The sequence below is a fragment of the Neisseria viridiae genome (assembly GCF_962747995.1).
Lineage (GTDB): Bacteria > Pseudomonadota > Gammaproteobacteria > Burkholderiales > Neisseriaceae > Neisseria > Neisseria viridiae.
The window spans coordinates 1-113,379 of record NZ_CAUJAJ010000001.1 but is presented as its reverse complement, the minus strand read 5'-3'; the positions used below and the strand labels follow the sequence as shown (position 1 = coordinate 113,379).

Sequence of the window (113,379 nt, the reverse complement as noted above, 5' to 3'; positions counted from 1 at the left end):
CGAAGTGTACCGCCCGCTGTTGATCGACCCCAAAGAAGCGCGCCGCAAACGCGTTCAAAATCAAGAAGAATAACCATGCCGTCTGAAGTCTTCAGACGGCATTCGACAGAAACACGGAAAATATCATGTCAAACACAATCAAAATGGTTGTCGGCTTGGGCAACCCGGGCAAAGAATACGAACAGACCCGCCACAATGCGGGTTTTTGGTTCCTCGACGAACTGGCTTGGAAGTGGAAGGCTTTGTTTAAAGAAGAAAAAAAATTCTTCGGCGAAGTTGCCCGCGCCACCCTGCCCGACGGCGATGTTTGGCTGCTCAAACCGGCCACGTTCATGAACCGTTCCGGACAGGCGGTTGCCGCGCTTGCACAGTTTTATAAAATCAAACCCGAAGAAATCCTCGTCGTCCACGACGAACTCGACATCCCTTGCGGACGGATCAAATTCAAACTCGGCGGCGGAAACGGCGGACACAATGGGTTGAAAGACATTCAGGCACGGCTCGGTACGGCCGACTATTACCGCCTGCGCCTCGGTATCGACCACCCGGGCGACCGCAACCTCGTCGTCGGCTATGTCCTGAACAAACCCAGTGCGGAACACCGCCAACAGATTGACGATGCCATCGCCAAATCCCTGCAGGCCATACCCGACATCATTTCCGGCAAATGGGAAGAAGCAACACGTTTCCTGCACAGCAAATGACCCTATGCCGTCTGAAGCCCCTTCAGACGGCATTCCCGCCATCAGCGAGAACCCGCACTATGTCCAAACTCAACCGGCTCATCCAAACCGAATCCGTTGCCGTCATTGAAGAAACTTTAAATTTCCTGCTGTACGAATGCAGCATCGACGACGCACCGTCTGCCGAAGAAGTGGCACAATGGCGCGATATGCTGGCCGCACGCGGCGGAAAATTCCTGCGCCTGTCCAAAATCTGCCAAACGTGGCTGGACGAGGAGGCAGCATGAAGCTGCCGCGCAACCGCTTTGCCCTGCTTTCGGCATTGTGGTTTGCCGGCGGCATCTATGCGCTGCTCAAACCCGCCGAAACCGCGCCGCCGCCTTTTCCGCATTTTGACAAAGTGGCGCACCTCGCCCTGTTTTTCGCACAAATCTGGCTTCTGACCAAAGCATTCAGAACCGGAAAACTTCCCATCCCCTACCGCAGCCTGATTGCGTTCGCCTTCTGTTTTGCCGTAGTCAGCGAATGCGCTCAGGCATGGTTTACCGCAACGAGAACCGGCAGTTTGGGCGATGTCCTTGCCGATATGGCGGGTACGGTTCTCGCACTCTTTGCCGCCCGCGCCGCCTGCCGCCCGGACTGAATCGGTTTATTTCTCCCAAACAGGATGAATCCCCTCGATGCATCCTGTTTTTCTCCTTACATATCAATCCCATCTCATAAACAAAACCGACAAATCGTTTACAATATATTTACACTACATCGGATTACAAATATACTCGAACCAGTTGCAGAACCGGCGGTTTCGCAGACCGTTTCGAATTGCACGACACAAAAGAAAAACCGATTTTGTTGCCTTAAAGGAGCATTCATGAACCTGCATGCAAAGGACAAAACCCAGCATCCCGAAAACGTCGAGCTGCTCAGTGCGCAGAAGCCGATTACCGACTTTAAGGGTCTGCTGACCACCATCATTTCCGCCGTCGTCTGTTTCGGCATTTACCACATCCTGCCTTACAGTCCCGATGCCAATAAAGGTATCGCGCTGCTGATTTTCGTTGCCGCGCTTTGGTTTACCGAAGCCGTCCACATTACCGTAACCGCACTGATGGTGCCGGTTCTCGCCGTCGTACTCGGTTTCCCCGACATAGACATCAAAAAGGCAATGGCCGGGTTCTCCGACCCGACGATTTACATCTTCTTCGGCGGTTTCGCACTCGCCACCGCCCTGCATATGCAGCGTCTCGACCGCAAAATCGCCGTCAGCCTGCTGCGCCTGTCGCGCGGCAATATGAAAGTGGCGGTTTTGATGTTGTTCCTCGTTACCGCCTTTCTGTCCATGTGGATCAGCAATACCGCCACCGCCGCGATGATGCTGCCTTTGGCAATGGGTATGATGAGCCACCTCGACCAGGAAAAAGAACGCAAAACCTACGTTTTCGTCCTGCTCGGCATCGCCTATTGTGCCAGTATCGGCGGCTTGGGAACAGTCGTCGGTTCGCCGCCGAACATGATTGCCGCCAAAGCCCTGAATCTTGATTTCGTCAGCTGGATGAAACTCGGTCTGCCGATGATGCTGCTGATTCTGCCGCTGATGCTGTTCTCCATGTACGTCATCCTCAAACCTAATTTGAACGAGCGCGTGGAAGTTAAAGCCGAATCGATTCCGTGGACTTTGCACCGCGTTATCGCGCTGTTGATTTTCTTGGCCGCTGCCGTCTCTTGGGTATTCAGCTCCAAAATCAAAGCCGCATTCGGTATTTCCAACCCCGATACCGTTATCGCCCTGATTGCCGCCGTTGCCGTCGTCGTCTTCGGCGTGGCGCAATGGAAGGAAGTCGCCCGCAACACCGACTGGGGCGTATTGATGCTCTTCGGCGGCGGTATCAGCTTGAGCGCGCTGCTGCAATCTTCCGGCGCATCTGAAGCACTGGGTCAACAGGTTGCTTCCACATTCTCCCATTCTCCTGCATTGCTGGTGATTTTCGTGGTTGCCGCCTTTATCATCTTCCTGACCGAGTTCACCAGTAACACGGCTTCTGCCGCCCTGCTTGTGCCCATTTTCGCCAGCATCGCCGCGCAAATGGGTCTGCCGGAACAAGTCTTGGTATTCGTCATCGGTGTCGGCGCATCTTGTGCCTTCATGTTGCCGGTTGCCACACCGCCTAACGCGATTGTGTTTGGTACAGGCTTAATCAAACAACGCGAAATGATGAATGTCGGCTTATTGCTGAACATCCTCTGCGTGGTATTGGTTGCGCTGTGGGCATACTTCTTCCTGATGTAAATCCGATTCCCTAAAACGATGCCGTCTGACATAATCCGTTCAGACGGCATTGGATTTTCCGCAAGCCTCCCAATTTTGCCTGTGATTTTCAACGAAAGGAAACCCATGATTATCCTGCACACCAACAAAGGCGACATCAAAATCGAACTCGATTTTGACAAAGCCCCCGTTACTGCTAAAAACTTCGAGCAATACGTTAAAGACGGCTTCTACGACGGCGTAATCTTCCACCGCGTTATCAAAGGCTTCATGATTCAAGGCGGCGGCATGGATGAAAACATGAACGAAAAAGAAACCCGCGATCCGATTCAAAACGAAGCGTCCAACGGTCTGCCCAACGATAAATACACCATCGCCATGGCGCGTACTTCCGATCCGCATTCCGCCAGTGCGCAATTCTTCATCAACACTGCCGACAACGCCTTCCTGAACTTCCGTTCTAAAGAGCTGTACGGCAAAACCGTCGTCCAAGACTGGGGCTATGCAGTATTCGGAAAAGTCGTTGACGGTTTTGATGTTGTCGATGCCATCGAAGGCGTATCCACCAAACGCCACGGCTACCATGATGACGTACCGAGCGAACCTGTCATCATCACTAAAGCCGAAGCCGTATAAACCGACAATCCGGAAGCAGCCTGCATCAAAGGCTGCTTTTATTTCAGACGGCATATTATTTGATGTAACCGTGCTATGCCGTCTGAAAACCGGACGCAAGCCTTCAGACGGCATACCGCTATGTTAAAATATGCCCGTTTTTCCTAAACGGACACAAAGGAAACCTTATGGCAAGCATCGCCCGCGACATCTTCAAAGCCTACGACATCCGGGGCATCGTCGGCAAAACCCTGACCGACGATGCCGCTTATCTCATCGGCAGGGCCATCGCCGCCAGAGCCGCCGAAAAAGGTATTACCCGCATCGCACTCGGTCGCGACGGCCGTTTGAGCGGCCCCGAACTGATGACACACATCCAACGCGGCCTGACCGACAGCAGCATCGACGTTCTCAACGTCGGTATGGTTGCCACCCCTATGCTCTACTTCGCAGCCATTAACGAATGCGGTGGCAGCGGCGTGATGATTACCGGCAGCCACAATCCGCCTGATTACAACGGTTTCAAAATGATGCTTGGCGGCGACACACTCGCAGGCGAAGCCATTCAAGAACTTTTAGCTATTGTTGAGAAAGACGGTTTTGTTGCTGCCGACAAACAAGGCAGCGTAACCGAAAAAGACATCTCCGGCGAATACCACAACCACATCGTCGGCCACATCAAACTCAAACGCCCCATGAAAATCGCCATCGACGCAGGCAACGGTGTCGGCGGCGCATTTGCAGGCAAACTCTACAAAGGTTTGGGCAACGAAGTGACCGAACTTTTCTGCGAAGTGGACGGCAATTTCCCTAACCACCACCCTGATCCTTCCAAACCGAAAAACCTGCAAGACCTCATCGTCGAGCTCAAAAATAGCGATGCCGAAATCGGCCTAGCGTTTGACGGCGATGCCGACCGCTTGGGCGTGGTTACCAAAGACGGCAACATCATCTACCCAGACCGCCAACTGATGCTGTTCGCGCAAGACGTGTTAAGCCGCAATCCTAAAGCCAAAGTGATTTTCGATGTCAAATCCACCCGTCTGCTTGCGCCTTGGATTAAAGAACACGGCGGCAAACCCGTCATGGAAAAAACCGGCCACAGCTTTATCAAATCCGCCATGAAAAAAACCGGCGCGCTGGTTGCCGGCGAAATGAGCGGACACATCTTCTTCAAAGAACGCTGGTTCGGCTTCGACGACGGCCTGTACGCCGGCGCGCGTCTCTTGGAAATCCTGTCTGCATTCGATAATCCGTCCGAAGTGTTGAACAAGCTGCCGCAAAGCATTTCCACTCCGGAACTCAACATCGACCTGCCGGAAGGCAGCAACGGCCACAAAGTGATTGAAGAGTTGGCTGCCCATGCCAAGTTTGAAGGTGCGACCGAAATCATCACCATCGACGGCTTGCGCGTTGAATTTCCCGACGGCTTCGGACTGATGCGTGCTTCCAATACCACGCCGATTTTGGTATTGCGTTTTGAAGCGGATACGCAAGAAGCGATTGAGCGTATTCAAAACCAGTTCAAAGCCGTCATCGAAAGCAATCCGAATCTAATCTGGCCTCTGTAAAAATAGAAAAAATGCCGTCTGAAAGTTTCAGACGGCATTTTTCATAAATGGTTAATCAAATCTTGGCAGATTGGATTTGGCTTAAAAATCTCCGCGTCCGTTCGTGTTTGGGGTGGTCGAACAACTCTTTCGGGCTGCCCTGCTCTACGATAACGCCGCCGTCCATCACGACAACGGTCGTGGCAACTTCCAGCGCGAACTTGATTTCGTGGGTAACGACGACCATCGTCCAACCTTCCCGCGCCAATTCCTTCATGGCGTTCAACACGTCTTGCACCAACTCGGGGTCAAGCGCGGAAGTGGGTTCGTCAAACAACATCAGCTCGGGCTGAATCGCCAATGCGCGGGCAATGCCGACGCGCTGCTGCTGACCGCCGGAAAGCTGGTAGGGATACAAATCCACTTTGTCGCCCAAGCCGACTTTTTCCAGCAGTTTCAGAGCCTCTTCGCGCGCTTGGGCGGCAGGCTTGCCCTGTACGGCAACCGGTCCTTCCATTACGTTTTCCAAGGCGGTTTTGTGCGGAAAGAGGTTGTATTGTTGAAACACCATGCCTGATTTGCGGCGCAGTGCCAAAATATCGTGTTTGCTTGGTTTTTTAGAAAAATCGATTTTCAGCGGTCGCTCGTTGTCGAACTCGATTTGTCCGTCTTCGGGCATTTCCAACGCGTTTAGGCAGCGCAGAAACGTCGTTTTGCCTGAGCCGGAAGGCCCGAGGATGACGACCACCTGCCCTTTGCCCACATCCAAATCGATGCCGCGCAAAATAGTGTTTTCGCCAAAGGTCTTATGGATATTGCGGATTTTAATCATAACAACTCCTTATTTGGCGACATAACGGTCGAAACGTTTTTCCAAACGTGCCTGAATCAGGAACAGAACCTTGCAGAAACACCAGTAAACCAATGCGGCTTCGATATAGACGGGCAAAAAGTCGTAAGTGCGGTTTGCCGTCTCTTGGGCAACACGGAAAAGCTCCGTTACCGTTACCACGGCGGCAAGCGAGGTGTTTTTGAACAAGCCGATAAACTCGTTGCTCAAAGGCGGCACGGCGACGCGGAATGCCTGCGGCGCAACGATGCGGCGGAAAGTCTGCATATAGGTCATGCCGATGGAGAAACCTGCTTCCCATTGGCCTTTAGGTACGGACAAAATTGCCGCGCGTATGGTTTCGGAAGCGTATGCGCCGACATTGAGCGAGAAGCCGATAATGGCGGCAGGAATCGGATCGATATAGATGCCGACGGACGGCAGCCCGTAAAACACAATCACAAGCTGCACCAACAGCGGCGTACCTCGAATGACGGAAATATAAAATTCCACCAATTTCAGCAGGATTTTCCGCATAATGCCGCCGGCGGGCATAATCCGCACCAAAGCCACGGCTACGGCAATAACCATACCGATAACGAAAGAAGCTGCCGCCAAAGGCAGAGACACCGCGAAGCCGGCTTTGACCATAGGCAAAAACGCGCTGACAATCATATCGGCGCGTGTTTCCGTCATAAACGGCAGTGAAGCAAGAAAATTATTGAACACTGATGTCTTTTCCGAAGAATTGTTCACCCAGTTTTTTCAGCGTGCCGTCGGCTTTCAGCTCGTTGATTGCCGTACTGAATTTGGCCAATGCTTCATCATTGCCTTTATTGACAATCAAGCCGGAGCCGACCTTTTCGTCAGCAGGGGCAGACCAAACGATTTTCACGCCCGCATTCGGGTTTTTCTTCAGATAGTCCAAAACCGCCAATTCGTCGTTCAACGTCGCATCGGCGCGTTTTTGTTCAATCAGGGTCAGCGATTGCGCCAAACCGTCCACCGGTACGAGTTCCGCGCCTGCCGCTTTGGCTTTTTCGCCATAGTTGCTGGTCAGGGATTGTGCGGTTTTCACGCCTTTGATGTCATCGATGGATTTGATGTTGCTGTCTTTGCGCGCAACCAAAACCGCACCGCTCCAGCTGTAAGGTTCGGATTTGTCGAATGTCGCTTGACGCTCAGGGCTGGTCAGGCCGACTTGGTTTGCCACCACGTCGAAACGTCCCGCCTTCAAACCCGCCATCATCGAATCCCATTGCGTTTCTTTAAACTCGACTTTCACGCCCAGTTTTTCCGCCACGGCGCGGGTTACTTCCACATCGTAACCGGTCAGTTTGCCGTCTTTGTCGTGGTAGGTAAACGGCGCGTAAGTGCCTTCCGTGCCGACGGTAACCGTGCCTTTATTGTTGATGCGTTCGATTAAAGAACCGGAAGCTGCCGATTGTGCAGGCGCGGAAGATGCTCCGCTGCCGCCTTCCGAACCGCCGCAGGCCGCCAAAACCAATGCGGCAATGCCGCCGAGTACGAATTTTTCCAACATCATCCTCTCCTGTAAAAAGTGTGCAAGTGCGGCATTCTAAGTGAAATTGCGGCAAACACAAAGAATACTTTTTTATATGGCTATTCCAAACCGGAATGGGAAAGATATGCCGAAGCCGCCGGAAGCGGAAATAAAGGCGGCGGGCGGCACGAAACCGAAAAGCGGCATCAGGTACGCAAACAGCGGATTCACGCACGCCGTCCCGGCAAAATCCGCCTGCCGATTCGGTGCTATAATCCACCCGAAACAGATGACACCAAAAAGGAACATCATGAACATCATGAACACGCCCCAATCCGCCATCATTCCCGACCACGCCCAGGCCGGCATCTTTATCGAAGCCGACTTCGCCGCCAACCGCCTCAACGATATTAAAGCCGCCTGCCGCGCTTCGCTCGACGCGTTATCCGCCTTGAAAACCCGTTTTCCGGACGATATTCTGGGTCTGACCATTGCCTTCGGCAGCAAAGCCTGGGAAACATTCGGACATACGGGCGAAGGCAGTGAAATCAAACCCTTCCCCGAAATGGGTAACGGGCTTGCGCCGTCCACGCAGCACGATATGTACATCCACATCCAATCCTTCCGCCAAAACGCCGCCTACGCGCTTGCCCAATCCGTTTTGGGCGCATTCGGCGACAGCATATGCGTCGCGTCCGAAGAACACGGTTTGCGTCTGTATCAGGATCGCGGGCTGGACGGTTTCGTCGACGGCACGGAAAACCCGCAGGGCGATGAAAAAATCCGCGAAGTCGCCATCATCCCCAAAGGAAAACCCGATGCAGGCGGCAGCTATGTCCTGCTGCAAAAATACCTGCACGATTTGAAAAAATGGGATGCCGTCCCCGTTGCCGAACAGGAAGCCGCCGTCGGACGCAGCAAGGAAACCGACGACGAATTCGGCCGAGATGTCCGCCTGCCCGATTCGCACCTCGGCCGCGTCAACCTGAAAGAAAACGGCATCGGTCTGAAAATCGTCCGCCGCAGCCTGCCCTTCGGCAAAATCAGCGGCGAACACGGTTTGATGTTTACCGCATACTGCCGCACGCTGCACAATATCGAAGCGCAATTATTGAGTATGTTCGGCGATACGGACGGCAAAACCGACCTGCTGCTCCGGCATCTCTCCGCCGCCGTTTCGGGCGGATACTACTACGCCCCGTCTGTCGAACGCCTGCAAAACCTCTAAGCCGGACGATGCCGTCTGAAACCCTTTTTCAGACGGCATTTCCCGTTTTACCGTCCAACCGTTTCCCGAGCGCGCACTATGTCCGCACCCATCCGAGTATTCGACCCGCTGACCGTCCCCATTACCGGCACCAACCTGATTGAAGCCTCTGCCGGCACCGGCAAAACCTACGGCATCGCCGCCCTGTTTACGCGCCTGATCGTATTGGAACAAAAAAGCGTCGAACGCGTATTGGTCGTTACCTTCACCAAAGCCGCCACCGCCGAGCTGAAAACACGCCTGCGCGCGCGTTTGGACGATGTGTTGCAGGTTTTGGAAAGCAAAGAAATTGCCGAACTTGGAGACGGCGCGCTTTCAGACGGCATTGCCGCCTACTGCGCCGAACACCACAAAGGCGACACCTTCCTGCCCGCACTCTTAAAACAGGCTTTGCAAAAAGAGGGCCGGACGCGCCTGATTGTCCGCCTCAAAGCCGCCATCGGGCAATTCGACAACGCCGCCATCTACACCATCCACGGCTTCTGCCAGCGCATCCTGCGCGACTACGCCTTCCTGTGCCAAGCACCGTTCGATATCGAACTGACCGAAGAAGACGGCGACCGCCTGCTTGTCCCGGCTCAAGATTTTTGGCGGGAACGCGTCAGCGGCGATCCGGTGCTTGCCGCATTGGCGTTTAAACGCAAAGCTGTGCCGCAAACCGTCCTTGCCAAAATCCGCGCCTACCTGTCCCGCCCGTACCTGAGTTTCCGCCTTCCGCAGGCGGATTTGCCGCAAGCCCGGGACGACGCTTTGGAAAGCTGGCAAAACATTTGCGGAAATCTGGCTGAATTAAAAGAAACGTTTTGGCGCATCCACCCCCTTTTAAACGGCAATTCGTATCGGAAAAACAGTTTTATCGAACTGTTCGACGCATTGGAACAAAAAGCCCTGTCGCCGGATTTGCCCTTTTTGGAGGCAAAGCTGCACGACAGGCTCTTGAAACTTGCGTCCGACAAACTCGAAGCCGGACTGAAAAAAGGTAAAACGCCCGATGCGGCAACATTTGCCGAATTGCAGAAACTGGCAGACTTCGGGCGCGATTTGGACGCACTCGAAGAAGCGGAAGAAGCAACAATAATCCGGCTGCAACTGGATTTCATCGAATATCTCAACCGCAGCCTTGCCGAGATGAAAAAATCGCGCCGCGAACGCGGTTTCGACGACCTGCTGCTCGATGTCCACACCGCGCTGACCGACAATCCGCACGCCGAAAGCCTCGCCCGCGCCGTTGCCGAAAACTGGGAAACCGCGCTAATCGACGAGTTCCAAGACACCGACCCGCTGCAATACGAAATCTTCCAAAAAATCTTCATCTCCCAAAACCGACCGCTGTTTCTGGTCGGCGACCCCAAACAGGCGATTTACAGCTTTCGCGGTGCGGACATTTACGCCTACCTTCAGGCGGCGGAAGATGCGCGGCACCGCTACACGCTCGCCACCAACTACCGCAGCCACGCCGCGCTTATCGGCAGCATAGGCGCATTGTTCCGCCTCAAAGAACGCCCGTTCGTTTTGGAAAACATCGGCTATTCGGAAGTCGGTGCGGCGCGTGCCGAAAGCAGGTTGTCCCCCGAACGTCCTGCCGTACAGGTCCGTTGGCTGCACGAAAACGACAATGAAAAAGCCAACAAAGATGTTTTGCGCCGCCGTGCCGCCGACTATTGCGCCGACGAAATCGCCCACGCGCTCAACGAAGCCGCCGGAGGCCGTCTGAATTTCAAAGGCCGTCCGTTGCAGTCGGGCGATATTGCCGTGCTGGTCCGCACGCACAACGAGGCGGTGATGGTTTCCGCCGCCCTGAAAAAACGGCAGGTGCAAAGCGTCCTGCTTTCGCGCGAATCCGTGTTCGCCTCGCCCGAAGCCGCCGCCCTTTCCGCACTCATCGGCTTCTGGCTCGAACCGCGCCGCGCCGGAACGCTGCGCTTTGTCCTGACAAGCAGCATATTCGGCTATGACGCGCAGCAATTGCACGACTTCAACCAAAACGAAAGCGAGATTTTGCATTGGGCGGAATCTGCCCGAGCCGCGCTCGACATATGGCAAAAATACGGCATTTTCGCCGCTATGCAGCAGTTTTCCCAAACACACGGCATCGAAACGCGCCTCTTAAGCCGGAACAACGGGCGCAGCCTGACCAATTATTTCCAACTGCTCGAACTGCTTGCCGCCGAAGACGCGCAAAACCGCAACCCCGCCGCGCTGCACAAATGGCTGCGCGACCAAATCAGCCTTGCCGGCAACAACGGCGGCGACAACCGCGCCATCCGTTTGGAAAGCGACGAAGATTTGGTCAAAATCGTTACCATGCACGCCTCGAAAGGTTTGCAGTATCCGCTGGTGTACTGTCCGTTTGCGTGGGACGCGCAAGATACCAGGCCGTCCGACTGGCAAATCCTCCACCAAAGCGCAAACCGAACCGAACTGTTGGCAAAGGCGCAACTGTCGGAAGACGAACAGAAGCAATACGCCGATGAAGAAATGGCAGAACGCCTGCGCCTGCTTTATGTCGCGCTGACGCGTGCCGAGGAACAGCTCAACATCTACGCCGCCTATTCTTCCGATACCGCCGACAACCCCCTCGCCTACCTGATTGAAGGCTTGCCGCAAGACAGCCGCGAAACCGTCCGCCGTGCCTATGCGTGTGAAAAAGACGGCATCGCGATGCTCAAACGCAACTGGCGGCGCGTGGCGGACAACGCCCCGGCCGGCACAAATTTCGCCTTCACAGAAAATGCGCCGCCGCCTGCCGTATATTGCGGCAATGCCGGTCAAACCGCCGAATTTGCCGCAAACAGCATTCCCGAACGCGGATTCCGATTTGTCCGCCACACCAGCTTTACCGCCTTAAGCCGCCATACCCAAACGCCCGACGGCGGGGAAGAAGATGCCTGCCCGTCCTTGGATGCCGCCGAAACCTCGGTACCGGCGATGCCGTCTGAAACGCCGACGGCTTCAGACGGCATATCGGTACACGACTTTCCGAAAGGCACTCAGGCGGGGCTGTGCCTGCACGAAATTCTTGAAGATTTCAAATTCGGACAAGCAGCCGCCGAACAGGAAACCCTCATTGCCGACAAGCTGAAAAAATACGGTTTTGAAGAAATATGGCTGCCCGCCGTTGCCGAAATGGCGGAAGCCTGCCGAAAAACGCCGCTGACGGGGACATACGGCCTGTCCGACATCCCGCCCGAGTGCCGCTGTCCCGAAATGGGCTTTACCCTCCACACCGAAGACTTCGGCCTCAAACGGCTGCGCGACTGGTTTGCCCGCGACGACATCAGGCTGCCCGAAGTCTGCCGTGCCGCCGCCGAAACGCTCGACTTCCACACCGTCAACGGCTTTTTAAACGGCTTTATCGATATGGTCTGCCAAGACCCCGACGGCAATATCTGCGTCATCGACTACAAATCAAACTACCTCGGTACGGACGCATCCGCCTACACGCGGCAGGCGATGGACGAAGCCGTCGCGCACCACCACTATTACCTTCAGGCACTGATTTACGCCGTTGCCGCCGCGCGCTACTTCAAACTGCGCGGACAACCGCCCGCCGCCGTTTCCGTCCGCTACCTGTTTTTGCGCGGATTGGATGGCAAAGGCGGCGGCGTTTGGCGTTGGGACATAGATGCCGCCGCTTTGGAACAGATAAAATAACTTCCCGTCCCTTAAGACGACAACCGCAGGAGAACCCTATGAATATCAAACACCTGATTACCGCCGCACTCATTGCCTCAGCCGCCTTTGCCGCACAGGCAGCCCCGCAAAAACCCGTATCCGCCGCCCAAACCGCGCAACATTCAGCCGTTTGGATTGATGTCCGCAGCGAACAGGAATTTAGCGAAGGGCATTTGCACAACGCGGTCAATATCCCCGTCGACCAAATCGTCCGCCGCATACACGAAGCCGCTCCCGACAAAGACACGCCGGTCAACCTCTACTGCCGCAGCGGACGGCGTGCCGAAGCCGCCCTTCAAGAGCTGAAAAAAGCAGGTTATACAAAAGTTGTCAATCACGGCGGTTATGAAGACCTGCTCAAAAAAGGGATGAAATGACGCAATGCCGTCTGAAAAGACAGGCTTTCAGACGGCATACGGCGTTCCGGCACGCGGCACGGCATCACAGGCGCGGCGCGTGCCGCCCCGTCCGAAGCCTGACAAACAAACCGATAAGGAAATACGATGAAACACATACTCCCCCTGATTGCCGCATCCGCACTCTGCATTTCAACCGCTTCGGCACACCCTGCCGTCAAACCGCCCACCCAAAACGAAACCGCTATGACCACGCATACCCTCACCTCGAAATACAGTTTTGACGAAACCGTCAGCCGCCTTGAAACCGCCATAAAAAGCAAAGGGATGGACATTTTTGCCGTCATCGACCATCAGGAAGCCGCCCGCCAAAACGGCTTAACGATGCAGCCGGCAAAAGTCATCGTCTTCGGCACGCCCAAAGCCGGTACGCCGCTGATGGTCAAAGACCCCGCCTTCGCCCTGCAACTGCCCCTGCGCGTCCTCGTTACCGAAACGGACGGCAAAGTACGCGCCGCCTATACCGATACGCGCGCCCTCATCGCCGGCAGCCGCATCGGTTTTGACGAAGTGGCAAACACTTTGGCAAACGCCGAAAAACTGATACAAAAAACCGTAGGCGAATAAGCCCGTCGCCGACATATGGCGGATGGAAATCAAATGCACACGCCCCTCATTCCCGCGAAGTCGGGAATCCAAGCGGTTGGGTTGCCGTGATTTCCAATCATTGCCGAAACGGACGATTCCGGATTCCCGCCTTCACAGGGATGATAGGCGTGTGCGTTTTTGCCACATCACAGGCAACTTTGCCGCAAATCTTATCTGTCGCCGGTATGCCTTCTTGTTTCAATCCGCCACAAACCAAATGCCGTCTGAAACCTGATTTCAGACGGCATTTCCGTTTATTCCCTGCTGTCGCGGCAAATATCGATGGCTTCCTGCAAACTCGAAACGCCGTGGATTTTCAGCTTGGGAAACTCTTTGGCATTGCGCGGCATATTGGCTTTGGGGACGATGGCGCGTTTGAAGCCGAGCTTTTCCGCCTCTTTGAGCCGCTCTTGTCCGCGTGCGACGGGGCGGACTTCGCCGCTTAAGCCGATTTCGCCGAAGACCACAGTTTTTTCGGGCATAGGGCGGTTGCGGAAGCTGGAAAGCATCGCGAGGATGACCGCCAAATCCGCCGCCGGTTCGCCGATTTTCACGCCGCCGACGGCGTTTAAAAACACATCCTGATCGAAACAGGCAATGCCGCCGTGTCGGTTTAACACAGCAAGCAGCATCGCAAGGCGGTTTTGTTCCAGTCCGACGGTGAGGCGTTTGGGTGTAAAGCCGTGCGCGTCATCGACCAACGCCTGAATTTCGACCAAAAGCGGGCGGCTGCCTTCCTGTGTAACCAAAACACACGAGCCGGGCGTATCGTCGCGGTAGCTGGCGAGGAAGATGGCGGACGGGTTGGACACGCCTTTCAAACCGTTTTCGGTCATGGCGAATACGCCCAATTCGTTTGCCGCGCCGAAGCGGTTTTTGATGGCGCGTATCATGCGGTAGTTGGAATGTTGGTCGCCCTCGAAATACAACACGGTATCGACCATATGCTCCAGCACGCGCGGGCCGGCAATCGCGCCGTCTTTGGTTACGTGTCCGACCAGTATCATGGCGATGCCCATTTGTTTCGCCATACGCGTCAGTTGGGCGGAGCATTCGCGCACCTGCGATACGGAACCGGGGGCGGAAGTGATTTGGTCGGAATACATGGTTTGGATGGAATCGATAACCACGACTTCGGGCTGATGCTGTTTCAAGGCCGTCTGAATGGCTTCCATGCGGATTTCGGCAAGCAGGTTCACACCTTCTGTGGGCAGTTCCAAACGCTGCGCGCGCAGGGCGACTTGTTGGGCGGATTCTTCGCCGGAAACGTATAGCACTTTACGGCTTTGCGCCATTTTGGCGATGGTTTGCAGCAGCAGCGTGGATTTGCCGATGCCGGGATCGCCGCCGAGCAGGATGACCGCACCATCGACCAAACCGCCGCCCAATACGCGGTCGAGTTCGCCCATGCCGGTCGGATTGCGCGGCACTTCGGTCGCAGTAACGGCGGAGAGGGATTGGACGGTCGAAGTGTCCGCCGCCCAAGATTGGAAACGGGCGTTTTTCGGCTCGGGCGCGGCCAGGCTTTCCTGAAGCGTGTTCCACTCGCCGCAATGCGGGCATTTGCCCTGCCATTTCGGGGAAGTGCCGCCGCATTCGGTACATTGGTAAAGGGTTTTAAGCGTTTTTGCCATCGGTTTTCCCTGCATCTGAAAACAAAAATGCCGTCTGAAAATAGGGACGGTTGGGATTGCGCCAATGCGGCAACACCGCCGCCGTCATGTACTATCCATACACGGCGGATATTGCCGCATTGCCTTATTTTTACCCTAACCGGCCATCTCTCGGCTTCAGACGGCATATCGGGCAGTTTCCTGTCGGCTTACCCGCCGTGATACTGCCACGACAGCTCGTGTACGGTGTCGACTAAGATTTTGGCGTGTTCGGGGTCGGCGTGTTGGTTGATGCCGTGTCCGAGGTTGAAGACATGGCCGCTGCCGTGTCCGTAGTCGGCAAGGATGCGTGCGGCTTCGGTGCGGATGGATTCGGGCGTACCGAAGAGGGCGGACGGGTCGAAGTTGCCTTGCAGGGCGACTTGGTTGCCGACGCGGCGGCGTGCTTCGCCTATGTTGCACGCCCAGTCCAAGCCCAATGCGTCTGCGCCGATTTCTGCCATGCTTTCCAGCCACAGCCCGCCGCCTTTGGCAAATACGATGACGGGAACGCGTCTGCCTTCACTTTCGCGTTTCAATCCGGCAACGATTTGGCGGATGTATTTGAGGCTGAATTCTTTAAACGCCGCATCGCTCAAGACGCCGCCCCAAGTGTCGAAAATCTGCACAGCCTGCGCGCCCGCGTCGATTTGGGCATTGAGGTAGGCGGCAACCGCTTGGGCGTTGGTATCGAGGATTTTGTGCAGCAAATCGGGGCGCGAATACATCATGGTTTTGATGGTGCGGAATTCTTTGCTGCCGCCGCCTTCGACCATGTAGCAGGCGAGCGTGAACGGGCTGCCAGAGAAGCCGATAAGCGGTACGCGTCCGTCCAGTGCTTTACGGATGGAAGTTACCGCGTCAAAGACGTATTGCAGTTTTTCCATATCGGGGACGTGCAGCTTGGCGATGTCGGCTTCGTGTTGCAAGGCGCGTTCGAATTTCGGGCCTTCGCCTTCGGCAAAATACAGTCCCAAGCCCATTGCGTCTGGGACGGTCAGGATGTCGGAGAACAAAATCGCCGCGTCCAAATCGAAGCGGTCTAAAGGTTGGATGGTAACTTCGGTCGCCAATTCGGTGTTTTTGCACAAATCGAGGAAGCTGCCCGCTTTCGCGCGTGTGGCTTTGTATTCGGGCAGATAACGCCCCGCCTGACGCATCATCCAAATCGGGGTGTATTCGACGGGCTGTTTGAGCAGGGCGCGGAGGAAAGTGTCGTTTTTTAAAGAGGTCATGTGGGGCTTTCGGTTTGTTTGTAAAACGGAGAAGGAAAACAGTTTTCAGACAACCTTTGCGGCGGTTTCCGCAATGAAAGGTCGTCTGAAAGGGGGGGGAGCGGACACATTTGCCTAGGTAATCATCAGTAGATGATTAAACGGCAGCAGGTTTTCAGGGGGTTTCAATGGTGCGTTTATCTTCGATATGGATAACTTTGGGTTCTTCAGCATCACAATCGCGATGAGAGCGCCCTTCGATACCGATTTTGAAATCTTCATCCAATCCTTCTTCTTTTAGGATTAGCGTAAAAATTTCGGGATGATGGCATGAAACGGCATATCCATCGCCACTATCTAAAGTGATAATGCCAAAATCTGCAGATGGTGTTCCTATTTGAACCTTGCCCCATTTGCTTAACATCTCTTTAGCTTGTTTCGCCAAATCTTTTTCCGGTTCAAGTAAAATGACGCAAGTCCCATTTTCAAAGAGCACCCAAGATTTTTCGTTTCCATTAATGCTCTTTTTCCAAACATCAATTAACTTTTGGCGATAAGCAGGCGTTCCAATTTCAAATATTTCTTTCTTTTCCTTAAAGGAATCTGAAGACCCCATCAAATTCTCCCAGATAAAGATATTTCCCAAAATCAGCTATGCTGCTCTAACGCTGCGTGACGTTCGTCATCGGAGACGGCTTCCAAAACCAATTTGCGCTGTGCTTCGGCTTTTTGCGGCTGTTCGGTTTCGTCAAAGACTTTCGCCAACACCAGACGCGCCGAAACGCTCGGTTGCAGGGCAATACTGGCTTCCAAATAACCTTTCGCCTTGCCCCACAGCCGACGGCCGTAGGCAAGCCGGCCGAGATACATCAGCAGAAGCGCGTTGTCGGGCTGTTCTTTCAGCCAAGAATCGGCAAAATCGATGGCTTTCTGCTGTTCGCGCTCACCCAAAAAGCGCACGCTTTCGACAAAGGCTTCCAAAAGCTCGGGGCAGCGGTTGTGCGGATAATGCTGTTTGACCCATTTGACTGCATCGGCATACAGTCCCAAACGTTCGTACTTTTCCGCAACCGATATGCTCAATTCCCCGTTTTTGAGGCTGTCGGGAATCCGTTTCAGGCAGGTTTTCAAAGCGGCGGCATCGGCAGCATCCGCCAGCTGGCGGCGGTATGCCCAATTTTGATACCGTTCCATTTCCGATTTGCCCAACGCACCCGCCTTGGAAAGTTTTTCGGTTTTTGCCAGAACCTGCAACGCGTCGCCCCTGTCGAAAGCGTAACGAAGTTGCAGACGCACGAGGCGCGTAAGGTTGGCATTCATCTTCGCCGCCGCATGAAGATTGGCTTCCGCCGCTTCGTAATCGCGCCGGTTCAGTGCCGATTCCGCCAGCAGCAGGTAGCGGGAAAGCTGCTGTTTTTCAGGCAGTTTGGCGATTTCCGCAAGATAACGGTCGCGCAGCTCGATGTTTTCCATCTGTCCGGCGGCGTGCGCGCCCAGCATCAATGCCAAAGTACGGTTGTCTCCGGCTTCTTTGTTGCCCAACACGCGCGAGGCTTCAAGTTCCGCCTTTTCAAAACGCCCTTCAAAATACGCTAAACCCGCCTTGTTCAAAGCAAGCGCGGCCTTGCGGCCTTTACGCACCGAACCGAAACGCTGCATCTTTTCGGGAATATTGAGTACGCCGATGATGAATTTAAACAGGAAATACCACACCACGACGGCAATCAGCAGCCCCAGCACAAAGGCGTGCAGGTTGATTCTGAGCATGGTCTGTCCGAGTACGATATACACGTCGCCGGTGTAAATACCTGAAGCAAGCGCCAGTCCGACGGCGGCGGCAAACAGGACGACAATCCAGACTACCGTTTTCATGCGCGTTCTCCTTTAGCGGACGGCGAACGCCCTGCCTTTTCCGGTACGGGCTGTTTTTTTGCAGGCTGTTCCGGTTTGCGTTCCGAAGGCAGGGACGGTGCTTCTATGGTCTTCACATCCGATGCGGCAGCCGGTTCGGAAGCTGTTTTTTCGTTTGCCGGTTCGGAAGCCGCCTGTTCCGCTTCTTGATTTTCCGCCGCCATCATGCGCGTACCGTCGCGATAGGCGCGGACGGCATTTAGGCTGTTTTTCAAACCGTCATCCGCCGTCATGCGCACATCCAACGCCTTCAATTCCGCCAGTTCTTTCAGCCACGACTGCGTGGCGGGCGACTTGGCATCGAAATACTGTCTGACGGCGGCTTCGGCATTGTTCAAATCGCCTTGATAAACTTCGCTGTTGCGCTGCATCAATGCGGTGCGCGCATCCAACAGGCGGAGGTGCAGGTTTTCGCGTACAAAATATGCCTGTTCCGGTGAAATCAGCATGGCATCGTTGTTTTCCAAACGGCGGATTTCGACCAGCCCTTTCAATGTGCCGAGGGATTTTTCCCATACGTTCTGCCACCATGAAGCGGAAACGGCTTCGTTCTTCACCTGTACGCCCGGTTTCAGCACGCCGTCGAGCATCAGCGGCAGTCCGGATACGGCGGTTTCCAGCCTGTCGAGGCGCAATGCCGTGCCGGAAATATCGACATAGGGACGGTTTTTCAGTTCTGCCAAATCGCTGCTGACTGCCTGTTTGATCGGCAGAAGCTCTGCCTGATCGAAACGGGACAGGCGGCTGTTGATATGCTCCAATACGCCGACTGCCGTTTGGATATTGCCGGTCAACACCAGCTGTTGCGCCGCCAGATTGAGTATGGTCTCGGTTTCGTCCACCAGCCAATCGGCACGCCCTTTGGTCAGCTCGCGATAGGCTTTTTGCGTCATCAGAATTTGTTCGCCGTTGGCTTTGACACCGCTGTCCAAACGGTCGAGTTCGGACTGTATGGCACTTTGGCGGTTGAGGTTGTCTTTGAGCAGGGCGGCGTTTTCCGACTCGCCCAAGGCGGCTTTGTCGATTTTCTGGTTGAATGCCAGCTCTTGGTTTTTCAAGACATTCTGTCCTTGGACAAACAAAAAACCACTTGTACCCAAACCCAAGGCCGCCAATACCAAGGCGCAGGTCGCCAAAGCGTTGCTGCCGGACTGTTTGACGATAAAAGGAGCGGCAGGAATGTGTACTTCTGTTTCGTTTTCTTTGCGTGGGGAAGAGGTTTCAGACGGCATTTCTTTTGATGCCTGTATCTCGCGTACGGGTTCGGATGATTTGTTTTCAGGTTCGCCCACCGTTTTGCTCCTTATTGGTTTGAGATTCCGGGAAAGACCATGCCGTCTGAAACGGAAATGGAAGAATGGGAAAGCGCGGCTTCCAGCGTAGGGACGGTTTCGACCGAACACGCGCCTTCGCGCTTCAATGCCTCCGCAATGCGCGGATGATGGGTAAAGTATAGCAAGGATTTGAAGAATCGGGAAAATTGCGGCGGAAGCTGTCCGAACAACGCGCGCACCAGCTCGGTCGACGTGATATAGGCGGCGGCAATATTTTCGGTTTGGAAATTTTGAAAGTTCAAAGGTTTATGCCGTCTGAAATAGACTTCTGCCACCTCCGTCCGAAAACCTTTCTCCTGCAAGGCATTCATCAGAAAATCCCGCCCGCCGTGTCCGCGCACAAACAATACGCGCGCACCTTCGGGCAGACTGTTCCAAACCGGCAGGCGCAAAACCGCCTCGCTGTCGTTGCCGTCTTCAGGTGCAAACACGCCCGCTCCCGCATAACGCGCCAAGGCACGGCGGCTGCCCTGCCCTACGGAAATCTGGGCTTTTATGCCGTCTGAAAAGTCCAAGTACTGCGCGGCGGTTTCAACGGCGGTCGGACTGACCCAAAACACGGCATCCGCACGGGCATACATTTCCGGCAGCCGTTTCAGGCTTGCTTCGTTGGTTTCGATTTCAATCGGACTCAACACTTCCGCCTGCCATCCGGCACGACGGCAGGTTTCCACATCATCCTTCGCCCTGACGGACGGGCGGACAATCAGCATGACGGGTTTCACTGTTTCCATCGCCTTATCCGCCCCGATTACCAAGAAAAGTCGTCATCATTGAAATTTGCCTGCGCGGTTTTCGGCGTACAGCCGACCCGTGCGATTTCCTTACCGCCGCCCTCCACGATGACGCCGCTGCTTTCCGTATGTTCTACGGGATCAAAGCCCGTCCATACGGTATAGATAAATTCGCCGTTTTGGAATTTCATCGTTGCCCAGCGTCCGCTGCCTATGCCTTGCCACCTGTCGGAACGCCCCAACAGGTCAGCTTTGCCGTTGCGTATGGCAATTTCTTTTTTTGCCGCACTGCCGAACGAATATTCGTAAAGATTGCGGTTGATTTTTTGAACTTCTATATATTTGTTGTTGTCCGTTTTACAGGAAAACACCGTATCCGCCCACACGGTTTGGGTCGCAGCCGACAGAAGCAATACGGCAGAAAGGAACATTTTTTTCATCGTATTTCCTTAATGGTTGAAACCCCGCCATTTGGACATCCGCCCTTCGTGGCAGCAGTATCAGATTTTATTTGAGAGGGGTTTAACCCCCTCCAAATTAGGGCAACACATAGGGCAACGCTTTATGTATCGTCCTGTGTGTTGAAACATCATTGCCCGTATCCTGAAATAGAAAAGAAAATGCCCGTTTTACGGTCTTCTTTCCGACAAAATGCCGTCTGAAACGGATTTCAGACGGCATGGTCGAAAATTATTGCGCGGCAAGCGGCTTGAGCAGGAAGGTTTCGCCGCTTTGCACGACATTTTCCAGCAAATCGATATTGGGATGCTTGCCGGGGTGGGCGCGCGCGTCGGCAACGTGTTCGGCAAACCATATCAAACCCTGTTCTGCCGCTTCTTTGTCCAATTTTCCGTCAAAACGTTCCGCCAAAGCATTGTATAGCTTGAGCGAACCGAGCTTGCCCTGAACGGCGGGAATATGGTGAACCGTTTTGCCGTCGGCATCCTGAACGTCCAAACCGCCCAGATGGTCGATTGAAGGAAATGTGGCGAGATAGTCTTGAAAATTCATATCAAATCCGAAAATCAGTCAGTTAGCGCGTGCCGAAAATCTTGTCGCCCGCATCGCCCAAGCCGGGGATGATGTAGCCGTTCTCGTTCAAGTGGCTGTCGAGCGCGGCGGTGTAAATCGTAACGTCGGGGTGCGCGTCGTTGACCGCCTTCACACCCTCGGGAGCGGCAACCAGCACCAGTGCCTTGATATTTTTGCAGCCCTTGGCTTTCAAAAGGTCGATGGTGGCAACCATCGAACCGCCCGTCGCCAGCATCGGGTCGATAATCAGGGCAGGACGTTCGTCCATGCTGTCCACGAATTTCTCGAAGTAGGAAACGGGTTTCAGCGTTTCCTCGTCGCGCTGCAAACCGACCACGCTGATTTTGGCAGTCGGAATCAGGTCGAGTACGCCGTCGAGCATACCCAAACCTGCACGCAGGATGGGAACGACGGTCAATGTTTTACCCTTGATGCGGTCTCCTTCAATCTGACCGCACCATCCGTCGATAAGGTATTTTTCGATTTCAAAATCACGGCTTGCCTCGTATGCCATCAGACGCGCCAACTCGGTGGTCAGCGTACGGAATTTGTAGGTGCTGCAATCCGCCTCCCTCATCAGGGTCAGTTTGTGGCGGACGAGCGGATGGTTGATAACGTTAACGTTCATCGCGGTGTTCCAGTGTGATTTTGAGACGCGCCATTATACTTTTTTTTGATTTTCCGGAAAAGAAAATGCCGTCTGAAACACGTTCAGACGGCATTGCCGAATCCATCAGGCTTTCAGCAGCTCTTGCAGCTCGCCTGCCTCATACATTTCCATCAGGATGTCCGAACCGCCGACAAACTCGCCGTTCACATAAAGCTGGGGGATGGTTGGCCAGTCGCTGTATTCCTTAATGCCTTGGCGTACTTCGGGATTTTCCAATACGTTGACGGTAACGTAATCGGTGCAGCCTGCCGCGTTCAGGATTTGCACGGCGCGGGAAGAGAAACCGCATTGCGGAAACTGTTTCGTACCTTTCATAAACAATACGACGCGGTGCGTCGTTACTACTTCTTTGATTTGGTCGTGGATGGAAGCCATCGCTTATTCCTTTTGATAAAGTTGACAAAATTTGTCAGGTAGGGCGCATTATACGCAAAAGCGGAAACTTCCCACAATATTTGCCGTATATCGCGCAGTATCAATGTTGTGAACGGAAATATTCCCACTCCTCGACAATCCTGCTGTCCGGCAAATGGCACAGGGCATATCCGCCGCCGCTTTCGTCTTTTTTTTGCTTCCCGTCCGCCGCCTTTGGCAATGCAGAATTTGGAAGCGGAATTTGCCATACCGACTGCCTCATGCCTGTCCGAAACGTGTTGGCAGGCAGTCAGCAGCGCGGACATGCATACGGATGAATTGCCTTCATGGTTTTCCTTATCGTCGGCACAGGGTCAGACGGCCCGCATATCGGGTACTTTTTTAAACAGCCGGTAAAAGTTTTCCGTCGTGTATGCCGCAACCTGTTCCAAGGTCTGGTTCCGCAATTTGGCGATATGCTCTGCGGTATAACGCACAAAAGCCGGCTCGTTCTGCCTGCCGCGCTTGGGAATGGGAGCGAGGAACGGTGCATCGGTTTCCACCAGGATACGGTCGTCCGGAACGTATTTTGCCGCCTCCTGAACCAAGGGTGCGTTTTTAAAGGTAACGATTCCCGAGAAAGAAATATAAAGTCCCAAATCCATTGCCGCACGGGCAAAACCGACATCCTCGGAAAAACAGTGGATAACGCCCGAATTAACCCGACATTCTTTCAGGATAGACAAGGTATCCGCCGCCGCATCGCGCGTATGGACGATAACGGGCAGTCCGGTTTGATTGGCTGCTTCAATGTGGTCTGCAAAACGTTTGTGCTGCCAAGACAAATCGCCTTTGCACCAGTAATAATCCAAACCCGTCTCGCCTATGCCGACCACTTTCGGCGAAGCAGCTGCGGCAACCATTTCCGCAATGGAAAATTCTTCGGCTTCCTTACTGTCGGGATGTACGCCTATTGTGCAGTAAATATGCTCATAAACTTCGGCGATAGCGGATACTTCGGCAAAACTTTGCCTGCTGACGCTGATGGCAAGTGCCTGCCCCACGCCATTTTCTTCCATATTGGACAAAACTTCGGGCAGGCGTTCTTTCAAACCCTCAAAATTGAGGTGGCAGTGCGAATCGATGATATGCATGGCGTTACATGGTAAACGTAGGTCTGCTGCCGCTGATTGTGCTGCCCAGTTCGACTTCGATCTGGTCTTTGACTTTCAGGCAGTTTTCGTGTTTTGTGAATGCCAGCCCCACCCCTTTGGGTTTGGAGGAAGTACGCGCAGGATTAATCCAGGCGACCTTGGTCGGCAGGAACAGTTTGGGGAAGTTGAGGATTTCCACGGCAAGCAGAATATCGTCCCCGATGGAAAATACGTCGTCGGTCTGCACAAACAGACCGCCGTGTTCCAAAAACGGCATATAGGAGCTGTACAGCAGATTCATGTCTTTCAGCTGCAACGACATCATTTTTGCCGGAATATTTTGTCCGTCTGACATAATTCACCCATTCTCTTTCTTCAATTCCAAATAATTGATGAGCAGATGCTCGATCTGCATTTTGACATTTAAAGTATGAAACCCGTAAGGGGCGAGCTGTTTGAGCATATCCTCCGCCGCAAATACATTGCGCGGGCGGAAACCGGATGCCGTCTGAAGCAGCCTGTCTTCATAAACAGGATAATAGACGGGTTTCATGTGTTGCAGGCACAATCCCAAATCGACCAGCCACTTCTGCATCCACCCGACAAATACGGCGAGCGGAAGTTTTTCCTTATCGAAAAGCGCGGCGTAATCCAAAATCTTCAACAATCTTGGCTCTGCCAATATCTCCAGCAGCTTTGCCCTCAATTCCCGAAGCTCGCCTTCCTCCTGAAACAGCGGCGCGCCGGAATGGAAAGCTAGGCGGTCTTCCGGTTCCGCAACACCCCTGTCGCGCAGATACGCCAATGCTTCCGCATGCGAAGGCGCAGGCAAAACCATTTTCCGGCAGCGGCTTTTAATGGTCGGTAAAACCTTGTCCGCCGCGTGGCTGACCAGCAAAAAGACCACTTGGGGCGGCGGTTCTTCCAACACTTTCAACAGACTGTTGGCGGCTTGGACATTCATACTTTCCGCAGGATGAATCAGGACCACGCGCAAACCGCCCCGTACCGAAGTCAGGTACACATTATCGATGATTTCCCTGACGGCATCGATTTTGATCTGCAACAGTTTGCGTCCGTTTTCGGGTTCGTCCGTCAGGGGCGTGATTTCGTAAAAATCGGGATGGCTTCCCTGTCCAAACAGATGGCAGGACATACATTCGCCACAGGGTTTGCAGCCCGGTGCAGGGTTTTCACACAATAATGCTTGAGCCGTAAAGCGGGCAAACTCGGTTTTCCCTATGCCTTTTTTGCCGACAAACAGCCAAGCATTGGGACGGTGCTCCCAATGTTCCGCAATCTGCCGCCATTGCTCATTATGCCACGGATAAATCATTTCAAACCATCCGTCCGGGAATCCATACCCTTCATCAGAGCAATTCCAAATCCGGTCCGGAACTTTGCGCGCGGCGGCTTCTCAACTGAACAGCCAAACGCAAATCATGCGCCGAATCGGCATTTTTCAAGGCATCCTGCAAGGAAATCTCGCCTTTTTCATACAATTGGTAAAGGTGTTGGTCGAAGGTCTGCATACCCAAGGTAGTGGATTTTTTCATCACTTCTTTGATTTCATGGATGTTGCCGTTGTGAATCAACTCCGAAATCAGGGGCGAATTGAGCAGCACCTCGACTGCCGCCACCCTGCCCTTGCCGCCGTCTCGCGGAACGAGGCGTTGCGAAATAAACGCCTGAAGGTTGAGCGACAAATCCGTCAGCAATTGTTCGCGCCGCTCCTCGGGGAAGAAGTTGATGATACGGTCGAGTGCCTGATTGGTGCTGTTGGCGTGCAGCGTCGCCATACACAAATGACCCGTTTCGGCAAAGGCGATGGCGTAATCCATGGTTTCGCGGTCGCGGATTTCACCGATAAGGATGACATCGGGTGCCTGGCGCAGCGTGTTTTTCAACGCCGCCATCCAGTTTTCCGTATCTACACCGACCTCGCGCTGGGTAATGATGCAGTTTTTGTGTTCGTGGACAAACTCAATCGGGTCTTCGATGGTAATGATGTGTCCGAACGAATTTTCATTGCGGTAGTCGATAAGCGAGGCAAGCGAAGTCGATTTGCCCGAGCCGGTGCCGCCGACAAAAATAACCAGCCCGCGTTTTTTCAGTGCGACATCCTTCAAGACCGGCGGCAGGTTCAGGCTTTCAAACTTAGGAATCTTGCTGGTAATCGCGCGGAATACCAACGCCGTCGCGCCGCGCTGTATCATCGCATTGACGCGGAAGCGGCTGGTGTCCGGCAGGCTGATGGCGAAGTTGCACTCGTTGGTTGATGAAAATTCTTCCGCCTGCTTCGCACTCATAATCGAGAAGGCGATTTCCATACATTTTTCCGCCGTCAGCGGCGTATCCGTGATGCGGGTGATTTTGCCGTCCAGCTTCATTGCGGGCGGGAAATGGGTCGTCACAAACAGGTCGGAACCTTTGTTTTTGTTCATATGGCGCAGCCATGCGAACAGTTCTTCCTTTGCAGTCATATTTTCATCGGTAAACATCCTCGTCCCCCAATCTTCAAACAATCTGTACCTTCCCATTCTACCAAAAACCCGCCATGCCGTCTGAAACCGTTTCAGACGGCATGGACAAACCGCCCCCACTCAATCCTGCCGTGTTAGCGTGTATAATTCGGCATTCTATCCGAAATTCACAGCAGGTCAGCAATATGTCTTTAAAAACAGTAGCCGTTATCGGCGCAATGGAACAGGAAATCGAGCTTTTGCGCGAGATGATGGGAAATGTCAAAGCCGTCTCTTTCGGCAGATTTTCCGCCTATGAAGGCGAATTGGCGGGAAAACGCATGGTGCTTGCATTGAGCGGCATCGGCAAGGTCAACGCGGCGGTTGCAACGACTTGGCTTATCCATCAATTCGCACCGGACTGCGTCATCAACACCGGCAGCGCGGGCGGTTTGGGCAAGGGTTTGAAAGTCGGCGATGTCGTGGTCGGCACAGAAATCGCGCACCACGATGTCGATGTAACCGCATTCGGCTATGTTTGGGGGCAAGTGCCGCAACTGCCGGCAAGGTTCGCTTCAGACGGCATATTGATTGAAACGGCAAAACGGGCGGCGCGGACGTTTGAAGGCGCGGCGGTAGAACAAGGCCTGATTGTCAGCGGCGACCGCTTCGTCCACAGTAGCGAAGGCGTGGCGGAAATCCGCAAGCACTTCCCCGAAGTCAAAGCAGTGGAAATGGAAGCGGCGGCGATTGCCCAAACCTGTCATCAGTTGGAAACGCCTTTCGTCATCATCCGCGCGGTTTCCGATTCGGCGGACGAAAAGGCAGACATCAGCTTTGACGAATTTTTGAAAACGGCGGCGGCAAGTTCTGCAAAAATGGTGGCAGAAATCGTCAAATCTTTATAAAACCTTTATCAAATCATGCCAAAACAGCGGTTTTCCGTTAGAATATCGGGCTATTTCCACGTTGCGCCCGATATTCGGACGTACCGCTGTTTGTTCAGACGGCATTTTTAAAACCCACTGTTCGACATTCAAAATAACTCTAATGAAAAATATCCGAAATTTCTCCATCATTGCCCACATCGACCACGGCAAATCGACGCTTGCCGACCGCTTCATCCAATATTGCGGCGGCTTGGATTTGCGCGAAATGAGTACGCAGGTGCTCGATTCCATGGACATCGAAAAAGAGCGCGGCATCACCATCAAAGCGCAAACCGCCGCGCTCAACTACAAAGCACGCGACGGGCAGGTGTATCAGCTCAACCTGATTGACACGCCGGGACACGTCGACTTTTCTTACGAAGTTTCCCGTTCGCTGTCCGCCTGCGAAGGCGCGCTTTTGGTTGTTGACGCGTCGCAAGGCGTGGAAGCACAAACCGTGGCGAACTGTTATACCGCGATTGATTTGGGCGTGGAAGTCGTGCCTGTCTTGAACAAAATCGACCTGCCCGCCGCCGACCCCGAGCGCGTGGAGCAGGAAATCGAAGACATCATCGGTATTGATGCCGTTGGTGCGGTACAATGTTCCGCCAAAAGCGGCATCGGCGTGGAAGACGTTTTGGAAGAAATCGTTGCCAAAATCCCCGCACCGACCGGCGATGAAAACGCGCCGCTGCAAGCGGTTATTGTCGATTCATGGTTTGACAACTATGTCGGCGTGGTCATGCTGATCCGTGTGAAAAACGGCATCATCAAGCTGAAAGACAAAGTGCGCTTTATGAGCACCAAGGCGGAAACTCAGGTTGAGCAACTGGGCGTATTCACACCGAAATCGGTTCAAAAACAAGAGCTCAAAGCCGGCGAAGTGGGCTTTTTGATTACCGGCGTGAAAGAATTGGGACAGGCAAAAGTCGGCGATACGGTTACTTTGGTTGCCAACCCCGCCTCTGAGCCGCTGCCCGGTTTCCAAGAGGTACAAAGCCAAGTATTCGCGGGTCTTTACCCCGTGGAAAGCCACGACTACGAAGCTTTGCGCGACGCTTTGGAAAAATTGCAACTTAACGATGCTTCATTGAAATTCGAGCCTGAAGTTTCCCAAGCATTGGGTTTCGGCTTCCGCTGCGGTTTCTTGGGTCTGCTGCACTTGGAAATCGTTCAGGAACGCTTGGAGCGCGAGTTTGACATGGATTTGATTACCACCGCGCCGACGGTGGTTTACGAAGTCGTGTTGAAGAATGGCGAGAAAATCGAAGTTGAAAACCCGTCCAAACTGCCCGACATCGGCAGCATCGAAACCATTCTCGAGCCGATTATCACCGCGACCATCCTCGTGCCGCAGGAATACGTCGGCAACGTTATGACTTTGTGCAACCAAAAGCGCGGCGTGCAGGTCAATATGCAGTATATGGGCCGCCAAGTGATGCTGACTTACGATTTGCCGATGAACGAAGTCGTAATGGACTTTTTCGACAAACTCAAATCCACTTCGCGCGGTTATGCTTCGTTGGATTATCATTTCAAAGAGTTCCAACCGTCTGATTTGATCAAGCTGGATATTATGGTCAACGGCGAAAAAGTCGATGCCTTAAGCCTGATTGTGCACCGTCAAAGCGCCGTTCACCGAGGCCGCGAGCTGGCATCGAAAATGCGCGAGCTGATTCCGCGCCAAATGTTCGACATCGCCGTCCAAGCCGCCATCGGCAGCCAGATTATCGCCCGCGAAAACGTCAAAGCCCTGCGTAAAAACGTCTTGGCGAAATGTTACGGCGGCGACATTACCCGTAAGAAAAAACTGCTTGAAAAACAAAAGGCAGGCAAACGCCGTATGAAACAAGTGGGCAATGTGGAAATCCCGCAAAGCGCGTTCTTGGCGATTTTGCAGGTAAGCGACAAATAATATTTCGGCACATAGGGCTACACATATGGCGCAGCCCTCCAAACTGCTCCGATTTGAAGAAGGCGCGCATTCCCAAACAAACCTTGATTTACCGCTCCAAAAGGGCGTTTGGTTTTAACCGTTAAGGAACAACAATGAACACAATGCTAATGTCGGGTGCGGCTGCCGCGCTGCTTGCCGGCATCATCCTTTATTTCAAAAGCGACAAGAAGCGGCAGGAAAACGGAGAGTGGAGTTCCAGCCTCGAATACGCCTATATCCTGACGGCGGTCGGCGTGTTTGCCGCTTTGTCCCTGTTTATGAGCTTTACCGCCGTTTTCCTGATTTTCGTTGTATTGTGCGGTACGGCTTGGGGGGTATATAAATACCGTCTGAAGACTCATCCCGAAATCTCGGAAAGCAGCCACTTCGGCGATTATTTCGGCAGTTTCTTCCCTACCGTTTTGGTATTGTTCCTCATCCGGTCGTTTATTGCCGAACCGTTCCAAATCCCGTCCAGCTCCATGCGCCCGGGTCTAATCAAGGGCGATTTCATTTTGGTCAGCAAATTTTCCTACGGCTTGCGCGTACCTGTTTTAAACAATGTATTTATCCCCACGGGCAAAATCGAACGGGGCGATGTCATTGTTTTTAATTATCCTTTGCAGCCGGAGATGACCTACATCAAGCGTATTGTCGGCATCCCGGGTGACATTATCGAATATCGGGACAAGGTTCTGACGGTAAACGGAAAACCGGCTTCCGATATTCCTGACGGCACATACCGTTATCCCGACGACACCGACCCTTCCGAAATCCACAACACGGATATGTTCCGCAGCGGTTTGGACGGCAAATCCTTCAATATTCTGAAAAAAGAAGGACAGCCTGCCGTTTCCCTACCCGTATTGGGCAAATATACCTCCGATATTATGTCTGAAAACGGATATTCCATAGAGCAAAGCGGTTTGGAACACTGCCAATATGCCGACGACGGCAGCGGTTTCGTGTGCAAAGTTCCCGAAGGACGCTATTTCGCCATGGGCGACAACCGCGACAACAGTGCCGATTCTCGCTACTGGGGCTTTGTGGATGACAAGCTGGTTGTCGGCAAGGCAATGTTCATTTTGATGAATTTCGGCGATTTCAGCAGGGCCGGCACGGCAATCCGCTAAACCGGGAAACCAAGGATGCCGTCTGAAAATAGTTTCAGACGGCATTTGCTATTCCTTACCTTTGCAGGCGGATCTAACGTTGTCGGATTTTCCTATCTATAGTGAATTAAATTTAAATCAAGACAAGGCGGCGAGCCGCAGACAGTACAGATAGTACGGAACCGATTCACTTGGTGCTTCAGCACCTTAGAGAATCGTTCTCTTTGAGCTAAGGCAAGCCAACGCTGTACCGGTTTAAATTTAATTCACTATATCAGTCCGGTAACGCAGGTTTTGCACGGCGAACTGCCAATATTGCCCTGATGGAATCAATGTTGAGACTGCTGTTTCCGCGAACCGAGATAAATTGCCGAAAGCGTCAGCACCACCCCTACCCACTGCACGCCTTCAATCGGTTTGCCCAACCCGAAATAATCGATGAACAGGGCGGCAACCGGTTCGGACAAAAGCAGCAGCCCCGTCAGCGACAGCGAAAGCAGCGGAATCGCATAGGCAACCATCGCCCACGCGAAGCACTGCATCACCACGCCGTACACAAGCACCAAACCCGCATCTTTCCAAGTCGTCGGATAAAGCGCACCGCCGTCCATCAGCAATGCCGGAACAACCAGCGATACCGCGCCGCCCAAACTCAAAATCATCATTGAAGGGAAAAGTGCCACCGGCTCGACTTCATGAGTCTTACGGACGAACACCATCGACAGGGCGAGCATCAGCCCGGACACCAAACCGCTGACGAATCCCCAAACCGCATTACCGTTGTAGCCGAATTCCGCACCGGCAATCATCGCCACGCCAGCAACTGCCGATATTAAGCCCGCCTTTTTCAGCCCGCTCAAACGTTCGTTAAAAAAGAAAACACCGATTGCGGACAAGAAAAAGATTTGCAGACTGTTGAGCAGGGTGGAAATACCCGGCCCGACCGCGTGTATGCTTTCGTGCCACAACGCCAAATCGAAAGCAAGAAACACGCCCGCCGTCAGGGCATAGCAGATGGTTTTCCTGTTTTTTGGGAATTTTTGCCCGAAAAACCGTGCCAAAAACCAAAATACGAACACCGAAATCAGCAACCGCCAAAATGCGATTGCATACGAACCGACGGGGACGGACCTGACAATCAGACTGCCCAGACCGAACACCAAGCAACCCAGCACCAGCAATGGTGCGGCATATTTTTTGCCGTTACCGACCACAATATCCCCTCCCTTCCCCATACGGCTGCCGCGCCAACGGCAAGAATGCCGCCATTCCGAAAATATGCCGTCTGAAGCCCAAAACCCCGGCTGCGCCCGGACAAACGGCTGACTTTACGGGCAGGCCGGCTATTTTCCGTTGGGGCAAAAAACCGTCCTGCCAGATAAAACCCGAATATAGTGGATTAACAAAAACCAGTACGGCGTTGCCTCGCCTTAGCTCAAAGAGAACGATTCCCTAAGGTGCTGAAGCACCAAGTGAATCGGTTCCGTACTATTTGTACTGTCTGCGGCTTCGTTGCCTTGTCCTGATTTTTGTTAATCCACTATAAAAAATATTTCCCTCAAGCAATGCGGCGGCACCAATACCTGATTAAAACACAACCGGCGTTTTCGGCATATATGCAAAAACGCATTTTCCGGCACGGCGTTACACCGATACCGAAAAATGCGTCTGAATGTTTCGACAATCCGATTAAAGCATTATGCCAAATCTGCAAAAAGTGGCGTAGAGAGATAGCGTTCGCCATAAGAAGGCAGCAGCACGACTATCAGCTTGCCTTCGTTTTCAGGCTGTTTGGCAAGCTGCAACGCGCTCCAAACCGCCGCACCGGAAGAAATGCCCACCAAAATGCCTTCTTTTTCCGCCATTGCGCGGGCGGTTTCAAAAGCCGCTTCGTTCGGCACTTTGGCGATGCTATCGTAGATTTTAGTATTCAAAACGGTCGGAATAAAGCCTGCGCCGATACCTTGAATCGGGTGCGGGCCTTTTTCGCCGCCGCTCAATACGGGGGAAGCCTCAGGCTCGACGGCAACTACCTGAACCTCCGGTTTGTATTTTTTCAACACTTCGCCCACGCCGGTAATCGTACCGCCTGTGCCGACACCGGCAACGAAGACATCGACTTTGCCGTCCGTATCCCGCCAAATTTCCTCGGCGGTTGTTTTGCGGTGGACTTCAGGGTTTGCCTCATTGTCGAACTGGCGCGGCATAAAATAAGTGTCGGGATGCGCGTCCACCAAGGATTGCGCTTTGGCAATCGCGCCCGCCATACCTTCAGCGGCAGGGGTCAGAATCAGCTCCGCACCAAACGCACGCAACAACATTTTGCGCTCTTTGCTCATGCTTTCCGGCATGGTAATCGCCAGTTTGTAGCCACGTGCGGCACATACCATTGCCAAACCGATACCCGTATTGCCGCTGGTTGCTTCGACAATGACGGTGTTTTTGTTGATTTTGCCCGCTTTTTCGGCGGCCTCGATCATTGCTTCGGCAATGCGGTCTTTGACGCTGCTGCCCGGATTGAAAAATTCCAGTTTCACGGCAACCTCTGCCTTCAAACCTTCGGTCAGACGGTTCAGTTTGACCAAAGGCGTGTTGCCGATTAGTTCGGTGATGCTGTTTGCAATTTTCATCTTCTGCTCCTGAATAATAAAGTTTCGACAGTAAGGCGCAATCCCCATCGGCATCCCATCCGATTGCAGGGAATTTGTGCCGAACCATAAACAAATTTCGGATATGGCTTTATCCTAAACCTATGCCGCCTAAAAAACCAATACCCAAAATTTCTTTCTTTATAACTTTTTGTTCCGATACAGACGGCATCACAATCATCTGCCGATTTCGGCAAGCAGCATCGCCGTTACCGCAACCTGCATCAACATCGCCGCCAACACACCGAGTCGCAGCTGCGAACCGCCGAACGTTGACGGCGGCTGCCGGTCTATACCGCAGCGATGGACATAGGCAACCGCCATCAGCACAAACTGCAACACGAACCAATAAACCGGCTTCAGCGCATAAAGTTTAAGCAATGCCGAAAATACGAACACTTGTGCCGTTCCCAAAAACCAATAATGCACCAACGCACATATTCCGACAAAAGCAAGCGTCATCGATACATTACTGACGGCAAACAGCCCGAGCAGCGGATGTTCGGGGTCTGCCTGCCATCCGTTTCCATCTGTTTTCCGGTTCCAATGCCCGATGAAAAAAAATATGCTGCCCAAAGTCAGGTAAAAATGGGGGATGAACAAAGGCGCGGCGTGGGTCATTCCCCATATGCCGGGCATCAGCTTTGCCCCCAAAACCGATACGCCGAGCCACAAAGCAATACTCGCCCAAAACCATTGCAACATTCCTGCGCGGAATATCAGAAACAGAAAAACCGCCGCATACAGTAAGGCAGACAAAAAATCCGAATACAGCAAAATCATGAATACGTCAACTCGCCTTCAAACACGGTTTCCGCAGGGCCGGTCATCATCACATCGCCGCCGCAGGCCCATTCGATATATAAAGTTCCGCCCGGCAAAACCACCTCTACCGTTTTCCCTTCATCCAACAGCCCCAGACGGATACCCGCCACCACAGCCGCACACGCGCCCGTGCCGCACGCTTGGGTTTCGCCCACGCCGCGCTCAAACACGCGCAAACGGATTGCCGTCCGTCCGACAACCTGCATAAAGCCGACGTTGACGCGTTCGGGAAACTGCCTGTGCGGTTCGATAAGCGAACCGGTTTCGCGCACCGGCGCGCATTCCACGTCATCGACCACAATCACAGCATGAGGATTGCCCATATTGACGCAGCTGACAGGCTGAATGCCGGATTCAAGATGCACCCCATAAATACAGGCATCATCCCCCTCGTCCGATACGGGAACAAACGGTATTTCAGACGGCATAAACTTCGGTTTGCCCATATTGACCGTAACCATGCCGTTATCGGACAATTTCGGAAAAATAATGCCCTTGGCCGTTTCAACACAAATTTCTTTCTTATCGGTCAAACCCTTGTCTGCAACAAAACGGGCAAAACAACGCGCTCCGTTGCCGCATTGCCCGACCTCGCTGCCGTCGGCATTGAAAATACGGTAACGGAAATCCACGCCTTCGGTTTCCGAACGCCCGACCACCAAAAGCTGGTCGAAGCCCACGCCCCGGAAGCGGTCAGCCCATACCGCAATCGGCGCGTCCTCGGGGGTAAAATCCTGACTGACCGCGTCAATCACCATAAAATCGTTGCCCAAACCGTGCATTTTGGTAAATTTCAACGTGTTCATATTATTCTGAAATCCCGTATTGTCTGTTGCTTCCGAATTCCGAAATCCCCGTGCCGAAGGGAAATGCTTCCATCTCCCGCCGTCGGGAGATTAAAATAAGCCATTATACTGTTTGTTACCCATTACAATAAACACCATGTTCCGCATATTACTGTTGCTTTTCCCTTGTGCAATCCTTGCTGCCTGCACCCGAAACATACCGGCAAACCCGGCCGTTTCAGATTGCGCGCATCTTCAAAACCGCACCATCCTGCATTTTGACGCACACGGCAAACCCGCCGACGGCGCGGTAAAGGGCGGATTTTACAGGACTGTCGAAATTCATGACACAAACCGCATCCTTATTCAAGACTTTAACAGCACGGGGAATGCCCTCGCCAAACCCTATTGGTCGGACTGCCGGAAATTATCCGTTTTCCCAGACAAACATCTGACCGTGAGCCGTCCATGAACCACGACATCACTTTCCTAACCCTGTTCCTGCTCGGTTTCTTCGGAGGAACGCACTGCATCGGCATGTGCGGCGGATTAAGCAGCGCGTTTGCGCTCCAACTCCCCCCGCATATCAACCGCTTTTGGCTGATCCTGCTGCTTAACACAGGACGGATAAGCAGCTATACGGCAATCGGCCTGATTCTCGGATTAATCGGACAGGTCGGCGTTTCACTCGACCAAACCCGCGTCCTGCAAAATATTTTATACACGGCCGCCAACCTCCTGCTGCTCTTTTTAGGCTTATACTTGAGCGGTATTTCTTCCTTGGCGGCAAAAATCGAGAAAATCGGCAAACCGATATGGCGCAACCTGAACCCGATACTCAACCGACTGTTACCCATAAAATCCATACCCGCCTGCCTTGCTGTCGGAATATTATGGGGCTGGCTGCCGTGCGGACTGGTTTACAGCGCATCGCTTTACGCGCTGGGAAGCGGTAGTGCGGCAACGGGCGGGTTATATATGCTTGCCTTTGCACTGGGTACGCTGCCCAATCTTTTGGCAATCGGCATTTTTTCCCTGCAACTGAAAAAAATCATGCAAAACCGATATATCCGCCTGTGTACAGGATTATCCGTATCATTATGGGCATTATGGAAGCTTGCCGTCCTGTGGCTGTAAGCCCCATTCATTCCCAATACCCGTAAAAAATGCCGTCTGAAACCTGTTCAGACGGCATTTTCACCCTAAGCGTTACTCGGCGGCATTTTCCTCACGGACAGGTGCATCCAGCAGGGCTTTGATGGACAGGCGCACACGGCCTCTGTCGTCCACTTCCAATGCTTTCACGTTCACCACCTGACCGACTTGCAGGTAATCGCCGACATTGCGTACGCGCTCGTGGGCGATTTGGCTGATGTGTACCAAACCGTCTTTGCCCGGCATCACGCTGACAATCGCGCCGACGTTGTTGTCGAGGATTTTCACCACAGTGCCTTCATACACTTTGCCCACTTCCACTTCGGCAGTAATCTGCTCGATGCGTTTTTTCGCCGCATCTCCGGCTTCTTGAGTGGTCGCGGCAATGGTAATCGTACCGTCTTCGGCAATATTGATTTCCGTACCGGTTTCAGCGGTAATCGAACGGATGGTTTCGCCGCCTTTACCGATAACTTCGCGGATTTTGTCTTGGTTGATTTTCATCGTAAACAAACGCGGCGCGTGTGCGGACAACTCTTGCGGGCCCGCAACGGCGGCTTTCATCTGATCCAAGATGTGCAGACGCGCTTCTTTGGCCTGTGCCAAAGCGATCTGCATAATTTCTTTGGTAATGCCTTGGATTTTGATGTCCATTTGCAGCGCGGTAACGCCTTCGGTCGTACCGGCCACTTTAAAGTCCATATCGCCCAAGTGGTCTTCGTCGCCCAAAATGTCGGTCAGGACGGCAAATTTGTTACCTTCCAAAATCAGGCCCATCGCGATACCGGCAACGTGTGCTTTCAAAGGCACGCCGGCAGACAGCAGGCTCAGGCAGCCGCCGCAGACGGAAGCCATAGAGGAAGAGCCGTTGGATTCGGTAATTTCGGAGACCACGCGCATGGTGTAGCTGAAATCTTCAGGTTTCGGCAATACGGCCAACAATGCACGTTTAGCCAAACGGCCGTGACCGATTTCACGGCGTTTCGGCGCACCCATGCGTCCGACTTCGCCGGTAGAGTACGGCGGAAAGTTGTAGTGCAGCATAAAGCGGTCGGTGTATTCGCCGGACAGCGCGTCGATGATTTGCTCGTCGCGCGAAGTACCCAAAGTCGCCACGGCAAGGGCTTGGGTTTCGCCACGGGTAAACAGTGCAGAACCGTGCGTGCGCGGCAATACGCCGGTTTGGATGTTCAGCGGACGGACGGTGCGGGTGTCGCGGCCGTCGATGCGCGGTTGGCCGTCCAAAATTTGGCTGCGGACGACATCGGCTTCCAAGTGTTTGAAAATGCCTTTGATTTCGTTGGCAACCAAAGTGTCGGTTTCTTCGGTAATCAACGCTTCTTTCACGGCATTCCAAGCCTCGTCCAATTTTGCGGAACGCGCTTGTTTTTGACGGATTTTGAACGCTTCTTTAATGGTTTCGCCGGCAATCCCGCGTACTTTGGCAACCAGTTCCTCATTGGTTTCAGGTGCTTTCCAATCCCAAACTTCCGGGTTGACTTCGTCGGCAAACTCATTGATGGCGTTAATAGCCACTTGCATTTGATCGTGACCGTAAACAACCGCACCCAGCATCACTTCTTCAGACAGGATGTCGGCTTCGGATTCCACCATCAACACGGCTTTGGAAGTACCGGCGACCACCAAGTCCAATTGCGATTTCGCCAATTCGGCTTTAGTCGGGTTCAGAACGTACACGCCGTTTACATAACCTACGCGTGCCGCGCCAATCGGACCGGCAAACGGTACGCCGCTCAACACCAGCGCGGCAGACGCGCCCAACATTGCAGGAATGTCAGAATCAATTTCAGGGTCAACAGACACCACCATCGCTACGATTTGGATGTCGTGGTAGAAACCTTCAGGGAACAGAGGACGGATCGGACGGTCGATCAGACGGCTGGTCAGGATTTCTTTTTCGCTTTGTTTGCCTTCGCGTTTGAAGAAACCGCCGGGGATTTTACCTGCTGCGTAAGTACGCTCGAGGTAATCGACAGTCAGAGGGAAGAAGTCTTGGCCTTCTTTCACTTCTTTGTTGGTAGTCACGGCAACCAAAACAACGGTATCGCCCATGGATACTTTAACGGCAGCTGCGGCTTGGCGAGCGATTTCGCCGGTTTCCAAAGTAACGGTTTGATTACCGTATTGGAAGGTCTTAACGTGTTTATTGAACATTATTGTTCCTTTCAAAATACCGCACTGCTAAAACACTAATAATGCACACTAAAATCCGAATGTGCATAGTTAGGGTTTCAGACCGTGCGGCAGGTTATAAACAAGCTTTCAGACGGCCTTTCAGTCGCTGAAAACAACTCTCGATTATAAAGGCAACTATCCTTAAAATCCAGTATTGATACAATAAAAAGGCCGTCTGAAACATATCTCTTTCAGACGGCCTTCAAACTTAAAAATTAATCCTGAGTCAGCAAAGTCAATGCTTCCTGATATTTTTCGACTGTTTTTTGAATCACATCGGCAGGCACTTTAGGCGCAGGCGCTTTTTTGTTCCAACCGCTTTGCTCCAGCCAGTCGCGGACAAACTGTTTGTCAAAAGACGGCGGATTGGTACCGACCTTGTATTGATCGGCAGGCCAAAAACGGCTGGAGTCAGGCGTCAACACTTCGTCCATCAAAGTCAACGTACCTTCTTCATCTAAACCAAATTCAAACTTGGTATCGCAAATAATAATACCGCGGGATTTGGCATATTCGGCCGCTTCCGTGTAAAGCTGAATTGCTTTGGCACGCACTTCCGCCGCCAATTCTTTGCCGATAATGCGTTCGCATTCTTCAAAGCTGATGTTTTCATCATGATCGCCAACTGCGGCTTTGGTCGATGGTGTAAAAATCACTTCGGGCAACTGCTGCGCTTCCTGCATACCTTCAGGCAGTTGAATGCCGCAAACAGAGCCTGTTTTTTGATAATCTTTCCAACCGCTGCCTGCCAGATAACCGCGCACAATAGCCTCCACTTTCACCGGAGTGAGTTTTTTAGCCACGACGGCGCGTTTTTCTAAAACTTTGGCTTCGTTTTCAGGCAAAACATCGTAAACCGTATGGCCGGTGAAATGGTTAGGCATGATATGAGCCAGTTTTTTAAACCAAAAATTGGAAATCTGCGTCAGAATCTCCCCTTTACCCGGAATCGGGTCATCCAAAATCACATCGAATGCAGACAGGCGGTCGGAAGCAACCATCAACATACGTTTATCGTCAATTTCGTACAAATCGCGTACTTTGCCGGAGTAGATTTTCACCAAACTGGTTACACTCATTTCATATTACCCTGAAAATGCCTTAGACAATACCGAAACCACACTCAACAATCGGAATCGGATTACGGTATTTTAGCCGAAATCGTCGTAAAACAATACCTTTTCCACAACAACTGCTCAGGATAATGCCATTACGCCAAGCACCGACAAAATTTTAGCACTATAATGTCAATATCAAATCTATAAATACCTTACAAAAGGAAATGCCTCATGAGAATCCTATTGACCGGCTCAAAAAGCCAACTGGCACGCTGCTTGCGCGACCGTCTTCCCGAAGATTGGGAAACCATTGCAACGGATTCCGCATCTTTAGACATTACCGATGCCGATGCTGTCTTCAATATGGTAAAAAATTTCCAACCCGATGCTATTGTCAATACGGCGGCCTATACCTCCGTCGACAAAGCTGAAGAAAATGTAACTACGGCATTCGCCGTTAACGCTTCCGCCGTTTACAACCTTGCCTTGGCAGCACATCGCGCCCATGCCCGATTCATCCACATCTCAACCGACTATGTCTTTGACGGAAAAGGGAAAAGACCCTACCAGGAAAGCGACTTTACCAACCCTTCCAATGTATACGGACAATCCAAAACCGCCGGCGAACTGCTCGCACTGTCTGCCAATCCCGACAGCCTTATCCTGCGGACTTCTTGGCTGTTTAGCGAATACGGGGACAACTTTGTCCGCACCATGCTGAACCTTGCGCGGGAACGTTCCCCGCTGTCCGCCGTCCACAACCAAATCGGCTGCCCGACCTATGCCGGCGACTTGTCCGCCGCCATCATCCGCCTGTTGCAGCAGTCCAATCCCGTTCGCGGCATTTACCACTACGCCGGCGGCAAATCCGTATCTTGGTACGAATTTGCCCAACATATTTTCCAAGCGGCATCGCAACAGCAGACATCCTTCCCCATTCCCGAATTGACTGCCGTTTCAGACAAGGAATATCCGACCGCCGCCCCCAGGCCCGCATACAGCATTTTGGACTGCCGCAAAATCGAAAACGACTTCGGCATCAAACCGTCAGACTGGCAAAAAGCCCTTGCACAGGTCGTTTCCAAGCTGCTCTCTAGTGGGTACTAGGTATAATGCAGGCATCCGATAAAGCAAAGCCCCCGAAGCTGCAACTTCGGGGGCTTGTCGGATAGAAAGGAGGCTTGAAGAAATGGCGAAAGTCATTTTATTCCTGTTTCTTTTGTTAGTTTGCTCTCCAGCCTACTAATGAAAAACTGAAATAACAAGGGGTGGCAAATTACCGCGCCCCTTTCGCCAACCTTTCTGCGAGCCATTTTACTACTAAATAGCTTTAGTTTAATGGATCTTGGAATCAATCGTTCGTTCTAGGACGAGATGCTTACATAGCTTCACGAACTCAACTATACACTCTCTTTCGGAAATAAATTCCCACTTCATCCTTTCTATGAGTTGAGGATTTTTTTATAATCCTCAATATAACGGATAATATTAGTGAACGTCCAATGCTTTTGCGACATCTTGCAATCCTTATTTAAGTGACAAATCAGACTCTGTATGTTGTCAAAATTATTACATTCTCAGATTAATGGAACTAGATCTAAAGACAAATCATACATTTCTTTTTGCAACCTGGACGACATAACAAATAATGAAGGGTAGTAGCAATCTCTTGCGAGCGTGAACTCTAAATCTTGCGAGGTAAACTTATAAGGATATGTGGGAATTTTTTTGCCATTGGATAAGGTACGAGACGGACTATTCTCCACATCTAGTATTGGAAGCTTTCGAAAGATCTTAGCCAGGTAAAATTGCAATAACTCTCCTTTAAGATTTATTTTACAAGGATAGAAGACAACATCTTCTCCTACAATTTTTTCAATTCTCATTTTTGCTCGTTCTGAGAAAATCGGAGCAGGCAAAAAACTTTCGAGATAGTCCAACTTTTGGATGGACTCCAATGTCAATCTATTATCAGCGATCAGAACTGGAGAATACTGAAGAAGTCCTTCCTTATCATCTATCAAAAATTCATATAACTCTTCTTGCCTTTGGTGATTCTTTAAGTGACAGGGCACAAAATCCATATCACTTTGTTGTTGAAGTCTATACATTTCTATTAGTGCGTTTTATATTTTCCAGAATCCAATCCTTGCCTAACTTCGGTTTGTAAACCTATGACTTCCTTTTGAATTCTTCGTTGATCCCACCCTTCAACTTTGGAAATATCATAAAGCTCATCCATTCGCTGTTTCATCATTTGATTATATTCTCTATGCACATCATTCCATCCTAAATGAATAGCTTTATTGGGATTAGGATCTATTCCCTCTGCAATAGGCAAGTACTTCATATTACTAGCACCATCTATATTCATTCCTGATGACACGAAGAGAGGATGAGCTTGAAGGCTTTGAGGTATTATATGATGTCGTTGATACCCTTTCATAGTTTTCATCCAATCAGGCATCAGACCTAGTGGATCGACCCAGGCGTTTACATCGTGTACATATGCGTATAGGTTAGAAAGCCCCGCTTCGAGGCGAATGGGATCTTGACTGATGTATGCTCCTGTTTCTGGGGAGTAGTAGCGGAAGCGGTTGTAAGCCAGTCCCGTCTCCCTGTCAAGGTACTGCCCTTGATAGAGGAAGGGGATGAAGCCGACCTCACCTACCTCTGAGCGTGTCTGCCCATAGATGTCAAGCTCTAATGGTTTTAAAAATCAAGGATTGCCTGATGCCGCCCGCCCCTCCGTTTCCGCCGCCAAGAACCGCCTTGGCGGTTTTCTTATATAGTGGATTAAATTTAAATCAGGACAAGGCGACGAAGCCGCAAACAGTACAAATAGTACGGCAAGGCGAGGCAACGCCGTACTGGTTTAAATTTAATCCACTATAAAATCTACCGATTACACAAACACATATCATCTTTACACAATCATGCTTCCATCAACAGCAAAACATGATATAATTGCCAACAATAACATCTCACAATAAATTTTCTAATTTTTATTGAAAAAATCAATAAATAAGAATTCTCCCAACCGACAAATAAAATAAAGAAAGGGTTAATATGCAACATCGAAGAAGACTAGCAATTTACCAAGCATCCAAACGTGCTTCCTTTACCGGCAGGTCATCAGCCCCGCAAAAACGTAAAGAACGTTAATTTGAAAAAAATGCCGTCTGAAGTCCTGCTTCAGACGGCATTTTTTTACCGTTCGAGAAACTGTTTCAACCTGTCCTCATCCAAAAACCAGTGGCAGATTTCCTCATCTCCCGCCAACAAAACGGGAACCAGCTCATTGTATTTTTCTTCCAAAACAGGATTTTCATCCACATCGACCACTTCCAGCCCGAACCCGTATTCATCCTGAAAAGGTTTGAGTTCGTCGCGCATTTTGTGGCACAAGCTGCAATATTCACGAAACATCAAGGTCAATTTCATCCGCGTTTCCTTATCTGTCAATTTGCACACGCCAAAGCCTTAGACGCAGCAGAATCATGGTCTATTTGGGAAAAAACAATGTTTTCAAGGAAGATGATACTCAAGTCCTGCCAAAAACAGCAAAAATGCCGTCTGAACAGTTCAGACGGCATTTCCAAAACCGTTTTACGCTTGAACGTTGATACCCGCCGTAACCGTCGGTTGCGCATTGTGCGCCGTCAGAAACGAAGCGGCAAGCTCCCCGCAGCAGCCGCAGCAGCTCGCCACGCCCAATTGCGACTGCAAATCGCCCATTGTGGTCGCGCCGGCGGCGATGGTTTCCTTGATTTGGTGGTCGGTAACGGCATTGCAGATGCAGACAAACATTTTGTGCTCCGTTGTGTTCTCAAGCTATCGTACCGATAGCGGCTTTTATTATCGTATGCAAATATAAATAAAAACAGTTCGTATTGCAAGGTCGGAGGACGCGGTTTTCTTGGTATTTTTTTATCGCATTTCTATTTTCGATTGTTTTTTATTAATCTGAAGCAGATGAGGGAACAAAACCTCAATTTCGGGAATGATGCTCCTTCACCACCTTTTGCAGCCGCACATTGGCAACATGGGTATAAATCTGCGTCGTATTCAAATCGGCATGTCCCAACATATCCTGAACCACGCGCAAATCCAAGCCGTGCTGCACCAGATGCGTGGCAAAGGCGTGGCGCAGGCTGTGCGGGCTGATGTGCCCGATGCCTGCCTGACTTGCATATTCTTTGACAATCATCCACGCCAGCTGCCGGGAAATGCCCGTTTTTTTCTGACTGACAAACAAGGCATCGCAAGACCTGCCCTTCAACAAGGCCGGACGCGCCTCCGTGTAATAGCGTTCCACCCAATACGCCGACTCCTGCCCCATCGGAACCATCCTCTGCTTATCGCCCTTGCCCAGCGCGGTAATGCAGCCCCTGTCCAAATCCACATTGCCGAAATTCAGCCCGACCGCCTCGCTGACGCGCAAGCCGGTCGCGTACATCAATTCGAGCAGGGCCTTATCCCGCAAACCGTGCGGCGTGTCGGTATCCGGCGCGGCAAGCAGTCGGGAAATCTGCTGTTCGGTAATCATTGTCGGAATATTCTTGTCGATTTTGGGCGGTTTCAGCAAACAGGTAGGATTGTCCGCCCTCATCCCTTCCCACTCCATCCACGCATACAGGCGTTTGCACGCCGATAATGCGCGCGCCTGCGAGCTCCGTTGCTCCCCGGCAACATAAACCGCCGCCGCCAAATCCGCTTCGTCCGCATCCTTCAGCGTTCTGCCCGATTGGGACAGGCGGCGGGCGATTTTTTCCAAATCGCGCCGATAACCGTTTAAAGTATTCTGACTGAGCCGCCTGTCTAGCCACAGCGTTTCAAGCAGCCTGTCGATCAAACCTTCTTCCATACCGTTCCAAACAAATGCCGTCTGAATCTTCTTCAGACGGCATGGTTCACATTATCGGGAAAGCGTTTCCAATACTTCCTGCGCATGACCCGACACCTTGACTTTCCGCCATTCTCGGGCGATTTCTCCGTCCTTATTCAAGACGAACGTACTGCGCTCGATACCTAACGACTCTTTCCCATACAGTTTTTTCAACTTGATGACATCAAACAGGCGGCATACCGTTTCATCCTTGTCGCTCAACAGCTCGAACCGGAAACCCTGCTTGGCGCAAAAGTTCTGATGCGCTTTCACGCCGTCCCGCGAAATGCCGACCACGGTATAACCCAATGCCTCAAACTGTTCCAAACGCGCATTGAAATCCAAGCCTTCCGTCGTACAGCCCGGCGTACTGTCTTTCGGATAAAAATACACGACCAAAGGCAGATGTTCTGCCGAACGGAAATCCGCACCGCTGCTCGAAGGCAGGGTAAATTCATATTTCACACCCATTATCCGTACTCCCAATATTCCAACGATTAAAACAACGCATCAGCACACACCCGTGCATCAGCTTGATTCCAGACAAACCCCGATTCTACCGCTCTGACGGCGGAATATCCAACCGTCGGACAAACCCGGACGGCACACGGCGGCATAAAGGAAACCGCACCGGGTCATTAAATATGTTCCAATTTAAAAACAGAACGTTATAAAGCAAACAAATAACAAGGCAACAAAACCGCCCAAAGGCGGGCGGCTTTTTTTCAGGCGGCACACTTTACAGATAACTGTTTTTTCAACAAAATAACGCCGATATTCAAATACACGGAATCAAAAATGCCCGCCCGCCCCCTGAAACACCTGCGTCCCGCCCTGCTCCTCGGTTTGGCTTTCCTGCTGCCCTCTGCCCGACTTTTCGCGGATACCGATATTTTGGGACAGTTTTTAAAACAAAACCTGCCCGCCTCCTCCGATCCGATAGAAATATTCGCCGAAAGCACGATATATCCCACCGACACCCAGGCTATTACAGGCGGGCTGATTCTGTCCTCCCAATCCGCACTGGTCGTCAACAACCAAACAGGGCAAATACTGTATCAGAAAAACGCCGACAGGATTATGCCCATCGCCTCCATCTCCAAACTGATGAGCGCGATGGTCGTTTTGGATGCAAACTTGGACATGAACGAAACCGTTACCATCACGCCCGACGAAATCGACCGCCTCAAAGGGACCGGCAGCCGTCTTGCCATAGGTACGGCACTTACACGCAAAGAACTGCTGCACCTGAGCCTGATGAGCAGCGAAAACCGCGCCACCCATGCATTGGGCAGAACCTACCCCGGCGGCATGGGCGCATTTGTCGCCGCCATGAACCGTAAAGCCCAAAGCCTGGGCATGTACAGCAGCCGCTTTTACGAACCGACCGGACTCAACTTCCAAAACGTTTCCACCGCCAAAGACCTGAGCCTCATGGTCAACGCTGCCGCCCAATATCCGCAAATCCGCACCAACTCGACTTCCAACTACGCCTCGGTACAGACCAAAAACGGGCAGCAGAACTACAAAAACTCCAATGCCCTAGTCAGGGAAGGCATGTGGAACATCGAATTGCAGAAAACCGGCTACATCCGCGAGGCAGGCAGGTCTATGGTTGTCAAAGCCAACATTCAAAACCAACCCGTTACCATCGTATTGCTGAACTCGCCCACATCCGCCACACGCATCAACGACGCCCGAAAAATCGAATCGTGGATGCTACAGCAACGCTCCTGACATACAAATGCCCGGCGGAAAACCGCCCAAACACAAAAAAATTGGTAATTTTTCCTATTCAAGGCTACAATTCGACACGCACAGGGCGTCTGCCCGATTTCACAATCATAATAACGGAGTTAAAAATATGACAGCTAAAGGACAAATGTTGCAAGATCCCTTCCTGAACGCCCTGCGTAAAGAGCACGTTCCGGTTTCGATTTACCTGGTCAACGGCATCAAACTGCAAGGTCAGGTTGAATCTTTCGACCAATACGTCGTTCTTCTGAGAAACACTTCCGTAACCCAAATGGTTTACAAACACGCCATTTCCACTATCGTACCGGCTCGCTCCGTCAACCTCCAACATGAAAACAAACCCCAAGCCGCACCGGCTTCGACCCTTGTCCAAGTGGAAACCGTCCAGCAGCCTGCCGAATAATCCGCACGAAGCATGACGTGTCATATCTTTCAATACCTTACCGGACAACGGTAAGGTATTTTTATTTTCAGACGGCATTTGAAAATGTTATTGAAAAACATCCTTCCATTCTCCCATTGCCTTTTGCGGCAGGCACTTCCCGAAGGCGGCAATGCGCTGGACGGCACCGCCGGCAACGGACACGACACCCTTTTCCTCGCACAAACCGCAGGCATCCGGGGGAAAGTGTGGGCATTCGACATCCAGCCCCAAGCCCTGAACAACACCCGATGCCGTCTGCAGGAAGCAGGTTACAGCAATGTACGGCTCATCTTGGACGGACATGAAAACCTGAAGCAATATATTCCGGAGCCGCTGGATGCAGCCGTTTTCAATTTCGGCTGGCTGCCCGGAGGCGACAAGAATCTGACCACCAACAAGGAAACCAGCATTGCCGCCCTTTCTGCCACCTTATCCCTACTGAAAGAAAACGGTATGCTTATTGCCGTCCTCTACCCCGGGCACGAAAACGGAAAGCAGGAAGCAGAAGCCGTCGGACAATGGGCAAAAAACCTGCCTCAAGAACAGTTTGCCGTTTTACGTTACGGCTTTACCAACCGGAAAAACAATCCGCCCTATCTGTTGGCATTTGAAAAGTTACGTCAAAAATAAATGTTTGCGGTAAAATAAGCCGATTCCAACCCTTATTTTGATAAGAGCCGACTATGCAGTATCTGATTGTCAAATACAGCCATCAAATCTTCGTTACCATCACCATTTTGGTATTCAACATCCGTTTTTTCCTACTTTGGAAAAATCCAGAAAAGCCCTTGGCGGGCTTTTGGAAAGCACTGCCCCACCTTAACGACACCATGCTGCTGTTTACGGGATTGTGGCTGATGAAAATTACCCATTTCTCCCCGTTCAACGCGCCTTGGCTCGGCACAAAAATCCTGCTTCTGCTCGCCTATATCGCATTGGGTATGATGATGATGCGCGCCCGTCCGCGTTCGACCAAGTTCTACACCGTTTACCTGCTCGCTATGTGTTGCGTCGCCTGCATCGTTTACCTTGCCAAAACCAAAGTCCTGCCTTTCTAAAACACTGCCATGAACAACAGACATTTTACCGTCATCGCCTTGGGCAGCAACCTTGACAACCCCGCACAACAAATACGCGGCGCATTGGACGTGCTCTCGTCCCATCCCGACATCCGGCTTGAACAGGCTTCCTCACTGTATATGACCGCGCCCGTCGGTTACGACAATCAGCCCGATTTCGTCAATGCCGTCTGCACCGTTTCCACCACTCTGGACGGCATTGCCCTGCTTGCCGAACTCAACCGTATCGAGGCTGATTTCGGACGCGAACGCAGCTTCCGCAACGCGCCGCGCACATTGGATTTGGACATTATCGACTTTGACGGCATCTCCAGCGACGACCCCCGCCTTACCCTGCCGCATCCGCGCGCGCACGAACGCAGTTTCGTCATACGCCCTTTGGCAGAAATCCTCCCTGATTTTATTTTAGGCAAACACGGAAGGGTTACCGAATTGTCAAAACAGCTCGGCAATCAAGGTATCCGCCTTTTGCCCGAAGAATAATCCGCCACACGGAAATGCCGTCCGAACACCGGTTTCAGACGGCATTTTTCCTTTGCCGCCAACACGCGTGCAAAAAAATCGCCCCTTGGGAAAGGGGCGCAAAAGGAACACAAACCACTACCAAAACTTTAAATCTACAACATTGCCTGCCGCATACTGTATCCGACAGGATATAAAGCCCTCACTAAATCGTTTCGAGAAATCCAAACTTCTTCATCCCCGACAGAAAACCTACCTTTCTCCGGCACCAGCTCCAACAGAAACGGCTGAACCGCCGTATGCAGCTTGTCTTTACACCGCTCCATCTTTCTGGACAGCGCAGACAGGGCGCGTTTGTAGGCATTATCCTTGCGGTCAAGCTCCCGCGCACTGCCGACCCAGCTCAAACGAAGGTTGCGGCTTTCATCCTCAATTAGCAAAATGCCTGTTTTAACTTCTCCTACCTCAGGCTCGCACGAAAGCGAAATATAATATTTACCGTCAATATTGACATACGCCGCTTCATGCACCTGACAGTTGCAGCCGGAAGTGGCAAGCAGCGAATAAACAGAATCCCGATGCAGTTTCAAAATATCAAGGGAAATCTGTTTGAAAATACTTTCCGGCATTTTTCCCTCCTTTCGTCTGCTGCGTTGTTTACTGGATTGACTGCATTATACAGACATCTCCCAATCTTGCAAATGATAATTGTTCCTATTTTTTAAAAAGTTTATAAATTATTGATGGATATATGAATTAATTTTTAAGATTTAAAACCATTGTCTCGAAAAACACAAAAATGCCGTCTGAAACGTGTTCAGACGGCATTGGCTTCACAGGCAGTCCGTTTAAAATTTCACGCCCTTATGCAGCGCGACGATACCCGCACTCATATTATGATAGTCCACACTGTCAAATCCGGCATCCAGCATCATTTGCTTTAAAGTTTCCTGATCGGGGTGCATGCGGATGGATTCGGCGAGATACTGGTAGCTGTCCGCATCTTTGGCAATCAGTTTGCCCATGACCGGCAGCAGCTTGAACGAATAGAAATCATACGCGCCTTCGAGCGGTTTGTAGATTTTGGAAAACTCCAACACCAGCAACGTGCCGCCCGGTTTCAAAACACGGTACATCTCTTTCAGCGCGGCATCTTTATGCGTCATATTCCGCAAGCCGAACGCCACGGAAACCAAATTGAAATAATTGTCAGGGAAAGGCAGTTTTTCCGCATCGGCAAGCGATACGGGGAGAATCATACCTTCGTTCAAAAGCCGGTCGCGCCCGACGGTCAGCATAGAAGAATTAATATCGGTCAGCCAAACTTCGCCCTCTTTGCCGACGCGTTTTGCCCAACCGCGCGACAAATCGCCCGTACCACCCGCAATGTCCAACACTTTATCGCCTTTTTTCAGGTGCGCCGTGTTGATGGTGAAATGCTTCCACACCCTGTGCAGCCCTGCCGACATGACATCATTCATAATGTCGTAGTTTTTGGCGACGGAGTGGAACACTTCCGCCACTTTTCCGGCTTTCTCATCTTCGTTGACCGTACTGAACCCGAAATGCGTTTTCTGTCCGCCCATATTCTAACCACCTCTCTGATACCGTTGCCCGTCAGATTGCCATCCGACCGGTCTTATTTCTCTTCAAAACGCGACGCACCAGCCGCCGCCAATTTGTCCAAATATTCCTGCCACATCGCATCGTATCCGTATGCCAGTCTGTGCAGATACGCCCAATCGTAAAGACCGCTGTCGTGCCCGTCCGAAAAACTGATTTTCAGCGCGTACTGACCGACAGGCTGCAAATCCGTAATTTGCACATCCGCCTTACCGGTCTGCAAAACATCCTGTCCCACACCATGTCCGCGCACTTCCGCACTCGGCGAATAGACGCGCAAAAACTCGGCAGGCAGATTTTTAGATTCGTCCCCGTAAGTCAAAACCAATACGGTACGGTTTTTCAACAAGCGGATTTCAACAGGAATATTATTCAAAAAACACCTCGGTTCGGCATACAATATCCGGCAGGCGCAGGCGTGCCTTCAAACGGCGCGTATTTTAACAGCTTTATCCCGATACCGATATTCAAACCCACATTTCAGACGGCATTGATATGGACAATCTCGCTTGGGGCGGCATTCCCGACATCCGCACGCTTTACAATATTATCGGCAAACGCACACAACCGCTCAACCTGATTATCTGCCTCCCCGATAATCAGATTCCCGATTTTCAAACCGCACAAGATGCTTCGGATGCAGAATGCCGTCTGAAGCACCGTTTGGATCAGGCAACGCAGTGCCTACAATTCAACAGCATCAACCTCATCGAACACATCCTGCCCGATGTCCGTTTTTGGCTGGTTCCGCCTTCACGCACTCACCGCCTGCACGAACATTTCCACCATATCTCTTGGCAGACCAAAGCCATCGCGCAAACAGAAAACACCCCCGACAAACCCTGGTTTGCACTTCCACAAACATCCGAACGGCAAAAACCGGAACACGTCTTCGTCATCGGCGCGGGCATATCCGGCGCGGCAACCGCCCACGCCTTAGCATCACACGGCATTTCCGTTACCGTATTGGAAGCCCGAAAAGCCGCCCAAGCCGCCAGCGGCAACCGCCAAGGGCTGCTCTATGCCAAAATCTCGCCGCACGATACCGAACAAACCGAACTGCTGCTTGCCGGCTACGGCTACACCAAACGCCTGCTCGAACACATCCTGCCCGAATCCGAAACCTGGGGCGGCAACGGCATCATCCACCTCAATTACAGCCGCACCGAACAACAACGCAATCACGAATTGGGTTTGCAAAAACACCATAACCATCTCTACCGCAGCATCACGCCGGCAGAAGCCAGAAAAATCGCCGGTATCCCGCTTAGCACCCCCTACGCCGAACCATCATGCGGACTATTCTGGCAGCACGGCGTATGGCTCAACCCGCCCGCATTCGTCCGCGCCCTCCTCAGCCATCCGCTGATCGGACTGCACGAAGACACACCGTTAACCGGCATTTCCCACGACGGGGAAAAGTGGATTGCAAGCACGCCAAACGGCATCTTTTCCGCCACACACATCGTCTACTGCACCGGCGCGCACAGCCCCTGCCTGCCCGAAACCAACCTCGCCGCCCTGCCCCTCAGGCAAATACGCGGACAAACCGGCCTCACACCGTCCACCCCGTTTTCCGAACAACTGCGTTGCGCCGTTTCAGGCGAAAGTTACATCAGCCCGTCGTGGCACGGACTGCACTGCTACGGTGCAAGTTTTATTCCCAACAGCAGCCATACCGGATGGAATGAAGCCGAAGAAACCTCAAACCGCCAAGCACTAGCACACCTTAATCCCGCCCTTGCCGAATCATTGTTTGCCGCCAACCCAAACCCTCAAAAATACCGGGGACACGCCGCCATACGCTGCGACAGCCCCGACCACCTGCCCATCGTCGGCGCACTCGGCGACATTGCCGCTATGCGGCAGACTTACGCCAAACTCGCGCTGGACAAAAACTACCGCATAGATTCACCCTGCCCGTACCTGCCCAATGCCTACGCCAACACCGCGCACGGCACGCGCGGACTCGCCACCGCCCCCATATGCGCCGCCGCCGTTGCCGCCGAAATCCTAGACTTACCCCACCCCCTCTCAAAACGCCTGCGCCACACCCTCCACCCCAACCGCACCGTCATCCGCGCCATCGTCAGAAGGCAAAACCTGACTCCTTAAACCTTTGCCGCATTCTCTTTGAAACTCTAGGCTAATATTCATATCTTACGATAAGGTCTCAATACTATGACACATACACAACCTAAAACTTTTATCACTTTCCCACACCGAAATTTCTATAACCATGTAAAAAGATTTTAAAAAATCAGTGAGTATGCGAAAAATCAGTCAATACAACATATGATATACCCACTAAATTATTCTCTACTCCATTCTATCCGACCGCCCCTCAGATTTGCACGTCTATCGGCGTGCCGCCCACGGCCGCTCCCGTCAGTGATGCAATCACCCCGCTCTTTGATTTGATTTCTTCTTTAATATGTTCCGGCAGCAGGTTGGCATTGAACTCGCCTGTTTGCGGATCGATTGCGGTTTCCAAGTTCCAAAATGTCCTGTTGGATCATATACTTTACCTTTATAAATTTATTTCTATTCTATATAGGATCAAGTTTAGTGGAATACGGACTTAGCTAATGGGCCAAAATCAACAAATAGAAGGAACTCCTCCATTTTTAGAAACAAATATAGGCCAATTTCCAATAATAGATTTGTTTATATCCATTGTTTCTAAATATTCTTTTGACTGATATGGGAAAAACCACCCATCATCATTTTCTCGTACATGAGTTTCAACTATTAACAATGAAATTCCCATTTCTTGCTCTATTTGACTTAAAAAAGATACTGCGATTTTCTTTGCTTCTCGATAATTAATCGTCATGGCAATACTCCAAATTGAAAATGTTTGAAGGTAGTAAAATTGACTTCGCCTCCTTTTTATATTTGCCCATCAATATACCTTTTGGGAAAACTGCGCTTTATGGACCACGCTGGCTCGGTGGTGTTAAACAAGACCGTCTGAAACGGTTTTTCTGTTTTCAGACGGCCTTTCGTCAAGTAATGGGGGATGCAGACATAATTGGTATTGCGGAATCTTCAAGCCAGCACGCGTGCCATACTCACTCTATAGGGAGGATTTGTTTACATTGTGGCTTGTTCTGCTTCAACTTACATCAAATATCAGATTTTTCTTCATCGGCTTTATCATTCATTACCTTATTTACGGCTTCTGGAGACAGGGGCTTACCGCATTTGCTGCAGTAATCAATTTTTGGAACAGGGGAAATGCCTTTAAAGAAAGTAAAGCTATCCGACCCGATGCCGACGGAGGTGCCATAATTCATCTTTTGGAATTCGTGGCAATAGGGGCAGATTCCTGCGATGATTATGTAGAATAAAATTATGATACCTCCGAAACTGAAATATATCGCAAATATTATTTGCACAATTGTTATTTGCAGAAAGTTAGAACCCGTTATTACGTCTTGGATAAATGCCAAAACCACTGTGATTCCGAGAATTAAAAAGAAAAATTTCGGAATCCTCATCCTTTTCTGAAACCTGATTGCGGTATCCATGGCTTTGTCTTTGTCATTTAAGTTTGTGTTCATGTTTTTAACTTTCTTGGCTGTGTTTTGATATTAGGTTGACACGCTAATTTAAGAAAGAATCATGAAATACATAATTCTTTCTCGTTTGCCTAGATTCAAATATATAGACAAATAACTCAATCGATAGGGTGATTTGCCATTTACCAGTTTTCCAATCTGTCCAGCATTTCTTCTACCGAATACGCTCCTTCTAATTTTCTGGTTTCAAATACCATCAAATATCTATATTTCCATCCATCATTGAGTTGGTTTGCGGCATTTTCCCATGCTTTTCCCGCGCGGATTTTTGCCTGACTGTCGCTGCCGTCCAGTTGATTGCCCTTGGTTTCCAACAACACAACCGTACCTTTCTTCGTAAGTAACACAAAATCAGGATAATGATTTAGGAATGCATTGATATAAAAATCGTTCTTTTCCAAATTCCTGTGCCAAAACTTCAAATCAATATTGTCGTGATTTAAAATGGTTTGCAAAATCCGGCTTTCAAAATTGCTGATTTTGCCTTCTTTTTCATACAGGCTGTGGGCATACGGCGTACCAAACTCACTGGGGTTGATTTCCGATGGGAAGCTGAAATGTGGGACAATCACAATCTCGTCTATATCCCTCCGTTTGTAAAACTCGTTTTCAGCAAAGGTAGTGCTGATTTGGTTGATTTTCTGTTTGATTTTCTGGAAATATTGATGGATATGGATAAAACAATGTTGCCGCTGTTCGCTGTTCATTCGTTCCACAATACAACGGAAATAGGCTTTTATATCGTCATCGCCAATCGGATAGAACGATTTTTTGCCTAAATCAAACAGATTCCTAATCAGTGTTTCCTGTTGCGTTTTATCAGGGTAATTGGCAAATATTTCAACCAGCCGTTTTTTATCTTGTCCTTTTAAAGGCTGAAACTGCACCATACCCTTATCGTCAATATTGCTTTGATACACCGTTTCGCTAATATTGCCAAAATCGATATTGCAGTTCTCACCTGATAATTTTAAATTTTTGAGCAGATTGGCTTTATCCAGTAAAACCTGCCCGCCGTTTTCGCTAAACCAATCCTCCAAATCCGCTTTGATAAAAAACTGAGGCAATTTCAGATTGCCAATCAAATCAACATATTCAGTTTGTATTTTTGTCATATTGGTTTTCCCTTGCAAGTCAGGAGGTACCGGATTGGGATTTTGTACGGCCAGTTCTTGGTAATCCCTGCTTTGCTGCTCGGCCTGCTTTTGAAAATCGGCAACCGTCTGCAAAACCGAACTATGTTTTGAATCCGCACTGTCACCGTTTCCCGTGTTTTCAGACTGTCTGAAATCATCAGACAAAGAGGTCTTCTCATCGTGAGTTGCTTCATCTTTTTTATCGGTGTCCAGATTTTCCGTATGAATTTGCCCAAATAAATCGTCAGGTGAATTTGGTGTTTCGGACAATCCGTTTGATGCAGGCATCTCTGTCGGTATAGCAAGACGATAGTCATGTTCGCTGAATCCCGCCATGTTTAAACCTTTGACGATAGACTGCAAAGTAGCGTCAAATTTGTCGGACGAAGTAAACACAAAACTGCTGTTCAACAAAGGTGACGTGTGATTTTGGGCATAGGGCTGGCGCAATATCCGCCCAACAATCTGAGTAACATCAACTACCGAAGATTTATTTGCCAAACTCGCCAAGATATAGGCATACGGGCAATCCCAGCCTTCTTTTAGGGCATTTACGGTAATCACAAAACGGATTGGGCAGTCTTTTGACAGTAAATCTACATTTTTTAATTCATTGATTTCACTGGTTTTGATAGCAATTTGATTTTCAGGGATGTTGATTTTCAACAATTCATTCTTAATGTGTTCGAAAGTCGCGTTGTCTTCTTTGCTTTTAGGTTCGGCCTGGAACAGGACAATCGGGCGGATATAGGGCGAAGCTCCCGATTTGAAAGCATTTTCGGCGATTTTTTCCAAATTCGACCGCAAGGTCAAAGCAGACATCATCACATCAGTTTGTGTATTCTGCTTGCTGACAATCACGGGCAATTTCACCATTTGTTCGGCTTTTAAAGCGACAGCATCCACATAACTGATGATATTGCTTGTGTTTTTCGGGGTAGCGGTGAGCTCCAAAATAAAACTCGGATTCAGATTGACCAACATTTCTTTGGATAAAGCGGTAGCGGTATGATGGCTTTCATCCACAATCAATACGGGATTTAAACTACGCATCACATTGACGAGGCTGGTTTCGTCAAACTCCTCCAGCTTGTCTTGCGGGTTGATGTGTTCAAAACCCGCCAAATTCGCATTATCTCGATACGCCCGCAATACTTCTTTGCTGCGTCCTTTCAGACTGTCAAAGCTCATTACCACAATGGAAATGCCTTGATGTACACTGTCGGCATCAAAATTTTGCCCGCACAAAACCTCTTCTTTATTAAAAATTTGAACACGTCCGACCCCGCCGAATTGGGCGTTTAATTTTTGGCGGTACGGGTGTTGGATATCACGTAGATTTTTTAAGGTTTGCGATAAAATACTTTCAGACGGCACCAGCCACACCACCATTTTGGGATTATTCTTGCCACCGTAATTTTTAGCATCAAAAATCGGTTGTAGCGCATTGACGGCAATAAAGGTTTTTCCGCCAGCGGTCGGGACTTTCATGCACACATTTGGCACACCTGAAATGGTATTGTGATACGTTGGCGGGTTTGGGATGGGAAAACGGCGGTGTTCACGCCAATAGCGGGCAAAAACGGTGCTCAAACTGTCAGACTGGTTGCTATTCAACAAATCCAAATAAGCTTGCAAATCGTCAATCACGTCTTTTTGATAGTTTTTCAATTCCATTTTAGCCCCTTAAAATCGTGAAATGTCGCGTGGGATTCGCTTAAAAACAATCTTGTATTGTTTCAACTGCTCGTGCGATAACACCACCTTGTCAGCATAAATTACCCAGCTTTCGGGGCGGTCTGCCAAGCTTTTGAGGGAGAGCGTTTGTAAAAATTCCAAATCTAAAGTCGTTATTTGATTTTCTTCATAATAAAACACATATGCCGTATTGTTTTCCATACCCAAAGCGTGCGGCGATACGCCGTTGTCCGTGTGCCAAATATCTTTCAAACCTTCGGTGTAGCCGATGTATCCGCGGATGGCGCAAATGGGTGCTTTGGGATTGAGATTGTCATCTTGAAAAAGCGGTTCCCCCACGGTGTAAAACGAAAAGCCGCCGCCGGTACCGTTTTGGGTTTCGGGTTTTGTACCGTAGCCGTTGATGACACGGCGGATACGCTCGGCGGTAATGGTTTCGGCATAGTCCATCATTTCTATACCGATAAACCGGCGGTTGCCGCCATCTTTTTGATTGAGCGACAACACAGCATGGGCGGTTGTGCCGCTTCCCGAAAAGCTGTCTAGGATTATGGCGTTTTTTTTGGCAGCAATTTTCAAAATATATTCAACTAAATCAACTGGTTTTGGCGTATCAAAAACTTTATTACCATCAAAAATCTGCATCAATTCTTTGGTTGCACCGGTTGCGGTATTCAAATCAGTCCAAATGGTAAAAGGGTTTTGACCTTTGGATTGGACCTCACTTAAAAAGCGTTTATATTGAGGTTTGCCTCTGCCGGTCTTGCCAAACAAAATCCTGTTTTCGGCGAGTGCCGTCTGATATTTGTCTTCGGTGAATCTCCAATGTCTGCCATTCGGCGGATAATAGACTTCGCCTGTATTCGGATTTGTTATGGGATAAGACAAGTTTTCACGGACATTTGGCGCGTCCATTGGGTCGGCAACCCACGCTCCACGAGGGTCGTTGTCAGGATTGGAAAATTTACTTTCATCAGCTGGCAACGGCTTAATTTTGAAAGAATCCCGATTTTCTGAATAGCATAAAGTGTGTGTGTGCGAAAGAGAAACATCGGTATCATTCTGACTGGATTTGCGATGTTGCCAAATGAAATCCGCTATGAAATTCGAATACCCGAAAATCTCATCGCAAATCAGTCTTAAATTGGCTTGCTCATTATCATCGATACTAATAAAAATCACGCCGCCGTCTGCCAAAAGTTGTTTGAGCAATTTCAGACGCGGATACATCATGCACAGCCATTTGTCGTGACGTGAGAAATCTTCGCCTTCTTTGCCTACCACTTCGCCCAGCCATTTTTGAATCCGCGGGTCGTTGACATTGTCGTTGTAGACCCAGTTTTCATTGCCCGTGTTGTACGGTGAGTCTATGTAAATGCAATTTACCTGCCCGCCAAATTCGGGCAGCAGCGATTTGAGTGCAAGCAGATTGTCGCCATGAATCAATATATTGTCTTGGCGGTTGTGCGGTTTGCCAGGGGGGGCTTGAAACGAATATTGCTTGTGCAGAATGTGAAAAGGAACATCAAGATGATGTTGCAAGACTTGTTCTTTGCCCTGCCAAATCAATTTAGGCATTTTGCCCTCCTTTACTTGACAGGAAACAGTTATAATAATTTGAATTGATTGAATTTATTTTTATTTTAGAGTATAAGTGCGTGCGTGCGTGCGTTTGCCATTATTGTGCCTTTCATAATTCTCCAAATTAAATCAAATCGGAACAACAGGGAGGTTGCTGACTTCCTTCGATTTGATTGTACATAGCGTATTGCGGATGAAGTTCAGCAATACCGCTTCCTTATTCGCCGGTGTGTCTTTGGCAAAATTCACGAAGTTGTGATAGACCAGATAATTGTTCAGGTATTTGGTTGCCACCCCTTTGAAACGGTAAACAATCAGATTTTTCAAACGGCTGTGGTAGCTATTGACGGTTTGAATGTTGAAGGCACCGACGGAGCGGCGCCCCCTCGGAATACGGATATGGCTCAAATTCATATCCAGCGATAATTTTTGATATGGTCTTAAGGAATCGGTGACAAACATGGAACCGGCGGCAACTTTGTCGGACAACACCTTTTGCAGGTCTTTCAAAGACGGTTTGCCCAGATTCCTGATTTTGGCAACAGCCTTCCCGTCCAAATTGATGCCGCAGGGAACACAAACCTGTTCTTTCGATAAACCGCGCCTCCCCGCCGGCGTTCCCCGTTTGTGTGCGGGACGCGGTAATTTAAAATCCCTGTGATGTCCTTTATAGGAAACGGTGGAATAGGTCTCGTCAGCTTCTACAATGCCGTCCAATTCTACTTCGTCCATCATATTCTGTAAGGCACCGAGAACTTTATGTCGCCAGTAGAAAGCAGTTTGCAGGGAGATACCGCAAATCCGGGTACTTTTTCGCAACGGGTATTTTTCTACCATACAGTGAATATATTTCTCCCAGACTTCGATATCTTTCTGTGTGTTGTAGAGGATGGTGCCGGTCTGTTCCACAAACGACTTCCTACAATCGTCGTTCCGACAGAGATACATTTGATTTCCGCATTTTTTGCCGTTTTTGACAAAATGTGCAGATTGGCAGTGCGGACAGCAGGTGATTTTCTTCGGTTCAACTACTTTCTTTATTTCGATTTCTTGGGAAACAGAGGCTAAAAACTGCTGCTTCTCGCTGTCCGGAAGACTTTGGAATAACTGTTTCAGAATATCCAATTTGCTTGTGACAGCCGACATGACGAAATCCCTTACAACTCAAATTGTTGTAAAGGATTTTATCAGATTGGGGTGAGTTTATCAACCTAGTTTCAAAACACAGCCACTTTCTTTGTTGCTAGAATCCTTTTTAAATTGCAGACTTTACCAGTAATATCTGCTCCTCAACTGACAGACATATTAAATGCCCAACCATAGACCTACTTTCATTCCAGTATCTATGCCAATACATTCAACATACTATAATGCCAAAACCCAACGATAATAGGTAATCAATTGATAAAATAGAATATATACTTCGAAGGAATATATCCGTATATAAAAACGGAAATTTAAAATGCCTCCGATATAATCGGAGGCATTTTAAATTGGCACGCCCACGGGGAATCGAACCCCGGTTACCGCCGTGAAAGGGCGATGTCCTAACCGCTAGACGATGGGCGCATATTGTGTGTCTTGTTGGCGCACCCGGAGCGATTCGAACGCCCGACCCTCTGGTTCGTAGCCAGATACTCTATCCAACTGAGCTACGGGTGCAGCACAATCACTTGTTCAAGTGATTAAGAAAGCGTGATAATACGGATTTATCTGAGTTCTGTCTATTATTTTAGACTTTTATTTTCAGTTGCTTTTTATAACTTATTGATTTTAAAATAAACTATTTTTCGACGCAAGTTGCAGCAATTCTGCCGCATGTTGCCGCGTCGTATCGGTAATGACTTCTCCGCCCAACATACGGGCAACCTCTTCGATCCGTTGGATTTCATCCAATATACTGATTTCGCTGACGGTTTGCTCTCCCTCGCTGTGCTTGCGCACCCGCCAGTGGTTTTCTCCGCAGGATGCGACTTGCGGAAGATGGGTAACGGCAAGCACCTGATGTTTTCTGCCCAACGCACGTAATGCCTTGCCGACCATTTCAGCCACTCCCCCTCCAATACCGGTATCGACCTCATCAAAAATCAGGGTGGGAACTTGGGTATATTGGCTGGCAACAACCTGTAAGGCAAGGCTGATACGCGCCAATTCGCCGCCGGATGCGACTTTGTTCAGCGGACGGGGCGGATTGCCTTTGTTAGCGGCAACTTGAAATTGAACCTGCTCTAAACCGTGTGCCGTCGGCGACGAAGGCAACAGGACGATGTCGAAACGTGCACCTTTCATGGCAAGGTGTTGCATATGCTCGGTCGTTTCGCCGCTCAAACGCTCTGCCGCCTGATGGCGCATGGCAGAAAGGATGTGGGCGGCTTCCTGATATTCGGCAAAATTGTGGGCAACATTATGCTCGAGCGCGTCCAAATCGGCGGCAGCTTGCAGGCTTTGCAGGCGTTCTTCGATTTCAGCCAGCTTTTGTGGCAACTCTTCAGGTTCGATCCGGTATTTTCGCGCCATCCCCATCAGTTCGCCCATACGCTGTTCCTGTGCCGCCAATTCATTGGGATTGATGTCGCTGCGACCTGCCACATCGCGCATATTGGCACTGATTTCGCCCAATTCGGCTTCGATGCTTGCCAACATATTCAGGCTCTCGGCAAAGCGCGGCTCGATGTTTTGCAGATTGGCCAATAGTTTTTGACATTGATAGATATGGCGTTGGATGCCGTTGTCGCCGTCAATCTTGCTTCCGACTTCTTCGGCGGCCTGCAACAGTTCGGCAGAATGGGCAAGGCTGTCGTGGCTTTGGCTGAGGGCTTCCCATTCGCCTTGTTTAATGTCCAACTGATTCAGTTCGTTAAACTGCCATTCCAGACGCTCCCGTTCGATAATGACGGCATCGGCGTGTTCCTGCGCCTCTTGGAGGGCTTTTTTCGCATTGGCCCAGTTTTGATAAAGCTGCCTGACGGTTTCCGCCTGCGCCCTGCTGCCCGCAAATGCATCTAGAAGATTCCGTTGGGCGGCTTCCTGATTAAGCGAATGATGGGCATTTTGTCCATGGATATCGATAAGCTGACTGCCGACGGATTTGAGTTGCGCCAAGGTAGCCGCCTGATTGTTGATAAAGCTGCGGCTTTTGCCTTTGGCATCGATAATGCGGCGGATACTGAGTTCTTCTTCTCCGTCGTTTAAAAGCCCCTGTTCATACAATTCTGCTTTTAAAACAGGTAAATGGGAAATATCGAACAATGCCGACAACTGCGCTTCTTTTGCACCGCTGCGGACTTGGCTGTAATCGGCTTTGTCGCCCAACAGCAGACCAATCGCATCCAAAGTAATGGACTTGCCCGCGCCGGTTTCTCCGGTCAATACGGTAAAGCCGCTTTGAAAATCCAGATTCAGATTTTCAACAATGACAAAATCACGCAAAGAAAGTGTTAGAAGCATCGTGAGGATTCCTTAGCAATTCTACCGACAAAAGCAATATCAACTTTAGATATACGAATTATAACTAAGATTTTTTAAATTAAAAATAAGTTTTTCCTTAATTTTTCTTAGTGCTTGTTTTTATCTGCTTATTTATTGCAATGCCGTCTGAAGCAATATGCATTTCAGACGGCATCCTGATTTCAATTAAGCAACATATCGGATGGTGCGGTTTCCGATTCTTCTTCATCAGCAGGGGGCATTTCCATTAAATCGGGCAAAACCAATTCGCCTAGTTCTGTCAACGGAGGCAGTTCTTCCAAACTGTTCAAACTCAAATCACTGAGGAACGTTGCCGTTGTCGCCCACAACGCTGGTTTGCCAAGCGTATCACGATGTCCGATTACCTCAATCCACCCCCGATCCTGCAAGGTCTGCATCACGTTCTGCGACACCGCTACGCCGCGTATACCCTCGATATCGCCGCGCGTTACCGGCTGCTGGTAGGCGATAATCGCCAGCGTTTCCATCACAGCGCGGGAATAGCGCGGCGCACGCTGTTCTTGGAGGCTGCCCAGCCGCTCGAATGCCGTCTGCACGATTTGAAAACGCCAGCCCTCGTGCGTATGCACCAGTTGCAACGCCCTGCCCTGCCAACGTGTTTTCAACTGCGCCAACACATCGATTAATTTGTCCTGCGACAGCGGCGGTACACACAATTCTCGCATGGTCTTTTCGTTTAAGGGTTCGACTTGAGTCAAAAGCGCAGCTTCAATCAGCGCGTCAGGAGAGAGTTTTTCATTCATAACATCAAGATTTAATTGTTTTAATATTGGTCAGTCAGCCTTAGATAAGGATTCTTTTCAGTTTTATATGTTGGTTTTATAGTGGATTAAATTTAAATCAGGACAAGGCGACGAAGCCGCAGACAGTACAGATAGTACGGCAAGGCGAGGCAACGCCGTACTGGTTTAAAGTTAATCCACTATAAATTTTACAAACAGGTCGTCTGAACAATCTGTCTAAGGTTTCAGACGACCTTTCTAAAGATAGTGAAACCTCTTTTGGCATTTCTCTATGCCACCCTACTCGTCCGCAGGCTTCTGCCCTTTGCGTTCCGCTTTTCTGGCTTCGCGAATGGCTTTGAGTTCGGCTTCTTTTTGGCGGGCTTTTTTAAGCCATGTTTCCCATTGGTTCGGCGTTTCGAGGGTGATTCTGCCGATTTTGCCTTCGCGGAAGTCGGTAAGGATGTTTTCGGCGGCTTTTTGGTAATTGACCCGTCCGCCGCTGAGGACTGCGCCGCGTTTTTTGGCTATCCACTCGAGCCACGAGTTGTCATCCCAGTGGCTACTGGGGTCTTTGTCGGCTTGGTAGCGTTCTTGCAACATAGGAAGGTAGTGGCGGCGGAGGTAGTCTAAAAGTTCGAGGGCGACTTCTTCTTCGTCCAACGCGTTGCGTCCGACTGCGCCGCCGGCGGCGAGGTTGTAGCCGCCTTCTTCGACGATGATTTTCGGCCACAGCATTCCGGGGGTGTCGTACAGCCAGAAGTCGTCGGCGAGGAAGAGGCGTTGTTCGGCTTTGGTGATGCCGGGTTCGTTGCCGGTTTTGGCGGATTTTTTGCCTATCATTCCATTGATGAGGGTGGATTTGCCGACGTTGGGAATGCCGCAGATGAGGACGCGCAGGGGTTTGTCTATGCCTTGCCGATGGGGAATCATCGCGCGGCAGACTTGGGTGATTTTGCCGTGCGCGCCGGTTTCGGAGGAATCGAGGGCGATGGCGCGCGTGTCGGACAGGCTGTTGTAGTGTTCAAGCCAGACCTTTGTGCGTTCGGGGTCGGCAAGATCTTGCTTATTTAAAATTTTGAGTTTGGGCTTGCCTTTGGAAAGCTGGGCAAGCAGGGGGTTTTCGCTGGAGGCGGGCATACGCGCGTCCAGCATTTCAATCACCATATCAACGCTTTTTGCACGCTCGGCGATGGCTTTTTTCGCCTTGTTCATATGGCCGGGAAACCATTGGATTGCCATGTCTGTTCTTTCTTCTCAATATTTGAAATGCCGTCTGAAACGGAGGACGGGGTTTCAGACGGCATAATGGTTTGACGGGATTAGCGGCCCGACAGGTTTTGTGCCTGTCTGTGCCGTATCAGCAATTCGTAACGCCCTTTCAACCTTCGGGCGAGTTTTTCGACAATATAGACCGAACGGTGCTGCCCGCCGGTACAGCCGATGGCGACGGTAACATAACTGCGGCTTTCGTCCTCCAAACGCGGCAGCCAACGCGTAACAAACCTTTCGATGTCGTCAACCATTTCCTGCACAAGCAGCTGTCCGTCCAAATAATCCCTGACCGGTTGGTCCATACCGGTGTAAGGTCTCAACTCGGGATCGTAATACGGGTTGGGCAGACTGCGCATATCAAACATAAAATCGGCGTTGTTCGGCACACCGTATTTGAATCCGAAGGACTCCAAAACCACCAGCAGTCCGGTACGCTCAACCCTCAGCCACTGCCGGACTGCATGGCGGAGCTGTTGGGCATTCATCTTGGAAGTGTCGATACAGTAGGCGATTTCCTTAAGCGGGAACAGCCATTCGCGCTCTTTTTTCAGGCTTTCCAACAGCGTCATGTCCTGACCGGCCAGCGGATGTCCGCGTCGGGTTTCGGAAAAGCGGCGGACCAGCACGGTCTCTTCCGCCTCGACAAACAAAACTTCAACCCTGTGTCCGAGTCCGCGCAGATAGGCAATCTGCTCGCGCGCTTGGGCAATGTCTATGCCGGAACGCACATCGACGCTGACCGCCAATTCGGTTTCGTCCGCACGTTCGATATGGTACGACACCAGCGACGGCAGCATTTCCAAAGGCAGGTTGTCCACGCAAAAATAGCCCAAATCTTCCATTTGGCGCAGTGCAACGGATTTGCCCGAGCCGGAAAGCCCGCTAATCAGGACGATTTTCATGATTCTGTTCGTTTTCTTTAAGTTGCGTCTGATGGCGTTCCAAAAATTCGCGCGTACTGTCTTTGCCGCGCAACTGCAAAATGTAATTGCGTACCGCCGCCTCAACCAAAACGGCGAGGTTGCGTCCGATGGCGACGGGCAGCGTTACCGAACGGACGTTGACGTTGAGGATGGATTCGGTTTCGGTGCGGATGCTCAACCGGTCGAGCTGCTTCATGTACTCATCGTCTGCGGCAACCAGGTTGATGATGAGTTGCAACACTTTTTTCGGCCGGATAGAGGTTTCGCCGAAAATATGGCGGATATTGAGTATCCCCAAGCCGCGCACTTCCAAAAAGTCGCGCAACATGGGCGGACAACGTCCTTCCAATGTTTCCGGACCGATGCGGAACAGCTCGACCGCATCGTCGGCAATCAGGCTGTGGCCGCGCGAAATCAGCTCCAATGCCAATTCGCTCTTGCCCAACCCCGAATGTCCGGTAATCAACACGCCGATTTCAAACACATCGAGAAATACGCCGTGTTTGACGGACGATGCCGCCAAGGTGCGTTGCAGGTAAATCCGCAACACGTCCATCAGATAGGGGCTTTCGAGTTTGGAAGTCAGCAGTGGAATATCGTTTTTGTGGCAATAGTCGCGCAGACCCTGGGAAACCGGCAAGCCGTTTGCCACAATGACCAAAGACATGGAAATATCAAACAGGTCGCCGAATTTGTAACCGATTTCACCCGATTCGAGGCGGTTCAGATATTCCGACTCCGCCAAACCGACCACTTGGATTTGGTTGGGGTGGATGAAATTCAGGTGTCCGACCAAGGCGAGGACGGGCTTGTCCGCCTCTACGCCGATACGGTTGTCCGCACCCGAATTGCCGGCGGTCCAGGCAAGTTGCAACTTGTATTGGTTGTCGTCAAACAGCCGGCGGACGGAGATACTGGGCATATTTTATTCTTCGGTCAGGATGGCGCGGGCTTCTTCCGCAGAGGAAACGGTCATCAGCGATTCGCGGATGCTTTTTTGGGAAAACTTGCCGGCCAATTTGGACAAGACTTCCAAATGCTCACCCGTTGCGTTTTCCGGCACCAGCAAGATAAAAACCAGAGAAACCGGCTTGCCGTCGGGCGCGTCGAATACGACGGGTTCGCGCGTGCGGATGAACGCGCCCGTCGCCTGCTTCACGCTCGCGTGGCGGCCGTGGGGGATGGCGACACCCTGCCCCAAACCGGTCGAACCGAGTTTTTCACGGGCAAAAAGACATTCGAAAACATCAGCATGAGGCAATGATGCCTCGCGTTCCAAAAGCAGGCCCGCTTCCTCAAACAGCCTTTTTTTACTGCCCACCTCCATATCCAAAACGATATGGGACAAAGGCAAAATTTCGCCGATAAGGCTCATAAGCTTCTCTTTTCAGACATCGCAAAACAGAAGGATTGTACCGACTGCCGGGGCAAACCTCAATCCCGCATACGGTACGGACTGACATAACACAGCGTTTTAAAAACATATTTTAACGCTTTTCGGCACAGATAGAAATGCCGTCCAAAGCAGTTTACGGCTCTTCAGACGGCATTGCCCTGCCTTATTTCGCGAAAAACGTATGGGCAAAAATAGCGGTAAACCACACCCAACCGATTCTGTTGTTTGCCAAAAACGTTTCAAAACAGATTTGCCGGACGCGGCTTTTGATGGCGGCGTATTGGCGGTATTGCAGCAGCAGGACGATGGGGATTGCCGCCCAATATGCCCATGCCGCACCGATAACCGCACCCAATACTGCCATCAGCAGGGTAAAGCCGCCATGACACAGCATAACGGCGGCGATGTCGTAACGCCCGAACGTAATGGCGGAGGTTTTGATGCCGATTTTCAAATCGTCCTCTTTGTCCGCCATGGCGTAAACAGTGTCGTAAGCCAGTGTCCATAAAACATTGGCAGCAAAGAGTATCCATGCTTGAGGCGGCACGTTTCCGACAACGGCGGCAAACGCCATCGGGATGCCGAAGGAAAAGGCAAGCCCGAGATAGAGTTGGGGAATCGGAAAAAAACGTTTGGTAAACGGGTAAGTCAGCGCAAGAAACAGCGCGGGCAGGCTCATCAGCCATGTCAGATGATTCAGCGGAATCAGGCACAATGCGGCAAGCAGGCACAAAAATGCCGTCAGCAGCAGCGCTTCTTTTTTCTTGACCCTGCCCTGTGCGAACGGACGGTTTTTGGTACGCTCGACAGCACCGTCAAAATCGCGGTCGGCAAAATCGTTGATGACGCAGCCGGCACTGCGCATTAAAAACGTGCCGATTGTAAACGCCGCCAATACCGCCAAATCGGGAATGCCGTCTGAAGCCAGCCACAACGCCCAGTAGGTCGGCCACAGCAAAAGCAGCGTCCCGATGGGCTTGTCCGCCCGCATCAGGCGCAGGTACACATCCAAACGGTCGGACAGGCGTAAAAATAAAGGGGATTTAGGATTCATATTGCCGCACAGCTTGAAAAAACGGTATTTTATCCGATAAAGCGTTTCAGTTCGGGCAGAAAATACTCGGTCAGCAGCATTTCCTCGCCTTGATGGGAAAACCGAGAACGCCGCGCGGCAAAGTACCGTCCGCATCCTTCGTCGGAAACGGCAAACTCAAATGCCGAACGCGCCCCTTCCAAATCGGCTTGAAACAGACGTTCGCCCAAAGGGCGCGTGCCGCAATCCAAGACGTTTTGCCAAAACGCCGAACCGACGCTGCACGCGCTTCGTGCCTGCACAACGGCAGTGCCGTCCAGTTTCAGAAACACATCGCGCACCCGCCGCCGTCCGTATTCCGTTTCTGCTTCGCCCGAGTACAGCAGCTCGACCGAAAACCGGTGCGGCAAGGCGCGCAATGCGGCGGTCAGCGACCGGGCTTTCAATAACCGGCTCATCGGCAGGCTGATGCCGTCTGAAACGGAGGAGGGCAACGTGTCCGTCCAGTGCAAATCGCTTGCTTGTGTTTCTTCTGTCATGTCTCTGCACCTCGGGTGAAATATCAAAGGGTTTCAAATGCGTCCAACTCCATCCATTCCGCTTCGGGAAAATCGGCTTTCAGACGGCATTTCAAGTAGTTCAGGCTGTCTTGCGCGACGCATTCGTCGGAACTGTCATGGATATGGTTGAATACGAGGCTGTGCAGGCGGATGCCGTATTGTTTGAGCGCGGCGAAACTGAGCAGGGTGTGGTTGATGCTGCCGAGCCATCCGCTGGTAACAAGAATGACGGGATAGCCTTGCTGACGGATATAATCAATAGTTAACAGATTTTCCGTCAGCGGAACCATCAAACCTCCCGCGCCTTCGACCAAGACGATTTCGTATTGCGCCGCCAGTTGCTGCGTGGCAGTGCGGATTTTGTCCAAATCCAAAGCCCTGCCGTCCAGTCGGGCGGCGAGGTGGGGTGAAGCGGGATAGCTGAAGATTTCGGGCATAGTCAGCCGCTGTTTGTCCGCTTCCTGCATCGGGATGCCCATAATTTTGCGGTGAACGGCGATGTCGTCGGCAATGTTTTGGCAACCGGTTTGCACGGGCTTTTGCGTGATTACGCTTTTGCCCTGCTGCAACAATTGTTTTGCCAATACGCCGGTGGCGACGGTTTTGCCGATGTCCGTGTCTATGCCGCTGACGAAGTAAACGCCTTTCATTTGCTGTGTTCCTTCAATATTTGTACGGTTTTATCCGCAAGTTCGGTCAATAGATCGTCTGAAATAATGTAAGGCGGCATCAGATACACCAGCCTGCCGAACGGGCGCACCCAAATGCCCTGCGCCACGCAATCCGCTTGAAAACGCGCCATATCCACGCCTTTTTCCAACTCGATCACGCCGATGGCGCCCAAAACGCGCACGTCTTTCACACCACGAATGTCCCACGCGGTTTTCAGACGGCATTTTAAGATGCTTTCAATGCGGCGGATATTTGCCTGCCAGTCTTGGGACAAAAGCAGCTTGACCGAAGCGCAGGCAACGGCACACGCCAGCGGATTCGCCATAAAGGTCGGGCCGTGCATGAACACGCCCGCTTCGCCGCGCGAAATCGTTTCGGTAACTTTTTGCGAAGTGATTGCCGCCGCCAGCGTCATATAGCCGCCGCTCAAGCCCTTGCCGATGCACATAATATCCGGCACGACGTTCGCGTGTTCGCAGGCAAACATCTTGCCCGTGCGCCCGAATCCGGTGGCGATTTCATCAAAAATCAACACGATATCAAACTCATCGCACAAATCGCGCAATCCGCGAAGATACTGCGGATGATAAAAATACATGCCGCCCGCGCCCTGCACGACCGGTTCCAAAATAAAGGCGGCGATATCCGCATGATGCGCTTCAAACAAGGCGCGGACAGGCTGCAAATCCGCCTCGTCCCATTCATCGTCGAAACGGCTTTTCGGATTATCGACAAAATAACGCTGCGGCAACGCGCTGCCGAAAATATGGTGCATCCCCGTTTCCGGATCGCAAACGGACATCGCGTTCCAAGTATCGCCGTGATACCCGCGCCGCACCGTCGCAATATTCTGCTTCGCGGTCAGACCCCGCGCCTGCTGGTATTGCACTGCCATCTTCAGTGCGACTTCCACCGAAACCGAACCCGAATCCGCATAAAAAATACGGTCCAGCCCCTGCGGCAAAATCCCAACCAACAATTTGCCCAGTTCCACCGCAGGCTCATGCGTCAAACCGCCAAACATTACATGCGACATTTGCTTAATCTGCGCCTCAACCGCCTGATTCAAAACAGGATGATTGTAGCCATGTATCGCACACCACCAAGACGACATCCCGTCAATCAGCTGCGTGCCGTCCGCCAATTCGATAAACACCCCTTCTGCACGTTTGACAGGATAAACGGGAAGCGGATCGGTCATGGAAGTATAGGGATGAAGCAGATGGGTACGGTCGAAATCAAGCAATGATGATGTGTGTTGATGTTCAGACGGCATAAGTTTCTCTCTTTTCTTCTTACTGTATTCAAACGCAAACGCGTATTCTACTCCGACAGACCGCTTCCCACACCTTTCCATCCGTTTTGGGCGCAAAACCGCGAAACAAATCGTTCCGCAGCATAAGCGCACACCGTTTCGCATTCCTCAAGCCTGATTGGAATCAGACGGCCCAACGCCCAATACCGTTTCACACAGCCTCCGCCCGACGCTTCAATCAGTCATAGATATAGTGGATTAACAAAAATCAGGACAAGGCAACGAAGCCGCAGACAGTACAAATAGTACGGCAAGGCGAGGTAACGCCGTACTGGTTTTTGTTAATCCACTATATTTTCAAACCGGAAAAATGCCGTCTGAACCTTCAGACGGCATTCCATTCATATTTATTCGTCTTTTTTGTGTTCGATGGCATTTCGGGAAAGATTGCCGCCGTAAGGCTCTTCAACCGTATATTCCCCCTCGATAATATCATCATCGTGGGAAAAACCCTCTTTTCTGCCCGATTGGTTCATGTTGAAAAAATTTTCCGCACCTCCTGCCTGCAACACTGCCCCTCCCTTAAACGGCAGCAGCAGCAATACCGCCAACACCGAGGATACGAATCCCGGACTCATCAGGCAGACCGCCGCCACCGTATAACGGATAGGCCACAACATCTGATAAACAGACACCTTCCCGCCGCTTTTTACCGCCGCACCCGCCAATAAAAGACCGGACAGCCCCGTATGCCTGAGCATCAGCACACCGGCGGCAAAGGCTGCCGCCATCAAAAACAGCGTCCAGCCGCCGCCCAGCCAATCGGCAACCCACACAATCGACATAATCTCCAAAAACAGCAGCACCAAAAAACCAATACCGAAGAATCTCATTGACCGTCATCCTTATATTTAAGTGAACAGCAAACCGCCCGAACAGGACTCCAAACGACCTGCCTGTAAATGATTACAAAACCATGTGCTTCAAGCAGAAACAATGTGAAATCACGCAATAATTATTTTTTAGCGTGTAAAACAAAACCGGCTGCATACCTGCAACCGGCCTCAAATCAGCACAATTCCTTATCCAAATCCGCCAACAGGTCTTTCAGACCGTCTCCGATTTCCTGAAGCGTAACCGGACGGTTGCCGTCCGAACCCGACTCCGCACCTTCTGCATACGGTGCAAACGTGCTCTTCAGTTTCAACAGTTTCACCACATCCAAACGGGTGTAGCGTTCGCCGCCGTAACCGACAACCACGCCGTGATCGTGCTGCCATTGCGCAAAACCATAGGGGCTGATTTGCAACAGTCCGCACAACTCGTCCAGCGTGAAATAGCGTTTTGCAGGAATCGTCAAATCAACGTTGTTTGTCATAGTAGTGTTCCACCATACCTTTGAGTTTCTGGCTGGCGTGGAAAGTAACGACGCGGCGGGCGGTAATCGGCACTTCCTCGCCGGTTTTCGGATTACGGCCCGGGCGTTGCGGCTTGTCGCGCAACTGGAAATTACCGAAACCGGAAATTTTGATTTCCTCGCCGCGCGCCAAAGTGCTGCGGATTTCTTCAAAAAAGAGTTCGACGATTTCTTTGGCATCGTTTTTGGTGACGTTGCTGACTTTATCTACCAAAATATCGGCCAATTCGGCTTTAGTGAGAGTCATATGATTACCTTCTGTTGTAATAGTTGTAGATTATTACCAATTTTTATTTAAAATTCAAGCGAATATTTATTTTTAGCTGCGAAGCCGCGCCCCTGCCGCCGTTGCCGCGCCAACCAGTTTTCCGATAAGCGGCTCGACCGCCTCATCCGTCAGCGTGTTTTCCATATCCTGCAAAATCACTTTGACCGCCACGCTCTTCATCCCTTCGGGCAGGCCTGTGCCGCGATACACGTCAAACACGCTGATTTCCTGTACCAACTTGTTTGCCGCGCCCTTCAAGGCGGCCGACAACTCGTTATGGGACATTGCCTCCGGCATCACAAACGCCAAATCGCGGCGCACCGGCTGGAATTTCGATACTGCCCGATAGCACGTTTTCCCGCATTCCAACACGGCCGCCATATCGATTTCAAATACCAGCGGCGCTTGCGGCAAATCATATTTTTGCAGCCATTTCGGATGCAGTTCGCCGACAAAGCCGATGACTTTGCCGTCTGAAACGATATTGGCGGCGCGTCCGGGGTGCAGGGCGGGATGTCCGGTTTTGACGAACTCGACTACTTTGTTTTTCAACAGATTTTCCACATCCGCCTTAATGTCGTAAAAATCCGCATTGCGCGTTTTCTCGCCCCATTGCTCGGGCATTGCTGCGCCGTACCACAGTCCGCCGATACGTTCGTTTTGCACGAACAGTCCGTCCGAACCCTTGCCGAACACGCGGGCGATTTCAAACACACGCACGCGGTTTTGTTTGCGGTTCAGATTGTTTTGCAAAATTTCCACCAAGCCGCCAATCAACGTAGAACGCATCACGGCATATTGCGCCGCCAGCGGGTTTTGCAGGCGGATGGGATCGGCGTTGGCGGCAAAATCTTGTTCCCACTGCTCGTCAACGAAGGCATAGCTGACTACTTCGCGGTAGCCGCGCGCCGCCATTTCGTTGTAAACGGCAAAACGCGGACGGCGTGTTTCGGGCAGTTCCAGCATTTTCAGACGGCCTGACGTGTAATCGTCGGGGATGTTTTCATAGCCGTAAACGCGTCCGATTTCTTCAATCAAATCGGCCTCGATTTCGATATCGAAACGGAAACTCGGTGCGGTAACGCGGAAGCCTTCCGCCGTTTTTTCAGGCTGCAAACCCAAGTGTTGCAAAATGGTTTCCACCTGTTCGGCAGGAATGTCCACACCCAACACGGTTTTCAGACGGCTCAAACGCAGCCCAACCTGTTTTGCCTCAGGCAATTCGCCTTGCGCTTCCACCATTTCGCCTGCCGCACCGCCGCAGATTTGCAACACCAATTCGGTGGCGCGTTCGATGGCATCCGCCTGCAAACGGTAATCCACGCCGCGCTCGAAGCGGAACGAAGAATCCGAACCGAAACCGTACTGGCGCGATTTGCCGGCAATGATTTCGGGTGCAAACCAAGCCGCTTCCAGCACGATATTTTGCGTGCCGTCTGAAACCGCGCTTGCCGCGCCGCCCATCAGTCCCGCCAAACTCAACGCGCCTTTTTCATCGGCCACTACCAGCGTGTTTTCAGACAGGGAGACGGTTTTCTCGTTCAGGCATTCCAGCGTTTCACCTTCGCGCGCACGGCGGATGTGCAGGCTGCCTGAAAGTTTGTCGGAATCAAAAACATGCATCGGCTGACCGATTTCCAGCATCACATAATTGCCAATGTCCACCAGCGCGGAAATACTGCGGATACCGCTGCGCTCCAAACGCTGCTTCATCCAATCCGGCGTGGCGGCGCGCGCATTCACGTTTTCAATCACACGGCTAATAAAGCGGCCGCAATCGGCAGGCGCATCAATCTGCACGGGCTGTTTGCGGCTGCCCGTGATTGGCGCGGCATGGATTGCAGGCTGCTTGAACGCGCAACCTGTCAGCGCGGACACTTCGCGCGCAATGCCTTTAATGCTCAGGCAGTCGGCACGGTTCGGCGTGATTTTCAGCATGAACACCGTATCGTCCAAATCCAAATATTCACGGATGTTTGCACCGACGGGAGCGTCTTGCAGCAGAATGTGCAGGCCGTTTACGCCGTCGTCAGGCAGACCGAGTTCATCGGTGGAACACAACATGCCGTTCGACACCACGCCCCGCATCTTGGTCGGCTTGATTTTGAAATTGCCCGGCAACACCGCACCCGGCAATGAACACGGCACTTTGATGCCCGCTTTCACATTCGGCGCACCGCACACAATCTGCACCAACTCGCCCGTACCCGCATCGACTTGGGTAACGTTCAAACGGTCGGCATCAGGATGTTTTTCAACGGATTTCACTTCGGCAATTACCACACCCGTAAACGCAGGCGCGGCAGTCTCGGCTTCTTCCACTTCCAAGCCGGACATGGTTAACAGATGTTCCAGCTTATCTGCGGAAAGTTCGGTATCGGCTTGGGTTTTCAGCCATGAGTAGGAGAATTGCATTTTTTTCCTAAAGATTAAATTTGATTGGACAACTTAAGGGTAACCGAGTGTAAATTACATTACACATTTTTCCATAAAGCAGTCTAAAAATTCTTCATTGACGGCTTTATTTGTCAATTTCCGGCGAATGCACAAGGAATACAACTCTTCAACTGCGGAATAAGGAAAATATTGGGTATCTAAATTTTTAAACATCGGAACATTCGCTTCTTTAAAAACTTTATCCCTATCTTCATCAGGAGCAACGATAACCCAGCGCGTATTAGCATATGGTGGCAACAGGTCTTTCAACTGCTTCATCCGTGCAAGGCCGGAACGTACACCCGTACTATGTTCCACCTCCATCACCGCCGGCATCAGTTTTCCATTCCTGAACCAGATGCAATCAATATGCATTGCGGCCTGAACCGCGCCGTCAAACGAACTGATAAGTTTCTCGCTTTCTATCTTTTGTACGATACCGTCCAAATCGGCAATTTTCTTATCCCCATAACTAATACCTTGGTCGTTTCTCGCAATCCACGTCCTGAAACCAAGTTGAAAACCTATTGCTGAAAGGGCAATCTGTATTTGCACGTGGCGGCGTTTTACATCTATATCTATTTCTGAATGGGTTGAAGGAAGGGATAAAGCATCGTAAACCACATTGTTGGAGGGGATTTCCGAAATAACGACATCTGTCTCATATTCCTTCATTACGCCTTTTTCATGCGGCCTATCGGGAAGCCAAATAATGTGCTTGTGCCCTTCCACCACCTCGCTTTTATTCAGACCCGGTTGTATCCGCTGCAATTTGCACCAGTAAATTTCGGGTGTATGGGCAAGCAATGCCTCCAGTGCGGAACGAAAGTTATAACTTGCGCCAAACACCCTGTCCACATTGACAGGCTCCCCCGTGGACAACGCATCTGCCAACCGCCAAATTGCTTGTTTTGATATCGAAGTTTCCGTATCTCCCCTTTTAATCTTAATCGGACCTTCCGGTTTTTCAACATGGACGATTTGTATGGTATGCGTATTTGAGCTGTTCACATAGTTATAATTGACATTCTTTTTCAAGCTATCAATCGCACTGACCAAATTAGCAGCCGTCAGTTTTTGTCCGCTCATAGTGATTCTCCAAATAAGATTTTAGTGTCATCGCTATCCCTTTTGCTGCCAAAAACGGTACACCGTTGCCTATAGTTTTGAACATATTGCTCAATGTCATGTTATCAGGCAGCTCAAACTCCTTCGGCAAAGACTGTATTGCCAATGCCTCCGCAGCGGAAATCCTTCTTGGCAGATAGGGATGAATGTGGACTTCGTTGTTTCCGTATGCGGCAGTCGGGGAATAACGCCAGCGGTGTAGGCGTTTATAGGACTTCTTTTTATCATCCCCTTCGCTTATGGTTTGGAATTTTCCTAAACCCGCTCTTGGTTGGAAGTGTTTGCTCGCATTCGGGTGCGTATCCACACCGTTGCGATCGAACCAATACTGAACGGTCAACTCGGGGTATATGTTTGCAGGCTGACTGACCACCCTTCCTACTTCTTCTGTCGTAGGCCAATCTTTTTCCAAGGCATCAGGGAATGAAATATAGGCATCCCAATCAAATTTCTGTAAAGCATCGACATGCTGACTCAAAAAACCCACTAGGATAATCCTTTCCCTGTCTTGCGGTACGCCGTATTCGATGGCATTGATGAGTTTTTCAGTACATACATATCCAAAATCAGAAAGTTGCCGTTTCAACGCATTGAAAAACTCCCTATGCTTGGCAGTCCTATATAGTCCTTTCACATTCTCAAATACAAAAAAATCAGGCTGGTTTTTACAAATTAAATCCACATAACTTTGTGATAACTTACCATTCTCCCCATCCCTACCTTTATTTTTCCCTGCAATAGAAAAATCCGGACATGGGGGACCTCCGATAAATCCGACAATAATGCCATTTTGTTTTTCCTTTTTAACCCAGCCAGCCAAATCTTTTGCTTTCTCAGCATAAAGACATTCGTCAATACTACCCTCAAAATATCCGTATTTAGGCTTCGGGATATCCATTCTGCTTCGAGAGTATTTATATGCTTCCAAAAATGGGGGATGGACTTCATTAACAAAGGCAATATCAAATCCTGACAACTCGAAGCCCAAATCCAAAAAGCCCGCACCGGAGAAAAAAGAAAAAATCAAAGTTTTTTTTCTTTCCTGCCGTATACTTATATCCAAATTGCAGCTTTTATCCGTCAACTGTAAGGGGAGATTATTTTTCTCCCGTTTGAAATTTTGACAATCCCTGTTTTTCGCGGACGGCTTGTCTGACTTTTTCGGCATGGCAGCCTGCATTTTTAACGACATCGTTACTCCAAAAACGTAAAACCGTCCAGCCCTCGGCTTTCAAACGGCCTGTTACTTCCACATCCCGCCGGATATTGCGTTCTATCTTGGCAATCCAAAACTCGCGGTTGACCTTTATTTCCGCTTTTTTCCGTTCCCAATCCTTGCCGTGCCAAAACTCGCCATCGACAAACACGGCAACTTTGTATTTTTTAAATGAAAAATCAGGTTTTCCAAAAATGCTTCCGCTGTTTTTCCGATACCTGAGCCCCAAAGCCCACATCGCTTTTGCCAACACAAGCTCGGGTTTCGTCCCTTTGCTTTTGTTGGACTGCATACATTTTTTGCGTTGCTCGGGGGTTAATCTGTCCATTTCGGGCTACCTGAAAATGTGCAGGCTGCTTTTTCATATTCAGGCAGCCTGCACAATCATTTCGCGAACTGCTTCAAAAAGTTCAAATCGTTATCAAAAAACAGTCGCAAATCATTCACGTTGTAACGCAACATGGCGAAACGGTCGAGGCCGATGCCGAAGGCGAAACCGGTGTATTTTTCGGGATCGATATTCACATTTTTCAACACGTTGGGATGCACCATACCGCAGCCGCCGACTTCCAACCATTTGCCGTTTTCGCCCATAATGTCGATTTCGGCAGAAGGCTCAGTAAACGGGAAGAAAGACGGACGGAAACGCACTTGCAGGTCATCGCGTTCAAAGAAGCGACGAATAAAGTCAGTGAACACTGCTTTCAAGTCGGCAAAAGTTACGCCCTCTTCTACCCACAAACCTTCGGCCTGATGGAACATAGGCGAGTGAGTGGCATCACTGTCCACACGGTAAACGCGGCCGGGGGCAATAATGCGGATGGGCGGCTCTTTTTTATCGAGCATGTAGCGGATTTGAATCGGGGAAGTGTGCGTACGCAAAACATCGCCGTTTTCAACGTAAAACGTATCCTGCATCGCACGGGCAGGATGGTTTGCAGGGATGTTCAGGGCTTGGAAATTGTGGAAATCGTCTTCGATTTCCGGACCGTCCGCCACTTCAAAACCCATTCCGTGAAAGAGTTCGACCACACGTTGCAAGGTCAGGGTTACAGGATGCAGGCTGCCGCCTTCCTGAGCGCGTCCGGGCAGGGTAATGTCAAGGGCTTCGGCGGCAAGTCGGGCTTGCAGCTTGGCTTCGTTGAGGGCATCGCGTTTATTGTTAAAGGCCGTCTGAAACCGGTTTTTGCATTCATTGATATGCGCACCTATGGTTTTGCGCTCTTCAGGCGACATTTGACCCAAAGTTTTCAGAAGTCCGGTCAATTCGCCGGTTTTACCGAGATAGCGTGCTTTAATTTGTTCTAAGGTATTGAAATCTTGCGCAGTTCCTACTGCAGCAATGCCTTCTGCAACGATACGGTTTACATTTTCCATAATATCAAGTCTGTCAATTAATGATATGCCAGCTGAAACAACGAGGCCGCCTGTATAGCCTGACATATCAGACTCTTCAGACGACCTTATTTTCTTCACGGTCAATCCATTGGATAAATTTTCTGTATAGTGGATTAAATTTAAACCAGTACGGCGTTGCCTCTCCTTGCCGTACTATTTGTACTGCCTGCGGCTTCGTCGCCTTGTCCTGATTTAAATTTAATCCACTATATTTTAACGCAAATTTATTTAAAGAAATAGACTTTAAAGAAAGAAAATCAATCACATAGAATTTCTGCAAACAAAGAAAAAAGGAAGCCGCAGCTTCCTCTTCAATTTTTTGGATTAAGCAGCCAAAGCAGCTTTGGCTTTTTCAACCAATTGTGCAAAAGCGGCTTTATCGAACACGGCCAAATCAGCCAATACTTTGCGGTCGATTTCGATAGAGGCGCGTTTCAGACCGTTCATAAATTTGCTGTAAGACAACCCGTTTTCACGCGCACCTGCATTGATGCGGACAATCCACAGTTGGCGGAATTGGCGTTTGCGTTGGCGGCGGTCGCGGTATGCGTATTGGCCGGCTTTCATTACCGCCTGTTTGGCAACGCGGTAAACATTTTTACGACGACCGCGGTAGCCTTTGGCTAACGCGAAGATTTTTTGGTGACGGACACGGGCGGTAACACCGCGTTTTACGCGTGGCATATTCTAAACTCCTTAATCGTAGGGTAACATTTTAGCAACAGAAGCCAAATCGCGATCATTTACCATAGAGGTACCGCGCAATTGGCGCTTGTTTTTGGTGGTCTTTTTAGTCAAGATGTGGCGTTTGAACGCATGAGCGCGTTTCACACCGCCGTTACCCAGTACTTTAAAGCGTTTTTTCGCGCTAGACTTGGTTTTCATTTTAGGCATGGGAAAACTCCATTCGTTATCGGATAGGGCATTAGGGGGTTTTAAAACATCGGTTTCAAACACTTAAACCCACAATACCACGGTTTTTTGCCGCAATTGAAAACTTACTCCGAAGCGGCAATCGGAGTAAGCGGAGAATTATAGCTTTATTTTTTCTTCGGCGCAATCATCATCACCATTTGGCGACCTTCCATTTTGGGAAAGGACTCGATTTGCGCCACTTCAGCCAAATCTTCTTTTACACGTTCCAAAAGTTGCGCGCCGAGTTGCTGGTGAGCCATTTCACGGCCGCGGAAACGCAATGTCACTTTGACTTTATCGCCGTCGGCAAGGAAGCGGTTGATGTTGCGCATTTTGATTTGATAATCGCCTTCATCGGTCCCCGGGCGGAATTTGATTTCCTTGATTTGTACCTGCTTTTGGTTTTTCTTGGCTTCGTCGCGCTTCTTGGCTTGTTGGTATTTGTATTTACCGTAATCCATCAGTTTGCATACGGGCGGCTTGGCAGTCGGGGAAATTTCTACCAAATCGACATCTTGCTCTTCGGCCATAGCCAGAGCTTCACGAACTGAAACGACACCAAGCTGATCGCCTGACTCACTGATTAATCGCACTTCTTTGGCGGTAATTTCGCCGTTGATTCGTGCTTCGCGTTCTTGAGCGATGATGAATACTCCTATAAAAATTAATAAGATAATAGGTTAAATCAGCTTTAACCGTAGCTAAATCTTGAAATTCTACCCTTTTTCAAGCTATCTGAAAATACCTGCAACGATATTTTCCCATAACTGTAAGAACGTAAATACGCACTAGGAAGACCTTCCTTTCATGAGAGCGATAATTTCATTCAAAGCAGCTAATTCTCTTTTTTTGTTGTTCCAATAGCTCCCTTTGCTTCTCAATCAGTTCGTCTTTATGCTGCAACATTAACTTATAGCGCTCTAACTCTGCCGATAGCTCCGCTGATACTCCATAATAATTGGAGCTGTTGTTTTCACTTACTAAGCAGACCAAATGACCGCCATTCTCCAATAAGTCGACCGTATTCATTCCCAAAATGGAGGCAATTTTCTCCAATCGCTGCAAACTGATATTGATACGTCCCTGTTCCATCTTTGAATAGGTACTCGTTGCCAAACCTAATTTCTCTGCCATATCTTCTTGGGATAGACCACTCCGCTCCCGTATCCATTTTATTTTTTCATTTATCTTCATATAACTCTCTCTTTTATGACTAGCAGGTAGGAGCATTTAAGATATCTACTATCAATTCTCTGCTCTGGTTCAAGAAACCACTCTACTCTAAACTTACAAAAATTTTCTCCAACCAACCACTTAACATAGAAGGTAATTAAATGTTTCCCCAAACAATCGAAAATCTTGATTTAGAACCAATGATGGTCAAAGCCATAGACAAAGAAGAAGGACTCGGCTGGACTTTGGAGATGGCAAAAAACATTGCCGAAGAGTACCGAAAATATCTCACCTTGTGTCTTGAATATCCTGATGAAGCCATTGTCCCATCTGGTATGGTTGATGATTTTTGGCATCTGCATATCTTAGATACGCAGAAATACGCGGAAGATTGTCAAAATATCTTTGGTTATTTTTTACACCATTTCCCATATTTCGGTATGCGCGGGCAAGAAGATGCCGATAATCTGCGCGAAGCATGGCAAGATAGTTGCCAAAAATATGAAGCTCGTTTCGGTAAGCCCGACAAGACTTTTTGGCAGAGCAGTGGACGTTGCCCAAAATGCGGCAGAAGGAGCAAAAATAACGTAACAAATGAACATCGTCCGCGTTTAGCTGCATAAAAATTGCTATTTACTTATCCAAAATTCAGACGACCCGAAAATAAATATTCAGGTCGTCTGAATTCTTATCAGACAAGTATTTTTTGATTTTCTTGTTGCAACATTGCGATAAACTCATCGAGATTCAAAGAACCCAAGTCTTCTGCTTTGCGGCGTACCGCAACTTTGTTTTCTTGTTTCTCTTTATCGCCGACAACGATTTGATAAGGAAAACGGTATTGGCTGTTGTCGCGGATTTTGTAACCGATTTTTTCGTTACGTAAATCCAATTCGACACGGAATCCTGCCGCCTGCAATTTGGCAGCCACTTCGCGACAATAATCTGCCTGATTTTCGGTGATGTTCATAATCACCATTTGAACCGGTGCAAGCCACAATGGGAATGAGCCTGCGTGATTTTCAATCAGAATACCAATGAAGCGCTCCAATGAACCCAAAATAGCACGGTGCAACATTACAGGACGCGCACGGTCGTTGTTTTCAGTTACATATTCGGCATTCAAACGCTCCGGCAATACGAAGTCCAATTGCAGGGTACCGCACTGCCAAGAGCGACCCAAGGCATCTTTGACATGGTACTCAATCTTAGGACCATAGAATGCACCTTCGCCAGGCAACTCTTCCCACTCTACTCCACAAGCGGTCAATGCATCACGCAAGCCTTGTTCGGCTTTATCCCAAACTTCGTCAGAACCTGCACGTTGTTCAGGGCGGAGGGACAACTTCACGGCAACATCATGGAAGCCGAATTGTTTGTAAATGCGAACCAGCAACTCATTGAATGCGCGTGCTTCATCAACGATTTGATCTTCGGTACAGAAGATATGCGCATCATCTTGCACAAAACCGCGAACACGCATCAGACCATGCAACGCACCGCTTGGTTCATTGCGGTGGCAAGAACCGAACTCAGCCAAACGCATCGGTAAATCGCGATATGAGCGCAAGCCGTTATTAAAAATCTGAACATGACCCGGACAGTTCATCGGTTTAACCGCGTATTCGCGTTTTTCAGAACTGGTCACGAACATATTGTCTTTATAGTTTTCCCAGTGGCCGGATTTTTCCCAGAAGGTTTTATCCATAATCTGAGGCGTTTTCACCTCTTTATAACCGACAGCATTCAGCTCTTTGCGCATATGCTGCTCAATCACTTGCCACAAAGCCCAGCCTTTAGGATGCCAGAACACCATACCCGGCGCTTCGTCTTGCAGATGGAACAGATCCAATTGCTTGCCAAGTTTGCGGTGGTCGCGCTTTTCGGCTTCTTCGATACGTTGAATATAGGCTTTCAACTCGTCTTTTGTCGCCCACGCCGTACCGTAGATGCGTTGCAGCATTTCATTGTTGCTGTCGCCGCGCCAGTATGCGCCCGCCAACTTGGTCAGTTTGAAGTTTTTCAGGAAACGGGTATTCGGAACGTGAGGACCGCGGCACATATCGACGTATTCTTGATGATGATACATACCCATTGCTTCCACTTCAGGCATGTCTTCAATCAGACGCAATTTGTACTCTTCGCCGCGATCTTGGAAAATTTTGACGGTTTCTGCACGGGGCGTCATCACTTTAATAACGTCATAGTCTTGTGCAATCAACTCTTTCATGCGCGCTTCGATAGCAGCTACATCATCAGGCGTAAATGGTTTTTCAGTTGCGATATCATAATAGAACCCGTCTTCAATCACCGGGCCGATAACCATTTTGGCATCAGGGTAGAGCTGCTTGACCGCATGACCGACCAAGTGCGCACAGGAGTGGCGGATAATTTCCACGCCTTCTTTATCTTTAGGTGTAATGATTTGAACATGGGCATCTTCGGTAATCGGATCGCAAGCATCCACCAATTTACCGTTAACCTTACCCGCTACCGTTGCCTTTGCCAAACCTGCACCGATAGACGCTGCAATTTGCGCCACGGTAACGGGTGATTCATATTGGCGGACCGAACCGTCCGGCAAGGTAATGTTCAACATCAAACGCTCCGAAAGATTAAAAAATAACGGCATAAATGCCGTTATGGGAATTTGGTAGGCACGATTGGATTCGAACCAACGACCCCCACCATGTCAAGGTGGTGCTCTAACCAACTGAGCTACGTGCCTTCAAAGGATTTTTGCATTTTATCGGGTCGTTTTAATTTTTGCAAGAGGTATGTGCATTTCTTTATGCAACATTGTGGCAAGATTTGAAGATGCCGTCTGAAAAACCGTGGGAAATCATTTATAATGCCGTCTTTTAAAAATATATTTCGACCCTTGTCGCCCAACTGACATTCAATCTTATGCTTAAATTTACTTTACACAAAAAAGACGGTCTCGCCCGACGCGGCACGCTGGAGTTGAACCACGGCAAAATCGAAACGCCGGTATTTATGCCTGTCGGCACTTACGGTTCGGTCAAAGCGATGAACCCACAAAACCTGCATGACATCAAAGCACAAATCATCTTAGGCAACACTTACCATTTGTGGCTGCGCCCGGGCTTGGAAGTCATCGAACAATTCGGCGGCCTGCACGAATTTATCGGTTGGGATAAGCCGATTTTGACCGACTCAGGCGGTTTCCAAGTATTCTCGTTATCCGATATGCGCAAGCTGACCGAAGAAGGCTGTACATTCCAAAGCCCGATCAACGGCGACAAACTGTTCCTCTCGCCCGAAGTGTCGATGAAAATCCAAACCGTATTGAATTCCGACATCGTGATGCAACTGGACGAATGCACCCCTGGCGAAGCAACGCACAGCCAAGCGCAAAAATCGCTGCAAATGAGCCTGCGCTGGGCGGAACGAAGCAAAAAGGCTTTTGAAGACCTGAAAAACCCGAATGCGCTGTTTGGCATTGTACAAGGCGCGATGTATGAAGATTTGCGTGAAGAATCGCTGAAAGGTTTGGAAGAACTCGACTTTCCCGGCTTGGCCATCGGCGGCTTGTCCGTTGGCGAACCTAAGCCCGAAATGTACCGTATGTTGCGCGCTGTCGGCCCTATTCTGCCGGAACACAAACCTCATTATTTGATGGGCGTCGGCACGCCTGAAGACTTGGTGTACGGCGTAGCACACGGCGTGGACATGTTCGACTGCGTTATGCCTACCCGCAATGCGCGTAACGGCTGGCTGTTCACCCGTTTTGGCGATTTGAAAATCAAAAACGCCAAACACAAACTCGACAAGCGTCCGATTGATGAAAGCTGCACCTGCTACGCCTGTCAGAATTTCAGCCGCTCCTACCTGCACCATCTGCACCGTGTCGGCGAAATCTTGGGCGCACAGCTCAACACCATCCACAACCTGCACTTCTACCAAGTCATCATGGCAGAAATGCGCGAAGCCATCGAACAAGGCAAATTTGCCGATTGGCAGGCGCAATTCCATGAAAACCGCGCACGAGGCGTGGATTGAGATTTAACCATGCTTATCAAGGTCGTCTGAAAACATTTATCTTAATTGTCCCTCGGTTTTTCAGACGGCCTTTTGCACAAAGAGACATCTAATATCATCAATACACATCAAAGAAACAGACCATGCCCCGCTTCCTGCCAGAACCCTCCCTTCCCTACACCGACCAAAACCGTACCGCCGTCTTACTGCTTAACCTCGGCACACCGGATGCTCCGACCGCGCAAGCCGTCAAACCTTACCTACGCGACTTTTTATCCGACCAACGCGTAGTGGAACTGCCGAAGCTGTTGTGGCAACCTATCTTGCGTGGCCTGATACTGACGCTGCGTCCTAAGAAAAGTGCGCACGCCTATGAAAAAATCTGGTTTAAAGAAGGCTCCCCCTTAGAAGTTTATACGGAACGTCAGGCAGCCGCGCTTGCCGAACAAATGCCCGGCCTGATTGTCCGTCATGCCATGACCTACGGTAACCCTTCGGTGGCGGATGTATTGTCAGAACTGAAATCACAGGGTGTGGGTAGGCTGCTGATTATCCCACTATATCCGCAATATGCCGCATCAAGCAGTGGAGCCGCCGTGGACAAGGTATGCGAACAATTACTGCTGCAACGGAACCAAATGAGCATACGGACCGTTTCGCGCTTCTATGACGACACGGGCTATATCGATGCAATGAAAAACCATATCCTCCGATATTGGGCAGAACACGGCCGCAGCAAGAAACTGATGCTGAGTTTTCACGGCATTCCGCAAAAGCACTTCAACCTCGGCGACCCCTATCCAGATGAATGCCGCCATACCGCCAAACTGCTTGCAGAAGCACTAAATCTGACCGAAGACGAATATGTCGTGTCTTTCCAAAGCCAATTCGGCAGGGCAAAATGGATTACACCCAGCACTCAGGATTTGTTTAACAAACTGCCCAAACAGGGGGTAACCGAGCTGGACGTATTCTGCCCGGGCTTTTTGGCAGACTGTTTGGAAACCATGGAAGAAATCGCCCTGATGGGGCGTGAACAGTTTTATGAAGCAGGCGGCAAAAGCTACCGCTACATCCCCTGCCTCAACGACAACCCCGACTGGATAGACGCACTCGTCGCACTTGCCGAAGAAAACCTTGGCGGCTGGCGTTGAAACTGTTTGACCCATGTCTAAAATGCCGTCTGAACGCCGTGTTCAGACGGCATTTTCCCGCTACTTTAGCGTATGATGGCATCTATGCCGGACAACACATCAAGTGCAACCTTACTACCGATTCGGCAAAAAAACCTTTCACCCGCTACGCAAAATCAACAACAAGGTTTCAAACATTAAGGAAACGCCAATGAACACAACCCGTCTGCCGACCGCCCTCGTCTTGGGCTGCCTCTGCGCCGCCGCTTCTGCCTCCGACAACAGCATCATGACAAAAGGGCAAAAAGTGTACGAATCCAACTGCGTCGCCTGCCACGGCAAAAAAGGCGAAGGCCGCGGAATCATGTTTCCGCCGCTCTACCGCTCCGACTTCATCATGAAAAAACCGCAGGTGCTGCTGAACAGCATGGTCAAAGGCATCAACGGTACAATCAAAGTCAACGGCAAAACCTACAACGGATTCATGCCCGCAACCGCCATCAGCGATGCGGACATTGCCGCCGTCGCCACTTATATCATGAACGCCTTTGACAACGGCGGCGGAAGCGTTACCGAAAAAGACGTAAAACAGGCAAAAGGCAAAAAAAACTAAACAGACAAAATGCCGTCTGAAACCGGCAATCCGGCTTCAGACGGCATTCAAACCAAACCTTTCTAACGCGGTACTTTCAGACCCATAGACCCGATATTGCCGTCCCCGTCAACCTCCTTCGCGGTCAGCATAAAGCCGCCGATGTCAATACGGTCGCCCTCGACCGGCTCCTGACTGTCGGAACGCTTATCGAAAAGCTCGGCAAGGCTCAAACCCTCTTCGCCCGCTTCCAGCTTCAAACCGTAAGCAAGTGCCAAATCGCCCGAACGTGCTGCCGGCGAAACGACAAACTCGCCGAAGAAATCAAAATTCTCACGAACGCCGATACCCGTCTCGGTAAAGTATTTCGCCATTTTATCGACCTTGCCGTCGGGCAGGATGTACCACGCCAAATCCTCCGCCTGAAGCACGGTGTCGGACTGCATTTCGATTCGGCTGCCGTTGCGTATCAATGCGAAACAGCGTGCGTCAAACGAATCGGAAATCGGTTCGACCGTATCGGGATGGTGTCCCTCCGCTTCAGATTCGGCAACCACTTTAAACGCCGACATTCTGACAATTTCCTTTTCCGCCAGCCAAATATCATGCGTATCTTTCGGTTCGGGCTTGTTGGGCATGGCAACCTTCAACAGCCGCGCCATCACAGGAATCGTCGTTCCCTGAATCAGCAGCGACAGCACCACCACGGCAAACGCCACATCAAACAGCAGGTGCGAATTGGGAACACCCGTCACCAACGGCATCATCGCCAGCGAAATCGGTACGGCTCCGCGCAAGCCCAACCAACTGATATACGCCTTTTCACGCAGGCTGTAATTGAATTTCCACAAACCGCCGAACACTGCCAGCGGACGCGCGACCAGCATCAGGAACACCGCAATCGCCAAGGCTTCCGCCGCCCTGTCCAACACGCTGGCGGGAGAAACCAGCAGACCGAGCATGACGAACAGGGTTGCCTGTGCCAGCCAAGCCAAACTGTCCATCACGCGCAAAACGTGTTCCGTCGCACGGTTGTGCTGGTTGCCGACAATGATGCCGGCAAGGTAAACCGCCAAAAAGCCGCTGCCGCCTATGGTATTGGTAAACGCAAACACAAGCAGCCCGCCCGACATAATCAGCAGCGCGTACAGACCTTCCGCAAGATTCAGACGGCGTACCAGCTTTGCCAATATCTTTCCACCCGCCCAACCCGTCAGCAGACCGAAACCGATTTGCAGCGCAAGCATCCGGACAAACGCCGCCGCACCCGATTCCGCCGGCTGCATAATCATGGTAATCAGTGCCGTAACCAAAAAAACCGCCATCGGGTCGTTCGCACCCGATTCGATTTCCAAAGTCGCCTGCACCCGTTCGTTCAAACGCACGCCGCTGTTGCGCAAAAGGCTGAATACCGCGCCGGCATCGGTCGAACCGACAATCGCCGCCATCAGCACGCCGAACTTCCAATCCAAACCGAGGTAAAAAGTTGCAAACAGTCCCAGCGGAAGCACGGTGGCAAACACGCCCCACGAAGCGAGTACCGACGCGGGCTTCAACGCAATCCGAAAACTAGAAAGCTGCGTCCGCAAACCGCCGTCGAGCAGAATAACCGCCAAAGCAAGCTGGCTGATGAAATTCGCCATCACGACATTATTGAAGGCAATGCCGCCAACGCCTTCCTCGCCCGCCAGCATGCCGACGGCAAGAAACACCAGCAGCAAAGGCATTCCCAAACGTGCGGACAAAGTGGTCGAAACCACGCTCAGGAACAACAGTGCGCCACCCAGCAGAAACAGACTGTTCATCCAATCCACGCCAAAGATTCTCCCTTAAAATTCATGAAATTAAAATCGAAAGATTGTAACACGGCATTTTCTTTTCACGAAACTTTATTTCATGTCCGCCACCGCCTTCAGACGGCATTTTCCTGTTTCATGCCGCCTGAGACCGCCCAAACCCGCATTCTCCTATATAATGTCGGACTTTGCGCCGCATTTCAGGATTCTTTAATGGCATTTGCCTCACTATTTATTCTGCCAGACGACATCACCGCCGTTTTGGACGATGTTGCCCTGATGACCAAAGCCGCCGCAAAGGAAACCGCCGGCGTGGTCGGCGACGATTTGGCATCCAATGCCAACCGGGTTACAGGCGTATCGGCAGAACGCGAGTTGCCGATTGTTTGGCCGGTGGCGAAAGGTTCTTTTGCCGACAAGCCGGTTTTGGTGCCTGCGGCTCTGCTGCTTTCCGCCTTCCTGCCGCAACTCATTACGCCGCTTTTGACGGCAGGCGGGATTTATCTGTGCTTTGAGGGCGTGGAAAAGCTGCCGCACAAGTTTCTGCACCGACATGACGTGCATGATGACGGCGGCGAAACGGCGGTTGACGAGCAGGATAAAGTCAAAGGTGCCATCCGTACCGACTTTATCCTGTCCGCAGAAATCATCATCATCGCGCTGTGCGTGGTCGAGCAATACAGCCTGATAACGCGCTCGCTCGTGATGGCGGCAATCGGCATCGGCATGACTGTTTTGGTGTACGGAATCGTCGCCGTCATCGTCAAACTCGACGACTTGGGCATGCTGCTGATGCGCCGCCCACAAGCCTTTTCGCGCAGTTCGGGGCAAATACTGACTGCCTTTATGCCTTGGTTTATGCGCGGTTTGAGCGTGGTCGGCACGCTTGCCATGTTTCTTGCCGGCGGCGGACTGGTCGCCCACAACCTCGGCTTTCTGCACGATTTCCTGCACGCGCAACACTGGGACGCGGGCTGGGCGGAATACTTCGCCAACCTCGTTGTCGGACTGCTTTCCGGTTCGATTGCCTGCGCCCGCCTTGCCGCTGATGAATCGTTTCGGCAGGCATTGATTCCTTTTTCAAATACCGATGCCGTCTGAAAGACGTTCAGACGGCATCTTCCGAACAGACAGACGAATATGTTTTCCAAACTGGACAAATACTGGCGGCACCCCGCCCTCTACTGGCCTTTGCTCATCCTTTTTGCCGCCGCCACCCCCTTCACCTTCGCACCCTACTACCACTTTTGGCTGATGCCGTTGATTTTCGGCGCCTTCGTCCGCCTCATCGAACTGCGTCCGCGTTTTGCCGCCTCTTCCGCCTACCTGTTCGGCCTGACCGCATACACGGCACAGTTCTACTGGATACACACTGCCCTGCACGACGTTTCCGGCCTGCCCGACCTCTATGCCGTACCGCTGACCTTCCTGCTGCCCGCCTACCTTGCCCTTTATCCGGCACTGTGTTTCTGGCTGTGGAAAAAATTTACCCTGCCCCGGGGCATAAAGACTGGTCTGGTACTGCCCATCCTGTGGACGCTGACCGAGTTTGCCCGCGAGCGTTTCCTGACCGGATTCGGCTGGGGCGCACTCGGCTACTCACAAATCACCCCGGACAGCCCGCTGGCAGGTTTCGCCCCATTGGGCGGCATCCACATGGTTACACTGGCGACCGCCTTTCTCGGTGTCTGGCTGGTTTTGGCGAGTGATAACACCGCACGTTCGGGCAAACGCCTGCTTCCAATTATCCTGATTGCCGCCCTGCTTGCCGCAGGCTACACCGCCCAACAAACCGACTTCACCAGCCCCGACGGCAGCCGCAGCACCGTCGCCCTGCTTCAGGGCAACATCGCCCAAACCATCAAATGGCGTGAAGACCAAGTTATCCCGACCATACAGAAATATTACGAACAGGTCGGCAAAACCACTGCCGACATCGTCATCCTGCCCGAAACCGCCATTCCCGTCATGCGCCAAAACCTGCCGGAAAACATACTGGCGCAATTCGCCGAACAGGCGCAAAACAACGGCAGCGCGCTCGCCGTCGGCATCAGCCAATACACTTCGGACGGCAACGGTTACGAAAACGCCATCATCAACCTGACCAGTTATCAGGAAAACAATCAGGACGGCATCCCCTACTACGCCAAAAACCACCTTGTCCCCTTTGGAGAATACAAACCTCTGCCCTTTCTGACCACGCCACTCTACAAAATGATGGACATGCCCCTTTCCGACTTCCGCAAAGGCGGTGACAGCCAACCCACCCTTCAAATGAAAGACCAAAAAGTCGCCTTCAACATCTGCTACGAAGACGGTTTCGGCGATGAACTGATTACTACTGCAAAAGACTCCACCCTGCTTGCCAACATCAGCAACATGGCATGGTATGGAAAATCCAACGCCATGTACCAGCAACTACAGCAGTCCCAGGCACGCGCCATGGAACTCGGCCGTTATATGGTTCGCGCAACCAACACCGGAGCGACCGCCATCATCTCACCCAAAGGCAATATCATTGCCCAAGCACAACCCGATACCGAAACCATATTGGAAGGACACATCAAAGGCTATACTGGTGAAACACCCTATATGAAAGTCGGCAGCTCATGGCCGTTGATAGGAATATTGACCCTTATCACACTGATACTTTTCATAACGTAATGAACTTATCCAGCAAGGTGTCTATGTTCCTAACCCTAAATTACACTATACAAAAGAAATATCTGATATTTGGAAAAAAGAAACAAATGATTTTTTACCAGGGGAAAGTACTACAGTAAGTTTTGGCAATTGGGGTGGGAATATTAAAATTATAAAAACAAGAGATGGTAGATGGGCAGTAGAAACAGGTATAGGTACACCAGATGCCTCTTTCAGTCATGGTACAACATATCGATTGAGAAAACAATGAATAGAGTAAATAATGGTAAATAAAACATGGTTACGATTAAAAGTAAAATTAGGAGAGTTTTGTCTTGGGGCTATTCCTTTATTGATTATTTTGGTTTATTTTGGAGATGCTAATGAAAAAAATGATGGTGAGATTGGAATAGCTAAAATCAAGCAAACCCGTGCAACTAATTTTATCTCTGATATATCGAGAAGAATGGGATCTGCAACATGGGATTTGGGTAAGCCACGTATCAATCAAAGTAATGAATTTAAGTTTTCTAATGGAAAAATTAGATTTCTGCAATGTTCTCCTAATACTAAACATAATATAGAGCAGGTATTTGAGCAATACCGCTATTTAATAATTAAAGAACATAAAACCTTTGGAAAATATTTTTGCATTGATAACAATATTGTTATAAACATAGATTCGTTTGGGAATGGCTGTGATTTATTCTTTTCAATTCAATGGGATAAGTTATATTCAAATTGTTCTGAAATACTCTTGGATTTAGATTAGGCCAGCGTAGCCTGTGCAACCAACCAAAAATGTGAAATGGTAGGGTGTAATTTATGCACACGCGGTTTTGGTTTCTCTGAACTCGGTTTCAGGCTGCCTTTTCCGCAACAAAAAATCCTAATGCCGAAACTGTCCACCAAAGCGGACAGTCTTTTCCATGATACTGTTTACATACAGAACCGAATGTAATATAATATCCAAATCGACATAAAATATCAGGTTTAAAAAATCAATCAAAATCAGATATAAAATTTCCCTATTTATCAACCCCTACCGCATATCTTTTATCAAACGTACAAAACACAATCCAAGCAGTGATATACTGTATCCGAACACCCAACCGCAAACCCGCGGTTCCAGCCGAAAGGAAATGCCTCAAATGAATAACGCTTTTGCATTACCTGCCATTCAAAGCGGCAACGGCAGCCTCGAACAATATATCCATACCGTCAACAGCATCCCCATGCTGACCTTGGACGAAGAAACGCACCTTGCAGAACGCCAACGCAAAGGCGACCTCAATGCCGCCAAACAACTTATCCTTTCCCACCTTCGCGTGGTCGTTTCCATCGCACGCGGCTATGACGGCTACGGACTGAATCAGGCCGACCTGATTCAGGAAGGAAATATCGGTCTGATGAAGGCGGTCAAACGCTACGAGCCAGGTCGAGGTGCACGCCTGTTTTCATTTGCTGTGCATTGGATTAAAGCGGAAATTCACGAATTCATCCTGAGGAACTGGCGCCTTGTCCGCGTTGCCACCACCAAACCGCAACGCAAGCTGTTTTTCAACCTGCGCAGCATGCGTAAAAACCTTAATGCTCTGTCTCCTAAAGAAGCACAGGAAATCGCCGATGATTTGGGTGTCAAACTTTCCGAAGTTCTGGAAATGGAACAGCGCATGACGGGACACGACATCGCCATCATGGCAGACAACAGCGACGACGAGGACAGTTTCGCTCCCATCGACTGGCTTGCCGACCACGATTCCGAACCGAGCTGCCAACTGTCGAAACAGGCACATTACGCGCTGCAAACAGAAGGCCTGCAAAATGCTTTGGCGCAACTGGATGACAGGAGCCGCCGTATTGTGGAAAGCCGCTGGCTTCAAGATGACGGCGGTCTGACGCTGCACCAGCTTGCTGCAGAATACGGCGTCTCTGCCGAGCGCATCCGCCAGATTGAAGCGAAAGCTATGCAGAAACTGCGTGGTTTTCTTGCCGAAGAAGCCGAAGCGGTTTGAAATAGGCATAATTAAACACCCGACAAGCTGGCTTGTCGGGTGTTTTTTATAATAGAAACCCTGATGAGGCTTGTGTGTCGTGCTGCACACGATTTTATCCGTCCACGCCGTTGCAATTGCCGAAATTAAAAAACAAACATGAATCAGACACTGCCATATAAGCTGTTTCCCAGAAAGATTGGTCGAATTGATAAATTGTCTGTACCACAATCAAGTCTGTATAAATCAGTACTTTCAACCAACGACTTGTCAAAATTATTTTGGTAAAGACACCCATAGCCTGTTCCAATTTTGGAAGTTTTGCCTGATACACTTCCCTTTCTTGCTGCGACAAGAGCCCATGGTGCCCATATAGCACGCCAAATCTTCAATTTTTCACACCCGAAAACGCTTGCCGCCATACAGATGTGATATATTGATTCCATTTTAACGGACTTCGGAGAACGACATGAGCAGCGGAAATATCCACATCCACAGTATGACAGGCTTTGCTAACGCGGCGGCAGAGTGCGGCAGCAAACGCATCAACCTCGACATCCGCGCCGTCAACCACCGCTTTTTGGACATTCAAATCAGGATGCCGGATGATTTGCGCCATTTGGAAAGCGGCATCCGCGAGCAGATTTCATCCCATCTGGCACGCGGCAAAGTCGAATGCAAAATCCAAATTCAAGATGCGGAAAATGACAATCAGTCTTTGGAACTGAATCGCGATTTGGTCGGACAGCTTGCCGAAATCAACAAAAACCTCCGCAAGCATCACGATTTGGCAAAACTGGGCGTTGCCGATATTTTGCGCTTTCCGGGCGTATTGGCAAGCCAAAGGGAAAATACGGAAGAATTGGCAAAAAGCATTACCGAACTGACCGAAAAAGCGTTAAAAGACTTCACTGCCGCACGCAGACGCGAAGGGAAAAAATTGGGCGAGCACCTGCTGCAACGCCTTGAGGCTATGGAAGAAATCATCGGGGCATTGAGCGAAATCTTCCCCGCGCTGGTGGAAGCGCATAAAGAAAAAATCCGCACCCGCCTTGCCGAAGCCGTCGGCAGCATCGACAACGACAGGCTGCAACAGGAGTTTGCCCTGTTTGTCCAAAAATCCGATGTCGATGAAGAATTCAGCCGCCTTCGCACCCACATTGCCGAAGTACGCCGCATCGTTACCGAACACAAAGGCAGCAGCGGAAAACGCTTGGATTTCCTGATGCAGGAATTAAACCGTGAGGCCAACACCTTGGGCAGCAAATCCATCGCTACCGAATGCACCCGAGCCTCTGTCGAGCTGAAAGTCCTGATCGAACAGATGCGCGAACAGGTGCAGAATATCGAATAGCCCTGCCTTTCTCTCCAAACATGACAATGCCGTCTGAAACTTTTTTCAGACGGCATTCTTTATCGGCTTAAAACCTCTGTTGCAAGCAATTCAAGATTGTTCTTTCACATCCACCAACCTCGTTCCGGCAAGGAAGTCATACAGAAACTGCCGATCGGGATTCAGCAGGGCAAAACCCCACGGTAAAATCAGCCAAACCAATGCCGCACCGAATGCATCCTTGGGCGGAATACCGAGCAGGTGGCGCAATCCCGCATAGGCAAGCATAGGAATGAAGACGATGAATATGCACGCCCAAATAAAGCGCAGGCGCAGCAGGTGCAAAGACGGCTGTATGCCGTTAAGGTCGCACAAGCCGATTTTCCATGTCCTCATTGCCAAGGTCTGCCCCTGTCCGTGCCAGTTGGCGCGGAAATACACCCACCACGAACCCATTATCAGGATACTGGTTACCAAGGCGGAAAGCAGGGTAGAAACAGGATTGAGGAAAATGGCGGCAATGCCGGCAATCAATGCCGCCAGACAGGTTGCCGCACCTGCCAGCAGCATTTCGTACAGTATGGCGGCGAAGCGGCGTTTGAGCGGGGCGGTTTTCAGTGTCATCATCTTTTCAATCGGAATATGCCGTCTGAAACGCCAACAGGCTTCAGACGGCATTTGTGCAGAGATGCCTTGCGGCGGTTAACGGTGCGGACGCTTCTGACCGCGCGACTGTTTTGCCGCCATTTGATTGATTTCCTGACGTGTCGGGCGTTTTTTGAACATGGCGTGCGCCTCGTCCACCGAACATTTTTGCGACAGGCAGATCAGGGTAATCGCATCTTTCTGGTGTTGTCCGCCGCTGTGGTACATACGGCGCAGGTTTGCCTCGTTGATTCTGCCTTTTTCGGGATCGATGTCGAATTTTTTCAGGCGTTCGATAAACTGGCGTTGCTGTCGGCGGGATGTCCAAACAAAGCCGCCCGCGGCGGCAGCGACGATGACGGCGGCAAGCAGGATGGCAAGCGGCCAGGAATCGACAATCAATACGATAATGAGGCTTAAAACGGCGGTGGTCAGTAAAATCAGGCCGCCCAAGCGCAGTTTGGTCTTATTGTCCATAGGGTTGATGTTCCTTTATTGAGGTGGTCGTGCCGTCTGAAATGTTTTCGGACGGATTGGTAAATACTTTTCAGGATTAACGGTATTTTACAGTATTTTCGGATTTTGGGGATTACCGCTTTATTCCGCCAGCGACACAACAAGCTGTTTGAATGCCGTCCATGCGTCGCCGTCTTCCGCGCCTTTGATGATTCGGTCGATTTGGGCGCAGGTTTTAAGTGCGTCAAGCAGGCGGACAACGGAAATCCGCTTGACCGCAAGCGGTGCGAGCGTCTGTTTGTCGCCCCAAAGCCTGAGGCTGTTGCGGACGGATTGGATGCTCTGCCCCTGCTTCAGGGCGGCGGCAAGCCGGATCAGCGTCCGCACGTCTTCGGCAACCGCCCACAGAAGCAGCACCGGTTCTTCTCCCTCTTCCCGCAATCCGTCCAAAAGCCTGCATACGCGCGGGACATCGCCCTTCATCCACGCGCCTGCCAGTTGGAACGCGTCGAAGCGGGCAACATTGGCGACGGCGGTTTGCGCCTCATCGATATTTAGGGTATGTCCTTTCGGATACAGCAACGCGAGTTTGTCGATTTCCTGACGCGCCGCCAACAGATTGCCTTCCACGCGATCGGCAAACAGTGCCAATGCGTCTGCCTCGATACCCAAACCGATTTTGTCCAGACGGGCGCGTATCCATTGGGGCAAAGCCGCCGCGCCGACCGGTTTGGCTTCCCACACTTCCCCCTTTGCCGCCAATGCGGCAAACCATTTGGACTGGAGCTGTGTTTTCTCCAGTTTGGGCAGCAAAACCAGCGTTACCGTATCTTCCGGCAGTCGGGTGGCAAAGTCCTGCAACGCCTCGCCGCCGTTTTTGCCGGGTTTTCCGTTGGGGATATGCAGTTCCAACAGCTTCAAATCGGCAAACAGACCGGCACTGCCTGCGGTTTGCAGCAGTTCGTTCCAATCGAAAGACGCGTCGGCGGTATAGGCTTCGCGGTTGAGATAACCCTGCTTCTTCGCCGCCGCCCTCAATGCGTCCAATGCCTCGATACGCAGCAGTTCTTCCTCGCCGTGGATGACGTACAGAGGTTTCAAAGGCGCGTCCGTATCGATGCGTCCGATATGTGCCGCCACGTCATTCCGCCTTCAGAAAGGTCAGGCGGCGGACAATCTGTTCGGCAACATCCTGCCGCATTTCCGCCCACAGGGTTTCTTCTTCTTCCTGTTTGCCCAAAATTTCGTTGTCGGCATAAGCAAGAACGCGGCGGACGGACACGGTCATCGGTTTGCCGACCGGCTCGCCGCGTTTCAATACCTGCGCTTCAACCGTCAATATCAAAAGATATTCGTTGATGACTGCCGCACGGGTAACGGTATAGGTTTCCTTGTTTTGGGAAACCCTGTCTATACGCAGGGTCATCTGCGCGTCGGCAGCATCGTCCACCCTGCCCGAAGCCTGATACAGCGCGGTTTCCAAAGGAAACTGCAATGCCTGTCCGCCTTCGATGTGCCAGCTCCGGTAGGTCAGCGGCGGAGAAATGCCGTCTGCACCTTTCAGGTGGAAACCGCACGCGCCCAACATCAGCACTGCGGCAGTAAGGAATATTTTGTTCATCGCTTGCCTTTCTCAAAAGCACAAAATCGGTAGATTATATCAGCGGCGTGTTCAGACGGCATTGCCGTCCAGCCAAATCAGGCTCGCCATACGCCCTGTCGCCCCGTCGCGGCGGTAGGAAAAGAAAGTATCCCGTTCCAAAACCGTACAATGCGTGCCGCCGTACACGCCGCCCACGCCTTCACGCTTCAGAATCAGGCGGGCGAGCGCGTAGAGGTCGGCAAGGAATTTGCCGCCGCCTATGCCTTCAAATGCGGCAGCGGCTTCGGGCATGGGCGTGCAGAACGCATCAAACACGTCCTGTCCGACTTCAAACGCATCCGCACTGATGGCGGGGCCGAGATACGCCATGATTTCAACAGGCGGAACCTTCATCGCGGCAATGGTGTTTTGCAATACGCCGCCCGCCAAACCGCGCCAGCCCGCGTGTGCGGCGGCAACCGCCGTACCTGCCCTGTCACAAAATAGAACGGGCAGACAGTCTGCGGTCATCACGGCACAGGCAGCCTTGCCCGTGTCGTCCACGGAAGCGTCCGCATCGGGCGTGCCGTCCAATGCTTCGGCAGCATTGACGACAATGGTGCTGTGGATTTGATTGAGGTAGGCAACGGGCAATCCGACCTGCTGTTGCACGATTTCGCGGTTGCGGCGCACGGCTTCGGGATTGTCGCCGACGTGCGTACCGAGGTTCAAACTCTGATACGCACCTTGGCTCACGCCGCCGTTGCGCGTGGTAATCAGGGTTTTCACATTGGCGGGAGCGGGCCAATCGGCGGTCAGGAAGTTTTTGCCTTTCGGGGCAAGATTTAGGGTTTCTGTGATGGTTTTCATTGGATATTGGAATAGGTGTGTGGCGGAAAGGGTTGATTAACTGCCTTCGGGGCAAATGGATGCTTGTTTTTTCGTCATTCCCGCACAGGCGGGAATTCGGAGATTCGGGTCGGATTCTTGCCGGTGCAGGGATGATGCCCTTATATACTTTCTCCGAGCTTTATATGTTTCAACAGGGGATGGCACATCAAGCACCGCACTGCGTGTTGCCCGAACGAGACTGCCCTCCGATTAGATTCTATCGCCATAAACAGACGGGTTTCAACCGAAAAGGAATGGGGATAAAGTCCGTTTCAGACACCTCTCGGGCGATGCCGTCTGAAAACCAATCTCCACTTTCAGACGGCATTGTTTAGGCGTGGTCATTTTGCAAATTAAGGTTAAGGCGTGTATGCTTGCCTTCCCTTAAAAACAAACACGCAACGCATTATTATGAATATCCTCAGTAAAATCAGCAGCTTTATCGGAAAAACATTTTCCCTCTGGGCCGCGCTCTTTGCCGCCGCCGCTTTTTTCGCGCCCGACACTTTCAAATGGGCGGGGCCTTATATTCCTTGGCTGCTGGGCATTATTATGTTCGGTATGGGTTTGACGCTCAAACCTTCCGACTTCGATATTTTGTTCAAACATCCCAAAGCCGTCATCATCGGCGTAATCGCACAATTCGCCATTATGCCGGCAACCGCCTGGCTGCTGTCCAAACTGTTGAACCTGCCTGCCGAAATCGCGGTCGGCGTGATTTTGGTCGGCTGCTGCCCGGGCGGTACGGCTTCCAATGTGATGACCTATCTGGCGCGTGGCAATGTGGCTTTGTCGGTTGCCGTTACGTCTGTTTCCACCCTGATTTCCCCATTGCTGACCCCCGCCATCTTCCTGATGCTTGCCGGTGAAATGCTGGAAATCCAAGCGGGCAGTATGTTGATGTCCATCGTCAAAATGGTTTTGCTCCCCATTGTTTTGGGTTTGATTGTCCATAAGGTTTTGGGCAGTAAAACCGAAAAGCTGACCGATGCACTACCGCTGGTTTCCGTTGCCGCCATCGTGCTGATTATCGGCGCGGTTGTTGGGGCAAGCAAAGGCAAGATTATGGAAAGCGGCCTGCTGATTTTTGCGGTTGTCGTACTCCACAACGGCATCGGCTACCTGCTCGGCTTCTTTGCCGCCAAATGGACCGGCCTGCCTTATGATGCACAAAAAACGCTGGCCATCGAAGTCGGTATGCAAAACTCGGGTCTGGCCGCCGCGCTTGCCGCCGCACACTTTGCCGCCGCGCCGGTCGTTGCCGTTCCGGGCGCATTGTTCAGCGTGTGGCACAATATCTCCGGCTCGCTGCTGGCAACTTATTGGGCGGCCAAAGCCGGTAAACATAAAAAACCCTAAACGCCTTTCATCATAATGCCGTCTGAACGGGGCAAACGAAACCGGCGGTTTCTGCCCGGCCCCTTCAGACGGCCTTTGTTTGAAATCGGCGGGGACGATTGCCCGGCTGCTCCGGTTCGGCTGCCTGCGTTCGCCCCGCCTTTCAAGCCGCCTCACTCCCTTACATAAACCACTTCGACATCATAGTCGTCTTCGTTCCAATCATCGTCGTCATCCGCGCCGAATTTGTCCTGCCATTCCTCTTCATTGCTCAAAGACGAATCCAAACCGGCTTCAAGACGGAGGACAGACAACAAATGATATATGTCGTCCGGAATCGGTGCTTCAAACGAAACGGTTTCGCCGCTTTCCGGATGGACGAAACTTAAGCGGTAGGCGTGCAATGCCTGACGCGCGCCCAGACTTTTAACGGCTTCTTTCACCGGGTCGCTGCACGGATGGCGCGGGTTGCCGTACACGGGATCGCCGGCAAGCGGATGGTTAGCTTCGCGCATATGGACGCGGATTTGGTGCGTCCTGCCCGTTTCGAGCGAACATTCGATATAACTGTGGGCAAGATAGCGTTCCAACACTTTGACGTGGGTAACGGCTGGTTTGCCGCCGAATTTGACGACTGCCATTTTCAGGCGGTTGTGCGGATCGCGTCCGATTTGGGTTTCGATTTTACCGTCAAAGGGGACGATACCGTTGGCGACGGCGCGGTAAATGCGTTTGACCGTGCGTTCCTGAAGCTGCCGCACAAGGGAATTTTGCGCCGGCAGGGTTTTGGCAACCACCATCAGCCCGCTGGTTTCTTTGTCCAAACGGTGTACGATGCCTGCACGCGGTACTTGGCTCAATTCGGGACAATGCGCCAAGAGGCCGTTGAGCAGCGTCCCCGTCCAGTTGCCCGCCGCCGGATGCACCACCAGTCCGGCCGGTTTGTTGACGACGATGACGGTATCGTCTTCGTAAACAATATCCAAATCCATAGGCTCCGGCATGAATGCCAGATTCTCCTCACTCGGGCGGACGGTTACACGGATTTGCTCACCGCCTATCATTTTGTCTTTGGGTTGCGAAGGTTTATCGTTTACAATAACCGCGCCTTCTCTAATCCATGATGTCAACCGGCTGCGCGAATAGTCTGGCAGAAGTTTTGCCAATACCGCATCCAACCGCCCGCCGGCAAGCTCGAGCGGAACAGTCAGACAAATACAGTTTTCGGTTTCCGGGGCTGACACAAAGTCTGAATCATCGCTATAATCGGATTCATTATCAAAGGAAGTATTCTGCATGAAAAAAATTCTTTTAACGGTTTCATTAGGTTTGGCACTGAGTGCCTGTGCCACCAAAGGTACGGTAGATAAAGATGCCCAGATTACCCAAGACTGGAGTGTGGAAAAACTCTATGCCGAAGCCCAGGACGAGCTGAACAGCAGCAATTATACGCGAGCTGTCAAATTATACGAAATCTTGGAATCGCGCTTCCCTACCAGCCGCCATGCCCAGCAATCCCAACTGGATACGGCATACGCCTACTATAAAGATGATGAGAAGGATAAGGCGCTGGCCGCCATTGACCGCTTCCGCCGCCTTCACCCTCAACACCCGAATATGGACTACGCGCTGTACCTGCGCGGTTTGGTACTGTTCAACGAAGATCAGTCTTTCTTGAACAAGCTGGCCTCGCAAGACTGGTCCGACCGCGACCCGAAAGCCAACCGCGAAGCGTATCAGGCCTTTGCGGAACTCGTCCAACGCTTCCCGAACAGCAAATACGCCGCCGATGCGTCCGCGCGTATGATCAAACTGGTCGATGCCTTGGGCGGAAATGAAATGGCGGTTGCCCGTTATTATATGAAACGCGGCGCATACATCGCCGCCGCCAACCGTGCCCAAAAAATCATCGGCAGCTACCAGAATACGCGCTATGTCGAAGAATCGCTCGCCATATTGGAACTTGCCTACCAAAAACTCGGCAAACCGCAGCTTGCTGCCGACACGCGCCGCGTGTTGGAAACCAATTTCCCGAAAAGCCCGTTTTTGACACACACTTGGCAGCCCGACGATATGCCCTGGTGGCGTTACTGGCATTAAGCCCATCTTCTTCGTAATGCCGTCTGAAACCCTTTCAGACGGCATTTTCCGTTCCGGCGCAAGCCTTTCCGTTCACTCAAACGGTTTTTTCTGCCAATAGAATTTATACCCTCTCAAACGTTGGGCCTTCACGCCGCCGCGTCCCAAGCCGAATTGCAGCGCGCCCGACAAATCGGTACGCAGCAGTTTGATGCCGTGTGCGCGGACACGGTTCTGCACCGCTTGGGTCGGATGTTTGTAGGCGTTGGCATAACCGCTTGAAGCAACGGCATATTCGGGCGAGACGGCATTGAGGAACACGCCCGACGAGGACGTATTGCTGCCGTGATGCCCCAAAACCAACACCTGGCTGTACAGGTTTGAGCCGTATTTTTTAACCAACTCCGCCTCGCCTTTCGTATCCAAATCGCCCGTTACCAGCAGTGCCGCACCACCAGCCACAACACGCAAAACACAACTTTTCCCATTATCATCGATGTTTTTGCGTTCAGACGGCATCAAAAACTCAAAATCTACGCCGTCCCATTGCCAACGCTGTTCCGCACAATGCCGCGCCCCCTCATAAAATTCCGGCTGCCCGGCATAAATCCCACCGTTCGGTATCTTGCCGACTGCCTGAAATCCGCCGTCGTGGTCGCTGTCGTGATGCGACAAAACCAGCTTGTCCAAACGGCGGACACCCGCCGCATTCAAACTCGGCACAATCCCCGTCTGTGCCGCCGATGCAGTTCCGGTGTCAAACAAAAGATGATGATTTGCCGTCTGAACCGACACCGACAAACCCTGCCCCGCATCCCAAACCGTAACCGCAGCCTCATTTTCCGGCACGCTGGGCGGACGGTAAAACACAAACCCTGCCAACAGCAACACCGCCCACGGACGCAAACCCAAGCCGCGCGGCAGCAGCAACAGCAAAGCGGCACACACCGCCAACACCAGCAGAGGCAAAGGTGCGGAGGCAACGGCAAACTCGGGCGACACATCGGCAAGCCACACCAAAAACCGCAAAGTGTATTCCGCCAAAAACGCCCCCAACTGTTGCAAAGGCGCAAACGGCACGACCGAACCCAGCAATGCCAGCGGCGTCAATACCCAAGAAAACCACGGAATCGCCACCGCATTGACCAAAGGGCTGATTAAAGGCAGCGAAGCAAACAGATAACCGAGCAAAACCAACGACAACACCGAAGCCGCCCACTGCCCGCGCAAAGCAGTTTGCCGTTTCCCCTCGTGCAAACGCCCTGCACACGCCCATATCAGGGCCGCCACCAAACCGAAAGACAGCCAAGTTCCCACACCCAAGACCGCCAAAGGGTCGAACAGCAGCACCGCCGCCAACGCCTGCCACCACGTCGCCCACGCCGACAATCTTCCCCTGCGCCACGCCCACGCAAACGCCGCCAACATCAAAACACTGCGCTGCGTCGGCACGGAAAAACCGGCAAGCAGCGCGTAAAACAGCGCGCCTGCACACCCCGCCGCCAAAATCCACACGCGCGGCCGGGCAGGAAGGCGCGGGGAACAGGCAAGCAGCCGCTTCGCCAGCCACGCAAACAGCACCGCCACCATCGTAACGTGCAAACCCGAAATACTGACCAGATGCGTCAGTCCCAACGGCCGAAACGCCTGCCACAATTCGGGGCGCAATGCCGACTGTTCGCCCACGCTCAACGCGCGCATCAGCCCGATGCCGTCTGAAAGCCCGCCGTCCGCATCCGCCTGCCGCCAATTTCGGCTGATGCGGCTGCGCCAAACCGCAATCCCCCAACCGCTTCCGTCATGCAGCAAAACCCTGTCCGCACCGACCGTCCCCGCGCCGCCTATCCCGTTGGATAATGCCCACGCCTCACGGTTCAAACCGCGCAGGTTCAACTCCCCGACGACGGGGTGCACACGTGCCGTTATCCGCCATCTGCTCCCGACCGCCCATTCGCGCCGTTTGTAGTCCGACAGCAGCAAATCGAACGTCCGACCACCGTCATCCTCCGCCTTTGCAGCAAACTGCACGCGCCGCCCGTCCGACCTCGGCATATCCGCCACTTCCACCGTCAACGGCACGCCTGAAACCGCCTCCGCCCGCCATTGCGAAGACAGTGCCGCCTCCGTCCTGAACACACCGTAAGCAGCCCCTGCCAAGACACACAACATCAAACCGGCAAACGCAAACCGCCTTGCAAACACAGCAAAAATCGCAAAAGCCGCCAGCCAAAACAGCCAATGCGGCACGACCGGCAGCGCAAACGAAGCCGCCGCGCCGACGACCCAACACGGCAAAAACCAACGACGGAACACGTCCTCACCCCCGATATTAAAAATAAACGATGATAAAGCAAATCCGAAAAGCCGTCATAAAGGAAAGTTCGTAAAAATGCCGTCTGAACTCAGGCTTCAGACGGCATTTTTATCAGACGACCTTCACATCATCCTACAACTCAATCCCTTTGAGCTTCGCCACGGTGTTGATGTCTTTGTCGCCGCGGCCGGACAGGTTGACCAAAATCACTTGGTCTTTACCCATTTTCGGCGCATTTTTCACCGCCCAAGCAACGGCGTGGCTGGATTCGAGCGCGGGGATGATGCCCTCGAAGCGGCAGAGCAAGTCAAAGGCTTCGAGTGCTTCGTCGTCTTTGGCAACGGTGTATTCGACGCGCTTGATGTCGTGCAGATGGCTGTGTTCCGGGCCGATGCCGGGATAGTCCAAGCCTGCGGAAACAGAGTGCGTACCCAAGACTTGACCGTTTTCGTCCTGCATCAGGTAGCTGCGGAAGCCGTGCAGTACGCCAATCGGTGCGCCCGAAGTAATCGGTGCGGCGTGGTCAGGCGTATCCACACCCAAACCGCCTGCTTCTACGCCGACCAGACGTACGTTTTCTTCTTCGATATAAGGGTAGAACAAACCAATGGCGTTCGAGCCGCCGCCCACACAGGCAACGGCAACATCAGGCTGGCGGCCGATGGCTTCCTGCATCTGCGCTTTGGCTTCGTTGCCGATAACGCATTGGAAATCGCGCACCATTTCGGGATACGGCGCGGGGCCGGCGGCGGTGCCGATGATGTAGAACGTATCGTCCACGCGGGCGACCCATTCGCGCATAGCTTCGTTCATCGCGTCTTTGAGCGTGCGGCTGCCGCTTTCTACGCTAACCACGTTCGCGCCCAACAATTTCATGCGGAACACGTTGGGCATTTGACGCTGGATGTCGTCCGCACCCATATAGACATCGCAAGTCATTCCGAAGCGTGCGGCAACGGTGGCACTCGCCACGCCGTGCTGACCCGCGCCGGTTTCGGCAATCACGCGTTTTTTACCCATACGGCGGGCGAGCAATGCCTGACCGATGGTGTTGTTGACTTTGTGCGCGCCGGTGTGGTTCAAATCTTCGCGTTTCAACCAGATTTGCGCGCCGCCCAGATGTTCGGACAACCGCGCGGCGTGATAAACGGGACTGGGCCTGCCGACATAATGTTTCAAATCGCGGTGGAACTCTGCCCAAAATTCAGGATCGTTTTTCGCTGCCTTATAGGCATCCGCCAGCTCTTGCAAGGCGGGAATCAGGGTCTCGGAGACATAAAGCCCGCCGTGTTCGCCGAAAAAGCCCTTCTCGTCGGGCGCGTGGTAGTTCTTCATCGGATTCTTCCTTGTGCTTCAGGTTTTCAGACGGCATTTCCGTTTTTTCAAATGCCGTCCGAACGGGAAATTGCCGGCAATTATAACTGCTTTTCACACAAGCCCGCCATTTCGAAAAACGCCCGATACGCCGCCGCCTTTTTCACCAAACTCAAAGGATAGGCGCGCGAAGTCGAAGGCAGGCGCGTCAGGGTCAAATCCCGTCCGGCAAACGGAAACGGCACGGTTTCGCCCGTTTTCGGCATTTTGATGCCGCCGCCCTGAATATCGAGCAGGATTTCCGTCGCCTTGCCGCCGGTAGTGCAAATATGGCGGCACTCGGGTATTTTTGCCAACACCGCCGCCAAATCGACGGTTTCAACTACCTTTAAAAACTTGTCGGACGCATTGCCGTGTTCGCGCATTGCCTTCAACACGGTCGGACAGGACGCAATCCCCCGTTCGTGCAAAAACGTTTTGATTTTCTCCGCGTCAAACGCCTTTTCAGAGTGCGCAGCCTCCCCGTGGGACGGCATCTGGAAATGCGCCGCATCGTTAAAAAACACCAGCCCGTAAACGCGCCACATATCGTTTTGGAAATTCGGATAATGAAACTGCATCGCGCGTTTGTCTTCCTTGGGCGGAAACGTCCCCATCATCATGACCGCAGCCTTCGGCGGCAACACGGGATCGAAGGGATGGGTTTCGATTTCAAGCAGATTTTCAGACACGTTCAATCCTCCGACAGGCAAACGGCAAACAGCCGGTTTTTGCACCAAACCGCCAAACACGGCAAGCCTTCAAACAGCATTATCACGCCCTGCCGTTTTCGGTTACAATGCCGACATCAAACGGATACTGTAAACACATTTATGTTCCAACACACAGGACGACACATAAAGCACCGCCCTATGTGCCGTCCTGATTTGGAAGAGGTTACGCCCTTCCCAAATAGGGTCTGATTCTACCGCCCTAAAGGGTGGGGTTTCAACCGAAAAGGAAACCCGATGAAAGAACACAAAGCCCGCAAGCGTTTCGGGCAGAATTTTTTGCAGGACACGCGGATTATCGGCGATATCGTCAACGCCGTGCGCCCGCAGGCGGATGATGTCGTGATTGAAATCGGCCCGGGTTTGGCGGCGATTACCGAACCTTTGGCGAAAAAACTGAACTGCCTGCACGTTGTCGAAATCGACCGCGACATCGTATGCCGTCTGAAAACGCTGCCGTTTGCGGATAAGCTGGTGATTCACGAAGGCGATGTGTTGCAGTTTGATTTCAACAGTATCGCAGGCAAAAAGAAAATCGTCGGCAACCTGCCCTACAACATTTCCACGCCGCTTTTGTTCAAACTGGCGGAAGTGGCGGACGATGTCGCCGATATGCACTTTATGCTGCAAAAAGAAGTGGTCGAGCGTATGGTTGCCGCGCCGAAAAGCAACGACTACGGGCGTTTGGGCGTGATGCTGCAATATTTTTTCGATATGGAGCTGCTGATTGACGTACCGCCCGAATCGTTCGATCCTGCACCGAAAGTGGATTCCGCCGTCGTCCGTATGATTCCGGTGAAACACCGCATCGGCAGGGCGGACGATTTCGAGCATTTTGCCAAACTCGTGAAACTCGCCTTCCACCAACGCCGCAAAACCATACGCAACAATCTGAAAGAACTGGCAACAGACGAAGATTTGCAGGCAGTCGGCATCAGTCCGCAAGACCGCGCCGAACACATCGCGCCGGAAAAATACGTGGCGTTGAGCAATTATTTGGCGGGCAAGACCGTCTGAAAAGAGGTGGCGGAAATGGAAGACAACCTGCAAAAAACCGAACGTTTAATCCGCGAAATCAACCGCCTGCACGCACAATATTCGCAAGATTATTTTGAAACCGGCAAAGTGCGGAAAATCAATTTGAGCCACACGCTCAAAAACGTTCCGACCGAACATATTTTGTCTTATCGCCTTAATTTGCACGAAGCAGTTAACGATTATTTAGCCTTTGCCGATACGCGCGGCATAGACTTTTTCTACCGCGTGAAAACCGCAGAAAGCATACATGATAAAATCAGCCGCTATCTGGCGCGCGGCAACCAATATCCGGCCAACAACATCCTGAACGATATTTTCGGCGCGCGGCTGATTTGGCCGTCTGAAACAGTTGTCGGAATTTTGGAAAAACTTGACGGCTGGAAAACAGAATACGGCTTGAAAAACTGGTATTTGCGCGATGCGGGCGGCTATATCGGCATACACATTTATTTCAAAAACAGCAGCAATTTCTACTATCCGTGGGAATTACAAATTTGGGATGAAAAAGATGCCAAAGCCAATATTGAAAACCATATGATGTACAAACGGAATTTTGTGCGTTGAATTACCGGCAAGCCGCATTGAAACCGTTTATAACTGTTTATAAGAGAATAAACCATAAAATACACAACCGTATTCCTGACTTTTCCTTTAACCGCCCGAGTGAACAAACCATGAAATACACAGCCGCACTCCTGACTTTTCTTTTAACTGCCTGCATGAACCCGAACGATGCGTTTTTCCAAAACCGGCGTTATCAAATGCTAGAGGCACAATTGAACGGTTCAAATGCCATTTTCCATTACGGTTATTCCCAAAATCCCGATCATGATTTATTGGTCGACCAAGTCCGCGTGCCGGACGCGTACAGGGCTTCATTTGAGCGGGATTGGATAGCAAAGGAGCAAGGCTACCGCAAAAACGACTGCGTACTGGAAAAAGCGGAAAGCGGGGGTGTGACGTACTACACCTGCGATGCGGAAAAAGGATTCAACGGCACACGTTTCGTCATCTATGTCGTGAATATGAAAAACGACAAAGGCTACGTCAAAGTTTACCGGAGCATGAATAAGCCGAATCAGGAAGAGTTAACCAAATTGGTTGCCGATTTGAATAAGTTTTACCCTTAATCAGTCAGACAGATTCAGACTGCCTGAAAAGAATGGACACTATGATTAAATTCAAAAATGTACACAAACATTTCAAAGACCTGCACGTCATCAACGGCGTGAACTTGGAAATCAAAAAAGGCGAAGTGGTCGTCGTCTGCGGGCCTTCGGGCAGCGGCAAATCCACACTCATCCGCACCGTCAACCAGCTCGAAAGCATTGAAAGCGGCGAGATTTGGGTGGATGGTGTCAACGTTGCCGACCCCAAAACCGATTTGAACAAAATCCGCGAAGAAGTCGGCTTTGTGTTTCAAAGTTTCAACCTCTACCCCCACCTGACCGTATTGGAAAACATCACCCTCGCACCGATGAAGGTTAAAGGTCAAAATGCGGAACAGGCGGAGAAAAAAGCGATGGAACTTTTGGAACGCGTCGGACTGGCACACAAAAAAGACGCCTTCCCGTCCCAACTTTCCGGCGGCCAGCAGCAACGCGTGGCGATTGCGCGCGGACTGGCGATGGAACCGCGCGTGATGTTGTTTGACGAACCGACCTCCGCACTCGACCCCGAAATGGTCGGCGAGGTATTAAAAGTCATGAAAGACTTGGCAGAAAGCGGCATGACCATGATGTGCGTAACCCACGAAATGGGTTTCGCCCGCGAAGTCGCCGACCGGGTGCTTTTTGTCGATAAAGGGCAAATCCTCGAAGACGAAACGCCGGAAGCGTTTTTCACCAACCCGAAACACGAACGCGCCAAACAATTCCTGCAACAGGTCATGACCCATTGATGCTATGCCGTCTGAAAACCGAACGTTCAGACGGCATAGCCCGACACCGCAAGATGATTGAGAAAGAAAACCATGTATTTTGTTGACCGCACCGCCGTCGTCCTCAAGCCGACCGCGCACTTTTTGGAATGGCTCAAAAGCACCGACGAAAATATGCCCGACCTAACCATAGAGCAGCTTCGTGCCAACTGTTCCGTCTTCCTCGTTCCGCAGTTCGACGAACCGGAAGCCGTCGTTTCCTACTTCGACGAACGCTACCGCCAGATTTTTGAAGCGGAGCTGGCAGGTTGGGACATCGATAAAGACAAATGGCCGCAAGACATGAGCCTGAAGGCGTTTTGGGAATTTTTCGACATCGAAATCCACGATATGGTTTTAGACATGGAAGAAGCGGATTTGAACATCACGCCCGTGTTCGACAACATGATGTAAGGCTATGCGCGCCTTTCAGACGGCATTAAAACCGTCCCGCATCCTAAACATCCTGACTGTATCGCTCCACGCCGCCTCCCTTGCCGTCTGCCTGACTTGGTTTTACGGCTGGATGATGTGGTTCGGTTTGGCGGCTTTGACGGCAAGTTACGCATACTCGCTCAGGATAACGAACCTGAAACACCGCCATGCCATAACCGCCATTACCATAGACCGCGACGGACAGGCGGAAATCGTATCCGGCAAAGACAAAACAGCGGCAACACTTGCGGGCAGCAGTATGGTTACGCCTTATGCCTTATTCTTACAATGGGACACCGGCGGCAAAACCGTCCACCAATGCATCATGCCCGACATGACGGACAAAGAATCCTACCGGCGGCTGAAAGTCTGGGTACTTTGGCGGCAGCCGAAAAAAACCGCCGAAACCGATACATCAGACTGATTTCAGACGACATTTGAAAACGAAACACTCATGAAAACACTACAAGACTGGCTCTCGCATTTGGAAACCGCCCACAGCGGCGGCTTAATCGACATGGGCTTGGAACGCACGAGCGAAGTGAAAAAACGCATGAAGCTCGAGCCGCAATGCCCCGTCGTCGTTGTCGCGGGAACTAACGGCAAAGGTTCGGTCTGCGCCTACCTGACACAGATTTACAAACAGGCAGGCTTCAAAGTCGGTACGCTGACCAGCCCGCATTTATTGCGTTACAACGAACGCATCGCCGTCAACGCCGAACCCGTTTCGGACGATACGATTATTGCCTCTTTCGAGCGCATCGAAGCCGCGCGCGGCGAAATATCGCTGACTTATTTTGAATTCAATGCCTTGGCGGCTGTCGACATCTTCATACGCGAACAAGTGGATGTAATGATATTGGAAGTCGGCTTGGGCGGACGTTTAGACGCGGTCAACGCGTTTGACGGCGATTGCGCGGTGGTTACCAGCGTGGATTTGGACCATCAGGCATTTTTGGGCGATACGGTCGAGCAGGTCGGCTTTGAAAAAGCAGGCGTGTTCCGCAGCGGCAAACCCGCAATCTGCGGTCAAAACCCCGCGCCCGAATCGTTGGTCGCACACGCCGAAGCCATAGGCGCGAAACTGCTGATGGGGCAGCGCGATTTCGAGTTTCACGCGATGGAAAACATCCAATGGAACTACCGCTTCCGGCCGCAGCATTCAGACGGCCCCGCACGCAACCGCAATGCCCTGCCCTTCCCCGCATTGCGCGGCGCATACCAGCTCTCCAATGCCGCCTGCGCGTTGACCGTATTGGAATGCCTCGACGACAGACTGCCGGTGGACATCGGTGCAATCAAACGCGGATTGCTGCTGGTTGAAAACCCCGGCCGCTTCCAAGTCCTGCCCGGCCGGCCGCTGACCGTTTTGGATGTCGGACACAATCCCCACGCCGCCCGCGCCCTGCGCCGCAGCCTGATCAACCTTGCCTACGCGCAAAAACGCACCGCCGTGTTCAGCATGTTGTCCGACAAAGACATAGACGGCGTGTTGGAAACCGTTAAAGACCAGTTTGACGAATGGTATATCGCACCTTTGGACGTGCCGCGCGGCATGACGGCGGATGCACTGAAAGCCAAATTGGAACAACACCACATCGGAAACATACAGACATTCGCCGCCGTCCGCGAAGCATACCGGGCGGCAGCCTCAAAAGCGGGCGAAAACGACAGAATCGTCGTTTTCGGCTCATTTCATACCGTCGCCGACGTAATGTCGGTACTATGAAAAGGAAACTTCCATGTCCGAAAACAAACAAAACGAAGTCCTGACCGGTTACGAACAGCTCAAACGGCGCAACCGCCGCCGCCTCGTAACGGCAAGCTGCCTAGTTGCCGCCTCCTGCATCCTGCTGGCAGCCGCACTCAGTTCCGGCCCTGCAGAAAATGATCCTGCCGAACAGACTGCCGACGAAACAAGCAGCGTAGAAAACAAAGCGGCAAGTGCGGCACAAACCCCGGCCTTGAAACCTTCCGCCAATAACGCCGAAACTGCCGCCGGCAAACCGCAGGACTTGGCAGGCGAAGACAAGCCTTCTGCCGCCGACGGCGGAATCAGCGAACCCGAAGACATCGGCGCGCCGCTGGTCATCATCAACAACCGGCTCGACGACAGCAATATAAAAGGCCTGGAGGCATCCGCAAAACCGAAACAGGAAGAAGCTGCCGAAAAACCGCAGCAGGAAGAAACCGCCAAAACCGCACCGAAGCAGGCAAAACAACGCGCTGCCGAAGAAGTGCCGGCAACTGCCGACAGTACGGATACGGTAGCGGTTGAAAAACCGAAACGCACTGCCGAAACAAAACCGCAAAAAGCGGAACGCACTGCCGAAGCCAAGCCCAAAGCCAAGGAAACCAAAACCGCCGAAAAAGTTGCCGACAAACCGAAAACTGCTGCCGAAAAAACCAAACCGGATACGGCAAAATCCGACAGCGCGGCAAAAGAAGCGAAAAAAGCCGACAAGGCTGAAGGCAAAAAAACAGCCGAAAAAGACCATTCGGACAGCAAAAAACACGAAACGGCACAAAAAACCGACAAAGCGGACAAGACCAAAACCGCCGAGAAGGAAAAATCCGGCAAATCCGGCAAAAAAGCCGCCATTCAGGCAGGTTATGCCGAAAAAGAACGCGCCTTGAGCCTCCAGCGCAAAATGAAGGCGGCGGGTATCGACTCGACCATTACTGAAATCATGACCGACAACGGCAAAGTTTACCGCGTCAAATCAAGCAACTATAAAAACGCAAGGGATGCCGAACGCGATTTGAACAAACTGCGCGTGCACGGCATCGCCGGTCAGGTAACGAATGAATAACCTCCCCGTTGCCGACCTCCTCGTCTCCGCCGTCATCGCCGCCTGCATCGTCATTTCCACGATGCGCGGCGTGATTGCGGAGGCAGGCTCAATGGCGGCATGGGTGGTTTCCTTTTTTTTCGCCAAACTCTTTGCCGCACCCTTCGCCGACATCGCCTTTGCATCGTTCCAACCTCGCCTGTTTGCATTGGCTCTGTCGTTCATTTCCCTGTTCGTCATTGCCTGTCTGATCCAGAAAATGCTCCGTTCGCTGCTGACCGGCGCAGTTTCGGCGGTCGGTTTGGGCTTTGCCAACCGCATTTTGGGCGGCGTATTCGGTGCATTGGAAGGCGTTTTGATTGTTACCCTGCTGGTCATGCTTGCTTCAAAAACCGACCTGCCCGATACCGAAGAATGGCGGCAATCTTACACACTGCCGTTTTTCGTATCGCTTTCCGAAGCCGTGTTGAACCATGCGGACAACAGAGATGGAGCTTTGGAAGACGATTGATTGCCATACGGATATTTCAGACAACATCCCCTTTTATGCCGTCTGAAATGTTTTTTTCCTTTCCTCAGCCATATCTCAGATTAAATCTTATCCTCCATAAACCCACCTATCTGTCCTTCGCTCAAATATTGTCAACAATTCAGGCAAAAAGCCGCCGTTTGCTTTATAATTCCGTTTTACCCTTAAACCTCGAATCGGAGAAGACGATATGTGCGGCGTATTAGGTTTGGTCAGTCATGAACCCGTGAACCAGCTTCTGTACGACGGCTTGCAGATGTTGCAGCACAGGGGGCAGGATGCGGCGGGCATTGTAACGGCCGAAGGCGGCACGTTCCATATGCACAAAGGCAAAGGTATGGTGCGCGAAGTGTTCCGTACACGCAATATGCGCGATTTGGTCGGCAACGCAGGCATCGCCCACGTCCGTTATCCCACGGCGGGCAACGCGGGCAGCAGCGCGGAGGCACAGCCTTTCTACGTCAGCTCGCCATTCGGCATCGTTTTGGCGCACAACGGTAACCTCACCAACACGGCCGAACTGTATGAAAACGTGTGCAACAAACACTTGCGCCACATCAACACCAGCTCCGATTCCGAAGTTTTGCTCAATGTATTCGCGCACGAATTGCGCCGCGAAGTCTCCAAAAACGCCGAACCTTACCGGCTCAATATCGACAATATTTTCAACGCCGTTGCCGAAGTTCACCGCCTGGTGCGTGGCGCATACGGCGTGGTTGCCATGATTGCGGGCTACGGCATGGTCGCCTTCCGCGATCCTTACGGCATCCGCCCGCTGGTATTGGGTTCGCAAACCGACAGCGAAGGCAGGAAATCCTATGCCGTCGCCTCCGAATCCGTTGCCTTCAACGCGCTTGCCTACGATTTGGAACGCGACATCCGGCCGGGCGAAGCGGTATTTGTCGGCTTTGACGGCACAATGATTGCCCGCCAATGCAGCGACCGTGCCAAACTCAGCCCCTGCCTGTTTGAATACGTCTATTTCGCCCGTCCCGACTCCGTGATTGACGGCGTATCGGTTTACCAATCGCGCTTGGATATGGGCGTGTCCTTGGCGGAAAAAATCAAACGCGAGCTACCCGTGGACGACATCGATGTCGTGATGCCCATCCCCGACACCAGCCGCCCCAGCGCGATGGAGCTTGCCGTCCACCTCAACAAACCCTACCGCGAAGGTTTGATTAAAAACCGCTATATCGGCCGCACCTTTATCATGCCCGGTCAGGCGACGCGCAAAAAATCCGTACGCCAAAAACTCAGCCCGATGGAAACCGAATTTGCAGGCAAAAGCGTGTTGCTGGTGGACGACTCCATCGTGCGCGGGACGACCAGCCGCGAAATCGTCGAAATGGTACGCGCGGCTGGCGCGCGCAAAGTCTATATCGCCTCCGCCGCGCCCGAAGTGCGCTATCCCAATGTGTACGGCATCGATATGCCCACGCGCGAAGAGTTGATTGCCAACGGGCGCAGCGCGGCGGAAATTGCCGCCGAAATCGGCGCGGACGGCATCGTGTTTCAAGACTTGGGCGATTTGGAAACTGTCGTCAAAGCACTCAATCCGAAAATCGAATCCTTCGATTCGTCCTGTTTCAACGGCATTTATCAGACCGGCGACATCGATGATGCCTACCTCGACCGCCTGTCTACCGAGAAATCCGGCTGCGGCGGTCTGAAAATCCACCCGAGCAGGATGGAACACAGCATCAGCATCAGCGATGCGGGCGACGAAGAATAAAGCTTCCCAAACCGCGATGCCGTCTGAAATCCGAACGCCGGGTTTTCAGACGGCATTTCCCATATCGGCATCACATTTCCCGTTTCATCCGCACGCAATATGAGTACCGAAACCAAAAACTACATTACGCCCGCCGGATGGCAGGCATTGAAAGACGAACTTTACCGGCTGGTCAACAAAGAACGCCCCGAAATCGTACAAATCGTCAACTGGGCGGCAGGCAACGGCGACCGCAGCGAAAACGGCGACTATCTTTACGGCAAACGCCGTATGCGCGAAATCGACCGCCGCATCCGTTTCCTGACCAAACGTTTGGAAGCTGCCGTCGTCGTTGATCCCGAATTGCGCGAAGCGACCGACCAAGTGTTTTTCGGCGCGACGGTCGGGCTGTTGCGCGGCGACGGGCGCGAGCAAACCGTCAAAATCGTCGGCATCGATGAAATCGATACCGCGCAAAACAAAATTTCTTGGATTTCGCCACTGGCTCGTTGTCTGATTAAAGCACGCGAAGGCGACGAAGTGGTTTTGAACACGCCGGAAGGGCGTGAGGAAATTGAAATCCTTTCTGTCGAATACATCAAAATCGACTGATCGAGAATGCCGTCTGAAACGGCACAAACGCGCCGTTTCCCAAATAAAGGAATACCGAATGAGGAAAATCCGCACCAAAATCTGCGGCATCACCACACCGGAAGACGCATCGAACGCCGCAGCGGCAGGTGCAGATGCCGTCGGGCTGGTCTTTTTCCAAGGCAGCAGCCGGGCCGTCGATATTGCCCGCGCCAAAAAAATCACCGCCGCACTGCCGCCGTTTGTCAGCATTGTCGCCCTTTTCGTCAACGAAAGCGCGCAAAACATCCGCCGCATCCTTGCCGAAGTGCCGATACACATCATCCAATTCCACGGCGACGAAGACGACGCATTCTGCCGTCAGTTCGACCGCCCCTATATCAAAGCCATTCGTGTTCAGACGGCATCAGACATCCAAAACGCCGCCCACCGTTTTCCCAACGCTCAGGCACTTCTGTTCGATGCCTACCAGCCTTCGGAATACGGCGGCACCGGACACCGCTTCGACTGGACGCTGCTGGCGGAATATTCGGGCAAACCGTGGGTGCTTGCCGGCGGGCTGACCCCTGAAAACGTCGACGAAGCCGTCCGCATCACCGGAGCGGAAGCGGTCGATGTATCCGGCGGCGTGGAAGCGTCTAAAGGCAAAAAAGACCCCGCCAAAGTTGCCGCCTTTATCGCAACCGCCAACCGCCTATCCCGTTAAAGCAACAAAAATTGCCGCTGGAATGACTTATGGTGGATTAACAAAAACCAGTACGGCGTTGCCTCACCTTGCCGTACTATTTGTACTGTCTGCGGCTTCGTCGCCTTGTCCTGATTTTTGTTAATCCACTATAATCTAAAAAATTTATGCTATTAAATCAGTAATTTCTGATGAATTTTGAAAACTTAATCCCGTCATTCCCACGAAAGTGGGAATCCAGTTTTTTGAGTTTCAGTCATTCCCGATAAATTGCCTTAGCATTGAATGTCTAGATTCCCGCCTTCGCGGGAATGACGGGATTTGAGGTTTCTGTTTTTGATTTTCCGCTTTCGAGGAAATGACGGTTTAGAGTTAATCTAAACCTCAAAAAGCCGAAACCGAACGGCCTAGATTCCCGCCTGCGCGGGAATGACGGCGGAAATCTTGTTTATATTGAATCAAAAAAACCTGCACCTTAATCAGTTGGCGGTTTAGTCCGACTTTTGGGGTGCAGATCAAGCTTTCAGACGGCATTTCCTTTAAAACTTCATTTCGAGCGCGAGGCTGAAGTTCCTGCCCGGTGCGGCATACCTTCCATAATTGCTGTCTTCGCTGCGTCAGTTTGCCGTGCTTTCCGCAGTCTGGCGCAAGGATTCCCAAATCGAGACCTTTGCAAAATCCCCCAAAATCCCCTAAATTCCCACCAAGACATTTAGGGGATTTCCCATGAGCACC

General features: G+C 51.3%; 119 protein-coding genes, 3 tRNA genes and 4 pseudogenes (1 of these 126 only partly in view). 48 read left to right on the top strand and 78 right to left on the bottom strand.

Annotated elements, in window-relative coordinates:
* The 7 genes from Q9J79_RS00630 to Q9J79_RS00600 all read left to right on the top strand — a co-directional run.
* Positions 1-73: the 3' end of an RnfH family protein gene (locus tag Q9J79_RS00630; RefSeq protein ID WP_002217575.1), read on the top strand. Its footprint begins 206 nt before the window's first position; the window shows 73 of its 279 coding nt (coding positions 207-279); its start codon lies off the left edge, out of view; the stop codon is at positions 71-73.
* Between the two features lie 52 nt (positions 74-125).
* Entirely contained in the window at positions 126-704 is a 579-nt protein-coding gene (pth, locus tag Q9J79_RS00625; protein WP_301673596.1) for an aminoacyl-tRNA hydrolase, read from the top strand.
* Between the two features lie 59 nt (positions 705-763).
* Complete coding sequence (locus tag Q9J79_RS00620; protein ID WP_301673595.1) at positions 764-970, top strand: dioxygenase; 207 nt, start codon at positions 764-766, stop codon at positions 968-970.
* Positions 967-1,326, top strand: a complete 360-nt coding sequence (locus Q9J79_RS00615) for a VanZ family protein (RefSeq protein WP_301673594.1) — start codon at positions 967-969, stop codon at positions 1,324-1,326. Before Q9J79_RS00620 ends, Q9J79_RS00615 begins: the two co-directional genes overlap by 4 nt.
* 228 nt (positions 1,327-1,554) lie before the next feature.
* Entirely contained in the window at positions 1,555-2,970 is a 1,416-nt protein-coding gene (locus Q9J79_RS00610) for an SLC13 family permease (RefSeq protein WP_304717615.1), read from the top strand.
* Between the two features lie 105 nt (positions 2,971-3,075).
* Positions 3,076-3,585: a peptidylprolyl isomerase gene (locus Q9J79_RS00605; RefSeq protein ID WP_304717614.1), complete on the top strand. Its 510-nt coding sequence runs from the start codon at positions 3,076-3,078 to the stop codon at positions 3,583-3,585.
* 167 nt (positions 3,586-3,752) lie between these two features.
* Positions 3,753-5,135: a phosphomannomutase/phosphoglucomutase gene (locus tag Q9J79_RS00600; protein ID WP_304717613.1), complete on the top strand. Its 1,383-nt coding sequence runs from the start codon at positions 3,753-3,755 to the stop codon at positions 5,133-5,135.
* Between the two features lie 55 nt (positions 5,136-5,190).
* Here the strand turns inward: Q9J79_RS00600 and Q9J79_RS00595 are convergent, their stop codons facing one another.
* From Q9J79_RS00595 to Q9J79_RS00585, 3 genes are read right to left on the bottom strand one after another with little or no spacing between them, the layout of a single operon-like run.
* Complete coding sequence (locus Q9J79_RS00595) at positions 5,191-5,946, bottom strand: amino acid ABC transporter ATP-binding protein (RefSeq protein ID WP_304717612.1); 756 nt, start codon at positions 5,944-5,946, stop codon at positions 5,191-5,193.
* 9 nt (positions 5,947-5,955) lie between these two features.
* Positions 5,956-6,672 (bottom strand): amino acid ABC transporter permease, encoded by a 717-nt coding sequence (locus Q9J79_RS00590; protein ID WP_301911511.1) that lies wholly within the window; start codon positions 6,670-6,672, stop codon positions 5,956-5,958.
* The gene (locus Q9J79_RS00585; RefSeq protein WP_301911512.1) at positions 6,662-7,489 is read right to left on the bottom strand and encodes an amino acid ABC transporter substrate-binding protein; all 828 of its coding nucleotides are present in this window, start codon (positions 7,487-7,489) and stop codon (positions 6,662-6,664) included. The genes Q9J79_RS00590 and Q9J79_RS00585 overlap by 11 nt, the downstream gene beginning before the upstream one ends.
* A gap of 277 nt (positions 7,490-7,766) precedes the next feature.
* Here Q9J79_RS00585 and Q9J79_RS00580 point away from each other — a divergent pair, with 277 nt between their 5' ends.
* From Q9J79_RS00580 to Q9J79_RS00560, 5 genes are all read left to right on the top strand, one after another.
* Complete coding sequence (locus Q9J79_RS00580; protein ID WP_301673748.1) at positions 7,767-8,675, top strand: Dyp-type peroxidase; 909 nt, start codon at positions 7,767-7,769, stop codon at positions 8,673-8,675.
* A gap of 78 nt (positions 8,676-8,753) precedes the next feature.
* On the top strand, positions 8,754-12,368 hold the full coding sequence (recB, locus tag Q9J79_RS00575; protein WP_301911513.1) for an exodeoxyribonuclease V subunit beta: 3,615 nt from the start codon (positions 8,754-8,756) through the stop codon (positions 12,366-12,368).
* A 38-nt stretch (positions 12,369-12,406) separates the two neighbouring features.
* Entirely contained in the window at positions 12,407-12,766 is a 360-nt protein-coding gene (locus tag Q9J79_RS00570; protein ID WP_301911514.1) for a rhodanese-like domain-containing protein, read from the top strand.
* A 4-nt stretch (positions 12,767-12,770) separates the two neighbouring features.
* On the top strand, positions 12,771-12,896 hold the full coding sequence (locus tag Q9J79_RS00565; RefSeq protein ID WP_301911516.1) for a hypothetical protein: 126 nt from the start codon (positions 12,771-12,773) through the stop codon (positions 12,894-12,896).
* Entirely contained in the window at positions 12,893-13,372 is a 480-nt protein-coding gene (locus tag Q9J79_RS00560) for a DUF302 domain-containing protein (protein WP_301911517.1), read from the top strand. The genes Q9J79_RS00565 and Q9J79_RS00560 overlap by 4 nt, the downstream gene beginning before the upstream one ends.
* A gap of 275 nt (positions 13,373-13,647) precedes the next feature.
* On the opposite strand, the gene radA is transcribed toward Q9J79_RS00560, so the two are convergent.
* The 15 genes and pseudogenes from radA to Q9J79_RS00485 all read right to left on the bottom strand — a co-directional run bounded on the left by radA (position 13,648) and on the right by Q9J79_RS00485 (position 25,949).
* A complete protein-coding gene (gene radA / locus Q9J79_RS00555; protein ID WP_301911518.1) occupies positions 13,648-15,027 on the bottom strand; it encodes a DNA repair protein RadA in 1,380 nt (459 codons plus the stop codon).
* A gap of 188 nt (positions 15,028-15,215) precedes the next feature.
* Positions 15,216-16,280 (bottom strand): uroporphyrinogen decarboxylase, encoded by a 1,065-nt coding sequence (gene hemE / locus Q9J79_RS00550; protein WP_301911519.1) that lies wholly within the window; start codon positions 16,278-16,280, stop codon positions 15,216-15,218.
* A 154-nt stretch (positions 16,281-16,434) separates the two neighbouring features.
* Positions 16,435-16,875 (bottom strand): hypothetical protein, encoded by a 441-nt coding sequence (locus tag Q9J79_RS00545; protein WP_002222725.1) that lies wholly within the window; start codon positions 16,873-16,875, stop codon positions 16,435-16,437.
* A 32-nt stretch (positions 16,876-16,907) separates the two neighbouring features.
* Positions 16,908-18,131, bottom strand: a complete 1,224-nt coding sequence (locus tag Q9J79_RS00540; RefSeq protein ID WP_301911520.1) for a heme biosynthesis protein HemY — start codon at positions 18,129-18,131, stop codon at positions 16,908-16,910.
* Positions 18,128-19,462: a uroporphyrinogen-III C-methyltransferase gene (locus Q9J79_RS00535; RefSeq protein ID WP_301911521.1), complete on the bottom strand. Its 1,335-nt coding sequence runs from the start codon at positions 19,460-19,462 to the stop codon at positions 18,128-18,130. Before Q9J79_RS00535 ends, Q9J79_RS00540 begins: the two co-directional genes overlap by 4 nt.
* A gap of 11 nt (positions 19,463-19,473) precedes the next feature.
* The gene (locus Q9J79_RS00530; RefSeq protein WP_301911522.1) at positions 19,474-20,238 is read right to left on the bottom strand and encodes a uroporphyrinogen-III synthase; all 765 of its coding nucleotides are present in this window, start codon (positions 20,236-20,238) and stop codon (positions 19,474-19,476) included.
* A 17-nt stretch (positions 20,239-20,255) separates the two neighbouring features.
* A complete protein-coding gene (locus Q9J79_RS00525) occupies positions 20,256-20,678 on the bottom strand; it encodes a protein Gly1ORF1 (protein ID WP_301911523.1) in 423 nt (140 codons plus the stop codon).
* Between the two features lie 250 nt (positions 20,679-20,928).
* Positions 20,929-21,249 carry a DUF2322 family protein gene (locus tag Q9J79_RS00520; protein WP_301911524.1) on the bottom strand — a complete coding sequence of 107 codons (321 nt, stop codon included), beginning with the start codon at positions 21,247-21,249 and terminating at the stop codon, positions 20,929-20,931.
* A 22-nt stretch (positions 21,250-21,271) separates the two neighbouring features.
* Positions 21,272-21,898, bottom strand: a complete 627-nt coding sequence (gene upp, locus Q9J79_RS00515) for a uracil phosphoribosyltransferase (RefSeq protein WP_002219530.1) — start codon at positions 21,896-21,898, stop codon at positions 21,272-21,274.
* A 105-nt stretch (positions 21,899-22,003) separates the two neighbouring features.
* A complete protein-coding gene (grxD, locus tag Q9J79_RS00510; protein WP_002214004.1) occupies positions 22,004-22,315 on the bottom strand; it encodes a Grx4 family monothiol glutaredoxin in 312 nt (103 codons plus the stop codon).
* 100 nt (positions 22,316-22,415) lie between these two features.
* A pseudogene (locus Q9J79_RS00505) lies at positions 22,416-22,604 on the bottom strand (putative hemolysin).
* Between the two features lie 64 nt (positions 22,605-22,668).
* Positions 22,669-23,448: a TatD family hydrolase gene (locus Q9J79_RS00500; protein ID WP_301911526.1), complete on the bottom strand. Its 780-nt coding sequence runs from the start codon at positions 23,446-23,448 to the stop codon at positions 22,669-22,671.
* A 4-nt stretch (positions 23,449-23,452) separates the two neighbouring features.
* On the bottom strand, positions 23,453-23,803 hold the full coding sequence (locus Q9J79_RS00495; protein ID WP_002239593.1) for a PilZ domain-containing protein: 351 nt from the start codon (positions 23,801-23,803) through the stop codon (positions 23,453-23,455).
* Positions 23,804-23,806: 3 nt separating this feature from the next.
* Complete coding sequence (locus Q9J79_RS00490; RefSeq protein ID WP_301911527.1) at positions 23,807-24,784, bottom strand: DNA polymerase III subunit delta'; 978 nt, start codon at positions 24,782-24,784, stop codon at positions 23,807-23,809.
* Between the two features lie 34 nt (positions 24,785-24,818).
* Positions 24,819-25,949, bottom strand: a complete 1,131-nt coding sequence (locus Q9J79_RS00485) for a PilT/PilU family type 4a pilus ATPase (RefSeq protein WP_301002893.1) — start codon at positions 25,947-25,949, stop codon at positions 24,819-24,821.
* 167 nt (positions 25,950-26,116) lie between these two features.
* Between Q9J79_RS00485 and Q9J79_RS00480 the strand changes: the two genes are divergently transcribed.
* The 3 genes from Q9J79_RS00480 (at position 26,117) to lepB (ending at position 29,908) form a co-directional block, all read left to right on the top strand.
* Positions 26,117-26,818, top strand: coding sequence for a 5'-methylthioadenosine/adenosylhomocysteine nucleosidase (locus Q9J79_RS00480; protein WP_301911602.1), 702 nt, complete (start codon positions 26,117-26,119; stop codon positions 26,816-26,818).
* 142 nt (positions 26,819-26,960) lie between these two features.
* Positions 26,961-28,754 carry a translation elongation factor 4 gene (gene lepA / locus Q9J79_RS00475; protein WP_080542292.1) on the top strand — a complete coding sequence of 598 codons (1,794 nt, stop codon included), beginning with the start codon at positions 26,961-26,963 and terminating at the stop codon, positions 28,752-28,754.
* A 134-nt stretch (positions 28,755-28,888) separates the two neighbouring features.
* Positions 28,889-29,908 (top strand): signal peptidase I, encoded by a 1,020-nt coding sequence (gene lepB / locus Q9J79_RS00470; RefSeq protein WP_301911528.1) that lies wholly within the window; start codon positions 28,889-28,891, stop codon positions 29,906-29,908.
* 308 nt (positions 29,909-30,216) lie between these two features.
* On the opposite strand, the gene Q9J79_RS00465 is transcribed toward lepB, so the two are convergent.
* The 4 genes from Q9J79_RS00465 to dapF form a co-directional block, all read right to left on the bottom strand.
* A complete protein-coding gene (locus tag Q9J79_RS00465) occupies positions 30,217-31,122 on the bottom strand; it encodes a DMT family transporter (RefSeq protein ID WP_301911530.1) in 906 nt (301 codons plus the stop codon).
* A 462-nt stretch (positions 31,123-31,584) separates the two neighbouring features.
* Entirely contained in the window at positions 31,585-32,517 is a 933-nt protein-coding gene (cysK, locus tag Q9J79_RS00460) for a cysteine synthase A (protein WP_025457253.1), read from the bottom strand.
* Positions 32,518-32,712: 195 nt separating this feature from the next.
* Positions 32,713-33,318 carry a hypothetical protein gene (locus tag Q9J79_RS00455; RefSeq protein ID WP_301911531.1) on the bottom strand — a complete coding sequence of 202 codons (606 nt, stop codon included), beginning with the start codon at positions 33,316-33,318 and terminating at the stop codon, positions 32,713-32,715.
* On the bottom strand, positions 33,315-34,166 hold the full coding sequence (dapF, locus tag Q9J79_RS00450; protein ID WP_301911532.1) for a diaminopimelate epimerase: 852 nt from the start codon (positions 34,164-34,166) through the stop codon (positions 33,315-33,317). Before dapF ends, Q9J79_RS00455 begins: the two co-directional genes overlap by 4 nt.
* A gap of 136 nt (positions 34,167-34,302) precedes the next feature.
* Here dapF and Q9J79_RS00445 point away from each other — a divergent pair, with 136 nt between their 5' ends.
* Entirely contained in the window at positions 34,303-34,617 is a 315-nt protein-coding gene (locus tag Q9J79_RS00445) for a hypothetical protein (RefSeq protein WP_301911533.1), read from the top strand.
* On the top strand, positions 34,614-35,282 hold the full coding sequence (locus Q9J79_RS00440) for a sulfite exporter TauE/SafE family protein (protein ID WP_003677546.1): 669 nt from the start codon (positions 34,614-34,616) through the stop codon (positions 35,280-35,282). Before Q9J79_RS00445 ends, Q9J79_RS00440 begins: the two co-directional genes overlap by 4 nt.
* 72 nt (positions 35,283-35,354) lie before the next feature.
* Here Q9J79_RS00440 and pnp read toward each other — a convergent pair whose 3' ends face one another.
* Both pnp and Q9J79_RS00430 read right to left on the bottom strand, forming a co-directional pair.
* On the bottom strand, positions 35,355-37,475 hold the full coding sequence (gene pnp, locus Q9J79_RS00435) for a polyribonucleotide nucleotidyltransferase (RefSeq protein WP_301911534.1): 2,121 nt from the start codon (positions 37,473-37,475) through the stop codon (positions 35,355-35,357).
* A gap of 236 nt (positions 37,476-37,711) precedes the next feature.
* Positions 37,712-38,575 carry a phosphoribosylaminoimidazolesuccinocarboxamide synthase gene (locus tag Q9J79_RS00430; RefSeq protein ID WP_061725349.1) on the bottom strand — a complete coding sequence of 288 codons (864 nt, stop codon included), beginning with the start codon at positions 38,573-38,575 and terminating at the stop codon, positions 37,712-37,714.
* 210 nt (positions 38,576-38,785) lie between these two features.
* On the opposite strand from Q9J79_RS00430, the gene rfbD reads away from it, so the two are divergent.
* Positions 38,786-39,661, top strand: coding sequence for a dTDP-4-dehydrorhamnose reductase (gene rfbD, locus Q9J79_RS00425; protein WP_301911535.1), 876 nt, complete (start codon positions 38,786-38,788; stop codon positions 39,659-39,661).
* 470 nt (positions 39,662-40,131) lie between these two features.
* Here the strand turns inward: rfbD and Q9J79_RS00420 are convergent, their stop codons facing one another.
* The 7 genes and pseudogenes from Q9J79_RS00420 to Q9J79_RS00390 all read right to left on the bottom strand — a co-directional run bounded on the left by Q9J79_RS00420 (position 40,132) and on the right by Q9J79_RS00390 (position 43,913).
* Complete coding sequence (locus tag Q9J79_RS00420) at positions 40,132-40,665, bottom strand: imm11 family protein (RefSeq protein ID WP_301911536.1); 534 nt, start codon at positions 40,663-40,665, stop codon at positions 40,132-40,134.
* 5 nt (positions 40,666-40,670) lie between these two features.
* The gene (locus Q9J79_RS10520; protein ID WP_500797192.1) at positions 40,671-41,000 is read right to left on the bottom strand and encodes an AHH domain-containing protein; all 330 of its coding nucleotides are present in this window, start codon (positions 40,998-41,000) and stop codon (positions 40,671-40,673) included.
* A 33-nt stretch (positions 41,001-41,033) separates the two neighbouring features.
* Positions 41,034-41,249 (bottom strand): annotated as a pseudogene (locus Q9J79_RS10515) (RHS repeat-associated core domain-containing protein); the annotation flags it as partial.
* Between the two features lie 515 nt (positions 41,250-41,764).
* Entirely contained in the window at positions 41,765-41,998 is a 234-nt protein-coding gene (locus Q9J79_RS00405) for a glutaredoxin family protein (protein ID WP_002219546.1), read from the bottom strand.
* 165 nt (positions 41,999-42,163) lie between these two features.
* Complete coding sequence (locus Q9J79_RS00400; protein WP_002214037.1) at positions 42,164-42,364, bottom strand: bacterioferritin-associated ferredoxin; 201 nt, start codon at positions 42,362-42,364, stop codon at positions 42,164-42,166.
* 181 nt (positions 42,365-42,545) lie between these two features.
* Positions 42,546-43,421 carry a site-specific tyrosine recombinase XerD gene (gene xerD, locus Q9J79_RS00395; RefSeq protein ID WP_301911537.1) on the bottom strand — a complete coding sequence of 292 codons (876 nt, stop codon included), beginning with the start codon at positions 43,419-43,421 and terminating at the stop codon, positions 42,546-42,548.
* 51 nt (positions 43,422-43,472) lie between these two features.
* On the bottom strand, positions 43,473-43,913 hold the full coding sequence (locus Q9J79_RS00390) for a peroxiredoxin (protein ID WP_301911538.1): 441 nt from the start codon (positions 43,911-43,913) through the stop codon (positions 43,473-43,475).
* 327 nt (positions 43,914-44,240) lie between these two features.
* Between Q9J79_RS00390 and Q9J79_RS00385 the strand changes: the two genes are divergently transcribed.
* The 5 genes from Q9J79_RS00385 (at position 44,241) to folK (ending at position 47,183) form a co-directional block, all read left to right on the top strand.
* Positions 44,241-45,179 (top strand): serine hydrolase, encoded by a 939-nt coding sequence (locus Q9J79_RS00385; protein WP_301911539.1) that lies wholly within the window; start codon positions 44,241-44,243, stop codon positions 45,177-45,179.
* A gap of 127 nt (positions 45,180-45,306) precedes the next feature.
* Positions 45,307-45,600, top strand: a complete 294-nt coding sequence (hfq, locus tag Q9J79_RS00380; RefSeq protein ID WP_003687717.1) for an RNA chaperone Hfq — start codon at positions 45,307-45,309, stop codon at positions 45,598-45,600.
* Positions 45,601-45,684: 84 nt separating this feature from the next.
* The gene (gene mnmM / locus Q9J79_RS00375) at positions 45,685-46,251 is read left to right on the top strand and encodes a tRNA 5-(aminomethyl)-2-thiouridylate-methyltransferase MnmM (RefSeq protein ID WP_301911540.1); all 567 of its coding nucleotides are present in this window, start codon (positions 45,685-45,687) and stop codon (positions 46,249-46,251) included.
* A 53-nt stretch (positions 46,252-46,304) separates the two neighbouring features.
* A complete protein-coding gene (locus Q9J79_RS00370) occupies positions 46,305-46,679 on the top strand; it encodes a SirB2 family protein (protein ID WP_002217625.1) in 375 nt (124 codons plus the stop codon).
* A 9-nt stretch (positions 46,680-46,688) separates the two neighbouring features.
* Positions 46,689-47,183 (top strand): 2-amino-4-hydroxy-6-hydroxymethyldihydropteridine diphosphokinase, encoded by a 495-nt coding sequence (gene folK, locus Q9J79_RS00365; protein WP_301911543.1) that lies wholly within the window; start codon positions 46,689-46,691, stop codon positions 47,181-47,183.
* Positions 47,184-47,317: 134 nt separating this feature from the next.
* On the opposite strand, the gene Q9J79_RS00360 is transcribed toward folK, so the two are convergent.
* From Q9J79_RS00360 to Q9J79_RS00350, 3 genes are all read right to left on the bottom strand, one after another.
* The gene (locus Q9J79_RS00360; RefSeq protein WP_301911544.1) at positions 47,318-47,791 is read right to left on the bottom strand and encodes an NGO0322 family iron-responsive protein; all 474 of its coding nucleotides are present in this window, start codon (positions 47,789-47,791) and stop codon (positions 47,318-47,320) included.
* A gap of 219 nt (positions 47,792-48,010) precedes the next feature.
* Positions 48,011-48,748, bottom strand: coding sequence for a bifunctional demethylmenaquinone methyltransferase/2-methoxy-6-polyprenyl-1,4-benzoquinol methylase UbiE (gene ubiE / locus Q9J79_RS00355; RefSeq protein WP_002214049.1), 738 nt, complete (start codon positions 48,746-48,748; stop codon positions 48,011-48,013).
* Between the two features lie 53 nt (positions 48,749-48,801).
* A complete protein-coding gene (locus tag Q9J79_RS00350; RefSeq protein ID WP_301911547.1) occupies positions 48,802-49,161 on the bottom strand; it encodes a gamma-butyrobetaine hydroxylase family protein in 360 nt (119 codons plus the stop codon).
* 119 nt (positions 49,162-49,280) lie between these two features.
* Here Q9J79_RS00350 and mnmC1 point away from each other — a divergent pair, with 119 nt between their 5' ends.
* Entirely contained in the window at positions 49,281-50,900 is a 1,620-nt protein-coding gene (gene mnmC1 / locus Q9J79_RS00345) for an FAD-dependent 5-carboxymethylaminomethyl-2-thiouridine(34) oxidoreductase MnmC1 (RefSeq protein WP_301911548.1), read from the top strand.
* Between the two features lie 229 nt (positions 50,901-51,129).
* Here the strand turns inward: mnmC1 and Q9J79_RS00340 are convergent, their stop codons facing one another.
* The 31 genes and pseudogenes from Q9J79_RS00340 to Q9J79_RS00190 form a co-directional block, all read right to left on the bottom strand.
* On the bottom strand, positions 51,130-51,279 hold the full coding sequence (locus tag Q9J79_RS00340) for a hypothetical protein (protein ID WP_301911549.1): 150 nt from the start codon (positions 51,277-51,279) through the stop codon (positions 51,130-51,132).
* A 105-nt stretch (positions 51,280-51,384) separates the two neighbouring features.
* A complete protein-coding gene (locus Q9J79_RS00335; RefSeq protein ID WP_301911550.1) occupies positions 51,385-51,621 on the bottom strand; it encodes a YrhB domain-containing protein in 237 nt (78 codons plus the stop codon).
* 292 nt (positions 51,622-51,913) lie between these two features.
* Positions 51,914-52,351, bottom strand: a complete 438-nt coding sequence (locus Q9J79_RS00330; RefSeq protein ID WP_301911551.1) for a hypothetical protein — start codon at positions 52,349-52,351, stop codon at positions 51,914-51,916.
* 140 nt (positions 52,352-52,491) lie between these two features.
* Positions 52,492-55,182, bottom strand: coding sequence for a DEAD/DEAH box helicase (locus Q9J79_RS00325; protein ID WP_301911552.1), 2,691 nt, complete (start codon positions 55,180-55,182; stop codon positions 52,492-52,494).
* A 9-nt stretch (positions 55,183-55,191) separates the two neighbouring features.
* Positions 55,192-56,781: a site-specific DNA-methyltransferase gene (locus tag Q9J79_RS00320; protein ID WP_301911553.1), complete on the bottom strand. Its 1,590-nt coding sequence runs from the start codon at positions 56,779-56,781 to the stop codon at positions 55,192-55,194.
* A gap of 132 nt (positions 56,782-56,913) precedes the next feature.
* Complete coding sequence (locus Q9J79_RS00315; protein WP_301911554.1) at positions 56,914-57,930, bottom strand: IS1595 family transposase; 1,017 nt, start codon at positions 57,928-57,930, stop codon at positions 56,914-56,916.
* A 348-nt stretch (positions 57,931-58,278) separates the two neighbouring features.
* Positions 58,279-58,353, bottom strand: a tRNA-Glu gene (locus Q9J79_RS00310).
* Positions 58,354-58,369: 16 nt separating this feature from the next.
* Positions 58,370-58,446: transfer RNA gene (locus tag Q9J79_RS00305), tRNA-Arg, on the bottom strand.
* 111 nt (positions 58,447-58,557) lie between these two features.
* Complete coding sequence (gene recN / locus Q9J79_RS00300) at positions 58,558-60,231, bottom strand: DNA repair protein RecN (protein ID WP_301911555.1); 1,674 nt, start codon at positions 60,229-60,231, stop codon at positions 58,558-58,560.
* A gap of 182 nt (positions 60,232-60,413) precedes the next feature.
* Entirely contained in the window at positions 60,414-61,016 is a 603-nt protein-coding gene (gene scpB / locus Q9J79_RS00295) for an SMC-Scp complex subunit ScpB (RefSeq protein WP_301911556.1), read from the bottom strand.
* Between the two features lie 279 nt (positions 61,017-61,295).
* Positions 61,296-62,237, bottom strand: coding sequence for a ribosome biogenesis GTPase YlqF (ylqF, locus tag Q9J79_RS00285; RefSeq protein WP_301911557.1), 942 nt, complete (start codon positions 62,235-62,237; stop codon positions 61,296-61,298).
* 80 nt (positions 62,238-62,317) lie between these two features.
* A complete protein-coding gene (gene rapZ, locus Q9J79_RS00280) occupies positions 62,318-63,172 on the bottom strand; it encodes an RNase adapter RapZ (protein ID WP_301911558.1) in 855 nt (284 codons plus the stop codon).
* Positions 63,153-64,115, bottom strand: coding sequence for an HPr(Ser) kinase/phosphatase (hprK, locus tag Q9J79_RS00275; protein ID WP_301911559.1), 963 nt, complete (start codon positions 64,113-64,115; stop codon positions 63,153-63,155). Before hprK ends, rapZ begins: the two co-directional genes overlap by 20 nt.
* 3 nt (positions 64,116-64,118) lie before the next feature.
* Entirely contained in the window at positions 64,119-64,568 is a 450-nt protein-coding gene (gene ptsN, locus Q9J79_RS00270) for a PTS IIA-like nitrogen regulatory protein PtsN (RefSeq protein WP_118791869.1), read from the bottom strand.
* A 184-nt stretch (positions 64,569-64,752) separates the two neighbouring features.
* On the bottom strand, positions 64,753-65,643 hold the full coding sequence (gene ubiA / locus Q9J79_RS00265) for a 4-hydroxybenzoate octaprenyltransferase (RefSeq protein ID WP_301911560.1): 891 nt from the start codon (positions 65,641-65,643) through the stop codon (positions 64,753-64,755).
* A gap of 29 nt (positions 65,644-65,672) precedes the next feature.
* Positions 65,673-66,161: a chorismate--pyruvate lyase family protein gene (locus tag Q9J79_RS00260; protein ID WP_301911561.1), complete on the bottom strand. Its 489-nt coding sequence runs from the start codon at positions 66,159-66,161 to the stop codon at positions 65,673-65,675.
* 23 nt (positions 66,162-66,184) lie between these two features.
* Positions 66,185-66,832 (bottom strand): dethiobiotin synthase, encoded by a 648-nt coding sequence (bioD, locus tag Q9J79_RS00255; RefSeq protein WP_301911562.1) that lies wholly within the window; start codon positions 66,830-66,832, stop codon positions 66,185-66,187.
* Complete coding sequence (bioA, locus tag Q9J79_RS00250) at positions 66,829-68,130, bottom strand: adenosylmethionine--8-amino-7-oxononanoate transaminase (protein WP_301911563.1); 1,302 nt, start codon at positions 68,128-68,130, stop codon at positions 66,829-66,831. Before bioA ends, bioD begins: the two co-directional genes overlap by 4 nt.
* Positions 68,131-68,516: 386 nt before the next feature.
* The gene (locus Q9J79_RS00245) at positions 68,517-69,002 is read right to left on the bottom strand and encodes an FxsA family protein (RefSeq protein WP_301911564.1); all 486 of its coding nucleotides are present in this window, start codon (positions 69,000-69,002) and stop codon (positions 68,517-68,519) included.
* A 176-nt stretch (positions 69,003-69,178) separates the two neighbouring features.
* Positions 69,179-69,487: a hypothetical protein gene (locus Q9J79_RS00240; protein WP_003707968.1), complete on the bottom strand. Its 309-nt coding sequence runs from the start codon at positions 69,485-69,487 to the stop codon at positions 69,179-69,181.
* Positions 69,471-69,773, bottom strand: a complete 303-nt coding sequence (locus Q9J79_RS00235) for an integration host factor subunit alpha (protein WP_003675494.1) — start codon at positions 69,771-69,773, stop codon at positions 69,471-69,473. Before Q9J79_RS00235 ends, Q9J79_RS00240 begins: the two co-directional genes overlap by 17 nt.
* A gap of 72 nt (positions 69,774-69,845) precedes the next feature.
* Positions 69,846-72,209: a phenylalanine--tRNA ligase subunit beta gene (gene pheT / locus Q9J79_RS00230; protein ID WP_301911565.1), complete on the bottom strand. Its 2,364-nt coding sequence runs from the start codon at positions 72,207-72,209 to the stop codon at positions 69,846-69,848.
* Between the two features lie 54 nt (positions 72,210-72,263).
* Positions 72,264-73,319 carry a type II restriction enzyme NmeDI gene (locus Q9J79_RS00225; protein WP_500797193.1) on the bottom strand — a complete coding sequence of 352 codons (1,056 nt, stop codon included), beginning with the start codon at positions 73,317-73,319 and terminating at the stop codon, positions 72,264-72,266.
* A complete protein-coding gene (locus Q9J79_RS00220) occupies positions 73,291-74,385 on the bottom strand; it encodes a DNA cytosine methyltransferase (protein WP_301911604.1) in 1,095 nt (364 codons plus the stop codon). Before Q9J79_RS00220 ends, Q9J79_RS00225 begins: the two co-directional genes overlap by 29 nt.
* 70 nt (positions 74,386-74,455) lie before the next feature.
* The gene (locus tag Q9J79_RS00215; protein ID WP_301911566.1) at positions 74,456-74,902 is read right to left on the bottom strand and encodes a very short patch repair endonuclease; all 447 of its coding nucleotides are present in this window, start codon (positions 74,900-74,902) and stop codon (positions 74,456-74,458) included.
* 56 nt (positions 74,903-74,958) lie between these two features.
* The gene (pheS, locus tag Q9J79_RS00210; protein ID WP_301911567.1) at positions 74,959-75,951 is read right to left on the bottom strand and encodes a phenylalanine--tRNA ligase subunit alpha; all 993 of its coding nucleotides are present in this window, start codon (positions 75,949-75,951) and stop codon (positions 74,959-74,961) included.
* A gap of 124 nt (positions 75,952-76,075) precedes the next feature.
* Positions 76,076-76,186 (bottom strand): annotated as a pseudogene (locus Q9J79_RS10425) (IS5/IS1182 family transposase); the annotation flags it as partial.
* A 110-nt stretch (positions 76,187-76,296) separates the two neighbouring features.
* Positions 76,297-76,656: a 50S ribosomal protein L20 gene (gene rplT / locus Q9J79_RS00205; protein WP_301911569.1), complete on the bottom strand. Its 360-nt coding sequence runs from the start codon at positions 76,654-76,656 to the stop codon at positions 76,297-76,299.
* A 12-nt stretch (positions 76,657-76,668) separates the two neighbouring features.
* The gene (gene rpmI / locus Q9J79_RS00200) at positions 76,669-76,866 is read right to left on the bottom strand and encodes a 50S ribosomal protein L35 (protein ID WP_304685252.1); all 198 of its coding nucleotides are present in this window, start codon (positions 76,864-76,866) and stop codon (positions 76,669-76,671) included.
* Between the two features lie 146 nt (positions 76,867-77,012).
* A complete protein-coding gene (infC, locus tag Q9J79_RS00195) occupies positions 77,013-77,534 on the bottom strand; it encodes a translation initiation factor IF-3 (RefSeq protein ID WP_079453755.1) in 522 nt (173 codons plus the stop codon).
* A 175-nt stretch (positions 77,535-77,709) separates the two neighbouring features.
* Complete coding sequence (locus Q9J79_RS00190) at positions 77,710-78,081, bottom strand: helix-turn-helix domain-containing protein (RefSeq protein WP_301911571.1); 372 nt, start codon at positions 78,079-78,081, stop codon at positions 77,710-77,712.
* A 140-nt stretch (positions 78,082-78,221) separates the two neighbouring features.
* Here Q9J79_RS00190 and Q9J79_RS00185 point away from each other — a divergent pair, with 140 nt between their 5' ends.
* On the top strand, positions 78,222-78,683 hold the full coding sequence (locus tag Q9J79_RS00185; protein WP_301911572.1) for a glycine-rich domain-containing protein: 462 nt from the start codon (positions 78,222-78,224) through the stop codon (positions 78,681-78,683).
* Positions 78,684-78,751: 68 nt separating this feature from the next.
* On the opposite strand, the gene thrS is transcribed toward Q9J79_RS00185, so the two are convergent.
* Positions 78,752-80,659, bottom strand: a complete 1,908-nt coding sequence (gene thrS, locus Q9J79_RS00180) for a threonine--tRNA ligase (protein ID WP_301911573.1) — start codon at positions 80,657-80,659, stop codon at positions 78,752-78,754.
* A 52-nt stretch (positions 80,660-80,711) separates the two neighbouring features.
* Positions 80,712-80,788 (bottom strand) — tRNA-Val (locus Q9J79_RS00175).
* Positions 80,789-80,967: 179 nt separating this feature from the next.
* On the opposite strand from Q9J79_RS00175, the gene tgt reads away from it, so the two are divergent.
* The 3 genes from tgt to Q9J79_RS00160 all read left to right on the top strand — a co-directional run bounded on the left by tgt (position 80,968) and on the right by Q9J79_RS00160 (position 83,808).
* Positions 80,968-82,083 carry a tRNA guanosine(34) transglycosylase Tgt gene (gene tgt / locus Q9J79_RS00170; RefSeq protein WP_301911574.1) on the top strand — a complete coding sequence of 372 codons (1,116 nt, stop codon included), beginning with the start codon at positions 80,968-80,970 and terminating at the stop codon, positions 82,081-82,083.
* A 122-nt stretch (positions 82,084-82,205) separates the two neighbouring features.
* A complete protein-coding gene (gene hemH, locus Q9J79_RS00165; RefSeq protein WP_301911575.1) occupies positions 82,206-83,216 on the top strand; it encodes a ferrochelatase in 1,011 nt (336 codons plus the stop codon).
* Between the two features lie 190 nt (positions 83,217-83,406).
* Positions 83,407-83,808 carry a c-type cytochrome gene (locus Q9J79_RS00160; RefSeq protein WP_308446929.1) on the top strand — a complete coding sequence of 134 codons (402 nt, stop codon included), beginning with the start codon at positions 83,407-83,409 and terminating at the stop codon, positions 83,806-83,808.
* A 62-nt stretch (positions 83,809-83,870) separates the two neighbouring features.
* Here Q9J79_RS00160 and Q9J79_RS00155 read toward each other — a convergent pair whose 3' ends face one another.
* Positions 83,871-85,592 (bottom strand): potassium/proton antiporter, encoded by a 1,722-nt coding sequence (locus tag Q9J79_RS00155; protein WP_301911576.1) that lies wholly within the window; start codon positions 85,590-85,592, stop codon positions 83,871-83,873.
* A gap of 204 nt (positions 85,593-85,796) precedes the next feature.
* Between Q9J79_RS00155 and Q9J79_RS00150 the strand changes: the two are divergent.
* The 5 genes and pseudogenes from Q9J79_RS00150 (at position 85,797) to Q9J79_RS00130 (ending at position 91,574) form a co-directional block, all read left to right on the top strand.
* Positions 85,797-86,655, top strand: a pseudogene (locus tag Q9J79_RS00150) (DUF808 domain-containing protein).
* 68 nt (positions 86,656-86,723) lie between these two features.
* Entirely contained in the window at positions 86,724-88,247 is a 1,524-nt protein-coding gene (gene lnt / locus Q9J79_RS00145) for an apolipoprotein N-acyltransferase (protein ID WP_301911577.1), read from the top strand.
* Between the two features lie 262 nt (positions 88,248-88,509).
* Entirely contained in the window at positions 88,510-88,998 is a 489-nt protein-coding gene (locus Q9J79_RS00140) for a hypothetical protein (protein WP_301911578.1), read from the top strand.
* Positions 88,999-89,377: 379 nt separating this feature from the next.
* On the top strand, positions 89,378-90,241 hold the full coding sequence (gene rpoH, locus Q9J79_RS00135; protein WP_301911579.1) for an RNA polymerase sigma factor RpoH: 864 nt from the start codon (positions 89,378-89,380) through the stop codon (positions 90,239-90,241).
* A gap of 448 nt (positions 90,242-90,689) precedes the next feature.
* On the top strand, positions 90,690-91,574 hold the full coding sequence (locus tag Q9J79_RS00130) for a YicC/YloC family endoribonuclease (protein ID WP_301911580.1): 885 nt from the start codon (positions 90,690-90,692) through the stop codon (positions 91,572-91,574).
* A 90-nt stretch (positions 91,575-91,664) separates the two neighbouring features.
* Here the strand turns inward: Q9J79_RS00130 and Q9J79_RS00125 are convergent, their stop codons facing one another.
* The 5 genes from Q9J79_RS00125 to pgeF form a co-directional block, all read right to left on the bottom strand.
* Positions 91,665-92,180: an RDD family protein gene (locus tag Q9J79_RS00125; RefSeq protein WP_373321228.1), complete on the bottom strand. Its 516-nt coding sequence runs from the start codon at positions 92,178-92,180 to the stop codon at positions 91,665-91,667.
* 75 nt (positions 92,181-92,255) lie between these two features.
* Positions 92,256-92,675 carry a hypothetical protein gene (locus tag Q9J79_RS00120; protein WP_002217668.1) on the bottom strand — a complete coding sequence of 140 codons (420 nt, stop codon included), beginning with the start codon at positions 92,673-92,675 and terminating at the stop codon, positions 92,256-92,258.
* Between the two features lie 120 nt (positions 92,676-92,795).
* Entirely contained in the window at positions 92,796-93,794 is a 999-nt protein-coding gene (gene holA / locus Q9J79_RS00115; protein WP_301911582.1) for a DNA polymerase III subunit delta, read from the bottom strand.
* Between the two features lies 1 nt (position 93,795).
* Entirely contained in the window at positions 93,796-94,275 is a 480-nt protein-coding gene (locus Q9J79_RS00110) for an LPS-assembly lipoprotein LptE (RefSeq protein WP_301911583.1), read from the bottom strand.
* A gap of 51 nt (positions 94,276-94,326) precedes the next feature.
* A complete protein-coding gene (gene pgeF, locus Q9J79_RS00105) occupies positions 94,327-95,106 on the bottom strand; it encodes a peptidoglycan editing factor PgeF (protein WP_301911584.1) in 780 nt (259 codons plus the stop codon).
* 131 nt (positions 95,107-95,237) lie between these two features.
* On the opposite strand from pgeF, the gene Q9J79_RS00100 reads away from it, so the two are divergent.
* Together Q9J79_RS00100 and Q9J79_RS00095 are read left to right on the top strand one after the other, a co-directional pair.
* Positions 95,238-95,462: a hypothetical protein gene (locus tag Q9J79_RS00100; protein WP_301911585.1), complete on the top strand. Its 225-nt coding sequence runs from the start codon at positions 95,238-95,240 to the stop codon at positions 95,460-95,462.
* Between the two features lie 76 nt (positions 95,463-95,538).
* Positions 95,539-96,486, top strand: coding sequence for a bile acid:sodium symporter family protein (locus Q9J79_RS00095; protein ID WP_002251201.1), 948 nt, complete (start codon positions 95,539-95,541; stop codon positions 96,484-96,486).
* Positions 96,487-96,638: 152 nt separating this feature from the next.
* On the opposite strand, the gene rluD is transcribed toward Q9J79_RS00095, so the two are convergent.
* Positions 96,639-97,763, bottom strand: a complete 1,125-nt coding sequence (gene rluD / locus Q9J79_RS00090; RefSeq protein WP_301911586.1) for a 23S rRNA pseudouridine(1911/1915/1917) synthase RluD — start codon at positions 97,761-97,763, stop codon at positions 96,639-96,641.
* On the opposite strand from rluD, the gene Q9J79_RS00085 reads away from it, so the two are divergent.
* Entirely contained in the window at positions 97,762-98,565 is an 804-nt protein-coding gene (locus Q9J79_RS00085) for an outer membrane protein assembly factor BamD (protein WP_301911588.1), read from the top strand. The genes rluD and Q9J79_RS00085 overlap by 2 nt on opposite strands.
* Positions 98,566-98,637: 72 nt before the next feature.
* On the opposite strand, the gene Q9J79_RS00080 is transcribed toward Q9J79_RS00085, so the two are convergent.
* The 3 genes from Q9J79_RS00080 to Q9J79_RS00070 all read right to left on the bottom strand — a co-directional run bounded on the left by Q9J79_RS00080 (position 98,638) and on the right by Q9J79_RS00070 (position 102,834).
* Entirely contained in the window at positions 98,638-100,857 is a 2,220-nt protein-coding gene (locus Q9J79_RS00080) for a DNA internalization-related competence protein ComEC/Rec2 (RefSeq protein WP_301911589.1), read from the bottom strand.
* Between the two features lie 133 nt (positions 100,858-100,990).
* On the bottom strand, positions 100,991-102,193 hold the full coding sequence (gene trpB / locus Q9J79_RS00075) for a tryptophan synthase subunit beta (protein ID WP_118786994.1): 1,203 nt from the start codon (positions 102,191-102,193) through the stop codon (positions 100,991-100,993).
* Positions 102,194-102,273: 80 nt separating this feature from the next.
* Positions 102,274-102,834, bottom strand: coding sequence for a uracil-DNA glycosylase family protein (locus tag Q9J79_RS00070; protein WP_239992250.1), 561 nt, complete (start codon positions 102,832-102,834; stop codon positions 102,274-102,276).
* A 345-nt stretch (positions 102,835-103,179) separates the two neighbouring features.
* On the opposite strand from Q9J79_RS00070, the gene rsmA reads away from it, so the two are divergent.
* The 12 genes from rsmA to Q9J79_RS00010 all read left to right on the top strand — a co-directional run bounded on the left by rsmA (position 103,180) and on the right by Q9J79_RS00010 (position 112,665).
* Positions 103,180-103,959, top strand: a complete 780-nt coding sequence (rsmA, locus tag Q9J79_RS00065) for a 16S rRNA (adenine(1518)-N(6)/adenine(1519)-N(6))-dimethyltransferase RsmA (RefSeq protein WP_301911590.1) — start codon at positions 103,180-103,182, stop codon at positions 103,957-103,959.
* Positions 103,960-103,974: 15 nt separating this feature from the next.
* Complete coding sequence (locus Q9J79_RS00060; protein ID WP_301911591.1) at positions 103,975-104,544, top strand: nucleotidyltransferase family protein; 570 nt, start codon at positions 103,975-103,977, stop codon at positions 104,542-104,544.
* A gap of 110 nt (positions 104,545-104,654) precedes the next feature.
* A complete protein-coding gene (locus Q9J79_RS00055; RefSeq protein WP_118791900.1) occupies positions 104,655-105,110 on the top strand; it encodes a hypothetical protein in 456 nt (151 codons plus the stop codon).
* Between the two features lie 41 nt (positions 105,111-105,151).
* Positions 105,152-105,880 (top strand): amino acid ABC transporter ATP-binding protein, encoded by a 729-nt coding sequence (locus Q9J79_RS00050; protein ID WP_002219584.1) that lies wholly within the window; start codon positions 105,152-105,154, stop codon positions 105,878-105,880.
* A 72-nt stretch (positions 105,881-105,952) separates the two neighbouring features.
* Positions 105,953-106,312, top strand: a complete 360-nt coding sequence (locus tag Q9J79_RS00045) for a hypothetical protein (protein ID WP_301911592.1) — start codon at positions 105,953-105,955, stop codon at positions 106,310-106,312.
* Between the two features lie 4 nt (positions 106,313-106,316).
* Positions 106,317-106,757 carry a protein YgfX gene (locus tag Q9J79_RS00040; RefSeq protein ID WP_301911593.1) on the top strand — a complete coding sequence of 147 codons (441 nt, stop codon included), beginning with the start codon at positions 106,317-106,319 and terminating at the stop codon, positions 106,755-106,757.
* Between the two features lie 30 nt (positions 106,758-106,787).
* Positions 106,788-108,062: a bifunctional tetrahydrofolate synthase/dihydrofolate synthase gene (gene folC / locus Q9J79_RS00035; protein WP_301911594.1), complete on the top strand. Its 1,275-nt coding sequence runs from the start codon at positions 106,788-106,790 to the stop codon at positions 108,060-108,062.
* 13 nt (positions 108,063-108,075) lie between these two features.
* Positions 108,076-109,146, top strand: coding sequence for a cell division protein FtsN (gene ftsN, locus Q9J79_RS00030; protein WP_301911595.1), 1,071 nt, complete (start codon positions 108,076-108,078; stop codon positions 109,144-109,146).
* A complete protein-coding gene (locus Q9J79_RS00025) occupies positions 109,139-109,636 on the top strand; it encodes a CvpA family protein (protein WP_301911596.1) in 498 nt (165 codons plus the stop codon). The genes ftsN and Q9J79_RS00025 overlap by 8 nt, the downstream gene beginning before the upstream one ends.
* 208 nt (positions 109,637-109,844) lie before the next feature.
* Positions 109,845-111,389 carry an amidophosphoribosyltransferase gene (gene purF, locus Q9J79_RS00020; RefSeq protein ID WP_301911597.1) on the top strand — a complete coding sequence of 515 codons (1,545 nt, stop codon included), beginning with the start codon at positions 109,845-109,847 and terminating at the stop codon, positions 111,387-111,389.
* Positions 111,390-111,488: 99 nt separating this feature from the next.
* Complete coding sequence (gene greB, locus Q9J79_RS00015) at positions 111,489-111,980, top strand: transcription elongation factor GreB (protein WP_002258501.1); 492 nt, start codon at positions 111,489-111,491, stop codon at positions 111,978-111,980.
* 58 nt (positions 111,981-112,038) lie between these two features.
* Positions 112,039-112,665 (top strand): phosphoribosylanthranilate isomerase, encoded by a 627-nt coding sequence (locus tag Q9J79_RS00010; RefSeq protein ID WP_301911598.1) that lies wholly within the window; start codon positions 112,039-112,041, stop codon positions 112,663-112,665.
* Positions 112,666-113,028: 363 nt separating this feature from the next.
* Here the strand turns inward: Q9J79_RS00010 and Q9J79_RS00005 are convergent.
* Positions 113,029-113,379: hypothetical protein (locus Q9J79_RS00005; protein ID WP_301911599.1), on the bottom strand; the 351-nt coding region annotated here is incomplete at its 5' end.

Bases quoted from the DNA above. Each gene is read 5' to 3' on its own strand.
- Q9J79_RS00095 (WP_002251201.1), top strand. From the start codon at position 95,539: ATGAATATCCTCAGTAAAATCAGCAGCTTTATCGGAAAAACATTTTCC.
- rapZ (WP_301911558.1), bottom strand. From the start codon at position 63,172: ATGAAAATCGTCCTGATTAGCGGGCTTTCCGGCTCGGGCAAATCCGTT.
- Q9J79_RS00160 (WP_308446929.1), top strand. From the start codon at position 83,407: ATGAACACAACCCGTCTGCCGACCGCCCTCGTCTTGGGCTGCCTCTGC.
- ubiE (WP_002214049.1), bottom strand. From the start codon at position 48,748: ATGGGCGGACAGAAAACGCATTTCGGGTTCAGTACGGTCAACGAAGAT.
- Q9J79_RS00405 (WP_002219546.1), bottom strand. From the start codon at position 41,998: ATGAAATTGACCTTGATGTTTCGTGAATATTGCAGCTTGTGCCACAAA.
- recN (WP_301911555.1), bottom strand. From the start codon at position 60,231: ATGCTTCTAACACTTTCTTTGCGTGATTTTGTCATTGTTGAAAATCTG.
- Q9J79_RS00490 (WP_301911527.1), bottom strand. From the start codon at position 24,784: ATGATTTATCCGTGGCATAATGAGCAATGGCGGCAGATTGCGGAACAT.
- folK (WP_301911543.1), top strand. From the start codon at position 46,689: ATGAACAACAGACATTTTACCGTCATCGCCTTGGGCAGCAACCTTGAC.
- Q9J79_RS00330 (WP_301911551.1), bottom strand. From the start codon at position 52,351: ATGAACACAAACTTAAATGACAAAGACAAAGCCATGGATACCGCAATC.
- Q9J79_RS00315 (WP_301911554.1), bottom strand. From the start codon at position 57,930: ATGTCGGCTGTCACAAGCAAATTGGATATTCTGAAACAGTTATTCCAA.
- Q9J79_RS00420 (WP_301911536.1), bottom strand. From the start codon at position 40,665: ATGTATAGACTTCAACAACAAAGTGATATGGATTTTGTGCCCTGTCAC.
- Q9J79_RS00320 (WP_301911553.1), bottom strand. From the start codon at position 56,781: ATGCCTAAATTGATTTGGCAGGGCAAAGAACAAGTCTTGCAACATCAT.
- Q9J79_RS00085 (WP_301911588.1), top strand. From the start codon at position 97,762: ATGAAAAAAATTCTTTTAACGGTTTCATTAGGTTTGGCACTGAGTGCC.
- Q9J79_RS00335 (WP_301911550.1), bottom strand. From the start codon at position 51,621: ATGACGATTAATTATCGAGAAGCAAAGAAAATCGCAGTATCTTTTTTA.
- Q9J79_RS00390 (WP_301911538.1), bottom strand. From the start codon at position 43,913: ATGGGTGTGAAATATGAATTTACCCTGCCTTCGAGCAGCGGTGCGGAT.
- Q9J79_RS00260 (WP_301911561.1), bottom strand. From the start codon at position 66,161: ATGACAGAAGAAACACAAGCAAGCGATTTGCACTGGACGGACACGTTG.
- cysK (WP_025457253.1), bottom strand. From the start codon at position 32,517: ATGAAAATTGCAAACAGCATCACCGAACTAATCGGCAACACGCCTTTG.
- Q9J79_RS00225 (WP_500797193.1), bottom strand. From the start codon at position 73,319: ATGAGCGGACAAAAACTGACGGCTGCTAATTTGGTCAGTGCGATTGAT.
- Q9J79_RS00110 (WP_301911583.1), bottom strand. From the start codon at position 94,275: ATGAACAAAATATTCCTTACTGCCGCAGTGCTGATGTTGGGCGCGTGC.
- ftsN (WP_301911595.1), top strand. From the start codon at position 108,076: ATGTCCGAAAACAAACAAAACGAAGTCCTGACCGGTTACGAACAGCTC.
- Q9J79_RS00465 (WP_301911530.1), bottom strand. From the start codon at position 31,122: ATGGGGAAGGGAGGGGATATTGTGGTCGGTAACGGCAAAAAATATGCC.
- Q9J79_RS00565 (WP_301911516.1), top strand. From the start codon at position 12,771: ATGCCGTCTGAAAAGACAGGCTTTCAGACGGCATACGGCGTTCCGGCA.
- Q9J79_RS00445 (WP_301911533.1), top strand. From the start codon at position 34,303: ATGTTCCGCATATTACTGTTGCTTTTCCCTTGTGCAATCCTTGCTGCC.
- Q9J79_RS00240 (WP_003707968.1), bottom strand. From the start codon at position 69,487: ATGACAAACAACGTTGATTTGACGATTCCTGCAAAACGCTATTTCACG.
- Q9J79_RS00400 (WP_002214037.1), bottom strand. From the start codon at position 42,364: ATGTTTGTCTGCATCTGCAATGCCGTTACCGACCACCAAATCAAGGAA.
- upp (WP_002219530.1), bottom strand. From the start codon at position 21,898: ATGAACGTTAACGTTATCAACCATCCGCTCGTCCGCCACAAACTGACC.
- lepB (WP_301911528.1), top strand. From the start codon at position 28,889: ATGAACACAATGCTAATGTCGGGTGCGGCTGCCGCGCTGCTTGCCGGC.
- Q9J79_RS00540 (WP_301911520.1), bottom strand. From the start codon at position 18,131: ATGAAAACGGTAGTCTGGATTGTCGTCCTGTTTGCCGCCGCCGTCGGA.
- rpoH (WP_301911579.1), top strand. From the start codon at position 89,378: ATGAATAACGCTTTTGCATTACCTGCCATTCAAAGCGGCAACGGCAGC.
- Q9J79_RS00545 (WP_002222725.1), bottom strand. From the start codon at position 16,875: ATGGGGTCTTCAGATTCCTTTAAGGAAAAGAAAGAAATATTTGAAATT.
- Q9J79_RS00055 (WP_118791900.1), top strand. From the start codon at position 104,655: ATGAAATACACAGCCGCACTCCTGACTTTTCTTTTAACTGCCTGCATG.
- trpB (WP_118786994.1), bottom strand. From the start codon at position 102,193: ATGAAGAACTACCACGCGCCCGACGAGAAGGGCTTTTTCGGCGAACAC.
- Q9J79_RS00050 (WP_002219584.1), top strand. From the start codon at position 105,152: ATGATTAAATTCAAAAATGTACACAAACATTTCAAAGACCTGCACGTC.
- Q9J79_RS00245 (WP_301911564.1), bottom strand. From the start codon at position 69,002: ATGAGATTCTTCGGTATTGGTTTTTTGGTGCTGCTGTTTTTGGAGATT.
- Q9J79_RS00580 (WP_301673748.1), top strand. From the start codon at position 7,767: ATGAACACGCCCCAATCCGCCATCATTCCCGACCACGCCCAGGCCGGC.
- bioD (WP_301911562.1), bottom strand. From the start codon at position 66,832: ATGAAAGGCGTTTACTTCGTCAGCGGCATAGACACGGACATCGGCAAA.
- Q9J79_RS00120 (WP_002217668.1), bottom strand. From the start codon at position 92,675: ATGGACAATAAGACCAAACTGCGCTTGGGCGGCCTGATTTTACTGACC.
- scpB (WP_301911556.1), bottom strand. From the start codon at position 61,016: ATGAATGAAAAACTCTCTCCTGACGCGCTGATTGAAGCTGCGCTTTTG.
- Q9J79_RS00360 (WP_301911544.1), bottom strand. From the start codon at position 47,791: ATGCCGGAAAGTATTTTCAAACAGATTTCCCTTGATATTTTGAAACTG.
- Q9J79_RS00155 (WP_301911576.1), bottom strand. From the start codon at position 85,592: ATGAACAGTCTGTTTCTGCTGGGTGGCGCACTGTTGTTCCTGAGCGTG.
- pheT (WP_301911565.1), bottom strand. From the start codon at position 72,209: ATGCAATTCTCCTACTCATGGCTGAAAACCCAAGCCGATACCGAACTT.
- Q9J79_RS00570 (WP_301911514.1), top strand. From the start codon at position 12,407: ATGAATATCAAACACCTGATTACCGCCGCACTCATTGCCTCAGCCGCC.
- hfq (WP_003687717.1), top strand. From the start codon at position 45,307: ATGACAGCTAAAGGACAAATGTTGCAAGATCCCTTCCTGAACGCCCTG.
- Q9J79_RS00615 (WP_301673594.1), top strand. From the start codon at position 967: ATGAAGCTGCCGCGCAACCGCTTTGCCCTGCTTTCGGCATTGTGGTTT.
- Q9J79_RS00025 (WP_301911596.1), top strand. From the start codon at position 109,139: ATGAATAACCTCCCCGTTGCCGACCTCCTCGTCTCCGCCGTCATCGCC.
- pheS (WP_301911567.1), bottom strand. From the start codon at position 75,951: ATGGAAAATGTAAACCGTATCGTTGCAGAAGGCATTGCTGCAGTAGGA.
- pgeF (WP_301911584.1), bottom strand. From the start codon at position 95,106: ATGAAAACCATCACAGAAACCCTAAATCTTGCCCCGAAAGGCAAAAAC.
- Q9J79_RS00385 (WP_301911539.1), top strand. From the start codon at position 44,241: ATGCCCGCCCGCCCCCTGAAACACCTGCGTCCCGCCCTGCTCCTCGGT.
- Q9J79_RS00560 (WP_301911517.1), top strand. From the start codon at position 12,893: ATGAAACACATACTCCCCCTGATTGCCGCATCCGCACTCTGCATTTCA.
- Q9J79_RS00520 (WP_301911524.1), bottom strand. From the start codon at position 21,249: ATGAATTTTCAAGACTATCTCGCCACATTTCCTTCAATCGACCATCTG.
- Q9J79_RS00125 (WP_373321228.1), bottom strand. From the start codon at position 92,180: ATGATGACACTGAAAACCGCCCCGCTCAAACGCCGCTTCGCCGCCATA.
- mnmC1 (WP_301911548.1), top strand. From the start codon at position 49,281: ATGGACAATCTCGCTTGGGGCGGCATTCCCGACATCCGCACGCTTTAC.
- Q9J79_RS00440 (WP_003677546.1), top strand. From the start codon at position 34,614: ATGAACCACGACATCACTTTCCTAACCCTGTTCCTGCTCGGTTTCTTC.
- Q9J79_RS00070 (WP_239992250.1), bottom strand. From the start codon at position 102,834: ATGATGATGGGGACGTTTCCGCCCAAGGAAGACAAACGCGCGATGCAG.
- folC (WP_301911594.1), top strand. From the start codon at position 106,788: ATGAAAACACTACAAGACTGGCTCTCGCATTTGGAAACCGCCCACAGC.
- tgt (WP_301911574.1), top strand. From the start codon at position 80,968: ATGCTTAAATTTACTTTACACAAAAAAGACGGTCTCGCCCGACGCGGC.
- Q9J79_RS00130 (WP_301911580.1), top strand. From the start codon at position 90,690: ATGAGCAGCGGAAATATCCACATCCACAGTATGACAGGCTTTGCTAAC.
- hemH (WP_301911575.1), top strand. From the start codon at position 82,206: ATGCCCCGCTTCCTGCCAGAACCCTCCCTTCCCTACACCGACCAAAAC.
- dapF (WP_301911532.1), bottom strand. From the start codon at position 34,166: ATGAACACGTTGAAATTTACCAAAATGCACGGTTTGGGCAACGATTTT.
- ylqF (WP_301911557.1), bottom strand. From the start codon at position 62,237: ATGGCAATCCAATGGTTTCCCGGCCATATGAACAAGGCGAAAAAAGCC.
- lepA (WP_080542292.1), top strand. From the start codon at position 26,961: ATGAAAAATATCCGAAATTTCTCCATCATTGCCCACATCGACCACGGC.
- ubiA (WP_301911560.1), bottom strand. From the start codon at position 65,643: ATGAATCCTAAATCCCCTTTATTTTTACGCCTGTCCGACCGTTTGGAT.
- Q9J79_RS00235 (WP_003675494.1), bottom strand. From the start codon at position 69,773: ATGACTCTCACTAAAGCCGAATTGGCCGATATTTTGGTAGATAAAGTC.
- Q9J79_RS10520 (WP_500797192.1), bottom strand. From the start codon at position 41,000: ATGAAAGGGTATCAACGACATCATATAATACCTCAAAGCCTTCAAGCT.
- Q9J79_RS00610 (WP_304717615.1), top strand. From the start codon at position 1,555: ATGAACCTGCATGCAAAGGACAAAACCCAGCATCCCGAAAACGTCGAG.
- Q9J79_RS00595 (WP_304717612.1), bottom strand. From the start codon at position 5,946: ATGATTAAAATCCGCAATATCCATAAGACCTTTGGCGAAAACACTATT.
- hprK (WP_301911559.1), bottom strand. From the start codon at position 64,115: ATGCCCAGTATCTCCGTCCGCCGGCTGTTTGACGACAACCAATACAAG.
- rpmI (WP_304685252.1), bottom strand. From the start codon at position 76,866: ATGCCTAAAATGAAAACCAAGTCTAGCGCGAAAAAACGCTTTAAAGTA.
- xerD (WP_301911537.1), bottom strand. From the start codon at position 43,421: ATGGAAGAAGGTTTGATCGACAGGCTGCTTGAAACGCTGTGGCTAGAC.
- Q9J79_RS00190 (WP_301911571.1), bottom strand. From the start codon at position 78,081: ATGAAGATAAATGAAAAAATAAAATGGATACGGGAGCGGAGTGGTCTA.
- mnmM (WP_301911540.1), top strand. From the start codon at position 45,685: ATGTTATTGAAAAACATCCTTCCATTCTCCCATTGCCTTTTGCGGCAG.
- Q9J79_RS00620 (WP_301673595.1), top strand. From the start codon at position 764: ATGTCCAAACTCAACCGGCTCATCCAAACCGAATCCGTTGCCGTCATT.
- pnp (WP_301911534.1), bottom strand. From the start codon at position 37,475: ATGTTCAATAAACACGTTAAGACCTTCCAATACGGTAATCAAACCGTT.
- Q9J79_RS00370 (WP_002217625.1), top strand. From the start codon at position 46,305: ATGCAGTATCTGATTGTCAAATACAGCCATCAAATCTTCGTTACCATC.
- thrS (WP_301911573.1), bottom strand. From the start codon at position 80,659: ATGTTGAACATTACCTTGCCGGACGGTTCGGTCCGCCAATATGAATCA.
- Q9J79_RS00010 (WP_301911598.1), top strand. From the start codon at position 112,039: ATGAGGAAAATCCGCACCAAAATCTGCGGCATCACCACACCGGAAGAC.
- bioA (WP_301911563.1), bottom strand. From the start codon at position 68,130: ATGCCGTCTGAACATCAACACACATCATCATTGCTTGATTTCGACCGT.
- rluD (WP_301911586.1), bottom strand. From the start codon at position 97,763: ATGCAGAATACTTCCTTTGATAATGAATCCGATTATAGCGATGATTCA.
- rfbD (WP_301911535.1), top strand. From the start codon at position 38,786: ATGAGAATCCTATTGACCGGCTCAAAAAGCCAACTGGCACGCTGCTTG.
- hemE (WP_301911519.1), bottom strand. From the start codon at position 16,280: ATGACCTCTTTAAAAAACGACACTTTCCTCCGCGCCCTGCTCAAACAG.
- ptsN (WP_118791869.1), bottom strand. From the start codon at position 64,568: ATGAGCCTTATCGGCGAAATTTTGCCTTTGTCCCATATCGTTTTGGAT.
- grxD (WP_002214004.1), bottom strand. From the start codon at position 22,315: ATGGCTTCCATCCACGACCAAATCAAAGAAGTAGTAACGACGCACCGC.
- Q9J79_RS00500 (WP_301911526.1), bottom strand. From the start codon at position 23,448: ATGCATATCATCGATTCGCACTGCCACCTCAATTTTGAGGGTTTGAAA.
- Q9J79_RS00605 (WP_304717614.1), top strand. From the start codon at position 3,076: ATGATTATCCTGCACACCAACAAAGGCGACATCAAAATCGAACTCGAT.
- Q9J79_RS00325 (WP_301911552.1), bottom strand. From the start codon at position 55,182: ATGGAATTGAAAAACTATCAAAAAGACGTGATTGACGATTTGCAAGCT.
- Q9J79_RS00215 (WP_301911566.1), bottom strand. From the start codon at position 74,902: ATGGACAGATTAACCCCCGAGCAACGCAAAAAATGTATGCAGTCCAAC.
- Q9J79_RS00525 (WP_301911523.1), bottom strand. From the start codon at position 20,678: ATGAAAAAAATGTTCCTTTCTGCCGTATTGCTTCTGTCGGCTGCGACC.
- Q9J79_RS00100 (WP_301911585.1), top strand. From the start codon at position 95,238: ATGATGCCCTTATATACTTTCTCCGAGCTTTATATGTTTCAACAGGGG.
- Q9J79_RS00140 (WP_301911578.1), top strand. From the start codon at position 88,510: ATGGTAAATAAAACATGGTTACGATTAAAAGTAAAATTAGGAGAGTTT.
- Q9J79_RS00455 (WP_301911531.1), bottom strand. From the start codon at position 33,318: ATGATTTTGCTGTATTCGGATTTTTTGTCTGCCTTACTGTATGCGGCG.
- Q9J79_RS00040 (WP_301911593.1), top strand. From the start codon at position 106,317: ATGCGCGCCTTTCAGACGGCATTAAAACCGTCCCGCATCCTAAACATC.
- pth (WP_301673596.1), top strand. From the start codon at position 126: ATGTCAAACACAATCAAAATGGTTGTCGGCTTGGGCAACCCGGGCAAA.
- greB (WP_002258501.1), top strand. From the start codon at position 111,489: ATGAGTACCGAAACCAAAAACTACATTACGCCCGCCGGATGGCAGGCA.
- Q9J79_RS00185 (WP_301911572.1), top strand. From the start codon at position 78,222: ATGTTTCCCCAAACAATCGAAAATCTTGATTTAGAACCAATGATGGTC.
- Q9J79_RS00480 (WP_301911602.1), top strand. From the start codon at position 26,117: ATGTCTTTAAAAACAGTAGCCGTTATCGGCGCAATGGAACAGGAAATC.
- lnt (WP_301911577.1), top strand. From the start codon at position 86,724: ATGTTTTCCAAACTGGACAAATACTGGCGGCACCCCGCCCTCTACTGG.
- recB (WP_301911513.1), top strand. From the start codon at position 8,754: ATGTCCGCACCCATCCGAGTATTCGACCCGCTGACCGTCCCCATTACC.
- Q9J79_RS00430 (WP_061725349.1), bottom strand. From the start codon at position 38,575: ATGAGTGTAACCAGTTTGGTGAAAATCTACTCCGGCAAAGTACGCGAT.
- Q9J79_RS00585 (WP_301911512.1), bottom strand. From the start codon at position 7,489: ATGATGTTGGAAAAATTCGTACTCGGCGGCATTGCCGCATTGGTTTTG.
- Q9J79_RS00485 (WP_301002893.1), bottom strand. From the start codon at position 25,949: ATGTTTACCGATGAAAATATGACTGCAAAGGAAGAACTGTTCGCATGG.
- Q9J79_RS00495 (WP_002239593.1), bottom strand. From the start codon at position 23,803: ATGTCAGACGGACAAAATATTCCGGCAAAAATGATGTCGTTGCAGCTG.
- rplT (WP_301911569.1), bottom strand. From the start codon at position 76,656: ATGCCACGCGTAAAACGCGGTGTTACCGCCCGTGTCCGTCACCAAAAA.
- rsmA (WP_301911590.1), top strand. From the start codon at position 103,180: ATGAAAGAACACAAAGCCCGCAAGCGTTTCGGGCAGAATTTTTTGCAG.
- purF (WP_301911597.1), top strand. From the start codon at position 109,845: ATGTGCGGCGTATTAGGTTTGGTCAGTCATGAACCCGTGAACCAGCTT.
- Q9J79_RS00045 (WP_301911592.1), top strand. From the start codon at position 105,953: ATGTATTTTGTTGACCGCACCGCCGTCGTCCTCAAGCCGACCGCGCAC.
- Q9J79_RS00600 (WP_304717613.1), top strand. From the start codon at position 3,753: ATGGCAAGCATCGCCCGCGACATCTTCAAAGCCTACGACATCCGGGGC.
- Q9J79_RS00060 (WP_301911591.1), top strand. From the start codon at position 103,975: ATGGAAGACAACCTGCAAAAAACCGAACGTTTAATCCGCGAAATCAAC.
- Q9J79_RS00530 (WP_301911522.1), bottom strand. From the start codon at position 20,238: ATGGAAACAGTGAAACCCGTCATGCTGATTGTCCGCCCGTCCGTCAGG.
- radA (WP_301911518.1), bottom strand. From the start codon at position 15,027: ATGGCAAAAACGCTTAAAACCCTTTACCAATGTACCGAATGCGGCGGC.